At 69.8% G+C, this 115,343-nt stretch carries 100 protein-coding genes, 2 tRNA genes and 7 pseudogenes (2 of these 109 running past the window's edge); 62 read left to right on the top strand and 47 right to left on the bottom strand.

The features are described from left to right. Both A6A29_RS32405 and A6A29_RS32410 read left to right on the top strand, forming a co-directional pair. Window positions 1-6,498, top strand: partial view of a polymorphic toxin-type HINT domain-containing protein gene (locus A6A29_RS32405; RefSeq protein WP_143197122.1) — the 3' portion only. 486 nt of this gene lie to the left of the window's left edge; only the last 6,498 of its 6,984 coding nucleotides appear in the window; its start codon lies off the left edge, out of view; the stop codon is at window positions 6,496-6,498. An 83-nt stretch (window positions 6,499-6,581) separates the two neighbouring features. Continuing rightward, window positions 6,582-7,070, top strand: a complete 489-nt coding sequence (locus A6A29_RS32410) for an SUKH-4 family immunity protein (protein ID WP_073725682.1) — start codon at window positions 6,582-6,584, stop codon at window positions 7,068-7,070. A gap of 283 nt (window positions 7,071-7,353) precedes the next feature. Here the strand turns inward: A6A29_RS32410 and A6A29_RS32415 are convergent, their stop codons facing one another. The 5 genes and pseudogenes from A6A29_RS32415 to A6A29_RS32435 form a co-directional block, all read right to left on the bottom strand. Then, window positions 7,354-8,673: a tyrosine-type recombinase/integrase gene (locus A6A29_RS32415; protein ID WP_073725684.1), complete on the bottom strand. Its 1,320-nt coding sequence runs from the start codon at window positions 8,671-8,673 to the stop codon at window positions 7,354-7,356. Continuing rightward, window positions 8,673-8,900: a helix-turn-helix domain-containing protein gene (locus A6A29_RS32420; protein ID WP_073726498.1), complete on the bottom strand. Its 228-nt coding sequence runs from the start codon at window positions 8,898-8,900 to the stop codon at window positions 8,673-8,675. The genes A6A29_RS32415 and A6A29_RS32420 overlap by 1 nt, the downstream gene beginning before the upstream one ends. Then, window positions 8,900-10,331 (bottom strand): annotated as a pseudogene (locus tag A6A29_RS32425) (replication initiator). Before A6A29_RS32425 ends, A6A29_RS32420 begins: the two are co-directional and overlap by 1 nt. Before the next feature lie 151 nt (window positions 10,332-10,482). Then, a complete protein-coding gene (locus tag A6A29_RS32430) occupies window positions 10,483-11,271 on the bottom strand; it encodes a DUF2637 domain-containing protein (RefSeq protein WP_073725686.1) in 789 nt (262 codons plus the stop codon). A 67-nt stretch (window positions 11,272-11,338) separates the two neighbouring features. Next, window positions 11,339-11,893: a hypothetical protein gene (locus A6A29_RS32435; RefSeq protein ID WP_338012909.1), complete on the bottom strand. Its 555-nt coding sequence runs from the start codon at window positions 11,891-11,893 to the stop codon at window positions 11,339-11,341. Between A6A29_RS32435 and A6A29_RS32440 the strand changes: the two genes are divergently transcribed. The 5 genes from A6A29_RS32440 (at window position 11,876) to A6A29_RS32450 (ending at window position 14,830) form a co-directional block, all read left to right on the top strand. After that, entirely contained in the window at window positions 11,876-12,529 is a 654-nt protein-coding gene (locus A6A29_RS32440) for a hypothetical protein (RefSeq protein ID WP_198953488.1), read from the top strand. The two genes, A6A29_RS32435 and A6A29_RS32440, sit on opposite strands and share 18 nt — an antisense overlap. A 214-nt stretch (window positions 12,530-12,743) precedes the next feature. After that, window positions 12,744-13,019, top strand: coding sequence for a hypothetical protein (locus tag A6A29_RS32445; RefSeq protein WP_338012910.1), 276 nt, complete (start codon window positions 12,744-12,746; stop codon window positions 13,017-13,019). 212 nt (window positions 13,020-13,231) lie between these two features. Further along, complete coding sequence (locus A6A29_RS48270; protein WP_385728091.1) at window positions 13,232-13,552, top strand: hypothetical protein; 321 nt, start codon at window positions 13,232-13,234, stop codon at window positions 13,550-13,552. Window positions 13,553-13,629: 77 nt separating this feature from the next. Continuing rightward, entirely contained in the window at window positions 13,630-14,085 is a 456-nt protein-coding gene (locus A6A29_RS45060; protein WP_143197123.1) for a hypothetical protein, read from the top strand. Window positions 14,086-14,371: 286 nt separating this feature from the next. Then, the gene (locus A6A29_RS32450; protein ID WP_073725688.1) at window positions 14,372-14,830 is read left to right on the top strand and encodes a polymorphic toxin-type HINT domain-containing protein; all 459 of its coding nucleotides are present in this window, start codon (window positions 14,372-14,374) and stop codon (window positions 14,828-14,830) included. A 562-nt stretch (window positions 14,831-15,392) separates the two neighbouring features. On the opposite strand, the pseudogene A6A29_RS47175 reads toward A6A29_RS32450, so the two are convergent. After that, window positions 15,393-15,738: pseudogene (locus A6A29_RS47175) on the bottom strand (tyrosine-type recombinase/integrase); the annotation flags it as partial. A gap of 145 nt (window positions 15,739-15,883) precedes the next feature. On the opposite strand from A6A29_RS47175, the gene A6A29_RS45525 reads away from it, so the two are divergent. Beyond that, window positions 15,884-16,027 carry a hypothetical protein gene (locus tag A6A29_RS45525; protein WP_158074492.1) on the top strand — a complete coding sequence of 48 codons (144 nt, stop codon included), beginning with the start codon at window positions 15,884-15,886 and terminating at the stop codon, window positions 16,025-16,027. A 66-nt stretch (window positions 16,028-16,093) separates the two neighbouring features. On the opposite strand, the gene A6A29_RS32460 is transcribed toward A6A29_RS45525, so the two are convergent. The 3 genes from A6A29_RS32460 to A6A29_RS32470 all read right to left on the bottom strand — a co-directional run bounded on the left by A6A29_RS32460 (window position 16,094) and on the right by A6A29_RS32470 (window position 18,765). Then, complete coding sequence (locus tag A6A29_RS32460) at window positions 16,094-16,435, bottom strand: hypothetical protein (protein ID WP_073725690.1); 342 nt, start codon at window positions 16,433-16,435, stop codon at window positions 16,094-16,096. 256 nt (window positions 16,436-16,691) lie between these two features. Beyond that, entirely contained in the window at window positions 16,692-17,888 is a 1,197-nt protein-coding gene (locus A6A29_RS32465) for a helix-turn-helix domain-containing protein (protein WP_073725693.1), read from the bottom strand. A gap of 238 nt (window positions 17,889-18,126) precedes the next feature. Continuing rightward, entirely contained in the window at window positions 18,127-18,765 is a 639-nt protein-coding gene (locus tag A6A29_RS32470) for a TetR family transcriptional regulator (RefSeq protein WP_073725695.1), read from the bottom strand. 113 nt (window positions 18,766-18,878) lie between these two features. On the opposite strand from A6A29_RS32470, the gene A6A29_RS32475 reads away from it, so the two are divergent. After that, entirely contained in the window at window positions 18,879-20,084 is a 1,206-nt protein-coding gene (locus A6A29_RS32475) for a beta-ketoacyl-[acyl-carrier-protein] synthase family protein (protein ID WP_241838745.1), read from the top strand. A 344-nt stretch (window positions 20,085-20,428) separates the two neighbouring features. Here A6A29_RS32475 and A6A29_RS32480 read toward each other — a convergent pair whose 3' ends face one another. Further along, on the bottom strand, window positions 20,429-21,160 hold the full coding sequence (locus A6A29_RS32480) for an HAD family hydrolase (RefSeq protein WP_073725697.1): 732 nt from the start codon (window positions 21,158-21,160) through the stop codon (window positions 20,429-20,431). Window positions 21,161-21,323: 163 nt separating this feature from the next. Here A6A29_RS32480 and A6A29_RS32485 point away from each other — a divergent pair, with 163 nt between their 5' ends. Further along, window positions 21,324-23,906: a bifunctional FO biosynthesis protein CofGH gene (locus A6A29_RS32485; RefSeq protein ID WP_198953449.1), complete on the top strand. Its 2,583-nt coding sequence runs from the start codon at window positions 21,324-21,326 to the stop codon at window positions 23,904-23,906. A gap of 120 nt (window positions 23,907-24,026) precedes the next feature. Here A6A29_RS32485 and A6A29_RS32490 read toward each other — a convergent pair whose 3' ends face one another. Together A6A29_RS32490 and A6A29_RS32495 are read right to left on the bottom strand one after the other, a co-directional pair. Further along, a complete protein-coding gene (locus A6A29_RS32490; protein ID WP_073725701.1) occupies window positions 24,027-24,332 on the bottom strand; it encodes a cupin domain-containing protein in 306 nt (101 codons plus the stop codon). 184 nt (window positions 24,333-24,516) lie between these two features. Continuing rightward, window positions 24,517-25,875 carry a CynX/NimT family MFS transporter gene (locus tag A6A29_RS32495; RefSeq protein WP_073725703.1) on the bottom strand — a complete coding sequence of 453 codons (1,359 nt, stop codon included), beginning with the start codon at window positions 25,873-25,875 and terminating at the stop codon, window positions 24,517-24,519. Window positions 25,876-26,015: 140 nt separating this feature from the next. On the opposite strand from A6A29_RS32495, the gene A6A29_RS32500 reads away from it, so the two are divergent. From A6A29_RS32500 to A6A29_RS32535, 9 genes are all read left to right on the top strand, one after another. Then, window positions 26,016-26,540 (top strand): MarR family winged helix-turn-helix transcriptional regulator, encoded by a 525-nt coding sequence (locus tag A6A29_RS32500; protein ID WP_107468372.1) that lies wholly within the window; start codon window positions 26,016-26,018, stop codon window positions 26,538-26,540. Between the two features lie 150 nt (window positions 26,541-26,690). Beyond that, window positions 26,691-26,822, top strand: a complete 132-nt coding sequence (locus tag A6A29_RS47685; protein ID WP_143197124.1) for an MFS transporter — start codon at window positions 26,691-26,693, stop codon at window positions 26,820-26,822. A gap of 397 nt (window positions 26,823-27,219) precedes the next feature. Beyond that, window positions 27,220-29,616 carry a tetratricopeptide repeat protein gene (locus A6A29_RS32505; protein WP_073725707.1) on the top strand — a complete coding sequence of 799 codons (2,397 nt, stop codon included), beginning with the start codon at window positions 27,220-27,222 and terminating at the stop codon, window positions 29,614-29,616. 324 nt (window positions 29,617-29,940) lie between these two features. Further along, window positions 29,941-31,212, top strand: coding sequence for a hypothetical protein (locus A6A29_RS32510; RefSeq protein ID WP_073725709.1), 1,272 nt, complete (start codon window positions 29,941-29,943; stop codon window positions 31,210-31,212). 69 nt (window positions 31,213-31,281) lie between these two features. Beyond that, window positions 31,282-32,547 carry a DUF4145 domain-containing protein gene (locus A6A29_RS32515; RefSeq protein ID WP_073725711.1) on the top strand — a complete coding sequence of 422 codons (1,266 nt, stop codon included), beginning with the start codon at window positions 31,282-31,284 and terminating at the stop codon, window positions 32,545-32,547. After that, window positions 32,544-33,401, top strand: a complete 858-nt coding sequence (locus tag A6A29_RS32520; RefSeq protein ID WP_073725714.1) for a carbohydrate kinase family protein — start codon at window positions 32,544-32,546, stop codon at window positions 33,399-33,401. Before A6A29_RS32515 ends, A6A29_RS32520 begins: the two co-directional genes overlap by 4 nt. Further along, entirely contained in the window at window positions 33,398-34,024 is a 627-nt protein-coding gene (locus A6A29_RS32525; RefSeq protein WP_073725716.1) for a 2'-5' RNA ligase family protein, read from the top strand. The genes A6A29_RS32520 and A6A29_RS32525 overlap by 4 nt, the downstream gene beginning before the upstream one ends. Further along, complete coding sequence (locus A6A29_RS32530; RefSeq protein ID WP_073725718.1) at window positions 34,021-34,830, top strand: inositol monophosphatase family protein; 810 nt, start codon at window positions 34,021-34,023, stop codon at window positions 34,828-34,830. Before A6A29_RS32525 ends, A6A29_RS32530 begins: the two co-directional genes overlap by 4 nt. Before the next feature lie 265 nt (window positions 34,831-35,095). Beyond that, window positions 35,096-36,211, top strand: coding sequence for an ADP-ribosylglycohydrolase family protein (locus A6A29_RS32535; RefSeq protein WP_073725720.1), 1,116 nt, complete (start codon window positions 35,096-35,098; stop codon window positions 36,209-36,211). A gap of 84 nt (window positions 36,212-36,295) precedes the next feature. Here the strand turns inward: A6A29_RS32535 and A6A29_RS32540 are convergent, their stop codons facing one another. Together A6A29_RS32540 and A6A29_RS32545 are read right to left on the bottom strand one after the other, a co-directional pair. Next, on the bottom strand, window positions 36,296-37,882 hold the full coding sequence (locus A6A29_RS32540) for a sodium:solute symporter family protein (RefSeq protein WP_073725722.1): 1,587 nt from the start codon (window positions 37,880-37,882) through the stop codon (window positions 36,296-36,298). A 412-nt stretch (window positions 37,883-38,294) separates the two neighbouring features. After that, a complete protein-coding gene (locus A6A29_RS32545) occupies window positions 38,295-39,077 on the bottom strand; it encodes an SDR family oxidoreductase (protein WP_073725724.1) in 783 nt (260 codons plus the stop codon). 84 nt (window positions 39,078-39,161) lie between these two features. Here A6A29_RS32545 and A6A29_RS32550 point away from each other — a divergent pair, with 84 nt between their 5' ends. Next, window positions 39,162-40,001 carry a hypothetical protein gene (locus tag A6A29_RS32550; RefSeq protein ID WP_073725726.1) on the top strand — a complete coding sequence of 280 codons (840 nt, stop codon included), beginning with the start codon at window positions 39,162-39,164 and terminating at the stop codon, window positions 39,999-40,001. A 157-nt stretch (window positions 40,002-40,158) separates the two neighbouring features. On the opposite strand, the gene A6A29_RS32555 is transcribed toward A6A29_RS32550, so the two are convergent. From A6A29_RS32555 to A6A29_RS32565, 3 genes are all read right to left on the bottom strand, one after another. Further along, window positions 40,159-40,365, bottom strand: a complete 207-nt coding sequence (locus A6A29_RS32555; RefSeq protein WP_073725728.1) for a DUF397 domain-containing protein — start codon at window positions 40,363-40,365, stop codon at window positions 40,159-40,161. A gap of 223 nt (window positions 40,366-40,588) precedes the next feature. Then, window positions 40,589-41,446: a helix-turn-helix domain-containing protein gene (locus A6A29_RS32560; protein ID WP_073725730.1), complete on the bottom strand. Its 858-nt coding sequence runs from the start codon at window positions 41,444-41,446 to the stop codon at window positions 40,589-40,591. Between the two features lie 244 nt (window positions 41,447-41,690). After that, on the bottom strand, window positions 41,691-42,410 hold the full coding sequence (locus tag A6A29_RS32565; protein WP_073725732.1) for a GOLPH3/VPS74 family protein: 720 nt from the start codon (window positions 42,408-42,410) through the stop codon (window positions 41,691-41,693). Between the two features lie 193 nt (window positions 42,411-42,603). On the opposite strand from A6A29_RS32565, the gene A6A29_RS32570 reads away from it, so the two are divergent. Together A6A29_RS32570 and A6A29_RS32575 are read left to right on the top strand one after the other, a co-directional pair. Continuing rightward, complete coding sequence (locus tag A6A29_RS32570; protein ID WP_073725734.1) at window positions 42,604-45,141, top strand: serine hydrolase; 2,538 nt, start codon at window positions 42,604-42,606, stop codon at window positions 45,139-45,141. Between the two features lie 154 nt (window positions 45,142-45,295). After that, window positions 45,296-47,182 carry an MFS transporter gene (locus A6A29_RS32575; RefSeq protein ID WP_073725736.1) on the top strand — a complete coding sequence of 629 codons (1,887 nt, stop codon included), beginning with the start codon at window positions 45,296-45,298 and terminating at the stop codon, window positions 47,180-47,182. A gap of 239 nt (window positions 47,183-47,421) precedes the next feature. Here the strand turns inward: A6A29_RS32575 and A6A29_RS32580 are convergent, their stop codons facing one another. After that, window positions 47,422-49,080, bottom strand: coding sequence for a chitobiase/beta-hexosaminidase C-terminal domain-containing protein (locus A6A29_RS32580; RefSeq protein WP_198953451.1), 1,659 nt, complete (start codon window positions 49,078-49,080; stop codon window positions 47,422-47,424). 467 nt (window positions 49,081-49,547) lie between these two features. Between A6A29_RS32580 and A6A29_RS32585 the strand changes: the two genes are divergently transcribed. Next, on the top strand, window positions 49,548-50,030 hold the full coding sequence (locus tag A6A29_RS32585; protein WP_073726504.1) for a hypothetical protein: 483 nt from the start codon (window positions 49,548-49,550) through the stop codon (window positions 50,028-50,030). Between the two features lie 45 nt (window positions 50,031-50,075). Then, window positions 50,076-50,933 (top strand): aminoglycoside phosphotransferase family protein, encoded by an 858-nt coding sequence (locus tag A6A29_RS32590; RefSeq protein ID WP_073726506.1) that lies wholly within the window; start codon window positions 50,076-50,078, stop codon window positions 50,931-50,933. A 340-nt stretch (window positions 50,934-51,273) separates the two neighbouring features. On the opposite strand, the gene A6A29_RS32595 is transcribed toward A6A29_RS32590, so the two are convergent. Further along, the gene (locus tag A6A29_RS32595) at window positions 51,274-51,609 is read right to left on the bottom strand and encodes a deoxyxylulose-5-phosphate synthase (protein WP_073725738.1); all 336 of its coding nucleotides are present in this window, start codon (window positions 51,607-51,609) and stop codon (window positions 51,274-51,276) included. A 319-nt stretch (window positions 51,610-51,928) separates the two neighbouring features. Here A6A29_RS32595 and A6A29_RS32600 point away from each other — a divergent pair, with 319 nt between their 5' ends. Next, complete coding sequence (locus A6A29_RS32600) at window positions 51,929-52,297, top strand: amphi-Trp domain-containing protein (protein ID WP_073725740.1); 369 nt, start codon at window positions 51,929-51,931, stop codon at window positions 52,295-52,297. Window positions 52,298-52,351: 54 nt separating this feature from the next. Here A6A29_RS32600 and A6A29_RS32605 read toward each other — a convergent pair whose 3' ends face one another. After that, complete coding sequence (locus tag A6A29_RS32605; RefSeq protein ID WP_073725742.1) at window positions 52,352-53,662, bottom strand: diacylglycerol/lipid kinase family protein; 1,311 nt, start codon at window positions 53,660-53,662, stop codon at window positions 52,352-52,354. Between the two features lie 536 nt (window positions 53,663-54,198). Here A6A29_RS32605 and A6A29_RS32610 point away from each other — a divergent pair. Then, window positions 54,199-55,533, top strand: a complete 1,335-nt coding sequence (locus A6A29_RS32610) for a hypothetical protein (RefSeq protein WP_079183117.1) — start codon at window positions 54,199-54,201, stop codon at window positions 55,531-55,533. Window positions 55,534-55,751: 218 nt separating this feature from the next. Here the strand turns inward: A6A29_RS32610 and A6A29_RS32615 are convergent, their stop codons facing one another. Beyond that, window positions 55,752-56,171: an SHOCT domain-containing protein gene (locus tag A6A29_RS32615; RefSeq protein ID WP_073725744.1), complete on the bottom strand. Its 420-nt coding sequence runs from the start codon at window positions 56,169-56,171 to the stop codon at window positions 55,752-55,754. Window positions 56,172-56,287: 116 nt separating this feature from the next. Beyond that, window positions 56,288-56,635, bottom strand: coding sequence for a carboxymuconolactone decarboxylase family protein (locus tag A6A29_RS32620; protein ID WP_073725746.1), 348 nt, complete (start codon window positions 56,633-56,635; stop codon window positions 56,288-56,290). A gap of 1,283 nt (window positions 56,636-57,918) precedes the next feature. Here A6A29_RS32620 and A6A29_RS32625 point away from each other — a divergent pair. Next, window positions 57,919-58,194, top strand: coding sequence for a hypothetical protein (locus A6A29_RS32625; protein ID WP_073725748.1), 276 nt, complete (start codon window positions 57,919-57,921; stop codon window positions 58,192-58,194). Further along, the gene (locus A6A29_RS32630; RefSeq protein WP_073725750.1) at window positions 58,191-58,619 is read left to right on the top strand and encodes a type II toxin-antitoxin system VapC family toxin; all 429 of its coding nucleotides are present in this window, start codon (window positions 58,191-58,193) and stop codon (window positions 58,617-58,619) included. Before A6A29_RS32625 ends, A6A29_RS32630 begins: the two co-directional genes overlap by 4 nt. Window positions 58,620-59,286: 667 nt before the next feature. Here the strand turns inward: A6A29_RS32630 and A6A29_RS47690 are convergent. The 3 genes from A6A29_RS47690 to A6A29_RS32640 all read right to left on the bottom strand — a co-directional run bounded on the left by A6A29_RS47690 (window position 59,287) and on the right by A6A29_RS32640 (window position 61,256). Continuing rightward, entirely contained in the window at window positions 59,287-59,409 is a 123-nt protein-coding gene (locus tag A6A29_RS47690; protein WP_274535849.1) for a hypothetical protein, read from the bottom strand. 90 nt (window positions 59,410-59,499) lie between these two features. Next, entirely contained in the window at window positions 59,500-60,048 is a 549-nt protein-coding gene (locus tag A6A29_RS32635; RefSeq protein ID WP_073725752.1) for a flavoprotein, read from the bottom strand. Continuing rightward, a complete protein-coding gene (locus A6A29_RS32640) occupies window positions 60,045-61,256 on the bottom strand; it encodes a helix-turn-helix domain-containing protein (protein ID WP_073725754.1) in 1,212 nt (403 codons plus the stop codon). The genes A6A29_RS32635 and A6A29_RS32640 overlap by 4 nt, the downstream gene beginning before the upstream one ends. Window positions 61,257-61,287: 31 nt before the next feature. On the opposite strand from A6A29_RS32640, the gene A6A29_RS32645 reads away from it, so the two are divergent. From A6A29_RS32645 to A6A29_RS32655, 3 genes are all read left to right on the top strand, one after another. Further along, complete coding sequence (locus A6A29_RS32645; protein ID WP_385728009.1) at window positions 61,288-61,569, top strand: hypothetical protein; 282 nt, start codon at window positions 61,288-61,290, stop codon at window positions 61,567-61,569. 151 nt (window positions 61,570-61,720) lie between these two features. Then, a complete protein-coding gene (locus A6A29_RS46115) occupies window positions 61,721-61,888 on the top strand; it encodes a hypothetical protein (RefSeq protein WP_206745377.1) in 168 nt (55 codons plus the stop codon). Continuing rightward, entirely contained in the window at window positions 61,885-62,181 is a 297-nt protein-coding gene (locus A6A29_RS32655) for a hypothetical protein (protein ID WP_073725758.1), read from the top strand. Before A6A29_RS46115 ends, A6A29_RS32655 begins: the two co-directional genes overlap by 4 nt. A 137-nt stretch (window positions 62,182-62,318) precedes the next feature. Here A6A29_RS32655 and A6A29_RS32660 read toward each other — a convergent pair whose 3' ends face one another. The 5 genes and pseudogenes from A6A29_RS32660 to A6A29_RS32680 all read right to left on the bottom strand — a co-directional run bounded on the left by A6A29_RS32660 (window position 62,319) and on the right by A6A29_RS32680 (window position 65,993). Continuing rightward, window positions 62,319-62,558 (bottom strand): helix-turn-helix domain-containing protein, encoded by a 240-nt coding sequence (locus tag A6A29_RS32660; protein WP_073725760.1) that lies wholly within the window; start codon window positions 62,556-62,558, stop codon window positions 62,319-62,321. A 282-nt stretch (window positions 62,559-62,840) separates the two neighbouring features. Next, window positions 62,841-62,913: transfer RNA gene (locus A6A29_RS32665), tRNA-Arg, on the bottom strand. 307 nt (window positions 62,914-63,220) lie between these two features. Continuing rightward, window positions 63,221-64,656, bottom strand: a pseudogene (locus A6A29_RS32670) (sialate:H+ symport family MFS transporter). A 67-nt stretch (window positions 64,657-64,723) separates the two neighbouring features. Then, window positions 64,724-65,023 (bottom strand): annotated as a pseudogene (locus tag A6A29_RS44490) (ROK family protein); the annotation flags it as partial. A gap of 10 nt (window positions 65,024-65,033) precedes the next feature. Then, window positions 65,034-65,993 carry a dihydrodipicolinate synthase family protein gene (locus A6A29_RS32680; RefSeq protein ID WP_073725762.1) on the bottom strand — a complete coding sequence of 320 codons (960 nt, stop codon included), beginning with the start codon at window positions 65,991-65,993 and terminating at the stop codon, window positions 65,034-65,036. Between the two features lie 173 nt (window positions 65,994-66,166). Here A6A29_RS32680 and A6A29_RS32685 point away from each other — a divergent pair, with 173 nt between their 5' ends. Then, the gene (locus A6A29_RS32685; RefSeq protein ID WP_079183119.1) at window positions 66,167-66,961 is read left to right on the top strand and encodes a FadR/GntR family transcriptional regulator; all 795 of its coding nucleotides are present in this window, start codon (window positions 66,167-66,169) and stop codon (window positions 66,959-66,961) included. 21 nt (window positions 66,962-66,982) lie between these two features. Here the strand turns inward: A6A29_RS32685 and A6A29_RS32690 are convergent. Then, window positions 66,983-67,789: pseudogene (locus A6A29_RS32690) on the bottom strand (exo-alpha-sialidase); the annotation flags it as partial. Between A6A29_RS32690 and A6A29_RS32695 the strand changes: the two are divergent. Both A6A29_RS32695 and A6A29_RS32700 read left to right on the top strand, forming a co-directional pair. Continuing rightward, window positions 67,789-68,214: pseudogene (locus A6A29_RS32695) on the top strand (dihydrodipicolinate synthase family protein); the annotation flags it as partial. The pseudogenes A6A29_RS32690 and A6A29_RS32695 overlap by 1 nt on opposite strands. A 333-nt stretch (window positions 68,215-68,547) precedes the next feature. Next, a pseudogene (locus A6A29_RS32700) lies at window positions 68,548-70,225 on the top strand (class I adenylate-forming enzyme family protein). A 118-nt stretch (window positions 70,226-70,343) separates the two neighbouring features. Here the strand turns inward: A6A29_RS32700 and A6A29_RS32705 are convergent. Beyond that, on the bottom strand, window positions 70,344-71,621 hold the full coding sequence (locus A6A29_RS32705; RefSeq protein ID WP_073725764.1) for a M6 family metalloprotease domain-containing protein: 1,278 nt from the start codon (window positions 71,619-71,621) through the stop codon (window positions 70,344-70,346). Window positions 71,622-71,884: 263 nt separating this feature from the next. Between A6A29_RS32705 and A6A29_RS32710 the strand changes: the two genes are divergently transcribed. Both A6A29_RS32710 and A6A29_RS32715 read left to right on the top strand, forming a co-directional pair. Beyond that, complete coding sequence (locus A6A29_RS32710) at window positions 71,885-72,547, top strand: TetR/AcrR family transcriptional regulator (RefSeq protein WP_073725766.1); 663 nt, start codon at window positions 71,885-71,887, stop codon at window positions 72,545-72,547. A gap of 295 nt (window positions 72,548-72,842) precedes the next feature. Next, a complete protein-coding gene (locus A6A29_RS32715) occupies window positions 72,843-74,375 on the top strand; it encodes an MFS transporter (protein WP_073725768.1) in 1,533 nt (510 codons plus the stop codon). A 42-nt stretch (window positions 74,376-74,417) separates the two neighbouring features. On the opposite strand, the gene A6A29_RS32720 is transcribed toward A6A29_RS32715, so the two are convergent. Further along, entirely contained in the window at window positions 74,418-74,930 is a 513-nt protein-coding gene (locus A6A29_RS32720; RefSeq protein WP_079183121.1) for a MarR family winged helix-turn-helix transcriptional regulator, read from the bottom strand. A 176-nt stretch (window positions 74,931-75,106) separates the two neighbouring features. On the opposite strand from A6A29_RS32720, the gene A6A29_RS32725 reads away from it, so the two are divergent. Then, window positions 75,107-75,889 carry a dioxygenase family protein gene (locus A6A29_RS32725; protein ID WP_073725770.1) on the top strand — a complete coding sequence of 261 codons (783 nt, stop codon included), beginning with the start codon at window positions 75,107-75,109 and terminating at the stop codon, window positions 75,887-75,889. Between the two features lie 175 nt (window positions 75,890-76,064). Here A6A29_RS32725 and A6A29_RS32730 read toward each other — a convergent pair whose 3' ends face one another. Both A6A29_RS32730 and A6A29_RS32735 read right to left on the bottom strand, forming a co-directional pair. Then, a complete protein-coding gene (locus A6A29_RS32730; protein WP_073725772.1) occupies window positions 76,065-77,078 on the bottom strand; it encodes a questin oxidase family protein in 1,014 nt (337 codons plus the stop codon). A gap of 225 nt (window positions 77,079-77,303) precedes the next feature. Then, a complete protein-coding gene (locus tag A6A29_RS32735) occupies window positions 77,304-77,459 on the bottom strand; it encodes a GNAT family N-acetyltransferase (protein ID WP_385728018.1) in 156 nt (51 codons plus the stop codon). Between the two features lie 157 nt (window positions 77,460-77,616). On the opposite strand from A6A29_RS32735, the gene A6A29_RS32740 reads away from it, so the two are divergent. Continuing rightward, complete coding sequence (locus A6A29_RS32740) at window positions 77,617-78,612, top strand: sigma-70 family RNA polymerase sigma factor (RefSeq protein ID WP_073725774.1); 996 nt, start codon at window positions 77,617-77,619, stop codon at window positions 78,610-78,612. Between the two features lie 190 nt (window positions 78,613-78,802). On the opposite strand, the gene A6A29_RS32745 is transcribed toward A6A29_RS32740, so the two are convergent. Continuing rightward, entirely contained in the window at window positions 78,803-79,912 is a 1,110-nt protein-coding gene (locus tag A6A29_RS32745) for a helix-turn-helix transcriptional regulator (protein ID WP_073725776.1), read from the bottom strand. A gap of 61 nt (window positions 79,913-79,973) precedes the next feature. Here A6A29_RS32745 and A6A29_RS32750 point away from each other — a divergent pair, with 61 nt between their 5' ends. Then, entirely contained in the window at window positions 79,974-81,608 is a 1,635-nt protein-coding gene (locus A6A29_RS32750; RefSeq protein ID WP_073725778.1) for an MFS transporter, read from the top strand. Between the two features lie 147 nt (window positions 81,609-81,755). Here the strand turns inward: A6A29_RS32750 and A6A29_RS32755 are convergent, their stop codons facing one another. Both A6A29_RS32755 and A6A29_RS32760 read right to left on the bottom strand, forming a co-directional pair. Beyond that, window positions 81,756-82,502, bottom strand: a complete 747-nt coding sequence (locus tag A6A29_RS32755; RefSeq protein WP_073725780.1) for a DUF6227 family protein — start codon at window positions 82,500-82,502, stop codon at window positions 81,756-81,758. A gap of 266 nt (window positions 82,503-82,768) precedes the next feature. Further along, window positions 82,769-83,857 (bottom strand): P1 family peptidase, encoded by a 1,089-nt coding sequence (locus A6A29_RS32760; RefSeq protein ID WP_073725782.1) that lies wholly within the window; start codon window positions 83,855-83,857, stop codon window positions 82,769-82,771. A gap of 283 nt (window positions 83,858-84,140) precedes the next feature. Here A6A29_RS32760 and pflB point away from each other — a divergent pair, with 283 nt between their 5' ends. The 8 genes from pflB to A6A29_RS32800 all read left to right on the top strand — a co-directional run bounded on the left by pflB (window position 84,141) and on the right by A6A29_RS32800 (window position 92,943). Continuing rightward, entirely contained in the window at window positions 84,141-86,399 is a 2,259-nt protein-coding gene (gene pflB / locus A6A29_RS32765) for a formate C-acetyltransferase (RefSeq protein WP_073725784.1), read from the top strand. Between the two features lie 236 nt (window positions 86,400-86,635). Continuing rightward, entirely contained in the window at window positions 86,636-87,430 is a 795-nt protein-coding gene (gene pflA, locus A6A29_RS32770; protein ID WP_073725785.1) for a pyruvate formate-lyase-activating protein, read from the top strand. Between the two features lie 92 nt (window positions 87,431-87,522). Beyond that, entirely contained in the window at window positions 87,523-88,683 is a 1,161-nt protein-coding gene (locus tag A6A29_RS32775) for an MFS transporter (protein ID WP_073725786.1), read from the top strand. Next, window positions 88,680-91,004, top strand: coding sequence for a molybdopterin oxidoreductase family protein (locus tag A6A29_RS32780; protein ID WP_073725787.1), 2,325 nt, complete (start codon window positions 88,680-88,682; stop codon window positions 91,002-91,004). The genes A6A29_RS32775 and A6A29_RS32780 overlap by 4 nt, the downstream gene beginning before the upstream one ends. A 6-nt stretch (window positions 91,005-91,010) precedes the next feature. Then, the gene (locus A6A29_RS32785; protein ID WP_073725788.1) at window positions 91,011-91,613 is read left to right on the top strand and encodes a 4Fe-4S dicluster domain-containing protein; all 603 of its coding nucleotides are present in this window, start codon (window positions 91,011-91,013) and stop codon (window positions 91,611-91,613) included. After that, window positions 91,610-92,311, top strand: a complete 702-nt coding sequence (locus tag A6A29_RS32790; protein ID WP_073725790.1) for a Rieske (2Fe-2S) protein — start codon at window positions 91,610-91,612, stop codon at window positions 92,309-92,311. The genes A6A29_RS32785 and A6A29_RS32790 overlap by 4 nt, the downstream gene beginning before the upstream one ends. Next, window positions 92,308-92,676, top strand: coding sequence for a hypothetical protein (locus A6A29_RS32795; protein ID WP_073725792.1), 369 nt, complete (start codon window positions 92,308-92,310; stop codon window positions 92,674-92,676). The genes A6A29_RS32790 and A6A29_RS32795 overlap by 4 nt, the downstream gene beginning before the upstream one ends. Window positions 92,677-92,715: 39 nt before the next feature. Next, window positions 92,716-92,943, top strand: a complete 228-nt coding sequence (locus A6A29_RS32800) for a hypothetical protein (protein ID WP_073725794.1) — start codon at window positions 92,716-92,718, stop codon at window positions 92,941-92,943. A 105-nt stretch (window positions 92,944-93,048) separates the two neighbouring features. Here A6A29_RS32800 and A6A29_RS32805 read toward each other — a convergent pair whose 3' ends face one another. The 5 genes from A6A29_RS32805 to A6A29_RS32825 form a co-directional block, all read right to left on the bottom strand. Continuing rightward, complete coding sequence (locus tag A6A29_RS32805) at window positions 93,049-93,723, bottom strand: RcpC/CpaB family pilus assembly protein (RefSeq protein WP_079183122.1); 675 nt, start codon at window positions 93,721-93,723, stop codon at window positions 93,049-93,051. A gap of 263 nt (window positions 93,724-93,986) precedes the next feature. After that, window positions 93,987-94,931 carry an S-methyl-5'-thioadenosine phosphorylase gene (locus A6A29_RS32810; protein ID WP_079183123.1) on the bottom strand — a complete coding sequence of 315 codons (945 nt, stop codon included), beginning with the start codon at window positions 94,929-94,931 and terminating at the stop codon, window positions 93,987-93,989. A gap of 86 nt (window positions 94,932-95,017) precedes the next feature. Continuing rightward, a complete protein-coding gene (locus A6A29_RS32815; protein WP_073725796.1) occupies window positions 95,018-95,380 on the bottom strand; it encodes an FmdB family zinc ribbon protein in 363 nt (120 codons plus the stop codon). 66 nt (window positions 95,381-95,446) lie between these two features. Beyond that, the gene (locus tag A6A29_RS32820) at window positions 95,447-96,727 is read right to left on the bottom strand and encodes an MFS transporter (RefSeq protein ID WP_073725798.1); all 1,281 of its coding nucleotides are present in this window, start codon (window positions 96,725-96,727) and stop codon (window positions 95,447-95,449) included. Between the two features lie 332 nt (window positions 96,728-97,059). Further along, window positions 97,060-98,646 carry a potassium/proton antiporter gene (locus A6A29_RS32825; protein ID WP_241838746.1) on the bottom strand — a complete coding sequence of 529 codons (1,587 nt, stop codon included), beginning with the start codon at window positions 98,644-98,646 and terminating at the stop codon, window positions 97,060-97,062. Window positions 98,647-98,922: 276 nt separating this feature from the next. Here A6A29_RS32825 and A6A29_RS32830 point away from each other — a divergent pair, with 276 nt between their 5' ends. Further along, window positions 98,923-101,667: a penicillin acylase family protein gene (locus A6A29_RS32830; RefSeq protein ID WP_073725802.1), complete on the top strand. Its 2,745-nt coding sequence runs from the start codon at window positions 98,923-98,925 to the stop codon at window positions 101,665-101,667. Between the two features lie 106 nt (window positions 101,668-101,773). On the opposite strand, the gene A6A29_RS32835 is transcribed toward A6A29_RS32830, so the two are convergent. Further along, a complete protein-coding gene (locus A6A29_RS32835; protein ID WP_073725804.1) occupies window positions 101,774-102,367 on the bottom strand; it encodes a 5-formyltetrahydrofolate cyclo-ligase in 594 nt (197 codons plus the stop codon). 94 nt (window positions 102,368-102,461) lie between these two features. Between A6A29_RS32835 and galU the strand changes: the two genes are divergently transcribed. The 12 genes from galU to A6A29_RS32895 all read left to right on the top strand — a co-directional run bounded on the left by galU (window position 102,462) and on the right by A6A29_RS32895 (window position 112,768). Continuing rightward, window positions 102,462-103,364, top strand: a complete 903-nt coding sequence (gene galU / locus A6A29_RS32840; protein WP_073725806.1) for a UTP--glucose-1-phosphate uridylyltransferase GalU — start codon at window positions 102,462-102,464, stop codon at window positions 103,362-103,364. A 4-nt stretch (window positions 103,365-103,368) separates the two neighbouring features. After that, a complete protein-coding gene (glp, locus tag A6A29_RS32845) occupies window positions 103,369-104,679 on the top strand; it encodes a molybdotransferase-like divisome protein Glp (RefSeq protein WP_073725808.1) in 1,311 nt (436 codons plus the stop codon). Window positions 104,680-104,804: 125 nt separating this feature from the next. Further along, on the top strand, window positions 104,805-105,305 hold the full coding sequence (moaC, locus tag A6A29_RS32850) for a cyclic pyranopterin monophosphate synthase MoaC (RefSeq protein WP_073725810.1): 501 nt from the start codon (window positions 104,805-104,807) through the stop codon (window positions 105,303-105,305). Between the two features lie 101 nt (window positions 105,306-105,406). Continuing rightward, window positions 105,407-105,928, top strand: a complete 522-nt coding sequence (locus A6A29_RS32855; protein ID WP_073725812.1) for a MogA/MoaB family molybdenum cofactor biosynthesis protein — start codon at window positions 105,407-105,409, stop codon at window positions 105,926-105,928. 17 nt (window positions 105,929-105,945) lie between these two features. After that, the gene (locus tag A6A29_RS32860) at window positions 105,946-106,566 is read left to right on the top strand and encodes a GNAT family N-acetyltransferase (protein ID WP_073726529.1); all 621 of its coding nucleotides are present in this window, start codon (window positions 105,946-105,948) and stop codon (window positions 106,564-106,566) included. A gap of 157 nt (window positions 106,567-106,723) precedes the next feature. Next, a complete protein-coding gene (locus tag A6A29_RS32865; RefSeq protein ID WP_198953453.1) occupies window positions 106,724-107,932 on the top strand; it encodes a gephyrin-like molybdotransferase receptor GlpR in 1,209 nt (402 codons plus the stop codon). Between the two features lie 86 nt (window positions 107,933-108,018). Next, window positions 108,019-108,092 (top strand) — tRNA-Ala (locus A6A29_RS32870). A gap of 417 nt (window positions 108,093-108,509) precedes the next feature. Continuing rightward, window positions 108,510-109,595, top strand: a complete 1,086-nt coding sequence (locus tag A6A29_RS32875; protein ID WP_158074493.1) for a serine hydrolase domain-containing protein — start codon at window positions 108,510-108,512, stop codon at window positions 109,593-109,595. Window positions 109,596-109,632: 37 nt separating this feature from the next. After that, entirely contained in the window at window positions 109,633-110,094 is a 462-nt protein-coding gene (locus A6A29_RS32880) for a GNAT family N-acetyltransferase (protein WP_198953455.1), read from the top strand. A gap of 57 nt (window positions 110,095-110,151) precedes the next feature. Further along, entirely contained in the window at window positions 110,152-110,970 is an 819-nt protein-coding gene (locus tag A6A29_RS32885; protein ID WP_073725820.1) for a PP2C family protein-serine/threonine phosphatase, read from the top strand. 155 nt (window positions 110,971-111,125) lie between these two features. Beyond that, window positions 111,126-111,911, top strand: coding sequence for an SAM-dependent methyltransferase (locus tag A6A29_RS32890; protein WP_073725822.1), 786 nt, complete (start codon window positions 111,126-111,128; stop codon window positions 111,909-111,911). 56 nt (window positions 111,912-111,967) lie between these two features. Further along, on the top strand, window positions 111,968-112,768 hold the full coding sequence (locus tag A6A29_RS32895; RefSeq protein ID WP_073725824.1) for an alpha/beta fold hydrolase: 801 nt from the start codon (window positions 111,968-111,970) through the stop codon (window positions 112,766-112,768). 40 nt (window positions 112,769-112,808) lie between these two features. Here A6A29_RS32895 and A6A29_RS32900 read toward each other — a convergent pair whose 3' ends face one another. Beyond that, window positions 112,809-113,297 carry a GNAT family N-acetyltransferase gene (locus A6A29_RS32900; protein WP_073725826.1) on the bottom strand — a complete coding sequence of 163 codons (489 nt, stop codon included), beginning with the start codon at window positions 113,295-113,297 and terminating at the stop codon, window positions 112,809-112,811. Window positions 113,298-113,347: 50 nt separating this feature from the next. Here A6A29_RS32900 and A6A29_RS32905 point away from each other — a divergent pair, with 50 nt between their 5' ends. Further along, a complete protein-coding gene (locus A6A29_RS32905; RefSeq protein WP_073725828.1) occupies window positions 113,348-114,163 on the top strand; it encodes an exodeoxyribonuclease III in 816 nt (271 codons plus the stop codon). Between the two features lie 67 nt (window positions 114,164-114,230). On the opposite strand, the gene A6A29_RS32910 is transcribed toward A6A29_RS32905, so the two are convergent. Together A6A29_RS32910 and A6A29_RS32915 are read right to left on the bottom strand one after the other, a co-directional pair. Continuing rightward, a complete protein-coding gene (locus A6A29_RS32910; RefSeq protein WP_073725830.1) occupies window positions 114,231-114,428 on the bottom strand; it encodes a hypothetical protein in 198 nt (65 codons plus the stop codon). Next, entirely contained in the window at window positions 114,428-114,622 is a 195-nt protein-coding gene (locus A6A29_RS32915) for a hypothetical protein (RefSeq protein ID WP_073725832.1), read from the bottom strand. Before A6A29_RS32915 ends, A6A29_RS32910 begins: the two co-directional genes overlap by 1 nt. Window positions 114,623-114,737: 115 nt before the next feature. Between A6A29_RS32915 and A6A29_RS32920 the strand changes: the two genes are divergently transcribed. Continuing rightward, window positions 114,738-115,343, top strand: partial view of a helix-turn-helix domain-containing protein gene (locus A6A29_RS32920; RefSeq protein ID WP_073725834.1) — the 5' portion only. Its footprint extends 135 nt past the window's final position; only the first 606 of its 741 coding nucleotides appear in the window; it begins with the start codon at window positions 114,738-114,740; its stop codon lies off the right edge, out of view.

Genomic DNA, 115,343 nt, shown 5'->3' on the forward strand with positions numbered 1-115,343 from the left:
GAGCGTTCCGACGGGCTCAAGAAGTCGGGGGATGTCGAACTGACCCTGAACTACTCGGCGTTCGCCGATGGAGCCGGAGGCGCCTACGGTTCGCGACTTCAGCTGATCGAGCTGCCTTCCTGCGCGGCCACCGCCGGTCCGGGCAGTGGTTCGTGCAAGGCCACGCCCAAGCCTCTCCGGTTCGAGAACAACAACGGCGAGCAGACGCTGACCGCGCGCGTCGCCGCGGCTCCGGCGGCGGCGGACGGCAGCACCGCCGTGTACGCGGTCGCGGCCGGTGACTCCTCGGCCAAGGGGGACTACAAGGCCACCAGCCTCGCGCCCTCCGCGAGTTGGTCCGTGGCGTCGTCCTCCGGCGGCTTCTCCTGGGACTATCCCCTGCGGGCGGTTCCCACTCCGGGTGGGCTGACGCCCTCGGTGGGGATCGGTTACTCCTCCCAGTCCGCGGACGGGCGAACTGCGGCGACCAACAACCAGGGGTCGTGGATCGGTGAGGGCTTCTCCTACGAGCCGGGATTCATCGAGCGTGCCTACAAGCCGTGTTCCGAGGACGGTCACGAGACTTCGGCGGAACAGTGCTGGGCCTTCGACAACGCCACGATCATGCTCAACGGCATGTCCGGCCAGCTCCTCCAGGATGACAAGACCAAGAAGTGGCACCTTTCCTCGGACAGCGGGGCCAGGATCGAGAAGACCGACGCGGCCGCCGCCGGCTACCCCGTGGACAACGGCGACAACGACGGGGAGCACTGGAAGCTCACCACCACGGACGGCACCGAGTACCACTTCGGCCGCAACAAGCTCCCCGGCTGGACCACGGGCAACGAGCAGACGAATTCCACCTGGACCGCACCCGTCTTCGGCGACGACTCCGGCGAGCCCTGCTACAAGGCCACGTTCGCCAGCGCCCACTGCCAGCAGGCATGGCGGTGGAACCTCGACTACGTCAAGGATGTCCACGGCAACGTCATGTCCTACTACTACGGGGCGGAGAAGAACCGCTACGCCCTGAATGGCAAGACCGACGTCAACGGCACCGAGTACGACCGCGGTGGCTACCTCAAGCGCATCGACTACGGCCAGCGTGACGGCGCGGTGTACACGGCCAAGGCCCCGGCCCGCATCGAGTTCGAGACGAAGGAGCGCTGCCTGCCCGACGCCGACTTCGACTGTGCTGAGAGCAAGTTCACCGTGGCCAACGCCGCACGCTGGCCGGACACTCCGGTCGACCGGTACTGCAAGGCGGCCACGAAGTGTTCCCTCGCCCAGTCCAGTCAGACGTTCTTCACGACGAAGCGGCTCGTGGGTGTCACCACCCGGATGAGTACGGGCACCGGGGCGGCCGACTACAAAGATGTGGATGCCTGGACGTTCATCCACTTCTTCACTGACAACGGCGACCAGACGAAGACGCTCTGGCTCTCCAAGATCGACCACGAGGGCCGGGCGAACCACCTGGGTCAGGGCAGTGCCCCGGTCAAGCTGCCATCCGTAGTTCTCCGGGGCGTCCACCTGAAGAACCGCGTCGACAGCGACACCGACAATACGGATGCCATCCACCGGTATCGCATGATATCCGTGCTGAGTGAGACCGGTGCCCAGCTGGACGTCACCTACGCCGACGCTGACTGCACGGCGTCCGCGTTGCCCAAGCCCGGGGAGTCCACCAAGCGGTGCTACCCGGTCGTCTGGGCCCCGCCCGGAACCATAGAGCCCCGTACGGACTGGTTCCACAAGTACGTCGTCAAACAGGTCGAGGAGACGGACCGTACCGGCGGTGCGGTGGATCGGGTCACCCGGTACGACTACCAGGGGAACGCCGGCTGGCGGCGCGGCGAACCGGACGGAATCACCGATGAGAAGTTCCTGACCTGGGGACAGTGGCAGGGCTACGGAAAGGTCTCCGTCACCAGCGGTGACCGCCAATCCATGAAGTCGCGCATCGACTACACGTATCTCCAGGGCCTGGACGGCGACAAGACGTCCGGTGGGGGAACCCGGTCCGAGAAGGTCAAGGACTCAACCGGTGTCGAGTACACCGGCCACAAGGAGTTCACGGGCTTCGAGATCGAAGCTCAGACGTTCAACGCCGGCGAGGTGGTCTCCAAGTCCCTCAGCGAACCCTGGAAGCACGACACGGCCACTCAGACCCGGTCATGGCTGACGAGTCACGCGACTGTCGTCAAAGCCAAGTCCAGCAGGGGCTACACCGCACTGTCCGCAGGTACGTGGCGCACCACGAAGTCCGTGTCGTACTTCGACCTCGACAGTCCCAACGTCCGGTTGAACCGGACCGAGAACTTCGGGGACCTCGCCACCGACGAGGACGACACCTGTACCCGGCTCTGGTACGCGGACAATGCCGGACTGAACCTGTACGAACTCCCCTCGCGCAGCGAGGCCGTCACCGTGGACTGCTCGGCGACTCCTGACCGCAAGACCGCTGTGCTGGCCGACGAGCGAACGCTCTACGACGATGGGGCGTTCGGCGCGGCGCCGGTACGGGGCCTTCCCACTCAGACGGAGCGCCTCACTTCGCACAACGGGTCCACGGGCACCTACCAGGTGACCGGGACCACGCAATTCGACGCGCTCGGCCGTCCCACGTATCAGGAGAACGCCGAGAGGTACTGGACCCGGACCGCATACACCGACGTCAACGGGCTGATCTCCAAGACCAAGGTCACCAATACGCTCACGCAGTCCACCACGACCGACTTCGCTCCCGCCTGGGGCTCGTCGACGGGCCAGACGGACCCCAACGGCAAGCGCACCGACCTCGCGTACGACGCCCTGGGCCGCCTGGCCTCCGTGTGGCTGGCGGACCGGCCGAAGTCGCAGACGCCGAGCGTCAAGTACTCGTACAACGTCCGCCAGGACAAGGCGGTCGTGGTCAAGACCGAGAAGCTCGACAACGACTATACGTACGGGGCCGAGTACCAGTTCTACGACAGCCTGCTGAGGCCGCGGCAGCTCCAGACCCAAGGAGCGGGCGGGTCCCGAATGGTCGGTGACGTCTTCTACGACGGCTCGGGCAACATCAGGAAGACGAACGCCACATACAACGCGGCCAAGCCTGCCAACGATGAACTACTGATCGTGGGCGACGGTGAGGTCGGCGCCCAGACCCTCACCGAGTACGACGGCCTGGGCCGCGCCACTGCGGATATATTCCAGGTCGCCGGCGTCGAGCAGTGGCGTACCAGCACGGTGTACGAGGGAGACCGTACCCATGTCGACCCGCCCGTCGGCCAAGCGCCGACGACATCGTTGACCGACGCGTCCGGCCGGCTCACGGAGCTGCGGAAGTACCACGGTTCCGCCCCCGACCCGTCCGGCCCCGGTACGCAGTACGACGCGACGAACTACGCGTACACCAAGGCCGGACTGCTGGAGACCGTCACCGACTCCCAGAAGAACATCTGGCGGTACGAATACGACCAGCTCGGCCGCAGGACGGTGGCCATCGACCCGGACGCCGGCAAGACGACGACGGAATATGACGGTCTCGACCGGCCGGTGGTGACGGTCGACGCCCGCAACAACAAGGTCTCCACCGTCTACGACGGGCTGAGTCGGCCGCTCTCCACGTGGTCCGGAGACGCGCTGAGCGGCACGAAGCTGACCGAGACCAAGTACGACAAGCCCGGATGGGTCGGCTACGCCTGGGCGTCCTACCGGTACACCAGCCCGACGGAGTCGTACGCGTCGGTGATCCAGGGCATGGACTCCCTCTACCGGCCGGAGAAGACGGCGTACACCGTTCCCGATTCGGAAGGAGCGCTCGCCGGTGCGTATGTCTTCACGACCACGTACAACAAGGACGGAACAGTCCAGGGCCAGGGCATGCCCGGGGCGGGAGCCCTCACGGGTGAGGCCATCGCCTACACCTACGACGAACTGCAACGCCCGGTGTCCATGAAGGGCAAGACCCCATATGTAGCGGACACCGAGTACACGAAGACAAGCGCACTGTTGGGCCTGGTTCTTTCGACCGGCCAGGGCAAAGACGTCCAGCAGTCGTACGACTACGAGCGTGGCACGGGCCGCATGACTGCGGCGAAGCTGAACGTTCAGGACGCGGGACCGGTCAGATATTCCCAGTACAGCTACGACCAGGCCGGAAACGTCCTGGCGATCTCGGACAAGGCAGGGGCGTCCCCGGACGTCCAGTGCTTCGCGTACGACGGGGGACAGCGGCTGACGGAAGCCTGGACGCCGTCGGCCACGGAAGCCGAGGCGACGGGCTCGGGTACCAAGGGCAGTGAGCTCAACGCAGGCACTCCGGCGGCATGTACGGCGGCGCCGGGCGAGAAGAGCCTCGGCGGACCGGCTCCGTACTGGAAGTCCTACGAGACCGACGCCATAGGCAACCGTACGAAGGACGTCACCCATGACGTCGGCGGGGACGCGACCCGGAACGTCACGCGCCACTTCACGTACGGAGAGAACGGCGCGGGTCCGCATGCGGTGACCAAGGTGGTGGAGAACACCCCCACCGGCGACCGGCAGTCCACCTTCGGCTACGACGACTCCGGCAACACCGTCAAGCGGACCATCGGCGGGAACCCCCAGGATCTGGAATGGGACGGCAGCGGTGACCTGATCAAGTCCACGGAGGCGAACGGCGACGAGACCGGATACGTCTACGGTGCCGACGGCAACCGTGTCCTGAGGCGCGACGCCAAGGCGACCACTGTTTACCTCCCCGGCATGGAACTGCGCCTCGCCAAGGGCTCCACCACGGTCCAGGCCACCCGGTACTACAGCTATGCCGGCCAGACGATAGCCGTCCGCCAGAACAACAACGAGCTGTCGTTCCTCGCCTCCGACCACCATGGCACCGGCGAGTTCGCGATCAACGCGACCACGGGCGCGGTGACCCAGCGGCGCTTCGATCCGTATGGGGTGGCGCGTTCGGAGCCGACCGGGGCATGGCCCGGTGAGAAGGGATTCGTCGGCGGCACGATCGACGAGCAGACCGGACTGACACATCTGGGAGCGCGCGAATACTCCCCGGATATCGGGAAGTTCATCTCCGTCGACCCGGTGATCGACTACACGCGGCCCGAGCAGATGAACGCGTACAGCTACGCGCACAACTCGCCGGTGACGCTGTCCGACCCGGACGGGCTTTTGCCTTGCGCGCCGGGCGTAGGACCATTCGGGAACTCATGCGGCAACCCGTGCGGTATGTACTGTTCGGGAGGCTCCGCCGAGGCAGAGGCGGAGGTGACGACCGCCCAGGGCAATGAGAACGCCGCCAAGGCCCAGCAGGGGCAGGCGAAGCAGCGGATCAAGCAGACGGCCAAGGCCCTCGTCAAGATCGTCAGGGACCTGATCGGCGTTGATGCGGCACTGGACTGTTTCTCCAGCGGCGACTTGGGCGCGTGCGGCGAGACACTGCTGAACGTGGCGGGGAGCTTCGCGGGAGGCCTGGCCGGCAAGGTCCTGGCCAAGTACGGCGTTCCCTGGAACTGGAACAAGGGCTACAAGCTCGCCAAACGGGTGGTCGGTCTGGTCGACGACCTCATCGGCGGTGTCAAGGACCTGATCAAGTCGTCCAAGGCGGTCGGCAAGGCCCAGGAGGCTCTGGCTGTAGCGAGGGCCAAGGCCAAGGCCGCGCTGGGCAAGATGAAGAAGGACCCAGGGTCCTGCGCGGTCCCGAACCACAGCTTCCTGCCGGGCACCAAGGTCCTGCTGGCCGATGGCTCGAAGAAACCGATCGAAAAGGTCGAGCTCGGTGACCTGGTCGTCGTCACGGATCCGGAGACCGGCGAGACGACGACCCGCGAAGTCGTCGCCACCATCGTCACCGAGGACGACAAGCACTTCGTCGACCTGACGATCGCGCCGGACAAGGGCGCGGAGGCCACCCTCATCTCCACCACGACCCACCCGTTCTGGGTCGAGTCGGAGAAGGCATGGATCGAAGCCGGTGACCTGAAGCCGGGCATGGAACTCCGGACGGCCGAAGGCGACACGGCGAGTGTCGAGGGCATCCGGCGCTTCGACCAGCGGCAGCGCACGCATGACCTGACTGTCAGTGACGTCCATACGTACTATGTGGTGGCGGGGGCCACGCCGGTCCTGGTCCACAATTGTGGCGGCCAGGTGGAATACGGTGGCAATGAACTCAGCCAGGCCGTCATGCAGGAACGACTGAAGACGGGAAACAAGCTCAATAATTTTGCGGCGGTGAGGTACACCGACGCAGATGGGGCTTCGCAGATTGCGGTCGCAGTCTCGTCCAAGGGGCCGGGTAACCATGCGGAGCGTAAGTTGCTCAGAGAGTATGGGGATTCGATCACCGAGGCTTATTCGGAATTCCAGCCGTGCACTGGGTCGAATAAGTGCCGCAGTAGGCTAGCCGAGGCCGGCATACCAACGACGTGGACTTGGGGTTGGACCACCTCAGCCGAGGGCTCCGCTGCAAGATCCGCCAAGGGTAAAGCAGTGACTTCGATGTTCCGGGATGCCATATCGGGCAACTGGTAAGGTAGTTCCAATATTACGGTTGGCCCGCCGCCCATCTGGGCGGCGGGCCAACCGCTTAGCTATGAGAATGGAGACGGGTGCCGATGGCTAACCACCAGTATTCAATCGAATATGTCGCATGCGTGAGGAACTCCGCTACGCGCGAGTACCTTTCTTCGGTCGGGCTACCTGTCGAGCATGTCCTTTTTTCGGCTTCGGAAGCCGCTGGTGGTGGGGGTGCCGAGAACGCTGAGGGCCGCGACCTTCTGAAATTGGGATCTGGAGGGGATGGCGATGACGCGTACTGCGTTGACTGCGAAACCGGAGAGGTGCTCTACCGCGGCAGCGATGATCCGTCTCTATTTTCTGTGAACTCATCACCGCAGAAGTTGTCTGAATGCTTGAGCGTATTTGAGGTTGAAACCGCTCGATCCGCAGGCGAAGACGATCCGGAAATGCTGGAAGAACTAGCCGATCTGCTGGGGAGGTCACTCGGGGAGATTGATCCGTTGGCCCTACGGGACGATCCAGGGTTTTGGCGTTCAATTCTCTTTGATGTGGCAATTGGTGACTATGTGGATGATGAATCTTAAACTCCTTACGGTCGCGTAACTCGCACCCTTAGGTGGCGGAGTTCACAGCTATCGCTGCCGCCTCCAAGGCGGTCTACGATTCGTTAACATCGGCGAACCCATGACCTGCTGGAACATGCATAAGGATTTCGTTCAGACCCATCATGGGGTCGGCGTTCGAATAGCGGGATAATGGTTGCGCGGGTCAATACCCGACGGGCGTGCACCTGGCACAGGCTTGGGCCCCTCCGTGAGAATTCGGAGGGGCCCAAGTGGCCTTTGGCGGCAGTAGTTGACGGCAACGTCAGCGGACAGGGTGTACGCATGACGGCAGGGCGCCACCGGCGTCAGGTTGGTTGGCAGTCTCGGAAGGATTGTGGAGAGTGCGGCCGAGGAGATCGATAGCGTCGCGTTGGAGGCGGAGCCGGACGTGGGCGTAGACCGTGGCGGTGACGCCGATGTGGGCGTGTCCGAGGAGCTCCTTGATCACGACGAGCTCGACGCCCTGCTCCAGGAGGAGGGTGGCGGTGGAGTGGCGTAGGTCGTGGAAGCGAATCCGGCGGAGCCCTGCCTGATCGAGGAGGGCGCGGAAGCTGCGATTGAGGTTCGCCGGATCGATCGGCCCTCCTGCCGTCGTGCTGAATACGAGGCCGTTGTCCCTCCAGTCCTCCGCTGCTGCCTCTCGTTCTCCTTCCTGTGTCTCACGGTGTTCCTTGAATGAGTGGATGCACTCGCTGGGGAGGGCGATGCGTCGTTCGGAGGCTCGGGTTTTGGTGGGTAGGGCGGTGAGCCCGCCGGTTTGGGTGCGCTGGAGGGTGCGGCGGATGCTGGCAGTGCCTGTCTGGAGGTCGAGGTCTTCCCACTGGAGGCCGAGGAGTTCGCCCTTGCGGAGTCCGGTGCGGAGTCCGGTGCGGAGGGCGAGTTCGTACAGCGCGAACAGGCGGTCATTGCGGACAGCAGCGAGAAGCTGGCGGGCTTCATCTGCCGTGAGCGGTTCGAACCGACGGGGGCGCGGCGTACCCGTACGGACGTTGCGGGCGACATTGCGCGTGATCTCCTCCTCGCGGACGGCGTGCTCCAAGGCGGATTTGAGTACGGAGTGGATGTACGCCAGCGTCAGCGGAGAGAGCCGCTTGGAGCAGCACGCTCCGGCGGCGCAACAACGGGACTGATCGCGGCGGGCGTCGACGCCACGTGCGCAGCACTGGCAGGTGATGCGGAGCTGGTTGAGCCAGGTGCGGACGTCCTTGGCAGTGAGCTTGGCGAGCTTCTTCCTCCCGAGGCCGGGAACGAGGTGCTGCTGGACACAGGCGGTGTATCGGGTGTGGGTGTTCTCGCGGAGCTGGTGGACCGCGACGGCTTCCAACCAGTACGTCAGGTAGGCGCTGACGCTGCCCTGCGCGGACGGAACGGGGACGCCGCGGTTGCTAGCGGCGATCTTCTCGGTGAGCTTGGCCAGGGCCTCCTTACGGGTGGTGCCGTAGACGCGGATGCGCTTGTGGGTGTTGCCCGGGGCGAGGACGTAGCCGGCGGCTTTCCAGCGTCCGTCCTTGCGCTGGTAGACGGTCCCGTCACCGTTGGCGCGGACGCGGCGGGAGGGAGTGGCGTCGCGGGGTGTGGTCATCAGGCGGCGGCTTCCTGGTCGAGGCGTGCGTGGATGAAGTCGGTGAGGGTGTGGACGGGGATGCGGCGGGCGCGGCCGAGGGTGATCGAGGCGAGCTGGTGGGTCCGGAGCAGGTCGTAGACGGTGGAGCGGCCGAGCTGGAGGCGGGCCATGACCTGGGGCCCGGTCAGCAGTTCCTGCGACGCACTGGACGCCGGGTGGGGCAGGGTGGGCTGGTACGAGGTCATCAGCAGCACCCTTCCGCTACGAACTGTCGTTCCAGTTCCCTGCGGTGCCAGACGGCGGCAGCGAGGAGTCCGGCGCCGGGGCTGTAACCCGAGCCGTGGTAGGCCCAGTGGCCGACGACGAGGGTTGTCGTCGGGTCAGGCTCGGGCAGGCCGGCTTGGGCGCGGGCCTGCTCAGTGCGCCAGGCGCGGCGGGCGTCGCGCAGTGCGCCGAGGGTGACGGAGTAGCAGCGGGACTTGGTGGAGAAGTGGCCGCGGAAGCCGAGCATGTGCGCCCATTTCCAGAGCTTGAGCTCAGCGAACTCCGGCAGCTTGCCCAGCTCCCAGCAGGTGCGGATCATCTGCCGCGCGTGACGGGCGACCGCGAGCCGGGGCAGGGGCCGGGCCTGTCCGGTGCCCTTGCAGGCGGTGCATGGGAGCGGGGTTCCGTGGGGCAGGAGGGTGGCGCCGCGTCCCTGGCAGGGGCGGCAGTACAAGGCACGGTCGAGGGTGCCGGAGGCGTCGGCGGACTTGGTGGCGTACTTGGCCACGTAGGCGGCGACGGCCTGGTCGGTCAGTTCGGCGTCGGTGCCGAAGGCGGCTATCTCGCGTACGTCGAGCTGTTCGCCCCAGGCGAGTTCGCGTTCCCCGATCGCGTCCGACTCGACGGTTACACGGACGCGGGTGGCAGCAGCCCGGATGGCATCGGCGAGCAGGGTGACCGTGGCGGACGGCGGTGGAGGCTGGGTGCTGCCGTCCGGTCCGTCGAGCCGGATGACGGCGTGGAAGTGGACCAGGCCGCGCTTCTGGTACTCGGCGACCTTGGCGAAGGAGACCCGCAGGACCGCGCGGGCCGCCTTCTGGGTGAGGCCGAGCCGGGCGGCGTTCTCGCGGCGCATGTAGATCGTGAAGCGGGCCGACAGAGCGGAGGCGTGGGCATTGAACAGGACCGCGCCGGCGTAGTCGTACGTCTTCGGGTTCAGGGGTGTGCCCAGCAGGGTGTCCGTGGGTTCGTGGAGCTTGCGGCAGCGGCAGGGTCGGGAGCCGCCGCCGGTGTTGGTGGGACGGTTGTGGACGGGGCCGAAGGAGGGGGCGGTGAGGGTGGCGAAGACGCGGGGGTGGGTGCGGACGGTCTTGCCGCCGGTCAGGCCGGCACGGATGAGGTGGTAGGTGTCCGCGGCGTAGATGCGTGAGCAGGCCGGGCACCGTGAGGAGCGCCGGTTTCCGCACGCGGTGAGCAGGCTGCCCGTGGGTTCGTCAGATGTGGTGTAGGAGCGCAGTACCTCACCGGTCGTGGTGTCGACGGTGGTGGTGTGGCCGGTCAGGCGCATGGGCTCGGTGCAGCCGCCGAGGCGTTCGATCTGCTGCCGCGCGGTCGAAGTCGGGCTCGTTGACGAGGTGGAGCCGGTCCCGCACGCCGGGGCTTGCCACGTGGCGCAGGTCCAGGGTGACCATGTCGGGGCGTGTCCCTTCTGTCGGGGTGGGTGGCCCCGAGCAGCAACCAGCCAGCGAGGGAACGTGTTGGTGCTGCTCGGGGCATGACGAACCGGGCCCATCGGTGGGGCGGGGGTTCAGGTGGGGTGATCCGGCCGGTGGCCGGGGAGGCTCAGAGCTGAGCGAGCGCGGCGGTGGCCACCGGCAGAGCGACGCCCATGCGTGTCGCCAGCTGAGCAGCGGTGATCGATGCTCCGTGCTCCGCGTCATGGGTGTCCGCGATGCGCCGGGCCGCGTCGAGCAGTGCGGCGGGCAGGGACGGACGGGAGCCGGTTACGGCCGTCTTGGAAGCAGAGGCCCGGGCGGGTGCAGGTGCCTCGATCACGGAGGGCACAACAGCCGGGGCCGGAACGGCCGTGGCGACGGGGAGCGCATCAAGGGCCGGGGTGACGGGAGCAGGGGCCGGAGCAGGAGCGGGTGCCGGGTCAGGCTCCGGCTCAGCGACGGGGGCAGGGGCGGGGATGGACGTGGTGGTGGCCTCCAGGTGCAGGGTGGGGTGGGTGGCAGCGTGGAACTGGGCCAGGAAGGCCGGGCCAACGCGGCCCCAGCCGAGGAGCAGGAGCGGGGCGACGGTGTCCAGGCAGGCACGCCCGTAGTGGCCGATCAGCAGCGGTTCGGCAGTGTTCAGCGCGAGGGTGAGTACGCCGCACAGGTGCAGCAGGCGGGTGCCGGCCTTCAACTCCTGCGCGGGGATGCCGCGCAGGGCCAGGAACCGTAGTGCGACCAGCAGCCCGACGACGGACAGGTCCACCATCGGGGCGATCAGCGGCGCGATCGGGCGGGGGACGCCGAGCCGCAGAGCGAGGGCCCATACGTTGCCGAAGGAGAAGACGAAGGCCAGGGCCGCGATGATGGCCATGACTGCGGTCACGGTGTGGCGGGTGAATCTTTCCTCCGCCATGTGCGGGCCTCCTCTCAGGCGCGGGGATCCGGGGCGCTCAGGGCTTGGACGGTGAGACAGGGCCGTCCTACTCGCCGTCGCCGGAGGCGGTCCGGCCGGTGGTGTCGAGGAGGGCGTCCAGGCACAGGGCAGGGTCGGCGGTCAGGTGGGAGGTGGCTTCCGCGACGCGGGCCGCGTCGGCGTCGGAGACGTACGGGGTGCGGATGCGGGTGTAGCCGGGCCGGCCCTGCATCGCCATGACGGCGACGCCGACGTAGGCGGGGTCCTGCAAGGTGACCGGGCTGGCGTCGGGCCAGTTGCGGATGTCGTCACCCAGCGCGGCCACCGCGGCTTCCACGGTCTTCTGCGCGAAGGACAGTCCGATGGGGCATACGTCGCGGATGAAGGTGGGGATGGCGTCGCCGGTGGTCTTCTGGCTGATCAGGATCACCAGGATGCCGACGCTGCGGCCCTTCTTGACAAGGTCCTCCACCAGCCGGGCGTTCTCCGCCGTCAGCGCGGCCAGCCGTTTGGTGGTGGCGTCGCTGCCCTTGTACTCGCGAAAGTACGTGTGCGCCTCATCGATGATCAGGACCGTGAGCGGCCACTCGGGAGAGGGGCCGACGTGCCACATGTTCTTCACGCCCAGCACGTCACGGACTGGCTGCTCCTGCGCCAGGGACGGCTGGACGAAGCCGAACAGCTCGCCTCCCAGACCGCCGACCTGATCGAACCGAGACTGTCCCGCGCGACGGCGGAGGAATGCGCGGCATGGGGGTGGCTGGCGCTGCGCGCCGCGGCTGCCGCAGGCCGCAACAACCGGCCCCAGGAAGCCCGCCACTACCACCGCGTCGCGAACACGGCGGCATCCGCCGTGGGACGGGAGTACACCGGCTCGTTCTTCCGGCACTGGACGACCTTCGGGCCGCTCACCGTAGGTATGAAGGGCGTGGAAGACGACATGGCCGTGGGAGACGCCCGCGCGGTCGTCCGCAAATCCGGCGAGCACGCCATGTCACCCAAGGCGTGGAAGAACTCCGGGCGGCCGAGCGGCGAAAACTGGAACCGCCACCGCCTGGACGTGGCCCGCGCCCACGCCCGGACCAACGACCTGTCCGCAGCGATGGACGAGCTGACCGGAGTCCGCCGGGCATCCCCGGAGTGGCTGAGGCATCAGCGGATGGCCGCCGAGACCATGCAGGAGATCCTGAAGAAGCGCAAGCGAACCCTCACCGCCGAGATGCGCGACATGGCCTCTTACCTGGCCGTCGCCGGATAAGTGCCACGCAACGCAATACTTCCGGCACCCTCTGTCGCCAACTGGTATGCCTCATGGATGGAGTGACGGACCGTCGCCCCCTACGGTCGGCGTATTCCATTCGGCTACCCAGGTGGGGGTGCACGGTGAGCACATCCAGGACCGACGCAGACCGCATGCGCCGCAGAGATCTCCACGACGCGGCAGCAGGCGTGATCGGTCCTCGCTTACTGCCATGGACCACTCAGGACGGAACCCCTGCTACCTCAGCACCGACGGCAGGGGCTACCTCTCCTCACTCGCCGACAGCATCGAAGAAGTACAACTTGATATGGGTGAGGAACTCCTGGGGTACGCCCGCCAGGTCGTGGCGCCCGGAGCCAAGGAGCTGTCGGCCGTCGAGTACCGGTGGCTCGCCTGCCGGCTGACCGAAGCCCTCACCGACGCACTCCGAGTCGCCGAATCACGCGGCGACCGCATCCCCGCCCCGCCCGAGAACCCCAACTCCTGACGGCAGTAGCGACGGCAACAACCACGGATTCAGGCGCACAACGACGGACTCCGGCGGACCACCAAACCCCTCCCCACCTGCAAAGAAGCAGTTAGGGGAGGGCCTGCCAGCACACGTACTATGTAGTGGCTGGCGCGACCCCAGTCCTCGTCCACAACTGCGGAAATATCGACAAGGACTACGATGTTGCGGGCGGGCACGCAAAGGATCACGTGGGTCTGTCAGACCAGGAACTGAAAGATAGGGCGCCTACTCTCAGGGGTGGTAAAGCCTCCAGTCTGACTCCGGGAACTGCCCAGGCAAGCATCGACTCCGTGCTTTCTGGAGTAAATCTCAACGCCTGGGCCGCCAAGAACTCCCATGGGGCCGAAAGGCTCCTCACCGGCCGATTCAATAGCTCCATTGGCCGTGTCGCCGACAGCTCTGGAAATGTCTCAGATGCACACAATCTGCAGCTTCTCATCAGGCGCGTGAACAAGGGGACTGACGGCCACAAGGGGACATGGGTCGTGCATACGGTCATGGCCTGGTAGTCACGCTACTCAACGTTAAGGCGCCGGCTCGCGCAAGCGGGCCAGCGCCTCGATATCTGGAGGAGCTACTTCAAGTAATGCAGAACCAGCAATATGTAGTCGACACCCTGGCGAGTCTGGGGAAAGTTCACGAAGAGCTTACCGACTTCTCTGGCAGACTTCTTCGTGAATACAATTTCGGCAGTAATGTTGAATTGGTTCATCAAGTCCTTATTGAGCCGATCGAGGAATCGGTAAGGTTCACATCATTGCATCGTCTCACCGTTTCAGTTGGCCTTGATTTTGCAGACTCCAAGGAGATCGATATTGCCGCGAGTTTCGTCATTGGGGAATCCGCGTGCACGGCAGTGGTTGCAATTCGGGCCAATCTCGGCGAGGCAGTCAGAGACCTGATTGAACGGGAACTCCTCCTACATGAAGAAAGTGTTGACGGCGTTGAGCTGAGGGCGGTCATCAGATTTCTTGAGACGGCCGTGAAGAATCTAGACAACTTGGCCGATCCGCTCAAGTTGCTGGCGCAACGCCACACCTAGCGTGTCCAAGCCGCGAAACGTCCGCAGGGGCAGGTCAGCCCGCCTGGCGGCAGTGGCTGACCGCAGCGTTGACGGACGGTCTGCCACCTGACATCGGATCGCTTTCGACGTCGGCCTCACCAGCGGTCTTCAGGTGCTGGTAGGCGGCGGCCCGAGGAGCGGGTGGGCGAAGCTGTTCAAAGCTTCTTCTTTACTGGATCAAGGCGACCCGCTGGCGCGGACCGCGCGCACTCCGGCCCCTCGGGGCCGCCGCCCGCTCCTGTCTCCGCCCCGCACGACGGTGTGCTTGTATGCGAAGAAAAACCCAGGGTCCTGCGCGGTCCCGAACCACAGCTTCCTGCCGGGCACCAAGGTCCTGCTGGCCGATGGCTCGAAGAAACCGATCGAAAAGGTCGAGCTCGGTGACCTGGTCGTCGTCACGGATCCGGAGACCGGCGAGACGACGACCCGCGAAGTCGTCGCCACCATCGTCACCGAGGACGACAAGCACTTCGTCGACCTGACGATCGCGCCGGACAAGGGCGCGGAGGCCGCCCTCATCTCCACCACGACCCACCCGTTCTGGGTCGAGTTGGAGAAGGCATGGATCGAAGCCGGTGACCTGAAGCCGGGCATGGAACTCCGGACGGCCGAAGGCGACACGGCGAGCGTCGAAGGCATCCGACGCCTCTCACCGGAGAGGATGCGTGAATCGCGGGCCGGCCAGTTCCATGCAGGGAAGGGGAACTCGCGGCTCCCCTCCTGAGACCAGAGCCAATCTACTTGCACTCCTTGCGCGACTTTCGTTGCAGGAGCGCCCAGAATTGCCTCTAGGACTGTGGCGTGAATCAAAAACTCTGAGAGCCGCTCGCCGGTGCGCTTCCAGGGGTTCGGCTCGTCAGATGGTTCTCGCTCGTACACGGAGTGATCTTCGTCGTTCGGGTCGAATGCCCAAACCCAAGTTCCTTGATTCTCGACCCAGAACGGAATCTTTCCTTCTTCTGCTGCGAGTTCAGGCAGAGGGATGGCATAGTTGTGCGACGTGATCGCCCCGTCCCACTGGGCGTAGATTTCATGCCACTCAACAAGTTCCCTGGGTCTTTCGGGTGATTCACTCAGTCTCGCATTGGGTGATGTCGGAGTGCCGTACCACCTCCGCAGAAATCACAGCAGGCCGTGATTGTCCGAAGGGGCGAGATGGCTCATGTGAGCCATCATGCGCTATACGTCAAAGGTCGAGGTGGGTTGGTCTGCAAAGTGCCACAGTAGAACGGGAGCCCCATAGGTGGGGCTCCCGTGGGTCTTGATGGCAGTAGTTGATGGCAACGTCAGCGGACGATGGCGGTGCAAGGTGGCGATTCGTCGTCGGGCTCGCCGGTGATCTCGGCGGGGTTGCGGAGGACGTTACCAAGAAGGTCGATGGCGTCGAGTTGGAGGCGGAGCCGGACGTGGGCGTAGACGCCGACGGGAGCCGATGTGGGCGAGGCCGAGGAGCCCCTTGATCACGACGGGGCCGACGCCCTGTTCCGGGAGCAGGGTCGTGGTCAAGTGCCGGAGATCGTGGAAGCGGATCGTCCGGAGTTCCGCGCTGTGGAGGAGGCGGCGTTAGCAGCGGGTGAGGTTGGTGGGGTCGAGCGGCCTGCCGGTCGGGGTGGTGAAGACGAGGCCGCTGTTGCAGCAGATCCGGGACGAGAGACTGCAGCCGCGGCCAGCTGCTGCCGTCGCAGGGCCAGCTCATGCAGACCTATGGTGCGTCGGGCACTGACCATGTAGAAGGCCGTACGCCTTCACATCGGGCGCGGCGGGCGATCCGATCGATGTGTCGACGTGGGAGTTCGCCTCGGTGGCGGTGATCGCCAACCTGACGCACAGGCTCGAACTTGCTCTGGAACAGATCGAGGAGCTGTACGAGCGCGTCGAGCGCCTGAAGCGCGGTGATCGCCCGGAATGCGACGGCGGCTGAAGAAGCCGCAGCGCACAAGACGTCCCCGAAAGCTGTGGCCTCCGGGGACTTCCTGTGCTGCCTCTTCTACGGCATCTCGTCGGCCTCGTCGTCACAGCCGTCGATGCCGTCGGGGTCGTCGTAGGCCGGTGTGGGCAGCCGGGCGCCTCGGCTCACCGAGATCCGGTGCACGTTGCCAAGAGCCTCGGTCAACTCGACGGCCAACAGGTGGAGTTCTCCGGGTGTCCAGGCGTGTCCGGCGAGGACCTGATGCGCTTCCTCGATGAGTTCACCGGCCAAGCCGAGCTGAGCCGCCTCCATGTTGTCGGCAAGGCGTGACAGAGGCCCGGCCCCGTCTCCCGCGAGGTAGCACGGCTTTCCCTCCGGCCCCGCCCACGGCAACAGGCGCACCGTATCCGTCAGGTTCACGCCGTCACCCCTGCCCTGTCTGCGAAGAAGGATGAGTGGTTGGCACTCCGGAGGCGGCCCGGAGCGGGCCTGGGAATCCGCAACAGCGGCTCGAAGGTTTGGGCGATACAGTGCGGCATGTTGACGCTCCAATCGGCGTTGGCCACGCCCCCGGACCGTTCGCCCGGTCGCGGGGGTACTGACAAGACGTCAGCCTGCCGACCAGCAACGCAGGGCAGTTGCACCGAACAGTGCAACTGCGCGGCCTCGCGATGCGCTATACCCCGACCCACTCCGCGTACTGCGCCAGTGAGCTGTTCCGGGCCCGTTCGCGCCGCTTGAGCGCCAGCACGGTCTCTCGTGCGGTCGGGTGGTAGCGCGTCTGCTGCGGCGCGGTCCGCCGGGCCCGTTGCAGGCAGTCCAGGGCCTGGTCCGAGTGGCCTGTCCAGGCGTGGGCGCGGCCGAGGTCCATCCAGTGGTGTCCGGCTCTCGAACGGGTCCAGCCGCGCGGAATCCGTACATCCTCGGCGAGTTCGATGGCGAGGCCGAACTCGTCCATCTCCGAGGCGATGGCCACCGCATGGACTCCGACGTTCACTGGCCCCCAGGTCACCCCGAAGTCGGGCAGTTCACCGGTCCTGCGGGCGATTGTGCGAGCCTCGGCCAGCCGGGCGTCCGCATGCTCCCGGTCCTTCATCCGACCCGCGATCACCGCAACCCGCAAGTGCATCACACCGCGCATGGCGTCGATGCCCGCCGGGCGGCGTGCGTCCTGGCCGTCGAGATCCCGTAGTGCCCGGTCGATCACCCGTACACCGATGTCGTACCGGCCGGATGACATCGTCGTCTGTGCGCGGAGGTAGGCGTGCATGGCAGCCAGGCCCGGCTCATCGGCACGTGGTGCCGTCCAGGCCAACCGGTCCAGTGCGACGGTGGCGAGGTCGATGTAGCCGAAGCTCCACGCCACGGTGAACACGCACCGGAAGGCGCCCGCCAGACACTCGTACGCCTGCCGTTGCTCTTCCCCGGTGGTTGTGTGAACGGTCTGTACCGACTCGTCGATCAAGGCGGGAAGGTCGCGCACCATGTCTGTGTACTGGGCCTGGCGGCGCTGCACGAGGGCCTGCTGGACGTCGGCGCGGATGAGCGCGACTGGACGAGGCGGCGTCTCCCAGTCCAGGGCGACATCCCAGTTCTCCAGACCCTCACGGATCGGCTGTATCAACGCATCCATGCGGTCACGGCGCAGCTCTTCCGCGTACGGCTGCCCCAGCAGATCGGAGGTGGAGACACCCAGCGCGCGGGCGCAGGCAGCTACGAGAGCCGGGGAAGCAGGCTTCTGACCGCACTCAGCTTTCGACAGCAGCGACTTGGAGGTATTGGCGCGCATGGCCAGGCCCTGCTGTGTCAGGCCGCGCTGCTTACGGATGCGGGCGATCCGAGCGCCGGTGTGCTCCTCGGTGCTCTGCGGCACGATGAACTCCGTTCTGCGGCAACACTTCAGACGGTACCCCTGATCGGCGGCCCCCGATCAGACGAATGGTGATCGCCGCGGTGTCCCGGAACCCCCACCCGCTGGCGGGGTTCGCATCGGTCGTTCAGGTGGTGGCAGTGACGCCAGCTGCCGCTCTGCCAACAGGCCACGGCGGTGTACTCGTATGCGCTGATGGACGCCGGGGCGGAACCGGCCCGCTTGTTGTGTGGGTACCCGGTCAACGAATCAGGTCATCAGCCCCATCCGAGTGCTCACCTGCTAGCCGTGATGTTTCACCGGAGACCGGCGCGCCGGTCGTCATCCGACGGGCCAGTTCCACTACATGTCCGCGAGTGGTCGGGGTGTCCGCGGCCGGGCCCAGGATCAGGCGGGTGAGCTGGGGGAAGGCCGCGGGGAGTACCGCGATGCCCAGGAGCGCCAGGAAGGTGTGCGCGGCCCGGGGGTCGGTGGGGGTGTCCGGGGTCGCGGAGAGTTCGGTGATCATGTCCCGGTAGCGGGCGGTGCGTTGCTCCTCGGCGGGGAGGGTGCCCGTGCCGTAGTGCAGGGCCTCCCACATCATCAGGCGGAGCATGTGCGGGTTCTGCTGGTGGAGGTCGTAGATCCGGCCCGCGTACTCGGCCGGGTCGCCGGTGGGCGGGCCCAGGAGTGCGGCGTGTTCGGCGAGGGCCTCGGCGACGACCGCCGCGAAGAGCTTTTCCTTGCTGCCGAAGTAGCCGTAGATGCGTTCCTTGTTGGCGCCCGCCTGCTCGGCGATCCGGTCGACGCGGGCGCCTCCCATCCCGTGGGCGGCGAATTCTTCCCTGGCCGCGGCCAGGAGGCGGGCGCGGGTTCCTACTGATGCGGCGTGCTGCGACATGGCACAACCCTACATAGCCAACCATCCGGTTGGTTGGCTAGCGTGCTGATCAAGGATCACGCTGTCGAACGGGTGGAGGGTGCGCTGTGCTGAGGGGCGATGCGGGGGTATGGGTGACCGGGCTCGGAGCGACCACGCCGCTGGGCGGTGATCTCGCCACGACGTGGGCGGCGATGCTGGCCGGGGAGAGCGGGGTCGCGGTGCTGCGCGAGGAGTGGGCCGCCGGGCTGCCCGTCCGGCTGGCGGCGCCGATGCGGGTGGACCCGGCCACCGCGATGAAGCGGACCGAGGCCCGACGGCTGGACCGGTGTGAGCAGGCGGCCCTGGTGAGCGCGCGTCAGGCGTGGGCCGACGCGGCGCTGTCCGGCGTCGACCCGGAGCGGGTGGCCGTCGTCATCGGTACGGGGGTGGGCGGCGTGCTGTCGTTGCTCGGGCAGGACGACATCCTGGAGGAGTCAGGGCCGCGCAAGGTGTCCCCGCACACCGTGCCGATGCTGATGGCAAATGGCCCGGCCGCCTGGGTGAGCATCGATCTGGGGGCCCGGGGCGGCGCGCACACCCCGGTGAGCGCCTGCGCCTCGGGGGCGGAGGCCCTCGCGTACGGGCTCGATCTGATCCGGCTCGGCCGCGCCGATGTCGTCGTCGCCGGAGGGGCCGAGGCATGTCTGCACGCGCTGCCGCTGGCGGGCTTCGCGCAGATGCGGGCGCTGTCGACGACGAACGACGACCCGGACCGCGCCTCCCGCCCCTTCGACGCCGACCGCGACGGCTTCGTCCTGGGCGAGGGCGCCGCCGTCCTGGTGCTGGAGCGCGCCGAGTTCGCCCGCGCCCGCGGCGCCCGCCCCCACGGCGTCCTCGCCGGGGCGGCGGTGACGTCCAGCGCCGGGCACATCACCGCATCCGACACCGCCGGACAGGTACGGGCCATGCGCGGGGCATGGGAGTCGGGCGGCCTCGCGCCCACGGACATCGGCCTCGTCCACGCGCACGCCACCTCCACACCGCAGGGGGACCTCGCGGAGGCGGACGCCCTGGCCGAGGTCCTGGGCGCGCACACCCCGGTGGTCACCGCGACCAAGTCGATGACCGGCCATCTCCTGGGCGCGTCCGGCGCGTTGGGGGCCGCCGTCACGGTGCTCGCGCTGCGCGACGGGGTCGTGCCCGCCATCAGGAACCTCGACACGCCCGACCCGGCGATCGGTCACGGCCTCGACCTCGTCATGGCACAGCCCCGCCGGGGCACGTGGACCGCCGGGCTGGCCAACTCCTTCGGCTTCGGCGGCCACAACGTCTCGCTGGCCTTCACGACGGCACCTTGACGGCGCGGATCCGGGGCGGGCGCCGTCACCGCCCGTCGGGCGTTTGTGGACGGAACCGTTGCGGTGATGGCCGGGGTGCCCTTCCCAGCCTGTCCGGCGCTTGAGGACGAAACGTTGTGGTGGTGGTCGGGAAGCAGCCGTGTCCGAGGCCGCTTCCCAGCCTGTCCGGCGCTTGAGGACGGAACCCTTGCGGTGGTGGTCCGGAAGCCGCCGTGTCCGAGGCCGGGGTGCCCTTCCCAGCCCGTCCGGCGATTGAGGACGGAACCCTCGTCCGGATCCGCCCCGGACCCAACTGGCCCCTGGGGCCCCGCATCCCGGACAGCCGGAGCCCGGCCGGCGGCCCGCTACCGTACGGCCCGAAGCGCCCGCCGCCGCACCGGCGCGTCACTCCCCTCCGCCGCACCCCCCGCACCCGCCCCCGCACCGGCCGCCACTCCCGCCTCGCCCAGCAGCCCCGGCAGCTCCGTCAGTGCGTTGATCCGGAAGTCCGCGGTCTCCACGACATCGGGGTGGTCCGCCCACCAGTGCCCGTACGGCCCGCGCCGCAGATGCGCGGCCCGCAGCCCCGAGGACTTGGCCGGAAACAGGTCGTCGGCCGGATGATCACCGACGTACAGCGTCGACTGCGGCTCCGCCCCCGACACCTCCAGCACGCGCGTGAAGAACTCCGGGTCCGGCTTCGACACCCCCCACTCGTCGGACGTGACGACGAGATCCGCGGGCAGGTCCAGCGCCCGCAGCAGCTCCCCGGCCCGTACCGTCCGGTTGCCCGCGACCACGACGCGGATCCCCAGCGCGCGCAGTTCGGCCAGGGCGGGCCGTACGTCCGGGTAGAGATCCGACTCGTCCAGGTGCTCGCCGCGTCCCGACGCCGCCCGCGCGAGGTAGGCCTCGGTGACGTCCATGTCGGGGCGCAGGATGCGCAGCGCGTCGGCGCCGTCCCGGCCCTGGACCACGGCGGCGCCCACCAGCGCGCTGAGTGTGTGCGGCGGGACGCCGAGCCAGTTGGCCCAGGACGCCCAGTAGCGGTCGTCGCGTACGAGGGTCTCGCCGATGTCGAACACGATCGTTTCCATCACCGTCCCGACCCTACGGGCGCGTCGGCCGCGCGAAGGGTCTCATTCGGTGAGTCGGCCCGGACGAGTGAGAGTGGGCTCCGTACCGAGGACCGGGTTCCCGCCCGCCGGCCCGAAGGAGGCCGTGGTCCGGTTCGTGTGCCTCGCTCGTATGCTCGGGTCCATGACCGATCCTCAGAGCGGACGCCCCACCACCAACGCCATGCGGCGCGCGCTCAAACGGGCCCGTGACGGTGTCGCCCTCGATGTGACCGAGGCCGCCGTACTCCTCCAGGCGCGCGGCGACGATCTGACGGACCTCTCCGCGTCCGCCGCCCGGGTGCGGGACGCGGGCCTTCAGGCGGCCGGTCGGCCGGGCGTCATCACGTACTCGCGCAAGGTCTTCATCCCGCTGACCCGGCTCTGCCGTGACAAGTGCCACTACTGCACCTTCGTCACCGTGCCGGGCAAGCTCCGCCGCGAGGGCCACGGGATGTTTCTGTCTCCCGACGAGGTCCTGGCCATCGCCCGCGAGGGCGCGGCCATGGGATGCAAGGAAGCGCTGTTCACCCTGGGCGACCGGCCCGAGGACCGCTGGCCCGAGGCGCGCGAGTGGCTGGAGGCCGAGGGGTACGACGACACCCTCGCGTACGTACGGGCCATGGCGATCCGGGTCCTGGAGGAGACCGGGCTGCTGCCCCACCTCAACCCGGGCGTCATGACCTGGACCGACCTCCAGCGGCTCAAGCCCGTCGCCCCGTCCATGGGGATGATGCTGGAGACGACGGCGACCCGCCTGTGGTCCGAGCCGGGCGGCCCGCACCACGGCTCCCCGGACAAGGAACCGGCCGTACGGCTGCGCGTCCTGGAGGACGCGGGCCGCTCCAACGTCCCGTTCACCACCGGCATCCTCATCGGGATCGGTGAGACGTACGAGGAGCGCGCGGACTCCCTCTTCGAGCTGCGCAAGACGGCCCGCGCCTACCACGGCATCCAGGAGATCATCGTCCAGAACTTCCGCGCCAAGCCGGACACGGCGATGCGCGGCATGCCGGACGCCGAGCTGGAGGAACTGGCGGCGGCCATCGCCGTGGGCCGCCACATCCTCGGCCCCTCGGCCCGCATCCAGGCCCCGCCGAATCTGGTGGACGCCGAGTACGCGCTGCTCATCGGCGCCGGGATCGACGACTGGGGCGGTGTCTCGCCCCTCACGCCCGACCATGTGAACCCCGAACGCCCCTGGCCGCTCATCGACGAACTGGCGGCCAGGACAGCCGAGTCGGGCTTCACGCTCCGCGAACGTCTGACTATCTACCCGGAGTTCGTCCAGCGCGACGAACCGTGGCTGGACCCCCGCCTCGTCCCGCACGTCCGCGCCCTGGCGGACCCGGAGACGGGCCTCGCCCGCGAGGGCGCGATCCCCACCGGCCTGCCCTGGCAGGAACCGGACGAGGGCTTCAACGCCACCGGCCGTACCGACCTGCACCGCACCATCGACACCGAGGGCCGTACCGGCGACCGCCGCGACGACTTCGACGAGGTGTACGGGGACTGGGAGGCGCTCCGCGAGGCGGCCGCCCCCGGGATGGTGCCGTCCCGCATCGACGCCGATGTACGCCAGGCGCTCGGGCAGGCCGCCGACGACCCCACGAAGCTCACCGACGACCAGGCCCTCGCCCTGCTCCACGCGGACGGCCCGGCGCTCGACGAGCTGTGCCGGATCGCGGACGCGCTGCGCCGGGACGTGGTCGGCGACGACGTCACGTACATCGTCACGCGGAACATCAACTTCACCAACGTCTGCTACACCGGCTGCCGTTTCTGCGCCTTCGCCCAGCGGCGCACCGACGCCGACGCGTACACCCTCTCCCTGGACCAGGTCGCCGACCGGGCGGCCCAGGCGTGGGACGTCGGCGCGGTCGAGGTCTGCATGCAGGGCGGCATCCACCCGGACCTGCCCGGCACGGCGTACTTCGACATCGCACGGGCGGTGCGCGAACGCGTCCCCGGTATACATGTGCATGCCTTCTCGCCCATGGAGGTCGTCAACGGCGCGACCCGCACCGGGATGTCCATCCGCGACTGGCTGATCGCCGCGAAGGAGGCCGGGCTCGGCTCGATCCCCGGCACGGCGGCGGAGATCCTGGACGACGAGGTCCGCTGGATCCTCACCAAGGGCAAGCTCCCCACCGCCACCTGGCTGGAGGTCATCAGGACGGCCCACGAGGTGGGCCTGCGGTCGTCCTCCACCATGATGTACGGCCATGTCGACCAGCCCCGCCACTGGCTCGGCCACCTCCGGACGCTGGCCAACCTCCAGCAGGAGACGGGCGGTTTCACGGAGTTCGTGACCCTGCCCTTCATTCACACCAACGCCCCGGTCTACCTGGCGGGCATCGCCCGCCCCGGCCCCACCGACCGCGACAACAGGGCCGTCACCGCGATGGCCCGCCTGCTGCTCCACCCGCACATCACCAACATCCAGACGAGCTGGGTGAAGCTCGGCGCGGAGGGTGCGGCGGAGATGCTCCGCTCGGGTGCGAACGACCTGGGCGGCACGTTGATGGAGGAGACCATCTCCCGTATGGCGGGGTCGAGTTACGGCTCGTACCGTTCCGTCCAGGACCTGGTCGCCATCGCCGACCTGACCGGTCGCCCGGCGCGCCCGCGCACGACGCTGTACGGCGAGGTCCCGGCGGAGCGCGTCACGGCCGCCGCCGCGTCGGACGGCCATCTGCCGGAGCTGCTGCCGGTGCTGCCGAGCTGAGGACGGAGCTCCCGTACGGCTCCGCCCGGTGGCCGGCCGCACGGCTGCGGCCGGCCACCGGGCGATGACCCTCTGTCCCAGGGGCCGGCCTCCGGGCACGGCCGGGGCGGAGAGGAACGGTCACTCCTCCGGCAGTTCCACGATCACCAGCGTGCCGCGGCTTCCGGGGCGGACCGCGTGGGGGGTTCCCGCCGCCACCAGGTACAGCTCGCCCGCCCGCGCCGGCACCGGCCGGCCGTCCACCTCCAGCTCCAGCAGGCCGTCGAGGACCAGCAGTGCCTCGGCGGCTCCGTGGCGCTCCTCCTCGACCGGCAGTTCGTCCATGCGCAGGACCTTCACGCAGGCCGCCCCCACCAGCCCGAGCCGGTGCGAACTCCACGCCGCCGGCAGACCGGCTGCCGTCTCCGCAAGGTCGACCACACTCATGGCACACCTCTCCCTCGGGCCCGGTCGGTCATAGCCGAACGGGCCCGTACAACAAGGCCAATGGATGCTTGAACGCTAGCTGACCAGGGAAAACAAGTGGTCGACCGTTGGGTAAAGCCTGCCGTGACTGCCGTGACTGCCGTGGCTGCCGTGGCCTTCGGGCCGAAGCCGCCCCCGGCCCGGATCAGCCGATCCGGCGGTCGCGACCCGCGAGCAGACCGGCCGCGAGCTGGGGAAGCATGAGCAGGCTCATGAAGAGCAGGGGCGTGCGCCAGCTGCCGGTGTGCTGGTAGAGGGCGCCGACCAGCACGGGGCCGGGGATCGACAGCAGATAGCCGGTGCTCTGCGCGAAGGCCGACAGCCGGATCACCGCCGCACCGTCCCGGCCCCGCATGCCGATCATCGTCAGAGCCAGCGGGAACGAGGAGTTGGCGACGCCGAGCAGGACGGCCCACAGCCACGGCGCGGTGGCCGGTGCGGCCCAGAGCCCGGTGTATCCGGCCAGTCCGAACACCCCGATGGTCACCGCGATCCCGCTCTGGCCGCGCAGTCCTCCGGCGGCGGCGGACAGGGCGAAGGACAGGGGGATGCCGAGTACGGAGGTGAGGGCGAACAGCAGACCGGCGGTTCCGGCGGAGAGACCGGCGTCGCGGTAGATCTGCGGCAGCCAGCCGATGACGACGTACGCCGCGGTGGCTTGCAGCCCGAAGTAGACGGCGAGTGCCCAGGCGGTCGGGTTACGGGTGAGCGGCGCGCGGGGCTCGGGGCCGGACGCGGGGTTGGGCGCGGGGTCCGGTGAGGCGCCCCGTGCGGGGTTGGGCGAGGCTTCCCGCGCAGGGTCCGGCGAGGCTTCCCGCGCAGGGTTGGTCGCGGGGTCCGGCGCGAAGTCAGGTGCGGTGGCGCGGGCGTGCGGCGGTCGGGCGGGTGATCGGGCGAGGGCGAGCCATGGCGGTACGGCGAGAGCGGCGGGAGCGGCCCAGACCGCGAGGCCGATGCGCCAGTCGCCGCCGAAGACCTGGGCCACGGGGACGGTGAGAGCGGCGGCGGCGGACGCGCCCAGGTTGAGGGCCATGGCGTAGAGGCCGGTCATCATGCCGACCCGTTCCGGGAAGCGTTCCTTGACCACGGCGGGCAGCAGCACATTGGCCACCGCGATCCCGGCGAGCGCGAGGGCGGTGGCCCCGATGAACGAGACGGCGCCCGTCGTGAAGGGGCGCAGCGCCAGACCGATAGCGGCCGCTGCCAGGCCCGCGGTGATGACCGGGCCGGGCCCGTACCGGCGGGCCGGACGGGGCGCGAGAAAGCCGACCAGTGCGAAGCAGGCCGCGGGTACGGAGGTGAGGACTCCGGCGACACCGGCACTCACCCCGAGGCCCGCCCGGACCTCTTCGAGCACCGGGCCGAGGCTGGTGACCGCGGGCCGGAGGTTGACCGCGGCCAGCAGCAGGGCGACGACCGCGGCACACTGCCCGACGGTGGCGGCGCGTGCCGGGCCCCGCCGCTTCCGCACGCGGTGCGGGTCCACCACTTCGTCGTTCGCCATGCCGACGCCTTCCTTCGGGGACGGGACGGGTCCGCGCCCGTCGGAGTGGGGCCGGGCCGTAGTCGGAGCGCCCGAGACCCCAGGGAGAACTACCTTCCATGGAAGTAACTATACCTTCCATGGAAGGTATAGTTACTTCCATGGAAGAGCAGCAGGCAGCCGATCAGGTGGCCCGTGTCCAGGCCGAGTGGCGGCGGGAGCGGCCGGATCTCGATGTGAGCCCGCAGGCCGTCATCGGCCGGCTCCATCGTGTCGCCCGCGCCCTCACCCAGGAACTCTGCGTCGTCTATGCCCGCTACGGCCTGAGCGAGGGCGAGTTCGACGTCCTGGCGGCGCTGCGCCGCGCGGGCGCGCCCTTCGAGCGGGCCCCTGGTCTGCTGGCCGCCCACACGATGGTGACGACCGGCGCCATGACGAAACGGATCGACCGGCTGCAACGGGCGGGGCTGGTCACCCGCCGGACCAGCGATGCCGACGGACGCGGTCGCGTCGTCGCGCTCACCGACGCCGGACGCGAGCTCATCGACCAGGCTTTCACCGAGCACATCCACAACGAGCACCGCCTCCTGGCGGAACTCACCCCACAGGAGGCCGCGGGCCTCGAAACGCTCCTGACCGCTTGGCTGGCCCGCATCGAACCGGCCCGCCGGTCACCCGGCCTCTAGCGAAGCCCCCGGCGCGCCCGGCTGTCGGCCCGCCCGGCCCTTGGCGCCTCCGGCCCCGGCGCGCCCAGTCCCCGCGCGTCCCAGCACACCCCGGCCGTCCCCGCACTCTGGGCGATCGGGCTCGGCGGCGGGCTCGGCGGCGGCCAGGCCGTGGCCGGGGTGCTCTACGTCGAGCGGGGCAAGGACCACGAGCACGTGGCGAAGATGTCCACGGTGGCGCAGACCGGTGGCTACCTGCTCGCCGCAGCCGGACCGGTCACCGCGTCCGTACTCACACCGTGACGGGGGTGTGGACCGTGCCCCTCCTCGTCTTCGTGGGAGTGCTCGCGCTGAGCCTGGTGGCGAGTCTGCGTGCCGGTCACGACAGGCGGTGACCGGCACGGACCCGCTACGAGCGGGACGAACGACCCCAACGGCCGACGACTCCCACCGCCAACGATTGCTACGGCCGACGACTGCTACGGCCGACGACTTCAGCGGCCAATGACTGCAACGGCCAGCGGCTCCAACCTGCCAGCGGCTCCAACGGCCAACGACTCCAACGGCGAATGGCTGCCCGGCCAACAGCTCCCCGGCCAACAGCTCCCCGGCCAACAGCTCCCCGGCGAACGGCTCCCCGGCGAACGGTTCACCGGCCAACGGCTCCCCGGTCGGCGGGTGGCGCTGTCAGACTGGGGGCATGACCGCCGCCGGCCCGCGCCGCCTGTCCCTTCAGCAGATCGTCGAGGAACAACGCCGTGCCGCCTTCGTCGGGCGCGCCGGTGAACTCGACCTGTTCCGGGGCAACTTCGCCGTACCCCCGGAGAATCCGCGCCACCGGTTCGTGTTCCATGTGCGCGGCAACGCGGGGGTCGGCAAGACATCTCTCGTACGGGAATGGCGCCGGGCCGCCAGAGGGTGTGGGGCGCTCACCGCGTCGGTCGACGAGAGCGCCGAGTCCGTGCCCGAGGTGCTGGCCCTGATCGCCGAGCAGTTCGCCGCGCAGGGGCACCCGCTCAAGGCGCTGGACCGGCTGCTGACCACGTATCAGCGGCGGCTCCACGAGGCCGCCGCCCAGGACGCGGCGGGCGGGGAGCCGGTGGACGGTGATCCCTCGGCCGGGGCGCTGGCCGCCGCGCAGGCCGGGCTGATCGCGGCCGGGACGCTGCCGGTGGTGGGGGCGCTGGTCGGCGGGATCGACCCGGCGGTGGTGGCGCGTGGCGCGGGCGGTCTGCGCGCCGTGTTCGGCGGCCGGTCGCGGCAGCAGGACGACGCCCGGCTGCTGGCGGAACCGGTGCGGGTCCTCACGCCCGTGTTCGTCGCCGAGCTGGAACGGGTCGCGGACACCGTGCCGTGGATCGTGCTCTTCCTCGACACGTACGAGCGCACCGCCCCGCTGCTCGACGGGTGGCTGACCGACCTGCTCACGCCCGGCCGGTACGGCGAACTCCCCGCGAACCTCGTCCTCACCCTGGCCGGGCAGCGCCGCCTCGATTCCGTCCGCTGGGCCGACCACGCGCGGCTGATCGCGGATGTCCCACTGGCCCCGTTCACCGAGCGGGAGACGCGCCAACTCCTCACCGGACGAGGGGTCGTGGAGGAGACCGTCGTACGGGAGGTGCTCCGGCTCTCCGGCGGGCTGCCGGTCCTCGTCTCGACGCTGGCCGCGAACCCGGGGGCGGTCGGCGACGCCAGTGCGAGCGCCGTCGAGCGCTTCCTGGCGGGGGAGAGCGACCCGGACCGCCGTGCCGCCGCGCTCGCGTGCGCCCTGCCCCGGCGCTTCGACGAGGACCTGGTGGCCGTGGTGGTGCCGGAGGGGGCGCCGGGGGCGTACGCATGGCTGCACGAGCTGCCGTTCGTCGCCGAGCGGCACACCGGGCGGGCCCGCTACCACGATGTCGTCCGCGCCCCGATGCTCCGGCTCCAGCGCACCACCTCCCCGCAGAAGTGGACCGAGGCCCACGACCGCCTGGCCGGGGCCTTCGCCGCCCGCCGGGACGCGGCGGCCGAGGGGATCGACCCGGACCGGATCTGGTCCGAGGAGCCCTGGCGCGACGCGGCACTCGACGCGCTGTACCACCGGCTCTGCGCCCGCCCCCGCACCGCGCTCCCCGACGCCCTGCGCGCCGGGACCGCCGCCTGCCACCAGGACCCGCTCGCCGCCCGCCACTGGGCCCGCACCCTCGCGGAGGCGGGCGAGGACGCCGACAGCGCCGTACTGCGCGACTGGGGCCGGGACCTGCTGACCGCCCTCACCGACCACGGGCCCCGCGCCACCGCCGCCCTCGGGCTGCTGCTGACCCGGGCCGAACTGGACGACACCGACCGGGCGTCCGCCCTCGTGGCGCGGGCCTGGGACCGCTTCCGGGCCCGGGAGTTCGACGCGGCCCTCACCGACTACGGGCGAGCCCTCGTCCTGGACCCGCGCAGCGCCCGCGCCCACCAGGGACGGGCGGTCGCGCTGCGGGCGCTCGGGCAGCACGAGGCGGCGCTGGCCGACCTGGACCGGGCCGAGGAGATCGCGCCGGACTGGGCGTGGGCCGTGCGGGAGCGGGGCGAGACCTACCGGCGCATGGGGCGCCTCGACGAAGCCCTGCCCGTACTGGACCGGGCGCACGCCCTGGACCCCGGCGACGCGCTCACCCTCGGCAGCCGGGGGCACGTCCGCCAACGGCTCGGCCGGCCCGAGGACGCGCTCGACGACTTCGACCGGGCGCTCGCCCTGTGGCCGGAGTACATCTGGGGACTGGTCCGGCGGGCCCGCGTCCGGACGTTCCTCGGCGACACCGTCGGCGCCCTCGCCGACCTGGACCGCGCCGGGGAGCTGGCGCCCCGGGCAGCCGGGACGGAAGGGGAACGGGGCGAGGTCTACCGGGCGCTCGGCCGGTACGCGGAGGCCGTGGAGAGCTACGGGCGCGCCCTGGAACTGGACCCGGAATACGCCTGGGCCCATGGCAGCAGGGCCCTCGCCCACGAGGCACTGGGTGAGCCCGGCCGGGCGCTGGCGGACCTGGACCGCGCGCTGGAGATCAACCCGGAATACACCTGGGCGCGCAACCAGCGTGAACGGTTGGCGGCGGCGGTGCGTGGGAGCTGAGGGGGTGCGGCGGGGTGGCTGTTCGTGCTGAACGCTGGTTCCGGAAAGTGAGACCGTTGCTCGGGCGGCTGTTCACCGGGGCCGATGAGAGCCCTTCGCCTGCCTGAACGTCGTTCTTGGGAACGTGTGTTGCTGATGTTCCTCTCGTCTGTTCCAGGTGTGCCCACGCCGTCGGGTCGGGCCGGAAACGCGCTTGCCCGGGATGGCGCCGATCCGGGTAATCTTGCCCGGCGTCGTTTGGCAAACGCTCTGTACGGGGGTATCGGTGGGGGAACACTGCGGGCACATCGCTTATGGATGCCACGCCACCGGGGCGGAGTTCGGATGACCACGGAGATCGGATCCACGGTCGGCGTACGGCAGTCGGTCACGCTGATCAGTCCGGTGCGTCTTCCCGTCGACCCGGTGTCGTGGGACGAGGGGCCGATCCCCTTCGAGGCAGGTGGTCATCGCACGGATGTGGCGGCCCGGCAGACGTACTTCACCCATGCCGCGGGCCGTGCGCTGTACGGAACATCCGCACGCCCTTGCCGGTGGCATCTCTTCGCCGATGTCACCCACGGGGACATGCATCTGCATGGCATGGAGATCCTGCGTACCCCGACCGCTCTCCACCCGCAACACGCCCTTGCTGTCCTGCATGTCACCGTCCGGACGGCTGTGCTACTGGACGTGCTGCGGGCACTTGCCCACCGCACCGGGGCGGGACCCGGTCCGCTCAGTGGCCCCCTCTCCCCCCAGGTACTCCTCCAGGGCATCGCCTCGCCGATGGGCACCGGCGCACCCTTTACCCAGGCGCACCCCTACACCGTCGCGTTCCTCACCCCAGGGGAAGCCGACACCCCGGCACTGCGATCCGGCGGCCCGCTGCCACCGACGGCCGACCGGTGGCTCTGGGCGCTCGCCTCCCGCTCCAACGAGGCGGACTTTCCCACCTCCCCGGAGGCATTACCGGCCCAGACCGAGCGTGCCGTCCGGATCTCGGCGGACTGGAGTGCGCTGGTCCTGCGGCACGGCACCGCGTTCCTCGGCCATCGTCCCGACCGGGGCGACGGCGACTTCTACGACTTCGCGGCCCTTCACGTCCGCTCCGTCTACCTGGATGCCCTGCTCCTCGGTATCGCGCAGCGAGACCACATCGACGAGCTGACGGACGGGCTTTCGGCAGTGTTCGACGGTGCCGGGCTCGCCCGTCGTCTCACCGCTCTGGAGAGGGACATCGCGGGATTCCGCAGCACCTACTGGCGCCAGCACCTCACCGCACACGGCCCCGCCAACGAACTGCTTCTCGCATACCACGAGCAGTACCGGCTACCCGCACGGTTCGAGGAGATACTGGCGGAGGCCGCCGACTACTCCCGGCTCGTCCAGACACAGGACGGACAGCAGATCGCGGGAGCGCTCGGTGTGCTCACGATTCTCGGTCTGCCGCTCGGCACCGCACTGAGCGTGCTCCAAGTGCTCGGTGAAGACGACCCCGTGCACCTTCTGATGGCCCTCGGTGCCGCCCTCGTGGCGACGGCGGCGGCCTTCGCCACCCGGTACGGGCGCTTGGTCCTCGCCTCGCTTCGTGGGGGCCCCGCCGCCGACGAGTGACACAAGCACATCTGACGGAAGCTGCGTTGTTAGCAGCCGGGACAATCTGCCGAACAGGACGCGGTCGACGTGACAGTCAACGAGGGCGAGTCGCTCCGTCTTTACAAGAAGGCTTTGAGATACGCCGAATCGGATCCCGAGGTGTTTCTCAGCACGGCACGACGAGCGGCGGAGTCGATCCTCTTGGACATTGCCCTGCAGGAAGCTGTCGGATCGAAGCCGACGCTCGAATCCTTGCTCACGGTGCTCACTGCCAAGGGGGTCGTACCCCAGAAGATGGTGCTGGCCATTCGCACCATTCAGAACTATGGCAACTACGGTAGCCACGCCCTGGAAACGTCCGGGGAGGAAATCTCCGCTGAGGACGTGCAGCCCTGCCTCAACGCTCTGACGCAGCTCGTGGTCTGGTACGGGCGGACCCTTTCGTCGTTCGCGGAGGACGAAGGGCGTGAGGCGCTGGCCGCCGTGCAGCCCACGGCCGGAACGACGCGGCTGGCGGACTCCACACTGATCGTGGTGAAGGCCCTGCTGCTGGGCTGTGGCTTCGAGGAACTGATGGCCCGGCACCACCACCGCGTGGTGTCTGTCCAACTGCCCTGGTCGGACCAACTGGTCCGCGATATCGCGCAGGGCCGGCTGGACCTTGCCGTCTACAACGAGCAGCGGCTTCTGAGCATGATCGAGGACGATACTGAGCTGGGTTCCCAGGTGGTGTCGGTCGGCCGTCTGGGGCACTCGATGGGAGGCCGGAACTTCTACCTGCTCGCCGCGCGCGGCGGCCGTTGGGGCGGCGCGACGGCCGAAGAGTTCCTGGCGAACCCGGCCGGTGCGCAGATCGCGGTGCCGAGGCACAGCGATATGTTCGCCAACGTTCTGTCGGCCTTCTCCACCGACGAGGACGGTCTGCGGGACATGGGCGTGCGCGTTCTTGATGTGCCGCACCACCTGGGGCTCGAACTCTTCCACCTGAACCGCGACGTCCTGGCCGTCGGCGGGCAGAACCTGCGGATGCACGCTCGTGACGAGGAGGACTACTTCGAGCTTCTCCACTCGGACGTCCTACCGGTGGCGACACAGTTACGTCTACGGTCCGCCGCCGCCAATGTGCTCGTCGCGAACCGCGCCTGGCTCGCCGCGCTCGGAACCCGGCCGAGTGAGTTGTTCCGAGAACTGATGCGGCGGTTCCACGAAATGGGCGCCGACCAGTGCCTATTCGAGACGCTTGTCGACGACCTGGTCGCGCACGCCGCATTTCCCCACCAGAGCAGCCAGGCCAGACGTGAACGGCTGGTGCGCCACGTCCTGTTCGAGAGCTATCGCCTGGGGGACCCGTGACCCGTACGAAGCGTGTTCTCGTGCTGGGCGGAACCAACTTCGACATCATCGTCCAGGCGGAGAACTTTCCGGAGGAGCACGAGAAGGTCCGGGGCGAGGAGTGCGCCGCCGTCCCCGGTGGGTCGGCCGCCAACACCGCCCTGGGGCTCGTGCGGCAGGGTTGCGACGTTCGGCTCGTGTCGGCGGTGGGGGACGACGCGCTCGGCGGGCTGTGCCTCGACGCCCTGCGTGCCGGGGGCGTGGACACGGGGCTGATACGGGTGGACACAACCGCGCGGACCAGCATGGCGATCGTGATCTCGTCCGGCGCCAGCAAACGGATGATGACGTTCCCGGGTGCCGACCGTGATCTGGCGTTCAATGCCGTCACAGAGGCGGATGTGCGGGACGTCGACCACGTCCATGTGGTCGGGCTGCCCACGCCGCCCCTCGGCCGCGTCGTCGGCCTCGCCCGCCGGGCCGGCCGTTCCGTCTCGATCGAATGGAACGGCCGGGACATGAGTCCCCTTGCCGAAGGAGCGGGCCTGAACCTGATGAACGCCGATGAGGTGGGCCGCCTCCCCCGGGCCCGACCCGGCGACGCCGTCGCCACGGCGCGGCAGTATGCGCGGCAGCTCTCGGGAGATGTGATCCTGACGCTCGGAGCCGACGGAGCGCTGTGGGTCCCGGTATCCGGCGAAGTGGTGCGCGAGCCGACGACAGTTGTGGAGCCCGTGGACCGTACCGGCGGCGGTGACGCCTTCAATGCGGGGCTGATCGCCGGTCGGCTGTTCGGCGATCCGCCGTCGCAGTGTCTGCGCAGGGGACTCGACGCGGCGTTGCACGTGATCATGAAGATAGGAGCTCATCCATGACCAGGTGGCTTGGTGTCGCACTGCTTCCGTGTGCGGACCACACGCGCTCGGCGATTCGGCTGCAGAAGAGTCTGGGAGGCGACCGGCCGCTGCAGCCCCCGCTGAGCGAGGAGGGGAATCTGCCCCACCTGACGGTGTTCCAGGGGCCTTTCCGCGAGACACTCGATCCCGATCGGGAGCTGGCGAGGATCGGCGCAGGGGTGAGTCTGCCCGAGCGCCTCTCCCTTGCCTCCGTCGGCATCGTCCACCAGCCGACCGGCTGGTTGTTCATGTCCGTCGAGAGGCCGGCGCTGCTGGAGAAGTTGCAGGAAACGGTCCTTGACGGCCTCGCCCCTCACCTCGACCACGAGGCGTTCGACACCTCGAAGGACACATCGAGGTATACGGAGACTGAACGGGCGAGCTTCTCGCGCTACGGATACCGCTACACGGGGGATGCCTACGCGCCCCACATCACGCTCGGCCGCACTGACGAGGAAGCCGCGCTCGAACTGGTCCGTACCGCGCCCGAACGCACTCACGTACCCGCCGAGTGGACCTTCGACCGGCTCAGCTTCTATGTGATGGGCGAGCACGGTGCCCACGCGGAGAAGGTGGCTGAGCTGCCCATGGGCACACCATGAACCCCCGGAACCCGCAGCACCCCCGAGAGCCCGAGCACGACGTGCACACCCTGCGTCGTATCGCCGAGGAAGCGGTCGACGCGGGAGCGCGGTGGCTTGCCGCGGAGGGGGCGGGCGGCGAGTGGGCCCGTGTGCGGCGCAAGCCGTCCGGGGAGGAAGTCACGGATGCCGACGTCGAAGTGGAGCGCCGGGTGACGGAGGCATTGGTGGACCGCATGCCCGACATCCCGGTCATCGGTGAGGAATCGTCCGGTGCGGGCCCACTGCCGGCCAGGTGCTGGCTGCTGGACCCCATCGACGGCACGATGAACTTCACCCGCGGAGCTCCTGGCCACGCTCTCTCGCTCGCGCACGTCGTGGAGGGCTCGCCTGTCCTGGGCGTGGTACACGCGCCGGCTCTCGGCCGACGCTGGAGCGCCGGAGAACCGGGCGGACAGGGCACGCTCGGGCCGGTCGCGGTCCGCGCCCTGTCCGGCGCAGTGGTCGGCCTGACGGGGACGGGTTCCGGCCGTCCGCGAGCGGCGCGGCTCATCGGTGGGCTGTACGACAAGGCGTACCGCATCCGGCTGCAGGGGGCCATGAGCCTGGACCTGGTCGGGGTGGCCGAGGGGTGGCTGGACGCCTGCGTATGTCTTGGGCCCAAGCCTTGGGACGTGGCGGCGGGCACCGCCCTCGTACGGGAGCGCGGTGGGGCGGTACTGGGTGAGGGCGGGCGGGAGTTCACCTTCGGATCAACGGTCCTCGCCGCGGGCAACCCGCTCCTCGCCCAGGAGCTGATCGCCCTCTGGGAGTCAACGGCTGACTGAACGGCGTCAGGCCGGACGACCTCCGGGCACCACCGTAAGGGGAAGCCCGAAGCGGTCCACCATGGTCAAAAACGACCTGCGGGACGTCCCTTCACATACCCACGCGTACCCAGATCCGCCCCCTCAACCGACCGTTCCCATTCGATTACAGTGCTGCGCAGTCGCACGGAGTCGGACGAGGTCGCGCGGTCTTCGCACGCTGATCCGCCCGACGGGCCGGGCGCGTGGGACGGACGTACGGACGGACGTACGGGGGAGGGGCGAGGTGAGCACAGGGACCACGGCTGTCTGGGGCCGGGCCGAACAGCAGGACTTCCGCAGCCGGGTACGCGGCGCCCTGCTCGGCGGGGCGATCGGGGACGCGCTCGGGGCGGGCGTCACCGGGCTCACCCTGGAGGAGATCCGTGAGGCCCACGGCGCCGAAGGGGTGGCCGACTTCCTCCCGGCGCACGGCAGACGCGGCACCGTCACCGCGGTCACCCAGCTCACCATGTTCACCGTCGACGGGCTGATCCGCGCCCAGGTCCGCCGCGACACCGGGGCCTGGCACCCGCCCACCGACGTGCACCGGGCCTACCTGCGCTGGGCCGCCACCCAGCGCGACTGGGGGCCCGACGAGCGCCGCAAGGACAACGGCTGGCTGGCGGCGGAGGAGTGGCTGTACGCCCGCCGCGCGCCCGCCCGGGAATGTCTCAACGGCTTCGGCGACACCGTCATGGGCACCCTCGACCAGCCCAAGAACCCCACCGCCCGGGACGCCGCCGCGCTCACCCGGTCCGCGCCGTTCGGGCTGCTGGTGGGCTGGGAGCCGCAGCTCGTCCTCCAACTGGCCATCGAGTGCGCGGCACAGACCCATGGCCACCCGACCGCCCAGCTCGCCGCCGGGGCCTTCGGTGTCCTCGCGCACGGGCTGGCCCGCGGCGAGACCCTGGACGGTTCCGTTCAGCACGCCCTGGTCCTGCTCGCGGAACGCACGGGCCACGAGCCGGTCACCGAAGCCCTTCAGCAGGCCCTCGGCTCCGTACGCCAGGGAATTCCGGGCCCGGCCCTGATCGAGGCGCTCGGGGACACGGACTCCGCCGAGGAGGTCCTCGCGGTGGCCGTCTACTGCGCGCTGGTCGGCGAGGACATCCGGCACGGACTGCGGCTCGCCGTGAACCACGGCGGGCCCTCGCGGGCCACCGGGGCGGTCTGCGGGGCCCTGCTCGGTGCGCTGCACGGCGAGACCGCGCTGCCACCCGCCTGGCTGTCCGAACTGGAGGGGCGTGCGACGCTCCTGGAACTCGCCGACGACTTCGCGATGGAGATGACCCAGGGGCCGGCCCTGCACAGCCCGACCGCGGTCGCCCCCGGCTGGCTGGCCCGCTACCCGCGCGGCTGAGGGGCTCCTCGACGGGGTGGGGCTGTGGGGCGGACGCCCGCGCGTCCGCCCCGTGAACTCCGCACGTACGCAAGCCGGTTGGGTTCAGTCCTTCGTGGTGTCGGGAACCGGTGAGCCGGTGGGACCCCCCTGCGCGGGAATCGCCGCACCGGACGCCGGGGCCGGACCGTCCTCGTCGCCGTCACCCCAGTTGACCTTGTCGATGATCGCGTCGCGCTCCGGGGTGTCCTCCGGCTTGAGGAAGCCGATGGCGATGTAAAGCACCAGCGAGATCGCCAGCGGCAGCGCCACCTGGTACTGGAGCGCCACGTCCGTCTTCACCGAACCGTCGAAGTTGTAGTTGGTGAGGTAGAACGCGAGCAGACCCGCCGCCCAGCTGGTCAGCGCCGCCGTCGGCCCCGACCTGCGGAACGTGCGCAGCAGCCCCAGCATGAACGGGATCGCGATCGGGCCCATCAGACCGGCCACCCACTTGATGACGACCGAGATGATGTCCTTGAACGTCGGCGAGTTGATCTGCGTCGCCAGCGCCATCGACAGGCCGAGGAATGCCAGCGTGGACAGCCGCGCCGCCAGCAGGCCGCTGCGGTTGTCCCAGGCGCGGGCCGCCTTGGAGAAGACCGGCGCGATGTCCCGGGTGAAGACCGCCGCGATGGCGTTGGCGTCCGAGGAGCACATGGCCATCGTGTGCGAGAAGAAGCCGACGACGACCAGGCCCAGCAGACCGTGCGGCAGCAACTGCTCGGTCATCAGCGCGTAGCTGTCCGAGGCGTCCGGCTTCTTCGCCTCGACGAGCAGCGGGGCCACCCACATCGGGAAGAACAGGACGACCGGCCAGACCAGCCAGAGAATCGCGGAGAGCCGGGCCGAACGGGTCGCGGAACGGGCGGAGTCCGTGGCCATGTAGCGCTGCGCCTGGTTCCACATGCCGCCGTTGTACTCGAAGGTCTTGATGAACAGGTACGCCAGCAGGAAGGTCGCCGTGTACGGGCCCGCGGTCGGGTCGGTGTGCCCCTCGGGCAGCTTGTCCCAGACGGTCCACAGCGAACTGAAGCCGCCCAGCTCGTTCATGGCGATGACCAGCATGGCCAGCCCCGCGAACAGCTGGATGATGAACTGCCCCAGCTCGGTGAGCGCGTCGGCCCACAGACCGCCGACCGTGCAGTAGACGGCCGTGATGGCACCCGTGATGAAGATGCCCTGGGTGAGCGAGATCCCCGTGAAGACGGAGAGCAGGGTGGCGATGGCCGCCCACTTGGCGCCGACGTCCACGATCTTCAGCAGCAGACCGGACCAGGCCAGCGCCTGCTGGGTCTGGATGTTGTAGCGGTTCTTCAGGTATTCGAGCGGGGAGGCGACGTGCAGGCGCGAGCGCAGCCGGTTGAGCCGGGGTGCGAAGAGCTTGGCGCCGATACCGATGCCGATGGCGATCGGCAGCGACCAGGTCACGAAGGACGTGACGCCGTACTGGTAGGCGATTCCGGCATAGCCGGTGAACATCACCGCGCTGTAGCCGGACATGTGGTGCGAGATGCCCGACAGCCACCACGGCATCTTGCCGCCGGCCGTGAAGAAGTCGCTGACGTTGTCCACGCGCTTGTGCGACCAGAGTCCGATCGCGACCATCACACCGAAGTATCCGATGAGCACGGCCCAGTCGAGACTGTTCATGTGCCCCCTCCAGGGGTCCGCCTTGTGAACGGGTACGCACTTCGTCAGTACGGCCGTTCAGCGGGGCCCCGTGCGGGAGCGGGGACTTCGGGGATTGAACCGTCTGCCCGGGTCCCCGGTCAAGGTTTTCTCCGATCAGAAATGTGAACACCGATCAGCAAGTCGAACGATTTTGCGTTCTCTTGGCCTAGTGGGGCGTTGTCATGAGCGTGACCACGGCCACACGATGGGCGGGCACTTCGTCAGGCCGCACAGAGGACGGATGTACGTCGGGAGAGACGGAGCGACCGCACGGGATGCGGGTCCCGTGCGGCCGGGAAAGGGGGAGCGCGAAAATCCACCGGGGCGCCGGAACGCCGGGGCGCCGGTACGCCGGGGCGTCGGTAGGCGGGTGCGTCGACAAGCGGGTGCCTCAGCGCATCAGTTCGCCGGCGTTGACCAGCAGCGACTGCCCGGTGATCGCCCGCGCGCGGTCCGAGGCCAGGAACGCGGCCGCCTGGGCCACATCCTCGTCCGTGGCCAGTTCGGGCAGCGCCATCCGCTCGGTGAGCCGGGCCAGCACCTCGGCCTCCGGTACGCCCTCGGTGTGCGCGGTGAACTGGACGTACGCCTGCACCGGCGGCCCCCACATCCAGCCGGGCAGCACCGTGTTCACCCGTATCCGGTGCGGCCCCAGCTCCCGTGCCATCGAGTACATCGCCGACGTCAGCGCCCCCTTGGACGCCGCGTACGCCGCCTGCCACACCTGCGAGGGGGCGGCCACCGCGGACTGGGTGCCGATGACGACCACCGAGCCGCCCCGCTCCTTGAGCGCGGGCAGACAGGCCCGGGTCATCCGTAGCGTACCGAGCAGGTTGACGTCGATGACCGACTGCCAGGTGGCGAAGTCGGCATCCTCCAGGCCGCCGAAGTAGCTGTCCCAGGCGGCCACATGGACCACCGCGTCGATCCCCCCGAACCGCTCCACCGCCCGTGCGGCCAGCGCCTCGCACTGCGCCTCGTCCGTGATGTCGGTCGGCAGGAGGGCCGTGTGCCGGCCCTCCGGGTCGATCTCGACGGCCGACTTGGCGAGATTCGCCTCCGTACGCGCCCCGAGGACCGCGTTGCCCCCGTCCCGTACGACGGTCGCCGCGATCTGATGCCCGAGCCCGGCCCCGACGCCCGACACGATGACGGTCTTCCCCGCGAGCAACATCGGCGCCTCCCGGCTCTGGCAGTTCTTCTGACGGAGCGTCAGAGTAGGTGCCCGCGGCGCAGGACGGAAGGGGAAGGGAACGGTATGGGCGACGAGACACAGAGCGACCGGTACGCGGAACTGGCGGCGGTGGGGCCGTACGGGGTCCACCCCGGGCACGCCCTGATCACCATGGTCGAACCGCATCCCGGCCATGAGTACGCGTACAACCGCTGGTACGAGGACGACCACTACTACGCGGGCGCGATGGCCATGCCCTGGATGGCCGCCGGGCGCCGCTGGGTGGCCACCAGGGAGCTCCAGGAGCTGCGGTACCCGGAGAAGTCCGCGGTCGCCCGGCCCGTCGGGGCGGGGTGCTATCTGTCGACGTACTGGGTGACGGACGGGCGCTACGACGACCACATGAAGTGGACCGTCGGGATCAACAAGCGGCTCAACCGGGACGGCCGGGTCTACCAGGACCGCACCCACGTCTTCACCGCGTTCCAGGACCACGAGGCCACCGTCTACCGCGACGGCGCCGCCGGCCCCCGGGACTTCCATGCCCTCGACCATCCGTACCGGGGTCTGGTGCTCGAAGTCATCGACACCGAAGCGCCGGAGAAGCGCGCCGAGTTGCTGGAGTGGCTGCGCTCCCGGCATCTGCCGAAGCGGCTGCACGGGTCGCCCGCGGCGATGGTCACGGTCTTCCGGCCCACGCCGCTGCCCGGTGACCGGATGACGTATGTGAAGCAGGTCGAGGGGGTCGGCACCCGGCTGACGCTGCTGTGGTTCCTCCAGGAGGACCCGCGGGCCTGCTGGGAGGAGAGCTTCACCGGGCTCGACGCGGCCGTCGCGGAATCGGGCCTGGGGCGGGTCGAGCTGGTCGCGCCGTTCATCCCGACCGTGCCGGGGACGGATCGGTACGTCGATCAGCTGAGGTGACCCGGGCGGCCGGCGCGGTCGGGACGGTTGAGGTGACCCCGTGGTCTGCGGTGACCGAGCTGCCTCGGGCGAAGGTGCCGAGCCCCCTCGGCCAGGACGGCGAACCAGTCGAGAGGGCTCCAGTCAGGTGATGCGGTGCGACCGGCGAAAGGGCCGGTCAGGCGTTGATGACGCCCTCGGCGACATCGCGCACGAACGCGTTCCAGGCGCCGGGGACGAAGGTGATCGACGGGCCCTCGGGAGCCTTCGAGTCACGCACGGCGATGGACAGAGCGACCGGGGACTTGACCTCGACGCATGCGCCGTTGCCCCCGGAGTACGACGACTTTGTCCACATTTCCGTAGCACCCTGAAGAATAGCCATGTTCACTCCGGTTCAGAGAGTTGGGTGGGTCGCACCAACCTGATTCCGGTTGGCGTGATCGACGCTACTCGCCAACGTCCCGGCGTGAAGTGGCCGTTCACTCGACCGGATGGCATATTCCATGCGGGTCTTCCGCCGTGAGGTGGCGACGGTGTACTCTGCCGTCGCCTCTCACTAGGCATCATTCCATTTCTCGCAAAACAGGCGTAGCGGCTGTCCTGTTTCAGTTGGTGTACCGCTTGGCGATCTCGCTGATGAACTGCCGGGTCTGTTCCACATTCAGCGACTGCGCCCGCAGGTGCTCGTACATGACGCTGTATCGCTGCACATCGTTCGCTTTCTCCAGATAGAGATCGCTGGTGACGCCTTCGATGTAGACGACGCTGGAGTCGGCGGCGTCCGGGAATTCCAGGATCGCGTACTGCCCGTTGATGCCCGGGTGCGCGCCCATGTCGAACGGCAGCACCTGCACGGTCACATGGGGAAGCTGCGACTGCTCGATGAGGTGCTCCAACTGCTCGCGCATCACCTGCTTGCCGCCGACCGCCCGCATCAGCGCCGACTCGTCGATCACGGCCCACAGCCGCAGCGGTTGCTCGGGCGCGTTGACCCGGTCCTGGCGACGGGCGCGTACGTTGACCCGCTTCTCGATGTCGGCCGGCGGTGTCTCCGGCAGCGCGCCGTTGATCAGCGCCTCGGCGTACGCCCGCGTCTGCAGCAGTCCCGGGATGACCTGGGGTTCGTAGACGCGCAGCGACTCCGCGTCGGTCTCCAGACCGATGTAGACGCTGTACGGAATGTCGCCGAAGGCATGCCACCAGCCCTGCTGGCGGGAGTCCTTGGCCATCTGCATCAGCGAGTCGACGATCCGGTGGTCCTCGACCTCGTACACCCCGCACAGATCGCGGACGTCGCGCTGGCTGATGGAGCGGCGGCCGTTCTCCAGGCGGCTGATCTTCGACTGCGAGACGAGCAGCCGCTCCGCCACCTCCTCGGCGGTCATGCCCTTGAGCTCGCGCAGGCGGCGTAGTTCCTGGCCCAATCGGCGTCGCCTGACAGTGGGATTGACATGGGACGGCACGGAAACGGCACCTCCGGCTATGTAGCTGTGCGTATCTACTGCTCAGCAGATTGCCACCCCCGGCACCGGCCGCGCTGGGAAACGGCCACACGCAGGCGCGCGGGGCAGCCGGTGGACCCGGCTGCCCCGCGCGTGGTGCGGCTCCCGAACCGGGTCTTGGAGACATCGGCGCGGCGGTATTCGGCTGTCCGTGCGGTGCGCCGCGCGGAGCGCTGTTCCCTGCTCCGTGCGGCGCACCGTTCGGTCAGTGTGCGGCGGTCTGTGCCATGCTGCCGCGGCGCGACTGCGCTTGCGGTTGCAACGGCACCCCCGCTGCCTGCTGGTTACGGCGTGGCTGGACGGCCACCCCGTTCTGGACGTCCATCACGGCATGTGCCACGAGGCCGCCCATCGGGTCGTGCCTGATCAGATCCCGGAGCCGGGAGCGCGATGAACGCCCCTCGTTCCCCGGGTACAGGTGCTTGCCGAGTCCGACCGCGTGGGCCAGCGCGGCGAGCGCCGCGGTCCGCGGGTCCGGCGGTACGCCGGTGCGGATCGCACTGTCCAGCCGGGCTCTGATGTCCCGGCTGATTGCCGTGTCCGTCGCCTGGTAGCGAGTCGTCGGCAGCACTCCGCACATCTGGCCCGCCACGGCATGCACCATGCCGCACCGCTCCAGATGAGCGAGGTAGATCTGGCGCAGCCCCAGCCGGGGTCCGCCGATCCAGTGGACGGCCCGAACCGGGCTGCCGCGACGGCGCAGCAGTTCCAGTGCGGAGTCCAGAGTCGGATCTCCTGTCGGCCGTGGCATCACCACGGCGATACGATCCCCGTCAGGGGCTATCCGTCCTGCCAGAGCCAGCTCTACTAGCTGTGCCCCGGCCAGGCCGAGGTCGAGCGACTGCGGCTGCGCTGTGGTACCCGTGGTCGGGTCCAGAGCGAGCAGCAGAAGCTCCTCCGGAATTGTTCTGCGGCTCCTGCCCATCCATGCCTCCCCGCGTGGATGAATGACAGGGTGACCCCTCTCACATTGGTCTGTCGAGAGCGCCTGACCGCTATGTATGGGAACCAGTAGGTATGTCGTTCTCGTCTAGCAGCCGGGCCAGCGGTTCACACAGGACACTGGTAGATGGTTCGGACAGCGCGGGGTTGCCCCCGCAGCGCATGAGGAGGCATCGGTGGCGGGCGAGTCCCCCGATAAAACGGAGCAGCACAAGTCGTCGGGGACGGCTCCGGAGGAACGTGACCCGCGTCTTGCCGTGTTCCGTGAACCGGCCGCTGATGCGGCCCCGGACACGGATGCGACGTCGGATACGGCGTCGGACCGGGCCGAGGCACCGGATACGGCCGCGGACGGTGATGCCGACGCGGATGTCGTTGCCGATGGCGACGCGGGTGCCGACGCGGATGCGGATGCCGGAAGCGTGACGGGCCGTACGACGGACACCGCGACCGCGGTCTTCCGTACCCGGCCCGCCGATGCCGAGGGTGGCGCGGCGGCGACTGCGGCCTCCACGGGCCCTGAAGGGGGCTCCACGCCTCCGGAGGGCGCAGAAGTGAGCAAGGGGGCCGAGGTGGGCAGCGCGGCGCCTGAGGCGCCTGAGGCGGACGAGACCGATGGGGCGGATGGGTCGGCCGAGGCGGCGGTGACGGAGGAGGCGGCGAAGGCCACCGGTTCCGGCGAGTCCGATGCGCCCGCGGAGGGCGACGAGTCCGCTGCCGAGCCCGGCGACGCGCGGCTCCGTGCCGCGGTATCCGCCTGGGTCGGGCACGAGGACGACGCGGAATCCGACGGGGCCGTCACCGGCGAGGCCAAGGCTTCCGACGATGCCAAGGCTTCCGACGGGACACACGAGACCGACGAGACTGCCAAGGGGTCCGGCGAAGCCCGGGTCCCGAAGTCCCGTGGGGAAGCCGTGGTTCCCGCCTCGGACTCGGCCTCGGAACCGGCCTCGGAACCGGACGCCGAAGCCTCTGCCGATGACGGCGACAGCGACGGCGACGGCGACGGCGATGCGGAACCCGCCGAATCCGCCGAACCCGCCTCCGACCTGCGCGGGATCGATCAGCCCACGGCCGTCTTCAAGGCACCGAAGATGCCGAAGGAAGCCAAGAAGGACGCCAAGGCGGCCAAGGCACCCGAGTCGTCCGAGGCATCCAAGGCCGCACACGTCGACCATCCGACGACCGCGCTGAAGATTCCGCCGCGCGAGGCGAAGCCGGAGACCGCGGCCGAGCGGACCAGCAAGTTCGTGCCGTTGCGCTCGGACGACGTACGGCCCACTCCCGCGCCCCGCAAGCCCGAGCCGGCCGCTCCGGCGGCCGGTGGACCCGAGGCGGCCCCGGACAAGGCGGCCAAGCCGGCCCCGACGCCCGCCCCGCGCCCGGCATGGGCGGCCGAGCCCGAGCGGACCAGGCAGCAGCCGCTGCCGCCCAAGCCGCCGCTCGACCTGCTCGCCGAGCTGACGAACACCCCTCCGCCGCAGGAGACCCCCGTCCGCACCGCGGTCCGGCGGGTCAAGATCTGGACCCCGCTGGTCCTGCTCCTGCTGGTCGTCTTTGCGATCGTGCAGATGGTGCGCCCGCTGCCGACGCCCACGCTCCAGCTGACGGCGCAGCCGACGTACACCTTCGAAGGCAGTAAGCCGAAGCTGCCGTGGCCGGACCAGGGCCAGGGCTACATGGCGGCGACCGGACTGGGCAGGGTCGACTCGTTCGGTGAGCAGAAGCCCGTGCCGATCGCGAGTGTCGCCAAGGCGATGACCGCGTACATCGTGCTCAGGGACCACCCGCTGAAGCGGGGCGAGGACGGCCCGTCGATAGAGGTCGACGCGAAGGGCGAGTCCGACGGTCAGCTCTTCACCGAGGGCGAGTCGACCCTGGACACGGTGAAGAAGGGCGACAAGATCAGCGAGAAGGACGCGCTGTCCGCCCTCATGATCCCGTCCGCGAACAACATCGCGCGGCTGCTGGCACGCTGGGACGCCGGTTCCGAGAAGGCGTTCGTCAAGAAGATGAACGACACCGCGAAGCAGCTTGGCATGAAGAACACCACCTACACCGACCCCTCCGGGCTCAACGCGACGACGGTGAGCACGGCGGAGGACCTGGTGAAGCTGGGCGAGAAGCTGGTCGAGATCCCGGCGCTGATGGACATCACCAAGCTGCCGGAGTGGAAGGACCCGTCGGGCAAGACCTGGCGGAACTACAACACCCTCGTGCCCTTCGACGGAGCCCTGGGGATCAAGACCGGTTCGACCACCAAGGCGGGCGGCAACCTGCTCTTCGCGGCGCACAAGATGGTCGACGGTACCGACCAGCTGATCGTCGGCGCGGTGCTCGGCCAGTACAGCGAGTCCTCGATCATCGACGCGGTCAACGCGGCGAGCAAGAAGGTCATGATCGCCACCCAGGACGAGCTGAAGGGCGCGAAGATCGTGAAGAAGGGGCAGGTCGTCGGCACCGTCGACGACGGCCTCGGCGGCACGACGCCGGTCGTCGCCACCAAGGACGTGCAGGCGGTCGGCTGGGCCGGGCTCACGGTGAAGCTCGAACTCACCGATGGAGGGAAGGCGGTGCCGAACTCCGCGCCGGCCGGGACCGAGGTCGGCACCCTGACCGTGGGCGAGGGCGCCAGCCAGGTGAAGGTGCCGGTCGCGCTCCAGAGCGAGCTGGCGGAACCGGCCTTCGGCAAGAAGCTGACCCGGGTCGGCTGATCCGGCGAAACCACGTGGGCCGTGGTGGGGGGCGTCGATCCCGGCGCCCCCTGCCCGGCCGCGCACGTGTTAGCGTCCCCGGGCAACTGGGGACGCCGGGACCGCGTCCTTATCAGGGAAGTACAGGGCCCGGCGGACGACGGGGAGAGCCGTAGTGACCACCGCGGAGCCGAGACCCGGCCGCGAGGCGGACAGCAGCGCCGACCACAGCACCGGGAACGGTGAGCTCGGCGGCAGCCCGGCCGCACGGATCCGGCTGCCCGCTCCGCGTACCGCCGAATCCGTCACCGGCGACGCCACCACGACCGCCGGTGCGCCGCGGCGCAGCCGGTTCCAGCGTCTCCTGCGGCATCCGGTCACGATCACGACGGCGGCCGCGGCGGTCACCCACGTCCTGTGGTTCTTCTTCTTCGCGAACAGCGGCGGCGACATCGCGGCGCAGGACGCCTGGGCCGAGTTCGTCGGCCGGCATCCCGGCACCGCGTACAACCTCGCCTGGTACGGGGGCATGCACCCCGTCTCGTACAGCGTCGTGTCGCCGTATCTGATGTCGGTGCTCGGCGTCCGTACGACGATGATGATCGTCGGTACGGTGTCGGCCGCGCTGACCGCGATGATCCTGGTCCGGGTCCGCGCCGTGCGCAATCCGCTGGCCTGCTCGCTCGCCGGGGCCTTCGCCTATCTGTGCAACGCGCTCTCCGGACGCGTGACGTTCGGGCTCGGCATGATGTTCGCGGTCGGTGCCGTCGCCGCCGTGTTCTGCTGGCCGCACAAGTGGCGCTACAAGCGGTGGGCCAAGGCGGCCGTCGCCGCCCCGCTGGCCGGACTCGCGACCGCGGCCAGTCCGGTCGCCGGGCTCTTCCTCGGTGTGGTCGCCGCCGCGCTCTTCCTCCACAAGCGGCGCCCCGGCGCGTACGCGCTGGGCCTCGCCCCGGTCGCGGTGGTGGCGCTGTCCTCCTGGCTGTTCCCGTTCTCCGGTACGCAGCCGATGTCGGTCGGGACGCTGTCGCTGCCGTTCATCTTCGCGGTGATCATCTTCGTCCTCGTGCCGCGCGACTGGAAGACGGTCCGCACGGCGGCCGCCGTCTACGGCGTCGGGACGCTGCTGACGTACGTCGTCGACTCGCAGATCGGGTCGAACGTCACCCGCATGGCGATGCTGTTCGCCGGGGTGACGCTGCTGGCCGCCCTGCCGTACACGGCGCCCCGGACCCGCCGCTGGTACGCGCTGGTCCTCGCGTTCGCCGGGCTGAACTTCTGGATCGGCTTCAAGGGCGTCGACGACATCGTCCGTACCGCCCCGACCGCGTCCTGGGCCCGTGAGCTGGCCCCGCTGGTGAATGAGCTCCAGGAGGCGGGGGCGGAGAGGGGCCGGGTGGAAGTGGTGCCCGCGAGCAGCCACCGGGAGGCGTCGGCGCTCGCGCCGTACGTCAACCTGGCCCGCGGCTGGAACCGCCAGGCCGACATGAAGCGCAACCCGCTCTTCTACGACGACACCCTCAACGCCATGAACTACCGGGAGTGGCTGGACCGCTGGGCCGTGCACTACGTCGTGCTGCCCACGGGGAAGCCGGACAGCGGGGCCGCGACGGAGGCGGCGCTCGTCGAGAAGGGCCAGCCGTATCTGACGAAGATCTGGGGCGACTCCAACTGGAAGCTGTTCCGGGTCCTGGACCCGGTGCCGATGGCCGACCCGCCCGCGACGGTGGAGCGGGCGGGCGCGGACGAGCTGACCATCCGGGTGAAGTCGGCCGGGCGGGTGCTGATCCGGATCCCGTACTCGCGCTGGCTGGCGGTGGTCGACGAGGAGGGCAAGAGCCTGGACCGGCCGCAGGAGACCGAGGAGTCGAAGCGGCGGTCGAAGCAGGACGAGGACGCGCCGAGGACGTTCGCCAATACGCATGGCTGCCTGATCCAGGTGGAGGAGAACCCGGAGGGCGACGAGTGGACCGAGCTGCTCGCCCCGGAGCCCGGGGTGTACCGGCTGGCGGCCCCGTACCAGCTCCAGCCCGGCACCCCGTGCCCGGAGGAACTGCGCTGAGCCGCCCGCGGGCCTGCTGATCGCGGGCCGGCCGGCTGCCGGGGTGCGTGCGCGGCTCCGGCGTCCGGTGCCTCCTTCGCGAGCACGGACCGGGCGACCGCGCGCCCCTTCCCGGCAACGACGGCCGGGAAGGGGCGCGCGGTTCGTGTGTGCCGCTCACGCGGGGCTGACTGCCGCCCGGGGGCGCGTCGGTCACTGTCTGCGGGAGGTCAACCACCCTGTGGTGACCGGGACGTGTGTTACTTACGGAACGTCAGCGAGGCGGCCGGGGAGGCGTTCCCGTACGCGTCGACGGCGACGACCCTGGCCACGTATCGGTTGCCCTTCACCGCACCCGGGACCGGGATGTCGAGAGTGTTGGGGCGGGGGGTGAAGTAGAAGTCCGAGAGCACCTTGGAGGACACGACGGAGGCACCGGTCGAGGCGTCGGTGATGTCCACGTTGTAGTGGTGCACCATCTGGTCGTCCTTGGCCTGCGCGATCCGCAGCGCGGTGCCGCCCTTCGCGTCACGTACCTCCTTGAGGGGCTTACGGGTGGTGAACTTCGGAGCCACGGTGTTGCGTTCGGCGGCCGTGTACCGGAAGTTCCTCTTGATCTCCTGGCTGGTCGAGCCCTTCAGCCGCACCGTCCAGGTGTCGCCGCTGAGGGTGCCCGCGCTCGCGTACGGCGGTTGCCAGTTCGCCGACCACTGGCCGCCGGTGTAGATGTCGTGCTTGTCCGCGGCCATGTTGACCCGGGCTATCTCGGTGCGGTTCTTGTAGACCTCGACGAAGAGCGCCTGGGCGGTGGGCGACTCGAAGCGGTTGGCGAGGCCTTCGTCCGTCACCATCTGGTAGCCGTGGTCCACCTCGATGTAGCTCATCGAGCCGTCGTTGACGGAGGTGAAGTCGCGCTGGTGGATGGAGCGGTCGTCGTTGATGTTGAGGTGGGAGTGGCCGGAGAAGAGGACGGCCTGCGGGAAGGCGCTCAGATCCTCGGCCAGCAGCGGGTTCGCGGCCTGCTGGCCGTCCATCGTCGTGCCGGTGGTGGGCCGGTGGCCCTGGACGAGGACCGGCTTGCCCGCGTTGGCGGGGTTGGCGGTGATCGCCGTGAGCCGCTCCTTGAGCCAGGTGCGCTGGGCGGTGCTGGAGTTGTACGTCTCCGTGTTGACGGTGAGGACGGGCAGGCCCTTCACCTTCGACTCGTAGTAGCCGCCGCCCGAGTCGGGGAACCATGCCTTGGGGTAGCCGGCCCGGATCGCGTCGAGGCTGGCGTCGTGGTTGCCGTTGGAGATCAGCAGCTGGGTGCCGGTCATGCCCTTGCGGGCGAGGTTGGCCTGGAAGACCTCGGAGACGATCTTGTGGTCGGGGCCCTTGCCGTCGCCGTTGTCGTTGATCATGTCGCCGTTGGACAGGATCGCGTCGGGCTTGGGGAAGATGGACCCGATGGTGTCGAAGAAGCTCTCGTACTTCTTGTCCGCCGTCGCGTGGCTGCCGATGTGGACGTCGGACATGACGACGATCTTGGCGAGCGGCTTCTCACGGGTCTTGATCAGATAGCCGTACGACACCGGGACGCCGGCCTTGTTGCCGCGGAAGGCGACGGCGGTGACGTTGGTGTCCTTCGCGATCCGCAGCGGACGGCTTGAATGGAAGGCGCGGCTGTCGCGGGTGGGCGTCGTGCCGTCGAGCGTGTACCGGACGGTGACTCCGCGCTCGGCCTTGAACTTCACCGACACCGGGTGCTCGTAGCGCCCACCGGGCACGCTGACGCCGGGCGCGGCGGGGGTGCCGTGGCCGGGCTTGTGGGGGTGGGACTGCGCCGGGCTCTGGGCCTGGGGCCGGTCCTGCGCCTGGGCGGCGAGGGGGGAGACGAGTGCGACGGAGGTCGCGGCGATCACGAGGGGGGCGAATCTCACGGGGGTCCCTGTTCTCTGGTGCGTACCGGCGTGATGGCGTCACGGCGTACCGAGGTGACGGCGTAACGTTTCAGTAACCGGTCTGTACCCGCGACGCTAGACAGCGCGCACCAGCCCTGGAGGGTGTGCGGCTGACTCCTGGGTGAAGTGCCCGTGAATGTCCGGCACTCGGGCGGGGCGTCCGGCACTCGACCGGCACTCGGGCGGTACTCGACCGGTACTCGGCGGGGCGCGTCCGGCGCTCGTCGCGTCGGCGCCGGGTGCCGCGGTGCTGGCTGCCGGGTGCCTCGTGGATCGTGCCGGGTGTTCCGTGTTCCGTGTTCCGTGCTCCGCGCGGCCGGGCCTGCGGTCACGGTTCGGCGGGGGCCGACACGTTGCGCTCCTATCGTCGCAGCATGAATGGATACGAGGTATCGCGAGCCCTGACGGACACCGAGCTCGCTTCCGCACCCGACTCCTCGGCCGCCATGCCGACCGAGGGCGGGGAGACCCCGGAAACGGACGACCGCGACCCCGCCCGTGTCGTCACCGGGATGGTCGACCACGTCCTCATGCTGGCCGCGACCTGGACGGCCTGGGACGGCGCGCCCATCACCGCCGGGGAACGCGTCTACACCCCGCACAAGGCGGTGCGCCGGGTGGCCGACCATCTGATCGACCATCTCGCGGAGCTGGAGGCCCGGTTGGCGGGCGAGGTGACCCGCCCCGACCACTGGCACGCCTCCGCGAGCACCACGGCGGCCGACCTCGCCCCGTTCCTGCCGGCGGACCTGGACGAGGCGCGGAGCCGCCTGGTCCGGCTGGCCCGCATCTGGGCCAACCGGCTCGACGCCCTGACTCCCGAGCAGCTCGACCACTCGCCGGGAACCGGCTGGACCTTCCGCCAACTGGCCTTTCACACGGCGGAGTCGGCGTACTACGCGGACGCTGTGGGCGATCTGCGGGGCTGAGGAATGCTGTTGCGGGGCGGCGGGGAACCCGGTTCGATCACCGGCATGGTCACTGATGTCCCCCTCGTACGCCGACTGATCGCCACGCAGTTCCCGCAGTGGGCGGACCTTCCGGTGGAGCGGGTCGCCTCCCACGGCACGGTCAACGCGATCTACCGCCTCGGCGCCGACAAGGCCGTACGGCTGCCGCTTCAGGAGGGCGGCGCGAACGACGCGGAGACGGAGTGCCGCTGGCTGCTGTACCTCGCCCCGCGGCTCCCGTTCGCCATCCCGGCCCCGCTCGCCCGGGGCGTACCGGCGGAGGGCTACCCCTGGTCCTGGTCCGTGTGCCGTTGGCTGGACGGCGAGAACCCGGGCCGCGACAACCCCGTCGACCCGGCCCCCTTCGCCGCGGACCTGGCGGAGTTCGTCACCGCGATCCGGCAGGTCGACCCTGCGGACGGCCCGCCCGCGTACCGCAGCGAAACCCTGGCGAGCCGGGACACCGCGACCCGAGCCGCCATCGCGGCCCTGCACGGACACCTCGACACGGCCGCCACGGCCACCGCATGGGACGAGGTGCTCCGGGCACCTGCCGCGTCCGGACCCGCCGTCTGGGTCCACGGGGACCTCCAGCCGGGCAACGTACTGGTCGCGGACGGCCGACTCGGCGCGGTCATCGACTTCGGTTGCATGGGCCTGGCCGACCCCGCGGTCGACCTCATCGCGGCCTGGTACCTGCTGCCCTCCGGGGCCCGGGAGGTGTTCCGTACGGCGGTGGCGGCGGACGACGCGACCTGGGCGCGGGGCCGGGGCTGGGCGCTGTCCATCGCGCTCATGGAACTCTCGTACTACCGGGAGACGAACCTCGTGATGGCGACGACGGCGCGCGGGGTGATCGGCGAACTGCTCGGCGCCGGGTAGGCGAGCCACCCGGACCGTGCGGAGTCACCGACGCTCCGGGCAGGCCGTCACTTCGCGCACAGGGCGGTGACGGGGAGGGCGCAGACGGCCACGACATCACGGCCCGTCAGCTGGCCAGGCTGGGCGGATACGTCTCGGCGGGGCGTCGCGTCCGCCCTCGCCCCAACCGACCGGGTGCGGGACGACCGCGGCGATGAACATCTCGCCCGCCCATGGCCGTTCGCGACACGGCAGCCGACGGGAGCCCCGCCCGCGCTCGTTCCGTACGCGTCCTGAAGCGCACTCCTCAGCTCCCTCGCCCCGGGACCGGCCGCGACGGGTCGGCCGATTCCCCGGCCGGTCAGGGCAGTTCGTCGCGGATCAGCGCCTCGGCGAACGGCTCGCCGGTGGTCCGGGCGTGGCTCATCCGCTCGCGCACCTCCCGGACGGTGCGCGGCCGGTAACCGGGCCCGTCGGAGCAGCCCGCGTGAAAGCGGACACCGGCGTGCAGCAGTACGGAGAGCGTGCGCCAGGCGGCGGCGTCCCGCCTCTTCGGCGCAGCGAAGGCCGAGCCGACGTGGACCAGCGCTCCGGCACACCGGGGGCAGACCCGGTCATGGTCGTACGGGCCGGGGCGGTGCCGCTTGTACGAAACCCGGCAGGGCAGGCAGACGTACGAGGTCTTTCCAGGGGGCATGAGGCCCAGGGTAGATCCGCGGGCGGAGGGGCTTCGAGGAGTTTCCGTCCCGCGCACAGGCACTCCGGCCGGACGCCGGACGGCAGGTCCGCCCCCTTTGCCTCCGGGCACACTCCAGGGGCCTGCTTCGTGTGACCGGGGCCAGGCGTCGGAAGGCCGGCCCCACGGGCTTCGGCAATTCCGCGGGCTTGGGACTCCTCTTCACGCTAGAACGCTTCCGGGCCCCGCGCATGGGCGCACCGGCCATGGGGATGTCCGATCCGGCACGCGGCAGCAGAATAGGCGTTATCCACCCTTTCCTTCTGGAATGGAGATGCCCATGAAGGACCTCAAGTTTGAGCAGAAGCGCTCTCTGTCACGTCTTGAGGCGGCTGACCAACTCACGGCACTCGCGGCCGCGCTGCGGGAAGGCGGGGAAGCCGAACTGGAACTCAGCCCCGGAACGCTGAGCCTGCGGATCCCCGACGACCTTCGTAGCGAGATAGAGGTCGGGATCGGCGATGGGGAGATCGAACTGGAGATCGAGTTCAAGTGGCCGACCGCACCGACCCGGACAGCGCGATCGCGGACGGTCGCAGCCACAGGGAAGGCCAAGAAGCAAAAGAAGGAGCCCGCCACGTCCGGTCGGGGCAGCACAGGAACCAGCAGGAGCAGAACCGCGAAGCGGTCCGCTTCGAAAACGCCCTGAGTCATAGGCATTCAACCGGTGACGTCCAAAGGGCGGCAGCTTCCTCAGCTCAGCTCAGCTCAGCGCCAGCTCCCGTAGCCGCCGCCAGTCCATGGGGGCCCTGGACCGGGGCATCCCAGGGCGGTGCCGTGGTACCCGGACGTGCAGGGCCCGGTGCCGGATCGTGCATCGTACGGGCGTGGGCAAGGTCAGTGCCTCACCGTCGACCCCGGCTTCGATCTCGGGCTCGTCCGCATCGATGACGACCTCCTGTGCGGTCAGGGTGGTGAGGCCGGGCGCGCGCCTCCCGGCGAGCAGCTCGGCTGCCTGCGCGGCGTTGTCGACATTGATGCCCAGGACGCCGAGGGCACCTGAATCCAGGACCTCACGGCGCCCGAGGCCGGCGAGGTCTCCCATCCGGTAGGGGTTGTTGCTGACGAGCACGGCCTGGGGGCCGTCGATGACCCTGTCCGTGGTGCGGACGGTCAGCCGGGGACCGCGTCGGCGGGTCAGCAGGTCGGGAAGCGTCTGGAGGATGGTGCGGACCTTGTCGTCGCGGTAGGCGGGACTTTGCACCACGGCCGCGTAGGTGCCGAAGGACGCGTTGTTGACGAAGGCACGCTCACCGATGAAACCGAGGTCGACGCGGAGTTCAACGCCGTCGGTGAGCGCGTCCAGGCAGGTCGACGGGTCGTCCCGGTCCAGGCCGAGGGCGAGGGCGAAGTGGTTGCGGGTTCCGGCCGGGATCACCATGAAGGGAATGCCGTGCCTGGCGGCGACTCCGGCGACCAGGGCCTGTGTGCCGTCGCCGCCCGCGACTCCGAGCAGGTCGGCGCCGCGTTCGACCGCCCTGTCGGCGAGCGCCACCACATCCTGCTGGTGAGTTGTGTCCAGCAGGAGGACATCGGCGTCGAGCGCCTCGGCCTTTTCCTTGAGATGGAACTTCCCCACCTTTCCACCGCCCGATCGTGGATTCATGATGAGGAAGGGGTGCTGGGGAGGAGCGGTCCGCATCTCCGGGGGGCCGACCTGCCCGATGTCCCTGCTGAGTGCCGCTCCTCCGGCGGAGACCCCGAGGGCCCACAAGGCAAGGGAGACGAGTACGACCCACAGCAGCTCCGCCCACGCGTAGAGCGCCAGCACCGCGAGCGGGGCGACGGCGGCCAGAGCGAAGGCGAGTAGCCTGCCGATTCCACGCAGGGTCAGTGCCCACCACAGGCTCGCAGCCGATATGGCCAACCCGGCCAGACCGGAGCCCAGGAGCGTGATGCTCTTGACTCCGGCGAAGACGAGAAGGACCACTACCGCAGCGAGCCCGGCCACGAGGGCAAGGCGTGCGGACCAACGCTGTACGAGGCGCCCGCGCGCCCCGGAGTCCCTGTGCATGGAGCCTCCTGCCGGGCAGGGCCGTGCCGAGGGCCTGTACGTGGGCGCCGCGCCCCGTGGGTACCCAACCGCTGTCCGAGCGGGGCGGCCAAGCCGACCCGGCACCCGGGCGGTCGGGCGCGATGCGGGCGTCCGCCTCGTTCGTACCCCCACGGGAAGCAAGTCGGTCAGCGGTACGGACCGCCGATGGCCGCGACCCGGTACGGCTGTGAGGGGACCGGTGTCGCCGCCGTGGGGTTCCACGCAAGGGCGTTCCCGCCAACAGGTCCATTGCAACACCCGGCGATGTGCGCCGCATGTTCATCGCCGTCGCGGCACGATGCACCAGCGATCCCCGCCGAATCGATCGATCGATTCGACACGCCAAAGCGGCGGGGACGCCGTCGCTGCCGAGTCTTCAGGTCGCCCGTGGGTCGGCGGCTGCCACTCCGGGCGGTTGACCGAGTCTCGCCCGTATGGTCCAGCTGCGCGGGCCCTCTTGCCGTGGAAAGACGGTAATGGAGGCAGGTCAACCCTTCACAAGTGCCGGAGCCCCCATGCCCAGCCCGCACGAGGCGCCCGAGCCCGCTGCCGTCCCCGCGGGGAGCGCGGGTGACGCGGCGAGAAGTGAGTCCACGTACGGACCGGCCGTACGGATCACGCGGAACACCGTCTCGGCAGTGCTCATCGTGCTCACCTGCGTTCTCGTACCGGTCGCACTGCTGACGGTGTGGGTGCACGACATCGCTCTGGACACCGGCCGGTTCGTGGGGACGGTCTCGCCGCTCGCCTCGGATCCGGCGATCGAGGACGCGGCCGTCAAGCGCATCACCCATGCCACGGATGTGCGGGTGGACGGCAGTCGGGCGGCCTCGGACATCGCCGCCTGGCTCCAGGCACAGGGCCTGCCACCGCGGGCCGCGCAGGCCGTGAAGGGGCTGGGCCCGCAGCTCGACGCCGCCATCAACGACACGGTCGAGAAGGTGGCCACCCGCTTCGTTCGGAGCGACCGCTTCGAGCGGATCTGGACGAACGCCAACCGGGCCGCCCACACCGCCGTCGTGCACGCGCTCACCGGCGAGGGCCGTGGCGCCGTGGGCGTGCACGCCGGGACGGTCACCCTCGACGTCGGGGAAGCCGTCGACCAGGTCAAGCAGGCCCTCGTGGACGCCGGCCTGTCCCCGGCCGCCAAGATCCCCGAGGTCGACAAGCAGATGGTGCTCTTCCAGTCCGACCAGTTGGAGAAGATCCGCAAGGGCGCCCATCTGCTGGACACGATCGGGAACTGGCTTCCTGCGCTCGCCGTGGTGACCGGCGCGGTCGGCGTGCTGCTGGCACACCGGCGCCGCCGTGCCCTGGCCCGTACGGCTCTCGGCGCGGCCTTCGCCTGCCTGGTCGTTGCCGTCGCCCTGGTCATCGCCCGCCGCTACTACCTGGACCACCTCCCGCCCCAGGTCCAGTCGGGGGCCGCCGCGGCAGCGGTCTTCGACACCTTGCTGCGCTTCCTGAAGGACAGTCTGCGCACGGCGATCGTGCTCGGTGCGGTCATCGCGCTCGGCGCCTACCTGATCGGCCCCGGACGGCTCCCGCGCGCCATCCGGGACGTCTCCGAGCGCGCCGCGGGCTCCGCGGCACAATGGGCCTACGCCCACCAGGTCCGCACCGGCCGGGTGGGGACCTGGACCCAGGCCCACCGCCGCCGGCTCGCCGCGGCCGCCCTGCTGGCCGTGGCTCTGGTCTTCGCGCTCTGGAACCACCCGACGGCCCTGGCCGTGCTGCTGCTGGTCATCATTCTGCTCGCCGTGCTCGCGTTGCTCGCCCTCCTTGCCGCCACCGGCCGCGCGACCACTGATGCCGAGCGGGTGGCACAGCGGCCGGAAGGCGGCGATTGAACGGCTGGCCGAGCGCTCCTTGGCTCCTTCAGAGCTCGGCGCGCAGCGGGTACCTGTCGGATCGTTCAGCGGGGTGGGCCGACGGCGCGGGAGACGAAGGTGTCGAGGGCGCGCCCGGCACGGACCGGCGCCGGGCGCGCCGTCGGCTCAGCGGCCCGATGGCGATGGGGGCCGCTCCTGGCCTTCGCTCTCCTGACGTGGCTTTGCCTCGCATGCCATTACGAGTGGAGGACTTTCTCCTTGGCCAGGCGGAACTCCTCGTCAGAGATGTCACCGCGGGCCCGGATCTCCGAGAGCTTGGCGAGTTGGTCCACCGCGCCGGCAGGCTCGGTGGTACCGACCGCCTCGCGGATGTAGCGGTTCGTCTCTTCCATCTTGGCCTTGGCGTGCTCCTGTTCGCGCCTGCCCATGTTCTTGCCCCGGGCGATGAGGTAGACGAAGACGCCCAGGAAGGGGAGGACGATCGTGAAGACCAGCCATCCCGTCTTGGCCCAGCCGTGCATGGAGTCGTCGCGGAAGATGTCGGCGACGACGCGGAAGAGCAGGAAGAGCCAGATGACCCACAGGAAGATCCACATGACCGTCCAGAAGGCTCCGAGGACCGGGTAGTCATAGGCGAGATTCACATAGCTGCCCATATTGCTTCTCCTGTTCGGTGTCATCCGTGCCGAGGTCGCAGTGCATGCGAGAGGAGGGGGCCGTCGGCCCTGACCAAGCAAGCCGGCCAAAGCTCGACGTCAGACCAAGCCAATCCTCATTGCTGCCCTTCTCCGGAGGTGTCCAGCCCGAACGCGTCGCTGATGGCACGGGCGGCGGACACGACGCGGGCGCTGCCCACCACGGGGGCGATCGCCACGAGCGTTCCCTGGATCTTCTCCATCGGCACGCCGACTTCCGCGGCCGTGCCGATGTTGAGCAGGTACGACGGGGCAGAGGCGTCAACGGCTACCAGCGCCGCGATACGTGCAAGCAGATACGTCTCCTGGTCCAGCCCGGACCGCTCGAACGTGTCGAGTGTCATCCGGACAAGCGTCTCGAACACCGGCGCGTTCGCTTCGGCGAGGGCGGCGATGCCGCCCGCTCCTTTCTCTTCCTCAGCCATCTCGGGCTCCTGACAAGGTGGTTCGGGATTGACGGCTCAGTAACCGGTACTCAAACGTGGTCAAGGAGGGGGTATTGGGGGAGGAGGCGGTTCGAGCTCTTCGCGCAGGCCGAACACCACGATGTTGCCTGCCGCGGTGTGCTCGGTTGCCGCGACGACGTCTTCGCATCCGGGACCGAGCCCCGCACCGCACGGGGCGGGCCTCCCGCGTGACGGTCGATGCCGTAAGGGAGTTCATCGACTCCACGGCCGAGCACTGACCCATCCGCCATGCTTTATGGTGCTTATTTATATTTTGTCCATCATAAACAGGGTGCGGGAACGCCGCACGGCCAAGTGGGGGGCCGCCCTGTCTGCCGCCAGTCCGTCCGGCAATGAGACGAGGCCCGGAGGCTGATGGCGGTCAATGCCGGGAGCCGGTGCGGACAGAGCATGACGGTGATCTCGACGGCCATCGAGCCCCGCCCTTCAGGGCTGTTGACATCCGGAAGCCCCCGCTGGAGGACCAGCACAGGCACTTCGACGCCGGGCTAGCCGACACGGAGATTGAGGCGCTGCCCGACATGCCGCACCGCTGGTGACGTTGAGCCACGGGTTCTGAGGAGTTCCTGCGCTCTCGGCCCTACGGGGGCTGGAGTTCCAGCCGCCTCCTGAGCGTGATCACTGTGGCCGAGATCGAGGCGGGGCGTGGCCGCGGCCCGGATCCCGTATGACAGGCCGCTGCGCCCAAGCCCTCGCTGCGGTACGGCGCGAATTCCGTGACCGCATCGCGCCGATCGGCGAACGGGGGGGGGCGGCCTATCTCACCAGTCATAAGACTGACGTGGACCTGGACGCCCGGGTTCTCTACTTTTGGCGGCAGACCCAACGTCGCCGGGGGTTCTCTATGACGACGATCCGATATCAAGGGCCCCGGACCATGACCGGTCCGCGGTCTTTTGCCCCCGGCAGGATTCGAACCTGCGACACCCGCTTGAGATTTTTCTCGGGGCGCAGCTGTGACCTGTGCAAACGTCGTCCTCAGGGCGTCTGGCCCGAGAAATCACTCCTCCACGCCTCTCGTCATGAGTGATGGTTCCGTTCCGGCCGGCCACCGGGCTGGGGCGGGTCCCCGGCGCGGAGCCTCATCGACGGAGGACGGCTGCATGCGCGAGAACTGCTGGCGTCACTCGGCCGACAGGCAGACAGACGCCCCGCTCTCGTCGTAAAGATGGGGGCGGGCAGGCGGGAACCCGTAGCCTGGTACCAGCGGCAGACGGCATGATCAAACGGAGGCGATGCGGATGACCACAGCCCCCAGCGGTGGGTCTCACTCGCCGCCGCCCCCGTCGTCGCACCCCCTGCGGACCATTCGTGACATCCGGGAGTCCCTGCCGGAGGACCAGCGCCGGCACTTCGACGCCGAGCTCGCCGACACGGAGATCGAGGCGCTGCCCGAGATGCTCCATCGCTGGGTGACACTGAGCAACGACGGCTTCGAGGAGTTCCTGCTTTCCCAGCCCTTCGACGGCCTGGAGTTCGGTGCCCGCTCCTACGACGAGCAGACGGACGCCGAGTGATCTATCTGTTCGACACCAATGTCGTCGCCGAGCTTACGACCCGGGCGAAGCCCAACCCCCGCGTCTTGGCATGGTTCCGCTCCACGGCCAGACCCAACCGCTTCCTGAGCGTGATCACTGTCGCTGAGATCGAGGTCGGCGTGGCCGCCACCCCGGATCCCGTACGACAGGCCCGTTACGCCCGAGCCCTTTCCACGGTGCGGCACGAATACGGCAACCGCATCGCGCCGATCGGCGAACGGGAGGCGGCTGCCTACCTCGCCATCCACAAGACGCTCAAGGCCACCGGCACCAGCATCGACCCACCGGACGCACTGATCGCCGCCACCGCCCTGGCCAACGGCTGGACGGTCGCCACCCGCAACATCAAGCACATGGCCCGAACCGGGGCTCTGGTCGTCAATCCGTGGGAACAGCAACTCTGAGTTGGCCGTAGCGGTCAGCGTTCCTGACTCACGGGCGACACCGCCGAAGGACAACGAGATCCTGCGCAAGGCTGCCGCCAATTCCCCAGAAGACGGTAGGCGGATCCACTTTCGTGTCGTCGACAAGCACCGAAACGTCCACCGGGTGAGCGGGCGGGGAACAGAACTACCGGCTGAGTCCGCCAGGTCGCTGTGGAACCGCTCCAGCAAGGCAATCGGCGTCTACGAAGGCTGGGCGTATGTGGGTTCGAGTCTAAAGGCAGAAGTCGGATCGGGCTCGGCGACATCCCTGAGCGGCACCATCTCCAGGATCAGCCGCGTCTGACAACGCCGCCACCCACCGGGACTGACCCGCCCGACGCACGAACGCCCCGAGCAGGTCAGCCCCTCGGCACGGACTCCGCAAGTCAACAGCCCACCCGCACATCGGCAACGCAACAGATGAGGGTGGCCGGGGATGGCCCCGTCACACACAGCGTGGTCCCCGTACGCGCGGGGATGGTTCCCACAACGCCAACGGCTTCGAGAAGCCGGCTGAATGGTCCCCGTACGCGCGGGGTTGGTCCTCGGATGACGTCGCGCTGGACGTCACAGACTGCCTGGTCCCCGCACTGCGGGGTTGCCCCCTTCACCTTCGGATGGAGGGGGCTGTTTCGTGCGTCCGGGGTCAGGCGTCGGCTGGGGGCTCAGGGTGCCGGACCAGCTTCTTCAGCGCGGCCTCGACTTTGTACCGGTCCTGCCCGGTGGCCGTCGCGTGGTCGGCAATGGCCTGCTGTACTGCTGCCGCCACGGTGAGGCGGCCTTCCTGCTGCTCGGCTCAGGCCGCGCGCTCCAGTGCGATCAGTTCGTCGGTGAGTTCGATATTCGCCACGGGCGTATCTTACGGCGCGTCCCCAGCCAGCGACCCGACCGCGTCCAGAGCGGCGTGCCAAGGGAATGACTGCGGGTCGCCATGCTTCGGCGGGTGTGACTCGTACCCGGAAGGACCGTCGAGGAAGACCACGCCCTGTTCCCGAAGGTCCGCGATGCTGCGGGCCACGGCAGGCTGAGCGCCCTGCGCGCGGTTGAAGTACGGCATCGCCGCCACTGGAACGCCCATGTGTACGCCCTCCGAGGGCAGCCCCAACGCGAGCGTGTCGGAGATCCCGTTGCCCCACTTGTTGAGGCTGGTGCAGGACAGCGGGGCGACGAGCATGGCGTCCGCCTTCGGTAGTGAGTCCTTCTCTCCGGGCAGCTTGTACTGCGACCGGACCCGGTGCCCGGTCAGCTCCTCCAACTCGCTGATGCGCGGCTCCCACCAGCGGGCGGCGGACGGGGTCAGGATGAGGCAGGTGTCCCAGCCGCAGGCCTGCGCCTGCCGCACCCCCTCGTCGATGTACTGGGCCGGGCCGGCCGCGCAGGCGATGAGGTAGAGAACTCGCGTCGTCATGCGGGGAGTCCACATTGCGCGGCCAGGCGGCGCAAGTCCCCGCCTGGAACCGGGGTCGCTCCGACTACGTCGGCGACAAGGCCGACAGTGGACTGCCGGCCGATGACCTCTTCCGGGGCCAGCCGTGCCGCGGCAACCAGAGATTCAGCGGCGGATTCCTTCCGCCGTGTCAAGAGCTGAGCACGTGCCATCGTGATGAGATGCTGCGCCTGGCGCTCCTTCGACAACCCGAACAGCGCTTCAACCTCCAGGCCATCCGCTGCCTCGATCGCCGACCACCCGTCCTCGAACCTGGTCAGCACATCCACCCGGTGGAGACTCACATTCGTCGGCCCGAACATCGTGTAGTCCTCGTCGAGGTCGGCACCCTGCTGGTCCGCCACCTCGGCGGCCTGGTCGACGTGGTCACTGGCTTGCCGAACTGCGGCCGTCGACCGGCTCAGTGACGCGGCTGCGATCGCCGCGTTCAGGTACAGCATGCCGAGCGTCGACAACCCCAGAGGGCCGCTCGCCTCCAAATCCGTGGACAGACGCCGAGCCGCACCTACGGCGAAGTCCACGGCCGCTCGGGGCTGCTGCTGGTAGGTGAGCGACTTTGCTACCCGCCTCGATGCCGCGCCGATTGCGACCGCGTCGCCGGAGCGTTCGGCCGCCGCCAAGGCTCGGTCGGCCACCACGGCAGCTTGAACCGCTGTTGCCGGACCGTACTTGTGAAGGAAAGAAGCGGTCAGCTGCAGCACCCGCGAGTACAGGGCGTGGGCCTCGCTGGCTGCGGTGCTGGCTTGCGCGGCGGATTGCCTGGCCTTGACGATCAGCGCGGGCAGATCCCGCCCGAGTGCCCCGTAGTGGCAGGCCTGGAATGCCTCGCAGCAATAGGTGAGCCGACGTCGCAACTCCGTGAGCGGCGGGGGATCCCCGTCGTCGTCGTTGCGGTACAGGACATCAATGACGGCAAGCGCCTCGACAGGCGGCGTGGTCGCAGGGGGCGGCTCAGGAGGCCCGTCCATCAGTAGTTGCTCCAAGGGGATGCGCAGAACGTCGGCCGCGCGCACCAGCACGGATAAGCGAGGGTCCTGCTGGCGTTGGCCGCCTTCCAGGTCCTGCACCCATCTGCGGGTCTGCCCCATGAGCCGACCGAAGTCGGCTTGGGTGAAACCGCGCTGCTCACGCCAATAGGCAATGCGGCGGCCGATGCGTCCAGTGTCCATGGAGCGCCTCCGTACAGGGCACGCACTTTGCGTGCCCACCCCCGTTGTACCGCGTCTTACCGTGCAGACACAGCGGATCAGCGACAACCAGGAGGGCCCCATGGCGGTGACGCAGCTACCGGCGGTCAGCGATCTGACCGAGCAGCAGCAGCGCGGTTGGCATTGCGTATGGTGCCGGTCGCCGCTCGGCACCGACCTCGGTGTCGACCTCGGTGAGCAGCGTGTCACCCCCGCTACCGGTGCCGCGTACGCGTGGTTCCCCCGTGAGTGCGTGGACGTCCTGGCGTGCTCGGGGCGGAGGGCGGCCCGGTGATGGCGTCGACGCAGCAGCGGACCGCAGTCCCGCCGCCGGAGCTTGCGTATCTGGCGTATCTCGGGCACACCCTCGTGTGCGATGCCTGCCGCGCGGGAGTGTTCTGCGCGACGTTCATACGGCTCGGCCGCGCGTGGAAGAAGGCACGCCGGTGAGCGCGCCGATCGGGTACGGGTACTGCTGGGCGGAGCGCCCCGATTCGTACGCCCGCTGCACCCAGGACCCCGGCCACAGCGGCCCCCACTACGACTGGCGGGCCCCCAGCGAGCATAGGGAATGGCCGAGCACCCCGGACAGCGTGGGGAGGCGGCCCGAGTGAAGTGCCACCACGCCGACGGTGCCCACGACTTCCCCGTCGAGACCAAGGACATGGCCTGGTGCCCCGAACACGGAGTCACGCTTCTGTGGCACGGGGACCCGATCACGGACGCCGAGCTGAAGACCGCGGCAGCCGTGGAGTCCCGGATGGACGAGGCACTCGCCCTGGCCGAGGAAGCCCGCACCGACACCCACAGCGCCCCTTGCCGGGCGGCCACCGACCAGCCGCATCTGTTCGACGGCCACACCGCCTGCCGGCGTCCCGACTGTGCCTGTCCCTGCCACACCCCCTGATCGGAACCACCATGCACAGCACGCCGATTCCTACCCCGCCCGCGAACGAGGAAGGCGGGCAGGGCTGCAACGGGTGCGGCACCACGAAGGGCGTCTGTCGCGACCCGAACCGGCACGGACTCCGGTAACCGGCCGGGCTACTTCCGAACGAAGTCGGCGAGATCTGTGCCCAGGGCTTCGGCAATGAGGATGAGGCTGTCGACCAGCGCGGCTGAGTGGCCCATCTCGATCCGGTTGTACGTGGCCCGGTCCATTCCGATGCGCAGGGCTACCTGCTCCTGCGTCAGACCGACGGTAAGCCGCGCGGCGCGGATGCGGTCTCCGATGGCCCGGCGGCGGGTGAGTACCCAGTCGGGTGGGGAAACGGAGCGCGGCACACAGTCCCGCTCGCCCGACCATGATCGAATGTATGTAGGGCAGAACCTACATCTTGCGGCACATGCCATAGGCACGTAACCCTGAGCGGCCGGGCCCGAAAGGGCCCGGCACCCAATGCGGCGCCTACGTGGCGGGGGCACGGAATCCATCCCTCGAACGAGTGGCGAATCAGGGCGCTTCCCGTGGGGATGTGGCCCAGTTGTGGCCCAGGCAGTGAAAACGGCCCCCGATCTCTTCGATCGGAGGGCCGTCTACGTGCTCTCACCTGCTATTTACCACTGTGCCCCCGGCAGGATTCGAACCTGCGACACCCGCTTTAGGAGAGCGGTGCTCTATCCCCTGAGCTACGAAGGCGGGGCCGGGACCTGGAGGAGGCCTTGGGGGAGAACCAGTGAATGGATCTTCGTCAGGCGCTACAAGTCCGCCGGCCGGACGAGGTGTGATGCCTTCTGCGATCTTGCTTTGGCAGACAGCGGGACACACCGACGAACGGCCAGGGACAGCGTAGCGGATCCGTGCCAGTGAAGGGCTTCCCTGTGGGGATATCGGCGGTGGATACGGGGTCCGCGTGGCTGACCTGCTGTTTCTTCGGGTGGGGTGGTGGGGGTCTCCGGTCGTTGTGGGCCGGGCGCGGAGGCCGGCCGTATGGCGTGCCCGGCTGTCAGGGGCTCTCCGGGATCAGTGGTGCGGCCAGGTGGTCGTGGGTCGCGTCCGGGTCCGTCAGGCGGTTCAGGCGGGCCGGTACGTCGAATCCGACCAGGAGCACCACGATCACCGTGCCCGCGAAGGTCAGTACCGCCAGTGCCAGGCCGAGGTCCATCCCGGAGGCGAGATGGGCGCCGAGGACCGGTGCGACGGCTCCGCCCAGTGCGCCCACGTGGTACGTGAATCCGAGTGCCGCGCCCCGGCTCTCGTTGGGGAAGTGGCCGCCGATGTAGCGGGGCAGGAGGCCCGAGATGCCGAAGCTGGTGGGCTGGAGCACGAAGAGCAGGAGGCCGAGCAGCAGCAGGTTGTCCCGCACCGCGAAGACCGGGCAGACGAAGGCCAGTGAGGCCAGCAGCGTCAGCGCGTACGCTTTTCTGGCGCCGATCCGGTCGCCGAGGAATCCCGCCGCCCAGCAGCCGGCCATGGTGCCGAATCCCGCGAAGTAGAGGACATCGGTGACCTGGTCGGTGGTGTAGCCCAGTTCCGTCTTCAGATACGTGGGCAGCAGTGCCTGGATCGGCCAGGAGTACAGGAACGCGAAGAACAGGGTCACGATCATCGACAGATAGAGCAGCCGGCCCCGCTTGCCCCCGAGTTGCACGGCGAACGCGGCGAGCGTGAGCCCCGCCACCACCGACAGCACCGGCACCATTCCGGCGCCGCCCGGGGTGAAGACCAGGAAGAGCGAGACGGTCGCGACGACGATGAGGGCCGTGTTGACCGCGGCCCGGACGCGCGTCACGAAGAGCGGGCGGAAAGGATGGGGCTTCGCGCCCTTGTCCGCGACCGACTCCGCCCACTCCTCGGCCTCGGGCAGCGCCCGCCGCATCCACAGGGCGACGGCGATGGGTATCAGGCCGAGGTAGAACATCCAGCGCCGGCCGAGCGAGGGCACGACCCAGTCGTAGACCTGCGCGGCGAGCACCGAACCCACGGAGAAGCCGGAGATCAGGAAGCCGCTGGCCCGGCTGCGGACCCTGGGGGCCAGCTCTCCATGACGTACGTGGCGCTGGCGTTGTACTCCCCGGCCATGCCGATGGCGAGGCGGGCGGCGAAGAGGCTGTGGTAGTTCCAGGCGAAGCCGCAGGAGAAGGTGCCCAGCGAGTACAGCAGGATGCTCAGCACCATGGAGAGCTTGCGGCCGTACCGGTCGCCGACGGCGCCCAGCACGGCGCCGCCCAGCCAGCGCGTGATGAACGCGCCCGAGATCAGGCTCGCCGCCTGCACCGTGCTCAGGCCGAACTCGTCGCTGATCTCGGTGAGTACGAGAGTGATCAGCACGAAGCCGAAACCGTCGAGGACATAGCCGATCCAGGCGGCGAAGAAGGACTTCCACTGGGTACGGCTCACCTCGCGGTACCAGGGGAGCGCGGGGGGCGTTGTGGTCGGCACGGTGCCTCCAGGGCGCGGGACGGCGCTCGCCGTTGAACAGCCGCCCCGCGTGGTGCGGGAGGGTCGGGACGGTGGTGCCCGCCCAGCCCCGGATGGAGTCGGTGGCGCTGGTGACCATGCCGGTACGGGGATCGACGACCCCGGCGGCGTCGATCCCGAGCGCCGTGGCGGTCCGGTCCGGGTCGACCTCGGCGGCGGCCGCCGCGAGCGCGTCGAGCACGGCGGCGGAGCCGTCCCCGGCCGGGGTGGGCCGGGTGCGCCGGGCCAGTACGGTGCCGTCGGCGCCGAGGAGGGCGGCGTCGATCTTCGTACCGCCGAGGTCGAGGCCGATCAGGACGGCTCCGGTGCCTTCGGGGCCGCCGGGCAGGGGCCGGTGTTCAACGGACCGGCGGCAGGCCGGCGGCGCGCAGCCGCCGCGCGACCAGGACGAGCGACTCGGCGGACAGCGGAATCTGCGGGAACGCGGTGTCCCCGCACTCGATGACGCCGAGCAGCCGCAGTGCCGCCTTGAACGAGCCGAGCGCCGAGGAACTGCGCCCCATGTCGGCCTCCGGGCCGGCATCGACCATGGCGAACAGGCCGATCAGCCGCTCCTGTTCCTTCGCGGCCCGCTCCCAGTCGCCCGCCCGCGCGGCGTCGTAGAGCCGTACGAATCCGGCCGGGTCCACATTGCCGATGCCCGGCACGACCCCGTCCACGCCGGCCAGCAGGGCCGCGTCCACGGTCAGTTCGGACCCGGTCAGCACGCTGAACAGCGGCGCCGGGCCCTGTGCGCGGCCCTCCCGGCCGCCCAGCTCGACGAGCAGCCGGCGCAGCCCGCCCTCGTCGCCGCTGCTGTCCTTGAGACCGGCCAGCGTGCCGTCCTCCGCCAGTTCGCGTACGAGCGCGGCGGAGAGCTTGGAGTGCACGGCGACCGGGATGTCGTACGCGAACAGCGGCAGGTCCACGGTGTCCCGCAGCCGCCGGAAGTGCCCGGCGATCTCCCTGTCGTGGGTGCGGGTGTAGAACGGCGCGGTCGCCACGAGCGCGTCCGCGCCCAGGCCCTTCGCGGACTTCGCGTGATCCACGACCCGCGCGGTCGTGGTGTCGATGACTCCGGCCAGCACCGGAACCCGGCCGTCGGCCGCATTGACCACGGTCTCCAGGACCGTGGCCCGCTGCTCGTCGGTCAGATAGGCGACCTCACTGGTCGAGCCGAGCGCGAACAGCCCGTGCACGCCCCCGCCGATCAGATGCTCCACGAGCCGCCCGAGCGACGCGGTGTCGACCTCCCCGCCGGAGTCGAGAGGAGTGCAGACCGGCGGGACGACGCCACACAACGGTGCGGTCAGAGACATGGTGAGGACTCCAGCTTGGTTGGTACGCCGACTTGGTCGGTACGCCGATCCGATCCGTGGCCCGAGGTGGCTGCCGGATCAAGACACAAGACGTAAGATGTCCTATGTCTGACTTACCTTAAACAGATGCTCCTGCGACCGGTCAAGGGGCAATCGCACCTCAGGAGGACGTTGTGGCCCGCCCCACCACGGCCCAGTACATCGAGCGTCGGATCAAGGAACTGATCCTGGAACGCAGACTCGCCCCCGGTGACGCGCTGCCCACCGAGGGTGAGTTGATGGATCTCTTCGGTGTCGGCCGGGTGTCGGTGCGCGAGGCCCTCAAGTCGCTCCAGGCCATGAACGTGATCGAGATCCGGCGAGGCTTCGGTACGTTCGTCGGCTCGCTCTCGCTGGAGCCCTTCGCCGAAGGGCTCGCCTTCCGCGCCGCCGTCCGCTACCGGCAGGGCGAGCCGGGTCTCCTGGAGCTGATGAAGGTGCGGGAGGCGCTGGAGACCGGCCTGGTCGGTGCGGTCGCCGCCGGCATCCCCGACGAGGACCTCGATGTCCTGCACGCCCTCGTGGCCGAGATGGAGATCGAGGGCCGCGACGGCCGGGTGGCACGTTCCACCGACCGTGCCTTCCATCTCGCGCTCTATGCCTCGCTCGACAACCACCTGCTCAGCGAGGTGCTGGACGCGTTCTGGGCCGCCATGGACCGGGTACGGGAGGATCTCGACGACGGCCACCAGGACCCCGGGGTCACCTGTGCCCAGCACCGCGAGATCGTCGAAGCGGTCGCGGCGGCCGACGGGGAGCGCGCGGTGCGCGCCATGCGCACCCACTTCGACGGCATCCGCAACCGTCTGGAACCCGTCCCGCAGGCGGGGACGCGGCGCGGGGCGAAACCCGCACCGGCCCCCGCACCGGCCCCCGCACCCGCACCGGCCCCCGACCCTGATGCCCATCCTGTGACGCCCAGCCCCTGACGCCCGGCGTACCGCCGTGGGTTACGGGGTGACGGTCACCGTCGCGCTGCCCGAGGCCCGCTTGTCGTTCGCCCGGTAGGTGGCGGTGAGCCTGACGCTTCCCGAAGCACCCGCGGTGACCGTGACGGGGATCTTGATGTGGGCACCCTGGCCCGGGTTGAGCGCCGGGATGGTGGCCCGGCCCGCCGTCCATCCACTGGGCACCGCGAGATCGATCGTGCCCGCGTCACGGCGCACATCCATCCTGTTGACCACACGGACGGTCATCTCCGTGCTCGTGCCCGCCTTCAGCGTGGCGGGCGGGGTGATCGTGATGTCGGCGCAGGTGCCGCCCAGCCACTTCAGGTCGAACGACGCGTACGTGATGTGCTGGTAGTCGGCGCGCTTGTAGAGCACTCCGACGCGTCCGCCGGGCAGCTTGGTGAGCGTCGAGCAGGCTGCGGCGCCCGCGTCGAGGACCTTGCTGATCGGCCAGGTCCTCCCGTTGTCGCAGGACATCTTCACGGTGAGGTTGCGCCGCGCCGACGCGTCGTCGGTGTTGCTGAACAGCAGCCATGACGACTGGGGGTCGGAGGACGGCGCGTCGGGGGCGTAGCGGATGACCGAGGCGTTGTTCGCGGGGTCGGTCAGACCGGTGTCCTGGGTGAACGGGGTGTAGTTGACGCCGCCGTCGGTGGAGTACGCGATCGTGCGGTACGGCTTCGACCGGTTGTTGAGCATGATCCTGCCGTCGGACAGCTCGACGGTTTTGTTCTCGTCTCCGCCGGGGCCGACCGGGTTGCCCATCTTCCAGGTCGCGCCGTGGTCGTCGCTGTAGGCGCTGACCGCAGGACGAGGTCATCAAGGTGATCACCGGCGCGGCGGCGGGCCAAGTGCCCGTCATCGTCGGAGCCATCGAGACGACCACCAACCGGGCCATCGAGCGGGCCGACGCGGCGGCCGGATTCGGCGCCGACGCGGTGGTCGCCACCGCCCCCTTCTGCACCCGCACCCACGGCAGCGAGATCGACCGCCACTTCCGGGACATCGCGGCTGCGGTCGACCTGCCGCTGCTCGCGTACGACGTGCCGGTCTGCGTCCACAGCATGCTCGACCCGGAACTTCTGCTGCCGCTCGCCGCCGACGGGGTGATCGCCGGGGTGAAGGACTCCGGCGGCGACAACGGCTCGTTCCGCCGCCTGGCCATCGGTGCCCGCGAGCTGCCGGGCTTCTCCCTGCTCACCGGCCATGAACTGGTGGTCGACGTGATGATGCCTGAAGCGTGCGGGCCTGGACGCCTGACCCATCGCGGGCGGGGCGGGACGGGACGGGGCAGGGGAGGGGAGGGGAGGGGAGGGAAGTGGAAGGCGTAACGGAAGTCGGGCCGAGGGCCGCCGGGGGCGCGAAGGACTCCCTTGACGGGGCAGAAAGGCGGGCATAGCGTCGCCGGGTTACTGAGCAAGCGCTTGGAGAGGTCGTCCGTGCCGCACACCGACCCGCTGCCCGTCCCGGATCCCGCCGCCCGGCCCACCGGCCCGGCACCCGGCCCCGCGCCCGCCCCATCGCCCCCCGCGCTCACCCCGCCCGACCCCGCCGCCACCGCCCGTATCGAAGCCTCCCTCACCGCCCCCGGTGCCCCCTTTCGCCGTCGTGCGCGCCGAGCACGGGCCGCTGGTCTACGTGGACGGGCCGCGCACGCTACGGGAGTTCGTGGAGACCACCTGGGCCTACGGCGACCGGCCGTTCCTGATCGCGGGGGAGCGCAGCTACTCGTACGCCGAGTTCTTCGCCGCCTCCTGCGCCCTGGCGCGGCGGCTCAGCGACACCTACGGGCTGCGCCCCGGGGACCGGGCCGTCGTCGCGATGCGCAATCACCCCGAGTGGCAGATCGCGTTCTGGGCGGTGCAGCTGGCCGGTCTGGTCGCGGTGCCGCTCAACGCCTGGTGGACCGAGGACGAGTTCGCGTACGCCCTCGCCGACTGCGAGCCGAGTGTGCTCCTGGTCGACGGGGAGCGGCTGCCCCGGGTGGCGGGCTGGGCGGAGAGGACCGGGGCGCGTGTCGTGCTCTTCCACGGGGAGGCGTACGCCGGGAGCGGTGCCGAGGCACGTGTCGAGCGGTACGAGGACTTCCCCGCGCCCGATCCGCTGGCCGCGCCGCCCGAGGTGGAGATCCGGCCCGAGGACGACGCCACGATCATCTACACCTCCGGCACCACCGGGCGCCCCAAGGGTGCCGTCGCCACTCATCTCGCCCAGGCGGGGGCGGCCCTCAATCCGCGCTTTCACGCCGCGGCCTCGGCGCTGGGGCGCGGGCTCATCCCCGGGACGGGGCCCTCGCCGGTCACCCTGATGACGTTCCCGTTCTTCCACGTCGCCGCGTTCACCGGTTTCTACGCGGCGATGGCGGCGGGCGGCGCCCTCGTGCTGATGCGCAAGTGGGATGTGGACGAGGCGCTCCGGCTGATCCGCGCGCACCGTGTCACGCACTACGCCGGAGTACCGGCCACCGCCCTCCAGCTCCTCGCCGCCGCCGAGGCGACGGGCGACGGTCTGGAGAGCCTGGCGATGCTCAACACCGGTGGCGCCGCCGCCCCGCCCGACCTGGTCGCCCGGCTCACCGCCCGGTACGGCGAGCGGATCGAGCCCCGCAACGGCTACGGCCTCACCGAGACCAGCGGCGGGGTCCTGGCGAACTTCGGCGCCGACTACCGCGCCCACCCCGGCAGCGTCGGCCGCCCGACCCCGACCACCGAGGTACGGATCGCGGGACCGTCGGGCGGGGCGCTGCCCGAGGGCGAGGTCGGTGAGCTGTGGCTGCGCGGTCAGGCGCTGGTACGGGGTTACTGGCGCGACGAGGAGGCGACGGCCGCGGCGTTCACCGGCGGCTGGTTCCGTACCGGCGACCTGGCCGTGCTGCGTGACGGGCGGGTCGCGGTCGTCGACCGGATCAAGGACATGGTGATCAGAGGCGGCGAGAACGTGTACTGCGTCGAGGTCGAGGCCGCGCTGCACGACCACCCCGATGTCGAGGACGCGGCGGTGCTCGGTGTGGAGCACCCGGTGCTGGGGGAGGAGGTCGCGGCCGTCGTCCGGTTGCGCGCCGGTGCCACGGTCACGGCGGACGGGCTGCGGGAGTTCGTCGGGCGGGGCCTGGCCGCGTTCAAGGTGCCGGCCCATGTGCTGTTCACCGATGAGCCGCTGCCCCGCAACGCGACCGGCAAGATCCTCAAGCGGGAGCTGCGCGGCGCGGTCCGCGACCTGGTGGCGGGCGCGGAGCCGGAGTAACCGTAGATGCGGAAGAAACCGAAGGTGCGGGAGAAACAGAAGGTGCGGGAGAAACAGAAGGTGCGGAAGGCGGCCCGTAAGGCGCAGAAGGCCCAGAAGGCGCACAGGGCGCCGGGGGTCAGGGGCGGGTGATCCGTATCCGGTAGTTGCCCGCCGAGTCCTCGTCGAGCACGGATATGCGTATGCCGTTGGACCGGTCGGTGAACGTCTCACCGGGCCGGAACGGCGCGTCGGACAGCTCGGCGTGCACATTGGGCCGCCGGGTGCAGCCCCCGCTGTCCTTGGTGCTGTCCGCGATGGAGACCGGTCCCTGGCCGGTGTCCACGTCGGAGCTGACCTTGTAGATCAGGACGCCGGGCCGGCAGACCGCCTCGTCGTTGCCCGCGGGCGTCCGTACCTCCACCGCGTAGCCGGACTGGGCGCCCAGCGGCACGAAGGCGAGTTTGGGGCCGCCCGCGGTGGCCAGTGGGCCGAGAATGTGGTCGCTGGTGCCGGGCCCGGACGCACAGCTGATCTGGCTGTTGTCGAGCCAGCCGAGCTTCCACTTGTGCCAGCCAAGGAAGTCGTTGTTGGCCCCCCAGTCCTCGGACATGATGTCCCAGTGCCCGACGGAGCCGCCGCCCTCCATGGTGTAGAGGTCGGGCAGCCCGAAGACATGGCCGTTCTCGTGCGGCAGGACGCGGTACCCCGTCTCGGCGTACGACCCGGAGCCGTCGTCCTGGCGGCTGTAGACGAACGAGGTGTTGGCGAGCGGGACACCGTCCGCGTACGGGGCGTCGTCGTTGCCGGAGAACGTCACCGACAGCACGGTGTCCAGCGCCGAGGGGCCGGCGTTCGGGGTGACCAGCACGTTGACCAGGTCGTACGCGGAGAAGTCCACCTTCGGGTCGGCGGTCGCGACGAGGTCCTTGACGAGCTTGCGGTAGCCCGGTTCGTACGGTGAGCCGCGCTCTATCCCGTACTCCGAGAACGGCAGCGGCATCCTCAGCCAGGTCTTCGCCGGGGCTTCGGGATGGTAGTCGAGCCGGCCGTAGGAGCTGGTCCGGAACCAGTCCGAGGTCTGCGGGAAGAACTCCGCGAACCGGTCAGCCGCCGGTTCGGTCCCCGGCGCGTCCGGGAAGTCGATCATCAGGGTGAGGGCCCTCACCCGGCCGGTGGAGCGGGCGTAACCGGGTGGGGTCGGCATGCCCTCCGACATCTGTACGCCCATGGTGGCCGGGATGCGGCAGGGGCCGTGGCCGGCCTCCTGCGCGGCGGCCACCGGGCCCGCCGAGGCGCGGCTGGGGACGGGCAGGGTGGAGCTGGCCGTGGCCATGGCCGCGATGACCAGGGCGGTCGCTCCGGCGAGTGCGGCGGGGCGACGGTGTCTGCGTATCCGGTGGCGGGGCTGCTGCATTTCAGGCGCCTTCGGGTCCGCGGCAGCCGGCCGACCCCTGGCTGCGCTCTGGCGATCAGCCTCTGCCGGGCCGTGCGGCGCCGCTCGCTGGGTGCCGCCGATCGGAGGTATTTCCCGACCGAAGGGTGTGGCGCAGGTCATATCGGTGCGGGAAATAACCGGGGAGCACCTCCCCGTTTGCATCTGTGTCCCCATGAAGCGGGGAAACGGTCCCCGGTTACGCCGAGGGGTCGTCCGGATACCCAGAGGGAAGGGCCGCAGTCGTGCAGACCGTCGACGGGACCACCGCATCGGCAGCCCGGCGCCGTACGCCCCGTCCGCGGGCCGACGCGCTGCGCAACCGGGAGCGGATCGTGACGGCCGCACGCGAGATGTTCGTCGAGTTCGGGCCGGATGTGCCGCTCGACGATGTCGCGCGCCGGGCCGGAGTCGGCAATGCCACGCTCTACCGGAACTTCCCCGACCGGGCGGCACTGACCCATGAGGTCGTCCTCGCGGTCACCTCCCGGACCACGGACCGGGCCGAGGAGGCCGTCGCGGCGGAATCCGACCCGTTCGCCGCGCTCAGCCGCTTCGTGCACGCCGCCGCGGACGAACGGATCGGCGCCCTGTGCCCGATGCTCTCCGGCGTCTTCGACAAGGACCACCCCGAACTGCTCGCCGAGCGCCGGCGCCTCGAAGAGGCCGTCGAAGGGCTCGTGCGGCGCGCCATGTCCGCGGGGCGGCTGCGTACCGACATCGCCGTCGGTGACGTACTCGTCGCCCTCTCCCAGCTCACCCGGCCACTGCCCGGCATCGCCTGCCCGGACATCGACCGGTTCACCCACCGCCATCTGCAACTGTTCCTGGACGGCCTGGAAGCCCCGGCCCGCTCGGAGCTGCCCGGATCGGCGGCGACCTTGGAGGACCTGCGGCGTCGCTCCTGATGTCCGCGCCCATCTGACCCTTCCGGCCCGAGAGCCCCCGCCCGGCCCGATCGCGATCCCGGTCCCGATCCAGGTTCCCGCGGCGTGCGGCCTCCGTGCCCCTTGACGACGTCACGGCGTCACGACCTCACGTACCGCGTAGGCGTATGCACGCGCCCGCGTGTGGGTGGCGCACGCCCGCGTGCCCGTCCGACTCCCCGCTGACGATCCGACGACCTCGCTCCCACGCGACCTCACCCTCACGACCCACGCGACGTCTTCCCACGTCCTCGCACGTCCTTAGGTGGCTACTCCCATGTCAAAAACGGCCGGCACCCTGCTTCCCGACCCAAGTCGCTGGAAGGCATTGGCCTTCATCGCGCTCGCCCAGCTGATGGTCGTCCTCGACGCGACCATCGTGAACATCGCGCTGCCCTCCGCCCAGACGGATCTCGGCATTTCCGAGGGCAACAAGCAGTGGGTCATCACCGCCTACGCGCTCGCCTTCGGTGGACTTCTGCTCTTCGGCGGGCGCATCGCCGACCTCTGGGGCCGTAAGCGCACCTTCGTCGTCGGCCTGATCGGCTTCGCGCTGGCCTCCGCGCTCGGCGGGGCGGCCCAGGGCGAGGCGATGATGTTCGGCTCCCGCGCCCTGCAGGGTGCCTTCGGCGCCCTGCTCGCACCGGCCGCGCTCTCGCTGCTCGCCGTGATGTTCACCGATGCCCGGGAGCGTGCCAAGGCCTTCGGCATCTACGGCGCGATCGCCGGTGGCGGTGGCGCGGTCGGCCTGATCCTGGGCGGCTTCCTCACCGAGTACCTGAACTGGCGCTGGACGTTCTTCGTCAACATCCCATTCGCCGTGATCGCCGCGGCGGGCGCGTACTTCGTCATCCGTGAGCCGTCCGGCAGCCGCAACCGCTCGCCGCTCGACATCCCCGGTGTGGTCCTGTCCACGCTCGGCCTGGTCGCCCTGGTGTACGGCTTCACCCGCGCCGAGTCGGCCGGCTGGTCCGACACGCTGACCGTCTCCATGTTCGTCGTGGCCGTGGCGCTGCTGCTGGCCTTCGTCGTGACCGAGGCGCGGGTGAAGTCGCCGCTGCTGCCGCTGCGCGTCCTGACCGAACGCAACCGCGGCGGGGTCTACCTCTCGCTGGGTCTCGCCGTCATCGCGATGTTCGGCCTCTTCCTGTTCCTGACCTACTACCTCCAGGTCGTGAAGGGGTACTCGCCGGTCAAGACCGGTTTCGCGTTCCTCCCGATGATCGCGGGCATGATCACCGGATCGACACAGATCGGCACCCGGCTGATGACCCGCGTGCCCCCGCGCCTGCTGATGGGGCCGGGCTTCCTGGTCGCCGCGGCCGGCATGCTCTTCCTGACCCAGCTGGACATCGACACCAGCTACGCGAGCGTCATCCTGCCCGGCCAGCTGCTGCTCGGCCTCGGTATGGGTACGGCCTTTATGCCCGCCATGTCCCTGGCCACGCACGGCATCGAGCCGCGTGACGCCGGTGTGGCCTCCGCGATGGTCAACACCTCGCAGCAGGTCGGCGGAGCCATCGGCACCGCGCTGCTGAACACGATCGCGGCCGGTGCCACCACGGCGTACGTCGCCGATCACGCCGCCCGCGCCACCGACCCGAAGCTCCTGGAGCTCCAGGCCATGGTCAGCGGTTTCGCCAGCGCGATCTGGTGGGCGGTCGGCATCCTCGTCGCCGCCTCCGCCATCGCGACGGTGATGATCAACACCGGTCGTCCCGGAATGGGCTCGTCCGGTGCGACCGGCCCGGACGGCGGTGCCGAGGCCGGTGCCGAGGACGAGTTCAGGATTCCGGTCGTCGCGCACTGACGGACGAGGGTCCCCGAAGGACGTGATCTGCCCTGGTGCCGCTCAGCGGAGCCAGGGCAGATCCGCGTCCGTACCCTCCGGCTCCAGACCGGTGGCGAGCACCCGCATGATGTCCCCGAGGCTGTGCACCTGCTCGGGCGTGAGCCGTTCGAACATCGCCTTCCGTACGGCGGTGACGTGGCCCGGTGCCGAGCGGTGGAGCATCTCGTGGCCCTCGTCGGTGAGCACCGCGTTCTGGCCGCGTTTGTCGGACGGGCATTCCTCGCGCCGCACCCAGCCGCTCTTCTCCAGCCGGGCGACGGCGTGCGAGAGGCGGGACCTGGTGATCTTGGCGTTCTTGGCCAGCTCGGTCATCCGCATCCGGCGCCGGGGCGCCTGGGAGAGCTGGACGAGCAGTCCGTAATAGATGTGCGGCATGCCGGCATCACGCTGCAACTGGCGGTCGAGGTGGTCCTCCAGGAGCGTGGTGGCATGCAGATAGGCGCGCCAGACGCTCTGCTCTTCGTCGGTGAGCCAGCGTGGCTCACCGGTGGATGCCGTGGTCATGTACTCCACTGTACGACCTTTTCTTGAATGTTGAACTAGATAGGGCTAAGGTCTCCAGACGTAGGAGCTTGAAGATTCAAGAAGCTTCGCCCGGGTTATGCAGGAATCCTGAAGAAGGAACCCTTGAGTATGGCCTCGCCCCGCCCGGCGGGGGCGGTCTTGAGTAGCAGTGGATGGGGAATGCCATGACGGACACCGCGGAGCGCATGCCCGCCCTCTACCTTTCGCACGGCGCCCCGCCGCTCGCCGACGACCCCGTCTGGCCCGGCGAGCTGGCCGCCTGGTCCGCCGGGCTGCCCCGCCCCCGCGCGATCCTGATGGTGTCCGCGCACTGGGAGGAGGCCCCACTCGCGCTGGGCGCCACCGACACCGTGCCGCTCGTTTACGACTTCTGGGGTTTCCCCGAGCACTACTACCGGGTGCGGTACGCCGCCCCCGGCGCCCCGCACCTGGCGGAGAGCGTGCGCAAACTGCTGCGCGGCGCCGGTACGCCGGTGCAGGACATCCCGGACCGCGGGCTCGACCACGGGGCGTACGTGCCGCTGGTGGAGATGTTCCCGGGCGCCGACATCCCCGTACTCCAGATCTCCATGCCGACGCTGGACCCGCAGAAGCTGATGGACATCGGGCGCAAGCTCGCCCCGCTGCGCGACGAGGGTGTCCTGATCGTCGGCAGCGGCTTCTTCACCCACAACCTGGCGGCCCTGCGGCACCAGGGCGGCGGCGTACCGGGCTGGTCGGCCGAGTTCGACGACTGGGGCGACCGGGCACTGCGCGAGCAGGACATCGACGCCCTGCTCGACTTCGAGAACAAGTCCCCCGCGGGCAGACTGGCCCACCCGCGCACCGAGCACTTCGCGCCTCTGTTCGTGACGCTCGGTGCCTCGGAGGGCGAGCTGGAACAGGGGCGCAGTGTGATCGACGGGTTCTGGATGGGGCTGGCCAAGCGCTCGGTGCAGTTCGGCTGAGCCGGGCGGGCCGGTTGGCCGGATTCGGGTGCGGTTGAGCCGGGCGGTCCGGGCGGGTTCGGTTCCTGGCCGGTGCCGTTTGCCCCGCCCCGGCCCGGCCCGGTCCGCCCCGGTCCGCCCCGGCCCGCCCCGGCCCGCCCCGCCCAGGCCCGCCCCGGCCCGGTCCGCCCTGGTCCTACAGGGCGGGCGGGTTCAGTTCGATCGAGCGGAGGGCGGCCGCGAGCGCTGTCCCGTCGCCGATGTCCAGCGCGGTGTCGGTGAACTTGATGGTGTGGTCGTTCCCGTGCGCCGCCGCCCGCTCGAACAGCTCCTCGGCCGTGGTGGCCGCCGGTGCGAAGGGGGCGGGCGTGGCGGGCGTGTACGCGGCGGTGACCGCGGCGCTCGCGGCCCAGGCGCCCGCCAGGCTCGGTGCCCACAGCTCGCGGGGGAGCGCGGGCAGGGTGCGCAGGACGGCGTTGGGGGCGGTCGCCGCGTGCACCAGCATGATCGGCTCGCCGTGCCCGTGCGTGGCGTAACGGTGGGTCGAGGCCCGGACCAGTTCTTCGAGCGCGGCGCGGGCGGCGTCCGGGTCTGCCGGGGTCCGCTCCGGCCAGCGCGGGAACGCGGTGAGCTGCCCCAGCCGGTCCAGGATGCCGCCGCTCTGCTCCGCCACCGCGGGCACCGCCTCCAGCGCCGCGGCGGCGCTCGGTGCGGGAGCGAGGTGGGCCAGGCCGGGCAGCGGCTGATGCCGGGCGGCCCAGTAGCCGAGCCCGTGGGCGAGCTCCCGGACGCGGGGCGCGGTGGCCTCCCCGTCCAGCAAAGTGCGTACGGAGTGGCCGACCCGGATCGCGGGGTGGGTGGCGCCCGCCGCGATGCCGGGCAGCAGTCGCGGCCACCACTCGGCGAGTACGTCGCGCCAGGGGTGTTCGGCCGTCTCCCGCTCGAAGTACGCCGTCCAGTCGGCGATGCGGCGCGGGTCGCCGAGCGCCTCCCGCCAGTTCTCCGCCGTCACCGGGGTGAAGGCGTCCGGCATGTCCTCCAGCTTCGCTCCGTAGTGGTCGAGCCAGCGGTGCACGGTCGGCGCCTGACCATGCCGTACCAGCGCCTCCACGGCCATCGGGGCGTGGTTGCTGAGCCAGCCGTCGCGTTCGGGGCCCGAGAGATGGAGGCGCTCCAGGGCTTCGTCGAGGGTGCCTGTGGTGTCGTCCATGCGGCTTCACGCTAGGGGCGCGCGGGGTCCGGCGGATCGGGCTGCGGTCCCGGTCCTGGACGACCCGGGTACTAGGTCGCGCGCGGGGAGGGCCCCGGCCCGGGGACTAGGTCCTCGGGCGCCGGGAACGCGGTCACCGTGCGCCCCGCCCGCCCGCCGTCAGCGACCGCGCCGTCACCGACAATGTGGACATCCTGAGCAACCAGCAGACGGTGCGGGCCGTCTTCAGAGGTGGGAGCGCAGCCAGGGGCGGCGCTGCTCCGGAGTGAGGGGAACCGTGTCGCCTGTGAGCGCGGTCTCACGTACGTAATGGTGGTAGATGTCCGTGAGTGCCTCCAGATCGGCCTCCATACCGGGCCTGACCTGCACTTCCGTGGCCATGGGGGGCATCCGTCCTCCTGTCGGCGGCCGACAGGGTACTGCATGATCGCGAAAATGAATGCGTGCCAGGGGAATTCTGTCCGGATTCCAGTCGTTGTTTCCATCGGATGCAGGGCACCCGAAAGGGTGTCGCGACCTACTCAGCAAGGGAGCACGCATGGCAACCCGTGCCGTCGCCCGTCGTTCGTCCACCACCGGTGGGACTGACCGGGCAAGCAGTGTTCGCGCCACAGGCGAGATCGCCGATCGCGACCTGGTCGGCATGTACCTGGACGAGATCGCGCGCACACCACTGCTCGACGCCGCAAAAGAAGTCGATCTCTCGCAGACCATCGAGGCGGGCGTCTTCGCCCAGAAGATCCTCGACGGCGAGGTGGAGAGCGAAGCCGGTGGAGCGAAGCGCGAGGAGCTGGAGGCGCTGGTCGCCGAGGGCGAGCGCGCCAAGGACATATTCATCCGTTCCAACCTCCGGCTCGTCGTTGCCGTGGCCCGCCGCTACCCGCGGGCGGGGCTTCCTCTGCTCGACCTGATCCAGGAGGGCAACGCGGGCCTGGTGCGCGCGGTCGAGAAGTTCGACTACGCCAAGGGCTTCAAGTTCTCCACGTATGCGACGTGGTGGATCCGTCAGGCCATCACGCGCTCCATAGCCGACCAGTCCCGCACCATCCGGCTCCCCGTCCACCTGGTGGAGGAGCTCGGCCGGATCCGCCGCGTGCAGCGCGAGTTCAACCGTGAGCACGGGCGCGACCCGGAGCACTCGGAGATAGCCGCCGAGCTGGACTCCAACACCCAGCGGGTGAGCAATGTCCTGGACTGGGCCCGTGACCCGGTCAGCCTGAACATGTCCGTGGACGACGACGGCGACACGCAGTTCGGTGATCTGCTGGAGGACACCTCCGCGATCTCGCCCGAGCAGTCCGTGATGACCTTGCTGCGCAGCGAGGAGCTGGAGGACATGATCGGCAAGCTGGACAACAGGACGGCGTCGATCATCCGTATGCGCTACGGCATCGAGGACGGACGCGAGCGGACCCTGACCGAGGTGGGCAAGGAACACGGCCTCACACGGGAGCGGATCCGCCAGATCGAGAAGCACGCATTGCTCGAATTGAAGCGAATGGCTCACGACACGGGCTTTGACGCTGCGGCGTGAGCCAATAACCCGTAACCTCCCAATCAAGCCGGTTCGCACCGGCCCGCTGACCGGCTCACGCCGGTCGCCCGACCGGTTCGTACCGGTCCCTGAGCTGAGTCCCGGCGCCCACCCCCCCCCGGCGCCGGGGCTCATCCATGTGCGGGGCTCGTTCACGTGCCGGGTGGGGCCACCGGCCGCATGGGACGGCTCAGGCGGTCGCGGGGCTCGGGCCCGGCGTCGCGGCGCGGGTCAGCCGGGCGCCCAGAGCGTCGACGTACTCCACCAGCTGCGGCGGCCCGTGCACCGAGAACTCGCAGTCCACCAGAGCGAGCCGCAGCGCCAGCCACTCCAGCGAGTCCGTGGAGACGGCGTGCAGCCGGCAGCCGAGCGCCCCGGTCGGCTCCGGCGTCCCGAGTCTCGAAGGCAGCCGCGCCGCCACGAACTCCGCGGGCGCCTCGAAGCTCACGTCGAAGCGCAGCTCCGGCTGCATCCGGGCCATCGAGCGGGCGAGGAACTTCGCGGCGTCGCCGCCCCCGTGGCTCTCCCCGCCGCTGCGGCTCTCCCCGGCCCCCGTACTGTCCGCGCCGCTCGTGCCGCCCGCGCCGGCCTTGTTGCCCGTGCCGCTCGTGTCGCCCGTGCCGTTCTCGCCGTCCCCGTCGGGCAGCGGCCGTGCGGTGAAGCGGGCGCCCGTCGCAAACGGCTCACTGACCCGGTCGACCCGGAACGTACGCCAGTCCTCGCGCAGCAGGTCGTACGCGACCAGATACCAGCGCTGCCCGGTGCTCACCAGCCGGTACGGCTCCACCTGCCGCTTCGTCTCGGTGCCGTCCCCCGTCCGGTAGGTGAACCGCAGCCGCTCCTGCCCCGTGGCCGCCGAGGCGAGCGTCGTCAGGGTCTGCGGATCGATGCGGGAGCCGTCGCCCCGGGTCAGCGGGACCGTGGCGTGCTGAAGGGACGAGACCCGGTGCCGCAACCGCGAGGGCAGCACCTGCTCCAGCTTCGCCAGAGCGCGTACGGACGCCTCGTCGACGCCCTCGATGGCATGCCCGGCGCCGGCCCGCAGTCCTACCGCGATAGCCACCGCCTCCTCGTCGTCCAGCAGCAGCGGCGGCATGGCGGCACCCGCGACCAGGCGGTAGCCGCCGATCGAGCCGCGCGTGGCCTCGACCGGATAGCCGAGGTCGCGCAACCGGTCGATGTCACGGCGGATCGTGCGCGCGCTGACGTCGAGCCGCTGGGCCAGTTCGCTGCCCGGCCACTCACGCGGCGTCTGGAGGAGCGACAGCAGATTCAGCAGTCGTGCCGGGGTATCGGTCATGAACCCAGGATGCCCGTCCATCAGGTCATGAACTGACCTAATGGATGGTTAGCTTCTCGCCATGCCTTCTTCCGAATCACTGCCGTCCACGGCGGCCGCACCCACGGAGCCGACGGGGCCGACGGCCCCGGTGGCCCCCGCCGACCGGCGCCGCTGGTTCGCGCTCGCCATCGTGATGACCGCGGCCTTCATGGACCTGGTCGACGTCACGATCGTCAACATCGCCATCCCGAGCATCAAGCAGGACACCGGAGCCTCCTTCACCTCGATCCAGTGGATCACCGCCGGATACGCCCTGGCGTTCGCCGCCGGGCTGATCACGGGCGGCCGGCTCGGCGACATCTACGGCCGAAAGCGGCTCTTCCTCATCGGCATAGCCGGTTTCACGCTCGCCTCCGCCCTGTGCGGCTTCGCCGTGAACCCCGAGATGCTGGTCGCCTCCCGCATCCTGCAGGGCGGCATGGCGGCGCTGATGGTGCCGCAGGTGCTGTCGATCGTGCACGCCACCTTCCCGGCGCACGAGCGCGGCAAGGTCTTCGGCCTCTTCGGTGCGATCGTCGGGCTGGGCGCGGTCTCCGGGCCGCTGCTGGGCGCGCTGCTCACTGAGTGGAACCTCTTCGGTCTCGAATGGCGGCCGATCTTCCTGATCAACCTGCCCGTCGGCATCGCGGGGCTGATCCTGGGGCGGAAGTTCATCAGCGAGTCCAAGGCACCGAGGGCGCTCCGCCTCGACCTGGTGGGCGTCGTCCTGGTCACGCTGGGCCTGCTGATGCTGCTCTACCCGCTCACGCGGGGGCGCGAGCTGGGCTGGCCGGTGTGGGGTCACGTATCGATGGCCTGCAGCCTGCTGGTGTTCCTGGCGCTGATCGCGTACGAGCGGCAGAAGGCCCGTACGGACGGTTCGCCGCTCATCGAGCTGTCGCTGTTCCGGGTCAAGAGCTTCGCCGCGGGTGTGGCCGTGCAGCTGACCTTCGGCATCGGCCTCGGCATCTTCTTCCTCGTCTGGACGCTCTACATGCAGATGGGTCTGGGCTGGAGCGAGCTGCGGGCCGGTACGACGGGCATTCCCTTCTCCATCGCCGTCTCGGTGGCCGCCGGTATCTCCGTACAGAAGCTCGTGCCCCTCTTCGGCCGCAAGGTCCTCCAGGCGGGCGCGCTGCTGATGATCGCCGGGCTGCTGCTCTACATCTGGGAGGCCGATCGGTACGGCATGGGCATCACGTCCTGGCAGATGGCCCTGCCGCTGGTGGTCATGGGTGTGGGGATGGGGCTGATCGTGGCTCCGCTGACGGACGCGGTGCTCTCCGAGGTGCCCAAGGAGCACGCGGGGTCGGCGTCCGGGCTGATCAACACCGTTCAGCAGATGGGTACGGCGCTGGGCCTGGGGCTGGTGTCGGTCGTCTTCTTCGGGGCGATCAGCGACAGCCTGGCCCCGGAAGCGATGGGTCCGGCGTTCGTGGACGCGTTCCAGCAGTCGCTGTGGTGGGTGGCCGGAGTGCTTGCGGTGATCTTCCTGGTGATGTTCGCGCTGCCGGCCAGGCCGCGGGTCCATGTGGAGGGTGCGGGAGACGACTCGGGGGACGACGGGACGGGGGCGGACGGTGCCGGGAGCGGTGCTGATCATGGCACTGCGGACGGTGCCGGAGCCGGAGCCGGTGCCGGTGAGGCCACGAAGGAGCCGGCGTTGACGGGCTGAGACGCCCGGACGCCGAGACGCCGATACGTTACGGCGTCGAGATACCGAGGCCGACCGTGGCCGGTCTCGGTCTCGGTACCGGCCGGTCTCGATGGACGGGATGCCCGCGTGACCCGAGCGATCGGGGAGCGCGGGCATCCGTGTGCGTCAGCAGATCCGGGCGCGGTGCTCCATGGCGGACCGGGCGGCGTGCTCGGCGCCGTACACCTCGCACATGTGGCGGCCGTCCGGGGTCGCCGTGTGCTCGACCTCCCACAGGCTCGTCTCGCTGCCGTCCAGGAGCAGGAACGCGTGCTCGTAGAGCGTGAATCCCGCGTCCTGCCCGTCGATACGACACTGGCGCCCGAAGATCTGGGTGATGTGGTGGGCGAAGGCGGCCCGCAGCAGCCGGGCGGTCTCCTCGCCCGGCCGGTCGCTGTTCTCCGCGCGCCGCAGCACGCGGCGGGCGTGGTCCGCCGAATTGTCCGGGGCGTACGTCCGGGGCACCTGGGCCGGGGGAGCGGCCATCAGGACGGTGAGGATCTCCAGGTCCGGCTGCGGGCTGTCGTCGCCGAAGACCGGGCCGTCCGAGAAGCTCCCGGCCAGCCGGGTGGCGGCGATGTGGGCGTCGGCCTCTTCGTCGTACAGCTCATGGCGCCGGGGGACCGCTATGTCGCGGCCGCCGCTGTGGATCAGCTCCCACAGGCTCAGCGCGGAGCCGTCGGAGAGGAGGTAGGTGTGCCGGTAGGTCTCACGGTGCAGTACGGCGCTGTGGTGCGAGGAATGCAGTGAACTGCTGTGTGCCAGAGCCGTACCGAGCCGGTCGACCGTGCTGTCGGGCAGGTCGAAAGAGTTGAGGGCCCGTCGCAGGAGTCGGTCGAGGTGCTGCTCGGTTGTCTCGTACGGATCGCTCAAGGTGCTGTCTCCAGGCCGTCGCCGCGTGTTACTTGATGCGTGCATAACGTAGTCCCTGGGTCTGACATCGTGACCGGGGTTCGTAAAAACGTTGGGCGCACGCGAAAAGTTCCCTGACTATTTCGGGAGGTTCGGGTGAACTTCCTTGCGGGGGTGGTGAGTCGGGGGCGCGCGACGGGGTGCGCCCCACTGTGCGGTTTGTGCCGCTTCTTCCGATTGTGCCGACTGTGTGCGCTTGTGTGCACTGTCGCGGGCGGCCGCTCCCGTCAGCCGCCGTAGAGATCCGTGTACGAGGGGAAGGCGCCCCCGGGGCCTTCGACGCCCTCGGCCGCGCGCACCGCCTTCGCGATGGCGCGGGCCAGTACGTCGGCGCCCGCCGCCAGGATCTCGTTCAGTGCGACCGGGTTCTCCGGCGGCAGCGGTACCCGCCCCGTGGACAGGGCGAAGACTGTATCCCCGTCGGTCAGCAGATGCACGGGGCGTACGGCGCGGGCCAGTCCGTCGTGCGCGGTGCCCGCCAGCTTCTGTGCCTGGGCCCGCACGAGGGCCGCGTCGGTGGCGACGACGGCGATCGTGGTGTTGAAGGGCGGGGCGCCGCCCCCGGCCGCCTCCAGCGCCTCCTGCGCCCGCGCGAGCCGTAGCTGCGCCGCGGCGTGCGTCTCGGGCGACGGGTGCGCGGGCGGCTCCCCCGCGCCGTACTCCGCGTAGAGCACCCCGGTCCGCGGGTCCAGCACCGAGCCCGCGGCGTTCAACGCGACGAGCGCGGCGACGGTGACCCCGGAGGCGAGCCGCACGCTCGCCGTGCCGATGCCGCCCTTGAGCTGCCCGGCCACCGCGCCGGTACCCGCGCCGACTCCGCCCTCGGCGACCGGGGCGCCGGACGGGGAGGCCGCCGCGGCCGTCACCGCGGCGCGGCCGGTCGACGCGTCGGGGCGGGCCCGCCAGTCCCCGCCCCGGCCCAGGTCGAAGAGGCAGGCGGCCGGCACGACCGGCACGACCTGGTCCGGGCGGGGGCCGACCCTGACGCCCCGGCCCTGTTCCTCCAGCCAGGCCATCACGCCCGACGCGGCGTCCAGGCCGTACGCGCTGCCGCCCGTGAGGACGACCGCGTCGACGCACTGCACCAGGTTGCGCGGGTCCAGCGCGTCCGTCTCCCGCGTGCCCGGCCCGCCGCCGCGTACGTCGACGGCCGCCACGGCGCCGCCCTCGGGGGCCAGGACGACGGTGGTTCCGCTCAACGCGCCGTCACCGGCCACCCGGGCGTGGCCGACGCGGATCCCGGCCACATCGGTCAGCGCGTCCAGCGGCTCCGGCGTCCCCAGCGGCTCCGGAGGGTGCGGGTCCTCGTGGGTCATCGTCTGCTCCTCGGGGCGGGGTGAGGGTTTATGGGAATGAACGTACAGGCGGGGTGGGCGGCGAGAGTCGCGAAATTCTTGTGAAAGTTTTCACAAGTGAACTATGGTCCAAAGTCCTGGGCAAAAGCGCAGCTCAGATGGGGTGTGCGTGTAGTCGTTCGGTATCGAAGGGGACCTTCGGCCCTTCCTCAGGGACCAATGCTGTCGCCCGGAAGGCGAAATCGGGAGTGGAATGGAGACAGGAAAAAAAGAGGCGCACGGACGGAATCGGAAGGTGCGGGCCATGACGGCAGCTGCTGCGGAGACGACGACGGACAGCGGAGCCTGGGACGGCTTCAGGGGCGGGCTGTGGCGCGACGCGATAGACGTCCGCGACTTCGTCCAGCAGAACTACACCCCGTACGACGGCGACGGTTCCTTCCTCGCCGGTCCCACCCCCCGGACGACGGCCGTCTGGGAGAAGCTCCTCGCGATGTTCCCGGACGAGATGGCCAGGGGCGTCCATGACGTGGATGTGAGGACCCCGTCCCGGATCGACGCCTTCAGGCCCGGCTACATCGACGCCGAGCGCGACCTGATCGTCGGACTCCAGACCGATGCCCCGCTCAAGCGCGCCATCATGCCCAACGGCGGCTGGCGGATGGTCGAAGGCGCCCTCGACGCGTACGGCTACGAGGCCGACCCCGAGGTCAGGGAGATCTACACGCATCTCCGCAAGACCCACAACGAGGGCGTGTTCGACGCCTACACCCCCGAGATCCGCGCCTGCCGTTCCTCCGGCATCATCACCGGGCTGCCCGACGCCTATGGCCGGGGCCGCATCATCGGCGACTACCGCCGCGTCGCCCTCTACGGCGTCGACCGCCTGATCGCCGCCAAGGAGGCCGACAAGGCCGCGCTCGGCGAGGAATGGGCGACCGAACACGTCATCCGGGACCGCGAGGAGACTTCCGAGCAGATCAAGGCGCTGAACGAGCTGAAGGCCATGGCGATGTCGTACGGCCACGACATCTCCGGCCCCGCCCGCACCGGCCGTGAGGCCGTGCAGTGGCTGTACCTCGGCTACCTCGCCGCCGTGAAGGAGCAGAACGGCGCGGCCATGTCGATCGGCCGCATCGACAACTTCCTCGACATCTACCTCCAGCGCGACATCGAGCGCGGGCTGCTCACCGAGGAGCGGGCGCAGGAGTTCATCGACGACTTCGTCATCAAGCTCCGCATCGTCCGCTTCCTGCGCACCCCGGAGTACAACGACCTGTACTCCGGCGACCCGACCTGGGTCACCTGGTCGATGGCCGGTGTCGGCGAGGACGGCCGTCCGCTCGTCTCCCGCACCACGTTCCGCGCCCTGCAGACCCTCTACAACCTGGGCCCGGCCCCCGAGCCGAACCTCACGGTCTTCTGGTCGCAGCGGCTGCCCACCGGGTTCAAGGAGTTCGCCTCGCGGGTCGCCATCGACACCTCGGCGATCCAGTTCGAGTCGGACGAGCTGATGCGCCCGAAGTACGGCGACGACACGGCCATCGCCTGCTGTGTCTCCGCCATGGCGGTCGGCAAGCAGATGCAGTTCTTCGGCGCCCGCGTGAACGTCGCCAAGGCGCTGCTGTACGCGATCAACGGAGGCCGGGACGAGCGCTCGGGAAAGCTCGTGGTGGACGGCTTCGAGCCGATCACCGACGAGTACCTCGACTACGAGACCCTCGCCGAGCGGTACGACGCGATGCTGGACTGGCTGGCCAGGACGTATGTGCACGCGCTGAACGTCATCCACTACATGCACGACAAGTACGCCTACGAGCGGCTGGAGATGGCCCTTCACGACCGCGAGATCCTGCGCACCATGGCCTGCGGAATCGCCGGTCTCTCGGTCGCCGCCGACTCCCTCTCCGCGGTCAAGTACGCCCGGGTGAAGGTGATCCGGGACGAGACGGGTCTGGCCACCGACTACGAGATCGAGGGCGGCTACCCCGCGTACGGCAACAACGACGAGCGCGTCGACGCCATCGCCCGCGGGCTCGTCCACGACTTCATGGAGAAGATCCGCAAGCACCCCACCTACCGGGACGCGGTGCACACCCAGTCGGTGCTGACGATCACCTCCAACGTCGTCTACGGCAAGAAGACCGGCAACACTCCGGACGGCCGCCGCTCCGGCGAACCGTTCGCCCCCGGCGCCAACCCGATGAACGGGCGCGACGAGCACGGCTACATCGCCTCCGCCCTGTCGGTCGCCAAGCTGCCGTACGACGACGCCGAGGACGGCATCTCGCTGACGAACACCATCACGCCGGACGCGCTCGGCCGGACCCCCGAGGAGCGGATCGCGAACCTCGCCGGTGTACTGGACGGCTTCATGGCCGCCGACGGCTTCCACATGAACGTCAACGTGCTCAACAAGGCGACCCTGGAGGACGCCATGGAGCACCCGGAGAACTACCCCCAGCTGACCATCAGGGTCTCCGGATACGCGGTCAACTTCGTGCGGCTGACCCGCGAGCAGCAGCTCGACGTCATCAACCGCACCTTCCACGGTTCGCTCTGACCCCGGCCCCGGCCCCGGGTCCAGGCCCGGTCCCGGGCCCCCGGCCTCGGGACACCGGCTCCGACCGAGCCCCCTGAACCGCGCGACGCCGGACGCCCCTCCCCCGTAGGGCCCCGGCGTCGCGCGCCGCCACCCAGCCCCCACGCGCCTCACCCCCACATACGCACCTCGCCCCTCACGCACCTCGCACCTCCCGCCCCGCTTGCCGCCAGCCGTCCGTACAGGAGGCCCCTGCCATGGCTCCGCTCCTCGACAACGCCCTCACCCCCGCCACCCCGGCGGGTGCGGCCACCCACCGGCCGATCTCCGGCTCGGTCCACTCCTGGGACCTGTCGACGGGTGTCGACGGGCCCGGCACCCGGTTCGTCACCTTCCTGGCGGGCTGCCCGCTGGCCTGCCTCTACTGCCACAACCCCGACACGATGCGGATGCGCAGCGGTACGCGTACGTCGGCGGACGACCTGGTCGCCGAAGCGGCCAAGTACACGACGTTCATCCGGGCGGCGGGTGGCGGCGCCACCATCAGCGGCGGCGAGCCGCTGCTCCAGCCGGTGTTCGCCGGTGAGCTCTTCCACCGCTTCAAGCACGAGCTCGGCCTGCACACGGCCCTGGACACCTCCGGCTTCCTCGGCGCCCGTGCCACCGACGCGCTGCTGCGCGATGTCGACCTGGTCCTGCTCGACATCAAGTCCTGGGACCGCGACACCTACCGGAAGGTCACCGGCCGGCAGCTGGAGCCGACCCTGGACTTCGCCCGCCGCCTCGCCGACCTGGGCAAGGAGGTGCACATCCGCTTCGTGCTGGTGCCCGGACTGACCGACGACCCGGGCAACATCGACGGCGTCGCCTCGTTCGCCGCCTCCCTCGGCAATGTCTCCCGCGTCGATGTCCTGCCCTTCCACAAGCTGGGCGAGGCCAAGTGGCAGGCGCTGGGTATGCCCTTCACGCTGCACGACACCCCCTCGCCCACCCCCGAGCAGGCCGCCTCGGCCCGGTCGCTCTTCGAGGCCCACGGACTGCGGGCCGTCTGACATGGCGGGCCCTGCGCCATTCCGGGCGACGCGCTCACCCCTTGGTCGGCCAAAACAGGGCTAATCACCCCATACGGTTCTACGGTGGCCGGGTGACCGAGCCACCAGAAGCCTCCGCCGCAGCAGCGCAGCCCGCCCTTGGCGGGCCCACCGGGGGCGGCACCGATTCCGGGGGCGGCACCGATTCCGGGCCCGGCGCTCCCGGGGCATCGACCGCCGCCCCCGCCGTCCGGTCCGTCACCACCCGGGCGACCCTGGCCGGAGTGGCCGTCTCCGTCCTGCTGATCCTCGCGATCGTGTTCGGCAGCCGGATGCTCCTCAACTTCGACTCTGCTCTCCTTCCGTACGCCGTGGCCACCGTCTTCCTCGCCTTCGGGGTCGCGTACCGCTACACGGTCTGGATCTCCGCGCCCGGTGCCCGCCGCCTGTTCACACAGGGCCGGCGCAGCCTCTTCTCGGTCGAGAACTTCCGCAAGGCCCCCACCGCCCTGCCGAAGATGATCGCCACCTATCTGGGCTTCCAGAAGTTCCTCGGCGCCAGGTCGCACGCCCGCTGGGCCGCCCACCAGCTGATCTTCTGGGGCTGCATCCTCGCTTCCCTGATCACCTTCCCGCTGACCTGGGGCTGGTTCACCTTCACCTCCGGAAGCGGATCGGGCCCCGGCTACGAGATGCGGATCTGGGGCTTCAAGATCCTGGGCTTCGACTCGCTGAACATTCTCGGCTGGCTGATGTTCCACGGCCTGGACATCGCCGCCGTGCTCGTCATTCCCGGCGCCTCGTACTTCCTCTGGCGCCGGATGAAGGACCGCGGGGCCATCACCGGCCAGCGCTTCGCCTATGACCTGGTGCCGCTGATCGCGCTGATCGTCATCTCCGTGACGGGTCTGCTGCTCACCTTCTCCTCGATCTTCCTGCATGGTGGCGGCTACGAGTTCCTGGCGATCCTCCACATGGTCTCGGTGGTCTTCACCCTCATCTACATCCCGTTCGGGAAGTTCTTCCACATCGTCCAGCGCCCGGCAGCGGTCGGCATGCAGCTGTTCAAGTACACCGGCCGCAAGGACGACAAGGTCTTCGCCTGCCGCCGCTGCGAGGAACCCATCGACACCGGGCCGTACGTCGAGAACCTCCGCGGCACCATGCGTGACCTCCGGCTCGGCTTCGACGAGTGGGCCGAGTACTGCCCGCGCTGCAAGCGGGTGCTGCGCGGCAGCGCCTATCTCTCCCAGGTGAAGAAGGGCTTCAAGTGACCGCGGATCCGCGAGCTGCCGACCGCCGTACGTATCTCCCCCTCGACCCTTCGCTCGCACCGCCCGGCACCCGCGGCTTCCGGGACGCCGGCGGGATCCCGGCCGACCAGTGGCACGCCGACCAGAACGGCGAGACGCTCGTCCCCACCCACTGCTGCTTCTGCGGAGTCCAGTGCGGGATGTATCTGCGGGTCGACCGCGGCGGCAAGGTCTTCGGCGTCGAACCCCGCAACCACGACATCAACCGGATGCGGCTGTGCCCCAAGGGCATCAACGCCTACCAGCAGGTCAACCACCCCGACCGGCTCACCGCCCCGCTCATGCGCCGCTCCCGTGACGAGGAGTTCCGCGAGGTCTCCTGGGACGAGGCCCTCGACTTCACCGTCTCCGAGATCACGCGCATCCAACAGGCCCACGGGAACGATGCCTTCGGTCTCCTCGGCGGCGCCAGCCTCTTCTCCGAGAAGACATATCTGGTGGGCAAGTTCGCCCGGGTCGCCCTCAAGTCCCGGCACGTCGACTACAACGGCCGGCTCTGCATGGTCAGCGCGGCGAGCGCCAACAAGCTCGCCTTCGGCATCGACCGGGCCGGCAACCCCTTCTCCGACATCCTGCTCACCGACTGCCTGCTCATCGCGGGCTCCAACGTCGGCGAGTGCTTCCCCGTGATGACCCAGTACGTGTGGGGAGCCCGGGACCGGGGCGCCAGCCTCATCGTCATCGACCCCCGCGAGACCGCGATCGCCCGCACCGCCGACATCCATGTCGCGCTCAAGCCCGGCACGGACTCGGCCTTCTTCAACGCCGTGCTCAACGTGATCATCGAGGAGGGCCTCACCGACGAGACCTATCTCGCCGCCCACGCCACCGGCTGGGCGGAGGTGAAGGCCACGGTCGCCGCCTACCCGCCGTCCCGGGCCGCCGGGATCTGCGGGGTGCCCGCCGAACAGATCGTCCAGGTCGCCCGTACCTTCGCCCGCGCGCCCAGGGCCATGGCCTGGCACGCCCGGGGGATCGAGCACCACTCGCAGGGCGTCGAGAACTGCCTCAGCGTGATCAACCTCTGCACCGCCACCGGACACATCGGCAAGCCCGGCGCCGGCTACGGCACCATCACCGGCCAGGGCAACGGACAGGGCGGCCGCGAACACGGCCAGAAGTCCGACCTCCTCCCCGGCGGACGCTCGATCATGAACGAGGAGCACCGGCGGCAGATCTGCGAGATCTGGGGCATCGAGGAGTCCGAACTCCCGCCCGCCGGTACCTCGATGATGGAAATGGTCTGGCAGATGCAGCGCCGCGAGATCCGCGGCCTGATCGGCATCTGCAACAACCCCTTCGTCTCCCTGCCCAACTACAAGGTCGTCAAGGAGGGGTACGACGCCACCGAATTCCATGCCCAATTCGACTTCTTCCTTTCCGAGACCGCGGCCAACGCGCATGTCGTCTTCCCTGTCACCACCTGGGCCGAGGACGACGGGGTGATGGCCAACGCCGAGGCCCGGGTGGTCAAGCACAACAAGGCCCAGGACCCGCCCCCAGGCGTACGGACCGACACCTGGGTGATGTGCGAACTCGCCAAGCGGCTCGGCGCGGGCGACAAGTTCGCGTTCGCCGACTCCCGCGAGGTCTTCGACGAACTGCGGATCGCCTCCGCCGGGACGGTCAACGACTACTACGGCATCACGTACGAACGGCTAGAGGAGACCGGCGGGATCGCCTGGCCCTGCCCCTCCACCGACCACCCCGGCACCCCCCGGCTCTTCGAGGACGGGAAGACCTACCACCCCGACGGCAAGATCCATATGCAGGTCGTCGAATGGCACCCGCCGATGGACCCGTACGACGACGAGCACCCCATGTCGCTCACCACCGGACGCACCGTCGCCCACTTCCTCTCCGGCAACCAGACCCGCCGGCTGGGTGCCCTCGTCGAACAGACCCCGCGCCCCTGGGCCGAGATCCACCCCTCCCACGGCTTCCGCAACGGCGAACCCGTCCGCGTCGTCACCCGGCGCGGCAGCGCGGTCTTCCCCGCCCTGGTCACCGAGGCGATCCGCCCCGACACCGTCTTCATCCCGTACCACTGGCCGGTCCCCACCGCGGCCAACGCCCTCACCATCGACGCTCTCGACCCCCGTTCCAAGATCCCCGAATACAAGGTGTGCGCCTGCCGTATCGAGCACGCCGAGAAGATCGACGAGGTGCCCGCGCCTCCGGTCGCCCCCGGTCATACCGCCTATCCGGAGACCCAGGTCTCCCGTACCGACCCGTTGCCTCCCACGGCCCCGCAGGGCCGTGGCACCTCGGAGAGGAGCTGAGGCCCCATGATGGGCAGAACGATCTTCATCGACCCGGGGCGCTGCATCGGCTGCCAGGCATGTGTCTCCGCCTGCCGCGAATGCGACTCGCACCGCGGTAAATCGATGATCCACCTCGACTACACCGACGAGGGCCGGTCCGTCGCCTCCCTTCCCACGGTCTGTATGCACTGCGAGGACCCGGTGGCCCCCTGCGCCGAGGTCTGCCCCGCCGACGCGATCCTGGTCACCGCGGACGGTGTGGTGCAGCAGGCCGACACCACCCGCTGCATCGGCTGTGCCAACTGCGTCAACGCCTGCCCCTTCGGTGTGCCGAAGATCGACCTCCAGGCGAAGCTGCAGCTGAAGTGCAACCTCTGCTACGACCGGACCGCCTACGGCCTGGCCCCCATGTGCGCCACCGTCTGCCCCACCGGAGCGCTCTTCTACGGAACCCTTGAGGAGCTCCAGGCCGAACGCCCCGGCGTCCAGGTCGCCGACAGCTTCGTCTTCGGCGAGTCCGAGGTCCGCACCGGTGTGGCCATGGTCGTCCCCGCGGACAGGGTCCAGTGGCCCGTACCCGGCGGCCTGCCCGTCGTCGAGATCAACGGTAAGGACGTCCGCCGATGAGCGTCACCGAACAGCAGCCGGGTGGCGGCCGGCACAACGGCGGCGACCCGCGCGAGGCGCTGCACGACCGGATCGCCGCCGACTCCCTGACCACCCGGCGCGACTACCTCCGGATCGTCGCCACGGTCTCCGGCGGCCTCGCCGTCGGGGGACTCGGGGTGGCCTCCGGAATCCTGCACCGCCACGGCGACGCGGAGGACGGCAAGACCCCTGAGCCCAAGAGGGTCACCCAGCAGCTGCTGCCCGGCGAGTCCATCTCCTTCCGCTATCCGGGCGAGGAGGACCGGGCCGTCGCGGTACGGCTCAATGACGGCACCCTTGTCGGCTACTCCGCGGTCTGCACCCATCTCGCCTGTGCCGTGCTCTGGCGCAAGGACCGGGGCACGGATGGCGAGCTCTACTGCCCCTGTCACGAGGGAGTCTTCGACGCCCGGTCCGGAGAGGTCACCGCCGGACCACCGCCCCGCGCCCTGCCCAAGGTGGCGCTCACCGAGCAGACCGACGGCAGTGTCTGGGCCATCGGCACCACCCGCTCCGGCGAGAGCATCGAGCACGGACTCTGCCGCCAGCTCGGCGCGGAACGCCCGGACCTCGCAGCCCGCATCGGCTGCCCCGACGTCAGCGGCGGCGCGGAGTCACCGCCCCGTGCGGCCGACGCCGGGGCGACCGAGGCCGACACCCCCGGCAGGCGAACATGACCGAACCCCAGCAGCCCTCCGGCCCGCAGTACCACCCGGGCAGCGCCCGCCCCGAGCTGAACCGCCCCCTCCATGAGCGCTATCCGCAGATCCGCGCCACCAGCGGTTACGGCGACCCACGGGTCCGGCACACCGGCCCCGGCCCCGGAGCGGGCACCGACCAGGAACCCGAGCGCTCCTCGAAACTGACGGCCCGCCTCACGCTCGCCATGACCGTGGTCGTCGGCCAGCTCTGGGGTCTGACCGTGATCATCGACGAATGGATGGAGGGCAACACCGGGACGGCCTGGTGGGGGGCCGGCTTCCTCTGCCTCTCGTTCCTCGTCGTGCTGGGTCTCTGGCTGATCGACCCCGAGGACCGCTGACCGCCGTCACCCCGCCGAGAGCCGCCGTACCCTGGAAGCATGAGCACCGCCCCCGCCCCCGGACCGCGAGATTCGAAGCAGCAGCCGCACCAGCAGGAAATGCCGCCGCAGGAGCCGAAGCCCACGTCGGTTCTGATCTTCGACGATCCGCTGGACCAGCAGTCCGCGGACGATACGGACCGGGGGTGGGGCGAGCGGCCCGCGACCGGTGGCAGCGCCGCCGACCTCGCACGCTTCCTCGACGAGAAGCCGCCCCACCACATCTGAGCTGCGTCACCTGTGCCGTGAGGGGAGCAGACTGCTCCGCGACCCGAGGACGGCGCAGGTAACCCTGTCCCATCAGTCAATTCGACAGGGTGAAGCGACGGGGCGTCAGTACGCATGGGACACCGCCACGGCCAAGTGCCCCGACGCGCTCGCCCCGGCCAGCGCCACAGCCGTCTCGCGCCGCACGGACAGCACCACCAGCGCACCGTCGCCCGCCTCCGGGCCCGTCCCGCCGCCCGTGTCCGGCAGGTCCGTGTCCTCGGCAGCGGTCCGTGGCACCTTCGTCACCCGTACGTCCTTCGCCACCACCCGGGCGTCACCGCCCGCTTCCTCGGACGCGATCACATCGACACGGTCTCCCGGCCGCAGCAGCCGGACCGTCGCCGCATCCGTGATCCGGACCGGCGCGGACACCAGCCGCACCGACTGTCGTCCGGGCTCCGGCGGTGGACCCGGAGGAGCGGCTTTTCCCTCCTCGCCGCCCAGCCCCGAGGCGGCGAGCGCGGCAGCCGTCAGCGCCAGCCCCGCAGCCATCGCGCGCCGCTGCCTGCGCACCATGCGCCGCAGCCGGTACGCGCCACCGCCGCGCACCCGCAGCGGCGCGAACGGCGGCACCCCGAACGGAGCGGGCGCGGAAACCGGCGGCCACGGTGCCCTCGTACGCGCGCCGGAGCCGAAGCGGGCAGCTTCGGAGGTGTCGGAGGGATGTGAGGGGTGAGCAGGGCCGCCGGCGGGATGCGCCGGGGGAGTGGGACGGGCGGGGGAAACGGGCGGGAACATGGCGCCACCTGGAATCGAGTGAGGGGAGCCCGGCCGGATGTCCCGGCCGAACTCCCCTCACGATCCACGCTCAGCCGGAATCCCGCTGAGCCCTGTGGACAATCCCCACGTTGTGGAAAACTCCGGCACCCACACGGGTCACCCAGGCACCGAAAGGCCCCCCGGAACGGGTATGCGTCCCCCCACGAACCGGTACGCGTCCCCCAGGTACCGCACGCGTCCCCAGGAACCTGCACGCACGCGCCCGGTCCCCGCCCCCGGCCCTACGGCAGCTCGATGCCCGTGTCGATCCCGTCCAGCGCGTGGGCGCACGCGCAGTCGCGGCTCTCGTTCACCGGCAGCCCGGCCACCGTGTCGAACAGCACCGAGCGCAGCCGGTCCACATTGGCCGCGAACACCTTCAGCACATCCTCGTGGGAGACGCCCTCCCCTGCCTCGGCACCCGCGTCCAGGTCCGTCACCAGGGTCATCGTCGTGTAGCAGAGCCCCAGTTCGCGGGCGAGCACGGCCTCCGGGTGCCCGGTCATCCCGACCACGGACCAGCCCATCGACGCATGCCAGCGCGACTCCGCACGGGTCGAGAAACGCGGCCCCTCGACGACGACCAGGGTCCCGCCGTCCACCGGCTCCCAGTCACGCCCGCGCGCCGCCGCGAGCGTGGCCTTGCGGCCCTCGGGGCAGTACGGGTCGGCGAAGCCCAGGTGCACGACGTTCGGCACGGCTCCGTCCGCCCGGGTCTCACCGTCGTAATACGTCTGCAGACGGGCCTTGGTCCGCTCCACCAGCTGGTCCGGTACGAGCAGGGTCCCGGGGCCGAACTCCGGCCGCAGCCCGCCGACCGCGCACGGTCCGAGCACCTGACGCACCCCGACGGAGCGCAGCGCCCAGAGGTTGGCGCGGTAGTTGATGCGGTGCGGCGGCAGGTGGTGGCCGCGTCCGTGGCGGGGCAGGAAGGCGACCCGGCGACCGCCGATCTCGCCGAGGAAGAGCGAGTCGCTGGGCTGCCCGTACGGGGTGTCCACGGGTACCTCGGTGACGTCCTCCAGGAAGGAGTAGAAGCCCGAGCCGCCGATGACACCGATCTCCGCACCGGGGGAAGCGCCCGGAACGCCCGAAGACCCCGTCGTACGTGCGTCCGTCCCCGTACCCGTCCCCGTACCCGCGCCCGTACTCGTACCCGTGACCGATTGTGCCTGTGCGTTCGCCATGCGGTCACAGTATCGGGGGGAAAACGCCGGGACCCCGCCGAGTCGATCGGCGGGGTCCCGGTGAGACGTGTGGAGCGTACGTGGGCTCAGGCGGCCGACGTACCACTCGACGAAGTCGACGTGGAGGAAGACGACGACGAAGAAGACGAGGGTGACGAAGACGAGGATGACGAAGACGCAGCGGTCGACTTCGAGTCCGAACCCGTCGAGGACGACGAGGCGGATGCGGAGTCGGACGACTTCGAGGTCGCCGCTGTGCTGCTCGACGAAGAGCCACGGCTGTCGTTCCGGTAGAAACCGGAACCCTTGAAGACGATGCCGACCGCGGAGAACACCTTCTTCAGGCGTCCGTCGCAGCTCGGGCACACGGTCAGGGCATCATCGGTGAACTTCTGCACCGCCTCAAGGCCCTCGCCACATGCGGTGCACTGGTACTGATAGGTCGGCACTTGCTCCTCCTGGCACTCTCACTCAATGAGTGCTAACGACGGTCCATACTGACGTATTCCGCTGGATCAGTCCACCGTGACCGGCTCGCGGTGACCGATCCCACGTGCGACGGTGCGTCCCGCAGGGCTCGGATTCAGCCGGGAACGCAGGGCCAGCAGCGTCGCCAGCGCCAGTACGGTCCCCACCAGCGGCACCAGGAATCCGGTGCTCGCGCCGTGGGCGTCCGCGAGTTGTCCGGCCACGGTCACCGCCGCGGCCTGGCCCAACGCCACCGCGCCCGTCAGCCAGGTGAACGCCTCGGTCCGGGCGGAGGCCGGAACCAGCGCGTCGACCAGGGTGTAGCCGCTGATCAGCGCGGGAGCGATGGAGAGGCCGACCAGGAGTCCGAGCCCGGCCAGCAGCGGCACGGAGTTCACGGCCCACAGTCCGGACGCGGTCAGGGTCAGTGCCAGGTAGCCGACGATCAGACGGCGGCGCGGGCTGATCTTCCAGACGATGGCACCGCAGGCGATCCCGGCCAGCATGTTGCCCGCCGCGAAGATCCCGTACAACATGCCGTTCACTCCGGGGTGGCCGATCTCCTCGGCGAACGCGGTCAGTGAGACCTGCATTCCGCCGAATACGGCACCGATGCCCAGGAAGGCGATCGCGAGCACCCGGACGCCGGGTACGGAGAGCGCCGAGACGCGCGGTTCGGCCGCGTTGGCCGCGCTGCGGGGGTCGGGCTGGGTGGAGCGCTGCGCGGCGAAGAGCAGGCCGCCGATGAGCGTCAGCGCGGCTTCCGTGATCAGCCCGGCCGCCGGGTGCACGCCGGTGCACAGCGCGGTGGTGAGGACCGGTCCCAGCACGAACGTGAACTCGTCCGTGACCGACTCGAAGGCGGCGGCCGTGGACATCAGCGGAGAGGCGGGCCGACCGGGAGCGGCTCCCAGTACGGCCGCCCAGCGGGCCCGCACCATCGGCCCGATCTGCGGAATGGAGGCACCGGTCGGCACAGCGGCCAGGAACAGCGCCCACAGGGGCGCGTCCGCCAGCGCGAGCGCCGTGAGCGCGCTCACGGACACGGCGTGCACCAGGACACCGGGCAGCAGCACCGCGCGCTGCCCGAAACGGTCGGCGAGCTTGCCGCTCTGCGGGGCGAACAGGGCCATGGAGACGCCGGAGACGGCGGCGACAGCGCCTGCGCTGCCGTAGGACCCGGTGGTGTGCTGGACGAGGAGAACGATGCCGATGGTCAGCATCGCGAAGGGCTGCCGTGCGGCGAAGCCCGGGAGGAGGAAGGTCCACGCACCGGGGGTGCGCAGCAGTTGCCCGTATCCGGGGCGGTCGGAGACCGTGGACGCCACGGTCCTTGCCTTTCTGCCGCCTGGTGGCGGCGCCTCCCGGGAGCCCTTGTGGGGCTCGTACGGAGGCTGCGCCGAGAGCTGTCCTCTTCGCGCGGAACTGCGGTAGATGCCGGGCGCTCGCTGCAAGGGGCGAGGGCGCCACGACCGCCATACGGGTCGCGCCAGCTCTGCTTCAGACAGAGTTGGTCGATCAGATTTCCTTCATGCTACAGGCAGGAGTCCCCGCTCACCTGCGATTGCGCGCAAGGTCACGGTGCCTGCCTGTGATCAGCACCGTGCTTCTGCGATCAGTGCGGTGTGGTGTTCTGCGATCAGCGCCGTGCTCTTTGTGATCAGTGCCGTGCTTTCGCATCGGAGGACCCGCCCGTTCCGCCGGACCGGCTGCCTCCACGCGATCCGCTCGACCGGCCGGCTCCACGTGATCCGCCCGACCCTCCGGACCGGCTGCCCCCGCGTGATCCGCCGGAACCGCCCGCGCCGTCCGGGCCGCCGCCCGTCCCCAGCCACCCGGCCAGCTTGCCGCCCTCGCCGACCGCCCGCAGTCGGGCCTCCGTCGCGTCGCGCACCGGATCGGTCGCCACCACCAGCAGTTCGTCCCCGCGTCGCAGCACGGTGGCCGGTGCCGGGACGAAGCTCTTCCCGTCCCGTACGACCAGTGTGACCGCGGCCCCGGCGGGCAGCCGGAGCTCGCCGACCTCCACGCCGTGCATCTTCGACCGGGCCGGGATCTCGACCGACAGCAGATGCCCGCGCAGCCGCTCCAAAGGCGCCGACTCGATGCCCAGGTCGGCGGTCTCGGACGGTTCGTCGGCGATCTTCAGGGCCTTCGCGAGCCAGGGCAGGGTCGGCCCCTGGATCAGTGTGTAGACGATGACGAGCACGAAGACGATGTTGAAGACCCTGGTGCTGCCCTCGATCCCGGACACCATCGGAATGGTCGCCAGGATGATGGGTACGGCGCCGCGCAGCCCGGCCCAGGACATCAGGGCCTTCTCGCGGTGCGGCAGCCGGAACGGCGCCAGGCTCAGGAAGACCGACAGCGGCCGGGCCACCACGGTCAGCACCAGCCCCACCACCACCGCGGGCCAGAAGTCGTCGACCAGGTCGTGCGGCGTGACCAGCAGCCCGAGCAGCACGAACATGCCGATCTGGGCCAGCCAGCCGAGTCCGTCGGCGAATCCGCGGGTGGCGGGCCAGTGTGGCAGCTTGGAGTTGCCGAGGACCATCGCTGCCAGATAGACGGCGAGGAACCCGCTGCCGTGCGCCATGGCGCCGGCGGCGTACGCGGACACCGCGATGGCCATCACGGCGATCGGGTAGAGGCCCGACGCGGGCAGGGCCACATGCCGCAGCCCGAAGGAGCCGAGCCAGCCGACCGCGAGGCCGATGGCCGCGCCGATCGCCAGCTCCAGGGCTATCTCGCCGACCAGTACGTACCAGTGCTCCACGGGGCCGACCGCGGAGAACGCCACCACCAGGATGACCACAGGGGCGTCGTTGAACCCGGACTCGGCCTCCAGTACGCCGGTGATCCGGGACGGCAGCGGCACCTTGCGCAGCACGGAGAACACGGCGGCGGCGTCGGTGGACGAGACGACCGCGCCGATGATGAGCGCCTGCCGCCAGTCCAGCCCGACGAGATAGTGCGCCGCCGACGCGGTGACGCCCACGCTGATGCCCACGCCGACGGTCGACAGCATCGCGGCTGCCGGCAACGCGGGTTTGACTTCCTTCCACTTCGTGCCGAGTCCGCCCTCGGCCAGGATGACGACCAGGGCGGCGTAGCCGATCACCTGGGTCAGCTCGGCGTTGTCGAACTTGACGTCGAAGATGCCGTCCTGCCCTATGGCGATCCCGATGCCGAGGTACAGGAGCAGGCTGGGAAGCCCGCTGCGCGAGGAGATCCGTACCGCCGCCACGGCGACGAGCAGGACGAGCGAGCAGACGAGCAGGAGTTCGTTGAGCGCGTGGACAGTCAGGGTCCGTTCCTTCCCTGCGTACGCCTGCCGGATCGGCCTCCGGTGGCCAGTACTTCGTTACCTTACCTAATCTTTAACGTTTTCTTGACGCGTTCGAGTGTTCGTACGAGCGCAACGCATGTGGAGGCATCCCGATACCGCGTCCGAGTGGCTTCGGCGCTGCGCCTATGGTTGCTCCTGCACTCCCAGGACCACCCTGCCCCTCGAAGGACAGCGATGCCCGCCAATACAACCGCCTCTTCCGGCCCTTCCGACGCGAAGAAGCCCGGCAGGAAGAAGGGGCGACGTGCCCGCCTGCTCGTGATCGTCCTGGTGCTGGCGCTTGTCGCGGGTGTCGGGTACGGCGCGTACTGGTCCGTGTCCACCGTGCGGGCCTCGTACCCGCAGACGACCGGCTCGATCAAGCTCGACGGTCTCTCCGAGAGCGTCGAAGTCAAACGCGACAGTTATGGAATCCCGCAGATCTACGCGGACTCCGACGCCGACCTGTTCCGCGCCCAGGGCTTCGTCCAGGCGCAGGACCGCTTCTGGGAGATGGACGTCCGCCGTCATATGACGTCCGGCCGGCTCTCCGAGATGTTCGGTTCCGGACAGGTGGAGACCGATGCCTTCCTGCGCACGCTCGGGTGGCGGAAGGTCGCGCAGAAGGAGTACGACTCCGTCCTGGACGAGGACACCAAGAAGAACCTCCAGGCGTACGCGGAGGGCGTCAACGCGTATCTGAAGGGCAAGGACGGCAAGGACATCTCCGTCGAGTACGCGGCGCTGGGCCTGACCAACGACTACAAGCCCACCGAGTGGACCCCGGTCGACTCGGTGGCCTGGCTCAAGGCGATGGCCTGGGACCTGCGCGGCAACATGCAGGACGAGATCGACCGTTCGCTGTTGACCAGCAGGCTCGACGAGGACCAGATCAAGGACCTCTACCCGGCCTACCCGTACAAGAAGCACGAGCCGATCGTCGGCCAGGGCGCGGTCTCCTCGGCCACCGGCACGTTCGACCCGGCGGCCCAGCCCTCGGACGGCATCGGCTCGGACACCGCGGCGGACGCCACGGAGGGCCTGAACACCCAGCTCTCCGCGCTCTCCGACACCCTCGACAAGATCCCCGCGCTGCTCGGTCCGAACGGCAACGGCATCGGGTCGAACTCCTGGGTCGTCTCCGGGAAGTACACGACGACCGACAAGCCGCTGCTGGCCAACGACCCGCACCTGGCGCCGATGCTGCCCTCGCTCTGGTACCAGATGGGGCTGCACTGCCGGACGCTCTCGAAGTCCTGCCAGTACGACACCGCGGGCTACACCTTCTCCGGCATGCCCGGTGTGATCATCGGTCACAACCAGGACATCGCCTGGGGCTTCACCAACCTGGGCGCGGACGTCACGGACCTCTTCCTGGAGAAGGTCTCCGGCGACGGCTACCAGTACGACGGCAAGGTGAAGCCGTTCACCACCCGCGAGGAGACCATCAAGGTCGCCGGTGGGCGGACCCGGCACATCACGGTGCGGGAGACCAACAACGGGCCACTTGTCTCCGACCGCAGCAAGGAGCTGGCGAAGGTCGGCCAGAAGGCCCCCGTCACCAACGCCGCCCCCGACCGCGCGGCCGGTTACGCGGTCGCCCTGAAGTGGACCGCGCTGGAACCCGGCAAGTCCATGGACGCCGTCTTCGAGCTCAACCGCGCCAAGGACTTCACGACCTTCCGGGCGGCGGCCGAGCACTTCGAGGTCCCCTCGCAGAACCTGATCTACGCGGACACCAAGGGCAACATCGGTTACCAGGCACCCGGCCGGATCCCGGTCCGTGTCCAGGGCGACGGCACGATGCCGAGCCCCGGCTGGACCTCGGAGTACGGCTGGAAGAAGGAGCCGATCCCGTTCGACGCGCTGCCCTACGAGTACAACCCGAAGCGCGGCTACATCGTCACCGCCAACCAGGCGGTCATCGACGAGAAGAAGTACCCCCACCTGCTCACCAAGGACTGGGGCTACGGCACCCGCAGCCAGCGGATCAACGACCTCATCGCGTCGAAGATCAAGGGCGGCGAGAAGATCTCGACCGACGACATGCAGAAGATGCAGATGGACAACACCAGCGAGATCGCCGCGCTGCTGGTGCCCAAGCTGCTGAAGATCAACATCTCCGACAAGAGCGTGCGTGAGGCACAGAAGCTGCTGGAGGGCTGGGACTACACCCAGGAGTCCGACTCGGCCGCCGCCGCGTACTTCAACGGGGTCTGGAGCAACACCCTCAGGCTGGCCTTCGGCAACAAGCTGCCCAAGGAGCTGCGGGCCAAGGGCGACTGCCTCAACGTCCGCCCGGCCGTCAGCACGGGCCCGGTGGACGAGCAGCACAAGCTCGTACGGGAATGCGGCCAGCGCGACCCGGACTCGGCGCAGCCGGACGGCGGCGACCGCTGGTACCAGGTGGTCCAGAACATCGTGGACGACCAGGACAACGAGTGGTGGAAGGTGCCCGCCAAGGGCCGCGACGAAGCGCTCGACAACCGCGACGACCTCTTCGCCCAGGCCATGGAGGACGCCCGCTGGGAGCTGACCGCCAAGCTCGGCAAGGACATCAGCACCTGGAGCTGGGGCCGGCTGCACCAGCTGACGCTGAAGAACCAGACCCTCGGTACCGAAGGCCCCGGTCTTCTCCAGCGGGCCCTCAACCGTGGCCCCTGGAACCTCGGCGGCGGCGAGGCCGCGGTCAACGCCACCGGCTGGAACGCGGCGGGCGGCTACGAGGTCATCTGGGTGCCGTCGATGCGGATGGTCGTCAACGTGGGGGACTGGGACAAGTCCCGCTGGATCAACCTCTCCGGCGCCTCCGGGCACGCGTTCAGCGCGCACTACACCGATCAGACCGAGAAGTGGGTCGACGGCGAACTGCTCGACTGGTCCTTCGGGACGAACGCGGTCGGCCAGGCCACGGTCGACACGCTGACGCTCAAGCCGTAGGGGAGCGGGCGGGGGAGAGGCGCTGAAGCCGTCCCCCGCCGGGCTCACCGGCCGGCCCGTGAACCTGGCCGGCCGGCCCGCCGGTGAGACGGTCCGGCCGGGTCGCTCAGGCGGTGAAGCGGCGCGTTCCGGCCGGGGTCACCACGGCGTCCACGGGGTGGTCGTGCGGTTCCTGCGGGACCTGCGCGACCACCTCGTCGTCGTACAGCAGGACGACCAGCGCCGGGTGTGCCCCGGCCGCCGACAGCCTGGCCAGCACCCGGTCGTAGCTCCCGCCGCCCCGGCCCAGCCGCATCCCGTGCGCGTCCACCGCGAGACCGGGCAGCAGGACCGCGTCGGCGTCGAGGACCGCGGCGGGCCCGAGACGGGCCCCGTCCGGCTCCAGCAGCCCGCGCCCGGCCGGTACGAGACGCTCGGCACCTTCGTACGGCGCCCAGTCCAGATCGTTGTCCGGCAGGAGCACCGGAAGCAGCACCCGTACGCCCCGCGTGCGCAGCGCGTCCAGCAGCGCACGGGTGCCCGGTTCGCGTCCTACGGAGACATACGCGGCGACCGTACGGGCCTCGGCCAGCTCGGGGAGGCGCAGTGCGGCGGAGGCGAGAACCGCGGCGGTGCGGGCGACGTCTTCCATGGTCAGGAGCGCTCGCGCGGCGAGTCGTTCGCCCCGAAGGGACACCTTTCCGGACTTGTCAGTGTTCAAGGGTGACTCGCCTGATTCTCGTATGGGCATATTTAAGGCCAAAGTTAACCGAAGGATCATCTTCCGCCCATGCGCACCAGTTATCGTTCTGCGCATGAACCAGCCGTCCCCCAGGATCAGCAAAGCCGTCATTCCGGCAGCTGGTCTTGGCACCCGCTTCCTTCCGGCGACCAAGGCCACTCCCAAGGAGATGCTGCCTGTTGTCGACAAGCCCGCGATCCAGTATGTCGTCGAGGAGGCCGTGGCCGCGGGCCTCTCCGACGTGCTGATGATCACCGGGCGCAACAAGCGTCCACTTGAGGATCATTTCGACCGCAACTACGAGCTGGAGTCCGCGCTCACCCGCAAGGGAGACGCCGAACGGCTGTCCAAGGTCCAGGAGTCCAGCGACCTCGCCACCATGCACTACGTGCGTCAGGGCGACCCGCGCGGTCTGGGGCACGCCGTCCTGTGTGCGGCACCGCACGTCGGGGACCAGCCGTTCGCGGTGCTGCTCGGTGACGACCTGATCGACCCGCGCGACCCGCTGCTGGCCCGGATGGTGGAGATCCAGGAGCGTGAGGGCGGCAGCGTCATCGCGCTGATGGAGGTCGACCCGGCGCAGATCCATCAGTACGGCTGTGCCGCGGCGGACGCGACCGTCGACGGCGACGTCGTCCGCATCACCGACCTGGTGGAGAAGCCGGACCCGGCCGACGCGCCCAGCAATCTGGCGATCATCGGCCGGTATGTCCTGGACCCCGCGATCTTCGACATACTGCGTCACACCGAGCCGGGCCGGGGCGGCGAGATCCAGCTCACCGACGCCCTCCAGCTGCTCGCCGCCGACGAGAAGATCGGCGGGCCCGTGCACGGCGTCGTCTTCAAGGGCCGCAGGTATGACACCGGTGACCGCGGCGACTATCTGCGTGCCATTGTCAGACTCGCGTGCGAACGTGAAGATCTGGGCCCGGACTTCCGGACCTGGCTCCGCAGATACGTCACCGAGGAGATGTAACACCTTGAGCAGCACGATCTGGTCGGTGGACGAGCACCTGGACGACATTCTCGGCACGGTGAGGCCGCTCGAACCCATCGAGTTGCAGCTGCCCGACGCGCAGGGCTGCGTCCTCGTCAAGGACGTCGTCGTGGAGATCGCCCTGCCGCCCTTCGACAACAGCTCGATGGACGGCTACGCGGTCCGGGTGGCCGATGTCGAGGGCGCCAGCGAGGAGTTCCCCGCCGTCCTCACGGTCATCGGCGATGTCGCGGCGGGCAGCGCAGGGCTGACCGGCGATCAGGTCGTGGGGCCGGGGCAGGCCGCCCGCATCATGACCGGCGCACCGCTGCCCGCGGGCGCCGAGGCCGTCGTCCCGGTCGAGTGGACCGACGGCGGCACGGGTGAAGGCCCGGCCGCCACCATGCGCGCCCACAGCGACGCGCCCGAGGGTGCCGGCGGCGAGGTCCACGTCCACCGGCCGGTCGAGGCCCGTGCCCACGTCCGGGCCCGGGGCAGCGACGTCCAGCCGGGGGATCTGGCCCTGCGCGCCGGTTCGATCGTCGGCCCGGCACAGATCGGGCTGCTCGCCGCGATCGGCTGCGCGACCGTGGTCGTACGGCCCCGCCCACGGGTCGTCGTCCTGTCCACCGGCAGCGAACTGGTGCAGCCGGGCGAGACGCTGACCGGCGGCCAGATCTACGACTCCAACAGCTTCGCGCTGACGGCCGCCGCCCGGGACGCCGGGGCCATCGCCTACCGGGTCGGGGCGGTGGCCGACGACGCGGAGACGCTGCGGGCCACGATCGAGGACCAGCTGATCCGCGCCGACATCGTGGTCACCACGGGAGGCGTCAGCGTCGGCGCCTACGACGTGGTCAAGGAGGCCCTGTCCTCCGTCGGCGACGAGGACGAGCCGGGCAGCGGCATCGACTTCCGGAAGCTCGCCATGCAGCCGGGCAAGCCGCAGGGCTTCGGCTCGATCGGCCCGGACCACACTCCGCTGCTGGCCCTGCCGGGCAACCCGGTCTCCAGCTATGTCTCCTTCGAACTGTTCGTACGGCCCGCTATCCGCGCGCTGATGGGCCTGAAGGATGTCCACCGGCCCACGGCACGGGCCACGCTGAAGGCCGACAAGGCGCTCTCCTCACCGGCCGGCCGCCGCCAGTTCCTGCGCGGTACGTACGACGCCGAGAAGGGCACCGTCACCCCCGTCGGCGGTTCCGGATCGCATCTGATCGCCGCCCTCGCCCAGGCCGACGCGCTGATCGTGGTGCCCGAGGACGTCACCTCCGCCGAGCCCGGCACGGATACCGAGGTGATCCTGCTCCGCTGATCGCCGCCCGGTGGCGGTACGGTGTCTGCCGCTGTGCCTTCCCGGGGGACACCCCCCGGGCCCCCGGCCCGCACCTCGGTGCGGACCTGGCGGGCCACCGGCGCCCTACCGCTAGGCGGAGTTAGTTGAGTACGCAGAACAGGCTGACGCACATCGACGAGGTGGGCGCGGCCCGCATGGTCGATGTGTCGGACAAGGACGTCACCACGCGCGTCGCTCGGGCCAGCGGCCGGGTCCTCGTCTCGCCGCGCGTCATCGAACTGCTCCGCGGCGAGGGAGTCCCCAAGGGCGACGCCCTCGCGACGGCCCGGATCGCCGGGATCATGGGAGCCAAGCGCACCCCGGACCTGATCCCGCTCTGCCACCCGCTCGCCGTCTCCGGGGTGAAGGTCGACCTGAGCGTCGCCGACGACGCGGTGGAGATCCTGGCCACCGTGAAGACCACGGACCGCACGGGCGTGGAGATGGAGGCACTGACCGCCGTCTCGGTCGCCGCGCTCACCGTGATCGACATGGTCAAGGCGGTGGACAAGAGCGCGGTGATCACCGACGTGCGGGTCGAGGCGAAGTCGGGCGGCAAGTCCGGCGACTACCGGCGCTCCGCGCCGGAGGGAGCGGGCGCATGACGGCGTCCGCCACACCTCCGCCCGAACCGACGCCTTCGCCCGAACCGACATCCCCGCCCGGAGCGGCCCCTTCGCCCGGTGCGGCCCCTTCGCCCGGTGCCATGGAGCCCCCGCCCGGCGGTGCACTGACCCCGTACGCCGCGCTCGTCGTGACCGCGTCCAACCGCGCGGCGGCCGGTGTCTACGCGGACAGGGGCGGCCCGCTCATCGCGGAGGCGCTCACCGGCCTGGGCTTCGCCGTCGACGGTCCGCAGGTGGTGCCCGACGGCGATCCGGTGGAGGAGGCCCTGCGGGCCGGGGCCGCGGCCGGGTACGACGTGATCATCACGACCGGTGGTACGGGCATCTCGCCCACCGACCGGACCCCCGAGGCCACCCGTCGCGTCCTCGACCACGAGATCCCGGGCATTCCCGAGGCGATCCGTGCCGAGGGCCGCGACAAGGTCCCCACCGCGGCGCTGTCCCGCGGTGTCGCGGGAGTCGCGGGCGGCACCCTGATCGTCAACCTGCCGGGTTCCACCGGCGGGGTGCGCGACGGACTCGCGGTGCTGGTCCGGCTGCTGGTGCACGCCGTCGACCAGCTGCGCGGCGGCGATCACCCCCGACCGGGGAGCCCGAGCTGAACGCTTTGACCTGGCCGGTGATCCTGACCGACGGCGAGATCGTCCTCCGCCCGATCAAGCTGCGCGACCAGCGGATGTGGCGCGAGGTCAACCGGCGTAACCGCGAATGGCTGCGCCCCTGGGAGGCGACCGTCCCGCCGCCCGCCCCCGGTGGTCCGATGGCGCAGCGCCCCACCTATCGCCAGATGGTCCGTCATCTGCGCTCCGAGGCGAACGCGGGCCGGATGCTGCCCTTCGCCATCGAGTACGAGGGCCGGCTCGTCGGGCAGCTGACGGTGGCGGGGATCACCTGGGGCTCGATGTGTTCCGGGCACGTCGGCTACTGGGTCGACCAGAGTGTGGCGGGCCGCGGTGTGATGCCCACGGCCGTCGCCCTCGCCGTCGACCACTGCTTCCGCACGGTCGGTCTGCACCGTATCGAGGTGTGCATCCGCCCCGAGAACAGGCCCAGCCGAAGGGTCGTGGAGAAACTCGGATTCCGCGCGGAAGGGCTGCGTCCGCGCTATCTCCACATCGACGGGGCGTGGCGGGACCACCTGATCTTCGCCCTGACGGCCGAGGAAGTGCCCGACGGGCTGCTCCGGCGCTGGCGTCAGGCGTGGCCGAGAACACCTCATGGCCCCGAGAAAATGAAATAAGTGTTCGAATTTGATCGAGACGCGACCACTAACGACTTCACGAACATCACTCGTTGATCTAAACAATCACAAAAAAAGTCCGTGACATCAGCCGGATCGTGCGACACACCGATCCAATTGGCGGATACCTCCGCGCAAACCCCTCTACGGTGTGAGCGTGAGCAGCAGCGGCCTGATCTACGCAGTCATCGTCGGGGCCTGGGCCGCCTACTTGGTGCCGATGTGGCTCCGCAGGCAGGACGAGCTCAACGAAGCCCGTCCGACGGAACGCTTCAGTACCGCCATCCGGCTGCTGTCCGGACGGGCGGCAATGGAGCGCCGATACGCCAGGGAGCTGCGGGAGCGCACTGCCGAGGAGGCGGGGCCCGACGTCGACCCGGACGCGGAAACGGACCGAATGGAATCCGTGGACGTCCGGGCCTTTGCCGCGCCTCCGGCGCATACCGAAGCCCGGATGCACGATCCGGCGCACGCTCCCGATCGTTCTCCCGGCCATCCGGCGGACCGCCAGGCGCCCGACCACCACATTTCCGGCCACCAGACGTCCGAGCGGCAGGTATCGGAGCGTCAGGCGAAGGACCGTCCCGAGTCGGCGCGCCCGCCCCAGCAGCGCGCGCGCACCAGCGGTGCCGACGCCGAGCGCGCACGCCGGGCCCAGCGCTCGCAGGTGCTGGCCCGCCGCAGACGTACCACCGTCGTCCTGTTCATGGCCTTCACGCTCGGTGCGGTCGTCGCGGCGGTCGGCGGTCTCCGCTTCCTGTGGGCGCCCGCCGTGCCCGCCGTGCTGCTGAGCACGTACATCGTGCATCTGCGCTCCCAGGAGCGACGCCGGTTCGCGTTCACCATGGACCGCCGCCGGGCCGAGGTCGCGGCGCAGCGGCTGCGGGAGAACCGCCCGCGCAGGCATCAGCCCTCGGCGCCGGCCCCCGCCGAGCCCGACGAGGAGCCCGAAGCGCACCGCTCCCAGCCGGAACCCGCACCCACGGTCTCCCCGCAGGAGGCCGGACGCCGCGCCCTCGTCGAGCAGACGGACCACGCGGAGTGGGTGGACCAGCAGCGCGAACGCGGGCGGGTCCAGGGCGACAGCTGGGAGCCCGTCCCGGTCCCGCTCCCCACCTACGTCACCGCCCCGGTGGCCCCGCGCGCCACGGGCGGTGTGGAGGTCGGCGACCCGGAGACGTGGAGCGCGGCCCGCTCCAGCACGGCCGAGCCCACCCAGACGGGCACCTCGCACCCCACCGTCCCCCCGGTGGACCCGGCGCCCCGCCAGCGTACGAACCAGTCCCGCCGCACCCGCGACCGAGGCAGGACCCCTCTCTTCGACCAGTACGACGACGAGGACCGGCCCCGTGCCGCCAACGAGTGAGACACCTCGAACCGCGACTCGGCTGACCAGCGGGGACCGGATTTCCGAGCACCCCGGTGGGGGTGCTAAAGTTTCACTCGTTGCAAGGGCCTGTGGCGCAGTCTGGTAGCGCACCTCGTTCGCATCGAGGGGGTCTGGGGTTCAAATCCCCACAGGTCCACATTGCACAACTGTTCTTGAGGTAACTCGGGAATGGTGACGAAATCCCGTCCGATCGTTCAGATCGGGCGGGATTTCGTCGTTCCCGGAGCCCCGGGTTCCGAGACCGGGTCCGGCTCGGTGGTTCCGGAGGCGGCGTACCTCTCAAGTGGCTTGCTCCGTGGTCCGGGTACTGCGGTTGTCCGACGCGGAAGTCCTCATCCGGGCCGATGCCCTGCGGCGCGGGTGTTGAAAGGGTGGCTCCGGCAAACACGCGTTTGTCCGACCGAGGGGAAGATCCGTGTCACGTCGTTCGACCTGCGCTGTCGTCGCAGCACTCTGCCTGGCGTTGGCCGCGCCGACCGCTTCCGCCGCTTCCGCTCCTGCTACTTCCGCTCCGGCCACTTCCACTTCTGCCGGTTCGGCCTCGCGGCACGGTGTGGATGCCCGGCAACTCGCCCTGGAGGCGCTGACCGGCGCCAACGCGGTGTCCGCCATCGCCGAGGTCCGTGACCGCGGCGGGGTGTGGCGGGGGACCACGGGGGTGTCCGATCTGGTGGGGGAGGCGCCCGTGCGGGGTGACGGCCGGTTCCGCATAGGCAGCGTCACCAAGATGTTCGTCGCCGCCACCACACTCCAACTGGTCGGCGAGCACCGGCTCGGACTGGAGGACTCCGTGGAGAGTCACCTGCCGGGACTGGTCCCCGGCGGGCAGAACATCACTGTCCGTCAGCTGCTCAACCATCGCACCGGGCTGTTCGACGTCATCAACGAGTCCACCGAGATCTTTCCCGCCCCCGACGACCCGGACGGCTTCCGGAACTGGATCGCGCGGGGCGGGCTGAACCGCACGTTCACCCAGCGCGAGCTGGTGACCAAATCCGTCGCCCACCCGCCCCACTTCGAACCGGGTGCGCAATGGGCGTACTCCAACACCAACTTCAGCATCCTCGGGCTGATCATCGAAGAGGTCACCGGACACTCCTACGCGCAGGAGATCCGGCGGCGGATCCTGCGTCCGCTCGGGATGACGAAGACCAGCCTGCCCGGCGCCTCCGCGACGATCCCCGGCCCGCACGCCCACGGGTACTGGACCACCGTCGACGGCGTCGGCACCCCGGACGTCATCAAGACCGATGTCGACGTCACCCGTCACAACGCCTCGTGGGCGGGCTCCGGCGGCGAGATGATCTCCACCACCGACGACCTGGTCCGCTTCGAGAAGGCCCTGCTGCGCGGGAAACTGCTGCGGCCCGAGCAGCAGCGCGAGATGACCACGATGCTCCGGACCGATCCGGACTCCGACCGGCTGGAGTACGGCATGGGCCTGGCCCGCACACCCCTGTCCTGCACCACGGTGACCGGGCACTCCGGCGCCGTCCTCGGCTACGGCACCCACCTCTGGGGCACGGCCGACCGGCAGGTCGCCCTGTCCTACACCCCGCGCGGCGACACCAAGGAGCAGGCGGCACAGAGCAAGGCGGTCGGCGGGTTCCTCGAAGCCGCCTTCTGCGGCTCCCGCTGATCCCGGACTGTCAGTGCCGGGTGCCAGACTCGCGCGTATGAGAAACGACGTGCGGCTCAGGGATGTCGAGGAAGCCGACCTGGAAGTGTTCCTCGCCTACGAGCACGAGGCGGAGGCGGCGCGCCGGTCGGCGTTCGCTCCCCGCGAGCGGGAGGCGTTCATGACCCACTGGGTCACGAAGGTGCTCGGGGATCCCACCGTTCTCGTGCAGACGGTCACCGTGGACGGCGAGACGGCCGGGAACATCGTGGCCTGGTGGGACGAGCACCGGCGCTTCACGGGGTACTGGCTCGGTGCCCGCTACTGGGGCCGGGGCATAGGAACCGAAGCGCTGACCCGGTTCCTGGAACGGGAGCCGAACCGCCCGCTCTTCGCGGACCCCGTCGCCGGGAACACCGGCTCGGTCCGGCTGTTGGAGAAGTGCGGCTTCCGGCGGGTCGAGACGGTACGCGACGGTGAGCACGAGCACATCGTGCTCGTGCTCGACGGCGCCTCCTGACCGTGGGCGAGCGGTCCGGGGCCCGGGGTGCGGGCCGGCTCTGGCATGATCCGGGCGATGACCCGGATTCCGGACTGTGTCGTGTGTGGTGGAACGGTCGCCCCTGACGGGCGTTGCTGGCATTGCGGTGCGGTACAGCCCGCCTTCCGCTCCCATCTGGAGCTCACGGCGGACGACGGTGCGGCCGGGGTCAGCGACCGGGGCAGGCGGCGCGAGATCAACGCCGATGCCATGGCGCTGACCAGGACGGGCGGATGGACGGTCGGTGTCGTCTGTGACGGGGTGTCCATGTCTCCCCGGTCCGAGCGGGCCGCTCAGGTCGCGGCCGAGGTCGGCGCGCACGCGATCGTGGAGGGGCTGGCCGCGGGCGTGGTGCCGGAAGTCGCGCTCGGTGAGGCCGCCGCCCGTGCCGGGCGCGCGGTCGCGGCCCTCGCGGCGTCGGTGGACGCCGCACCGGCGTGTACGTACGTCGCGGGCATCGCGGGCCCGGAGGGCATCTGGAGCGCGTGGATCGGCGACAGCCGCGCCTACTGGCTGCCGGACCGGGGGCCGGGCAAGCGGCTGACGGAGGACGACACCGGTGAGCACGACGCTCTCGCGGCCTGGCTGGGGGCGGGCGCCGATGAACCCGTGGCCCGTATCCGCAGCTACCGGCCGCGGGAGCCGGGCTGTCTGCTGCTCTGCACGGACGGGCTGACACGCTGTCTGCCCGATCCCGAAGGGCTGCGGGCCGTGCTCTCGCGTCGGCGTACCGGGTCCCCGGCCGGCGGCGGACTCCTCGACAGCGCACGCGCGTTGCTCGGGCACGCTCTCGATGCCGGTGGGCACGACAACATCACCGCGCTGCTCATCCCCGTCCCGGCCGACGGGGTCTGAGCCGCTCCGCGAGCCCTTCGGGGGGCGAGGGCACGGACGGGCTCCACAGGCCCTCGCCTACGCTGGTGCAGCTCACCCGTGTTCCCGGTGCCCGTGGGGCACCCCGTATCGGGGGAGCCCATCCCGCCCGCGATTGCCGCACGGAGGAGCGTCCTGTGACTGCCGACCTGCCCCACCCCTGGATCGACACCGGCAAGCCGCACCCGGCACGCGTCTACGACTGGCTCCTGGGCGGCAAGGACAACTATCCCGTGGACCAGGAAGTGGGCGAGAAGCTGCCCGCCGAGGCGCGGGCCAACGCGGCGCGGAACCGGGCCTTCATGCACCGGGCCACCGGCTGGCTGGCGCACCGGGGCATCGACCAGTTCCTCGACATCGGCACCGGCATTCCCACCGCGCCGAATCTGCACCAGATCGTCCAGGCCATCACGCCCTCGGCGCGGATCGTCTACGCCGACAACGACCCCATCGTCCTGCGCCATGCCGAGGCCCTGCTGATCAGCAGCCCCGAAGGTGCCACCGACTACATCCACGCCGACGTCCGGCAGCCCGGGGCGATCCTCGAACGCGCCCGTGAGCTGCTGGACTTCGACCGGCCCGTCGCCCTGTCGCTGATCGCGCTCATGCATTTCCTCCCGGACGAGGAGGACCCGTACCGCATCACCCGTACGCTCCTCGGCGCCCTGGCCCCGGGCAGCTTCCTGGTGTTCTCGCACGGCACCGCCGACCAGCACCCGGAGCTGCGTCAGGAGACCGAGAAGGCGTACCGCAAGGGGGCCATCGCCCTGCGGATGCGTACCCGCGCCGAGGTCGAGCCGTTCTTCGAGGGACTGGATCTCGTCGCGCCGGGGCTGGTGCCCGCCGCCGAGTGGTATCAGGAGGAGCCCGCGCCGGAGAAGGAGCGCAGCGGGTTCTACGTGGGTGTCGCACGCGTGCGCTGAACCGCGGGCGCCATGACCGGGAGTACGGGACCGCGGCAGTGGGGAGGGGGGACGGTATGGAATTCGTGACCGGGCAGGGCAGCTCCCTCGCGTACGACGACCGGGGGCCGTCCGACGGCCTGCCGGTCGTCCTGGTGCACGGGCACCCGTTCAACCGGACGATGTGGAATCCGCAGGCCGAGGCGCTGGTACGGGCCGGGCACCGGGTGATCGCGGCGGATCTGCGCGGATACGGCGACAGCGAGGTCGTCCCGGGCCGCACCCTCCTCGCCGACTTCGCCGACGACACCGCCGAGCTGCTCGACCACGTGGGTGTCGGCCGTGCGGTGGTCGGCGGGCTGTCCATGGGCGGGCAGATCGCCATGGAGTTCCACCGGCTGCACGGGGCACGGGTGGCCGCGCTGGTGCTCGCCGACACCTCGCCGGTCGCCGAGACCGAGGACGGCAAGGTCTTCCGCAACAGGCTGGCCGACCGGCTGCTCGCCGAAGGGATGGACGGTTACGCCGCCGAGGTCATCGACAGGATGGTCGCCCCGTACAACGTGACGGGGCTGCCCGATGTCGCCGCGCAGGTCCTGGGCATGATGCGGGCGACCGCCCCGGAGGGGGCCGCGGCCGCGCTGCGGGGCCGGGCGGAGCGGCCCGACCACCGCGAGTCGCTGGCCGGGGCCCGGGTGCCCGTCCTGATCGTCGTCGGCGCGGACGACACCTATACGCCGGTCCCGGACGCGGAGGCCATGCACCGGCTGGTTCCGCACTCCGAGCTCGTCGTCGTCGGACGGGCCGGCCACATGCCCAACCTGGAACGGCCCGAGGAGTTCAACGCCGCGCTGCTGGAGTTTCTCGCGCGGCTGTGAGCGGCGGTCGCGGTGGTCGCGGTGGTCGTGGCCGCGGTCGTCAGGACTCCTGGAGCGGCTTGGCGAAGCACCTGCTGCTCTCGTACGTGCGGTAGTGGCCGAATTTCGCGCACGGCAGGTAGCCGCTGGAGGTGTAGAGGGCTATCGCCTCGGGCTGCCGGTCGCCCGTCTCCAGGACCATCCGCGTGCGGCCCGCCGCCCGCGCGTCGTCCTCCAGCGCGGCGAGGATGCGGCGCGCCAGTCCGTGGCCGCGCGCCTCACCTATGACGTACATCCGCTTGATCTCGGCGTCGCCGTCGGAGTAGCCCTCCGCGTTCCGCTCCTGGGGGCGCCAGCCGCCGGTGGCCACGGGGCGGTCCATGGTGTCGTAGGCGAGGAGATACAGGCCGTTCGGCGGATCGAACATGGCGGCGTCGAGCGGTGTGGCATCGCCCTCGGCGTCCCCGTAGAGCGCGGTGTATTCGAGCTGCACCTGGCCGTTGAGTTTGACGGCGTCGGGGTGATCGAAAGGCCGCTGCTGGATATTCATACGGGGCATGGTACATGTATGCGGTACTTTGATGTCGATATGGTGCCTGAATGCTCAATGTGACCACCGTAAATGTCAATGGACTCCGGGCCGCCGCCAAGAAGGGCTTCGTCGAGTGGCTCGCGACGACCGACGCCGATGTGATCTGCCTCCAGGAGGTCCGCGCCGAACCGCAGCAGCTGCCCGCGGAGGTGCGCAAACCGGAGGGCTGGCACACCGTGCACGCTCCCGCCGCCGCCAAGGGGCGGGCCGGGGTCTCCCTCTATACGCGGCAGGAGCCGGAGCGGGTGCAGATCGGCTTCGGCGGCTTCGGGGCCGCCGGGAGCGAGGAGTTCGACACGAGTGGGCGGTACGCCGAGATCGACCTGCCCGGCATCACGGTCGCCAGCCTCTATCTGCCCTCCGGTGAGGTCGGCACCGAGCGGCAGGACGAGAAGGAGCGCTTCATGGCCGCCTTCCTGCCGTATCTGCGGGGACTCAAAGGGCGGGCCGCCGCCGAGGGGCGGGAGGTGGTGGTCTGCGGCGACTGGAACATCGCCCACCAGGAGGCGGACCTCAAGAACTGGAAGTCCAACAAGAAGAACTCCGGTTTCCTCCCCGAGGAGCGGGAGTGGCTGACGCGGGTCATCGACGACGCCGCCTACGTGGACGTGGTGCGGGCGCTCCACCCTGACGTCGAGGGGCCGTACAGCTGGTGGTCCTACCGAGGGCGGGCCTTCGACAACGACGCCGGGTGGCGCATTGACCTTATCGTCAGTTCGCCTCGCCTGGCGGAGCGTGCGGTGAAGGCGTACGTGGAGAGGGCCGCGAGCCATGCGGAACGGTGGAGCGATCACGCGCCCGTGACTGCCGTCTTCGACCTGTAGGGAGCGGCAGCGGAAAGCCCCATCCGGCTGTGCTGCTCGCCGTCGCCGGACGGGGTCGAGGTGGGTGTCACATTCGCTGTACGCCACTGGGCGAGACCAGCCACTCTCGACCCCCACCCTCGGGCCACAGGAACGCCGTGGGGCGCTTGCGGCGCTCACCGGGTGACTCGGCGGGGTCTTCGTAGTCACGGATCAGATCACGCATGATGCCGACCCGACCGGCGTCATCCCTGACCGGCTTGCCGATGTCCGCCCGGGTGACCATCAGTGCCCCTCGGGGTGGCGCCGCAGGTATACGTTGCAGTCGCTCACGGTCGTCCAGTCGCCCACGACGCGAGCACGGCCCCGTACGGCCGCGAGCTCAGCGCAACCCGCGCACCCCTCGGCTGGGTCCGGCTCCCGCTCCAGGTTCAGCGGCAGTTCGATCGGCGGAGTGCTGTATCGCGTGGGCTCACTCATGGCGCGATGGTCGCGCCGGTCACCAGGACGAAGGAACCTCGTACGTTTCCCACTTCAGGACGTCCCATCGCATGTAGAACGTCCCTAGGAAGTCTGGAACCGAGAGGGCGCAAGCATGTCGAACGAGCGACTTCGAGCCGTCATGGAGGCCCGTGGCTGGACGCACGCCGCCCTGGCCGGTGTCACGGGTGTCGACCCCAAGTCCGTGGAGCGGTGGGTCAATCTCGGGCGTACTCCGCGCCGGGCCACCGCGCTGGCGGCGGCGGAAGCACTCAGGGAGGACGTGCATGCCCTGTGGCCGGCACTTCGGCAGGCACGCGCCGCACGCGCCGTCAGCCCTGAACTCGTCACCCTGTACGGACAGCGGGCGGATCTCCCCGTGTCGGTCTTCGTGGATCTCCTCTCCCAGGCGCGACAGCGAATCGACGTGCTGGTGTACGCGGCCGTCTTCCTGCATGAGGCGTACCCCCGCCTCAACGATCTCCTGCGTGAACGAGCCGACGAAGGCTGCACGATCCGCATCGCGGTGGGTGACGCCGACGACCCCAACGTCCAGCAGCGCGGACGGGAAGAGAAGTTCGGCCACGGCATCGAATCCCGCTGCCGTCTCGCACTCCTGCATTACCGACCCCTCGCAGGCGTGCCGGGCATCGAGCTGCGCACGCACGGAACGGCCCTCTACAACAGTCTGTACCGCGCCGACGATCAGATGCTGGTCAAC

The sequence above is a fragment of the Streptomyces sp. TSRI0281 genome (genome assembly GCF_001905125.1).
In the GTDB taxonomy this organism is placed as follows: domain Bacteria; phylum Actinomycetota; class Actinomycetes; order Streptomycetales; family Streptomycetaceae; genus Streptomyces.

Bases quoted from the DNA above. Each gene is read 5' to 3' on its own strand.
- A6A29_RS32445 (WP_338012910.1), top strand. From the start codon at position 12,744: ATGGACCACTCAGGACGGAACCCCTGCTACCTCAGCACCGACGGCAGG.
- A6A29_RS32615 (WP_073725744.1), bottom strand. From the start codon at position 56,171: ATGGGCAGCTATGTGAATCTCGCCTATGACTACCCGGTCCTCGGAGCC.
- A6A29_RS32915 (WP_073725832.1), bottom strand. From the start codon at position 114,622: ATGAGTGAGCCCACGCGATACAGCACTCCGCCGATCGAACTGCCGCTG.
- A6A29_RS32735 (WP_385728018.1), bottom strand. From the start codon at position 77,459: ATGGCCACGGAAGTGCAGGTCAGGCCCGGTATGGAGGCCGATCTGGAG.
- A6A29_RS32415 (WP_073725684.1), bottom strand. From the start codon at position 8,673: ATGACCACACCCCGCGACGCCACTCCCTCCCGCCGCGTCCGCGCCAAC.
- A6A29_RS32760 (WP_073725782.1), bottom strand. From the start codon at position 83,857: ATGACCCACGAGGACCCGCACCCTCCGGAGCCGCTGGGGACGCCGGAG.
- A6A29_RS32555 (WP_073725728.1), bottom strand. From the start codon at position 40,365: ATGGCTATTCTTCAGGGTGCTACGGAAATGTGGACAAAGTCGTCGTAC.
- A6A29_RS32705 (WP_073725764.1), bottom strand. From the start codon at position 71,621: ATGCAGCAGCCCCGCCACCGGATACGCAGACACCGTCGCCCCGCCGCA.
- A6A29_RS32725 (WP_073725770.1), top strand. From the start codon at position 75,107: ATGACGGACACCGCGGAGCGCATGCCCGCCCTCTACCTTTCGCACGGC.
- A6A29_RS32605 (WP_073725742.1), bottom strand. From the start codon at position 53,662: ATGCACAGGGACTCCGGGGCGCGCGGGCGCCTCGTACAGCGTTGGTCC.
- galU (WP_073725806.1), top strand. From the start codon at position 102,462: ATGAACCAGCCGTCCCCCAGGATCAGCAAAGCCGTCATTCCGGCAGCT.
- A6A29_RS32745 (WP_073725776.1), bottom strand. From the start codon at position 79,912: ATGACCGATACCCCGGCACGACTGCTGAATCTGCTGTCGCTCCTCCAG.
- A6A29_RS32540 (WP_073725722.1), bottom strand. From the start codon at position 37,882: ATGAACAGTCTCGACTGGGCCGTGCTCATCGGATACTTCGGTGTGATG.
- A6A29_RS32785 (WP_073725788.1), top strand. From the start codon at position 91,011: ATGATGGGCAGAACGATCTTCATCGACCCGGGGCGCTGCATCGGCTGC.
- A6A29_RS32805 (WP_079183122.1), bottom strand. From the start codon at position 93,723: ATGTTCCCGCCCGTTTCCCCCGCCCGTCCCACTCCCCCGGCGCATCCC.
- A6A29_RS32505 (WP_073725707.1), top strand. From the start codon at position 27,220: ATGACCGCCGCCGGCCCGCGCCGCCTGTCCCTTCAGCAGATCGTCGAG.
- A6A29_RS32640 (WP_073725754.1), bottom strand. From the start codon at position 61,256: ATGGACACTGGACGCATCGGCCGCCGCATTGCCTATTGGCGTGAGCAG.
- A6A29_RS32550 (WP_073725726.1), top strand. From the start codon at position 39,162: ATGGGCGACGAGACACAGAGCGACCGGTACGCGGAACTGGCGGCGGTG.
- A6A29_RS32905 (WP_073725828.1), top strand. From the start codon at position 113,348: ATGCTCAATGTGACCACCGTAAATGTCAATGGACTCCGGGCCGCCGCC.
- A6A29_RS32910 (WP_073725830.1), bottom strand. From the start codon at position 114,428: ATGGTCACCCGGGCGGACATCGGCAAGCCGGTCAGGGATGACGCCGGT.
- A6A29_RS32485 (WP_198953449.1), top strand. From the start codon at position 21,324: ATGACCGATCCTCAGAGCGGACGCCCCACCACCAACGCCATGCGGCGC.
- A6A29_RS32855 (WP_073725812.1), top strand. From the start codon at position 105,407: ATGGAGCCCCCGCCCGGCGGTGCACTGACCCCGTACGCCGCGCTCGTC.
- A6A29_RS32800 (WP_073725794.1), top strand. From the start codon at position 92,716: ATGAGCACCGCCCCCGCCCCCGGACCGCGAGATTCGAAGCAGCAGCCG.
- A6A29_RS32635 (WP_073725752.1), bottom strand. From the start codon at position 60,048: ATGACGACGCGAGTTCTCTACCTCATCGCCTGCGCGGCCGGCCCGGCC.
- A6A29_RS32750 (WP_073725778.1), top strand. From the start codon at position 79,974: ATGCCTTCTTCCGAATCACTGCCGTCCACGGCGGCCGCACCCACGGAG.
- A6A29_RS32730 (WP_073725772.1), bottom strand. From the start codon at position 77,078: ATGGACGACACCACAGGCACCCTCGACGAAGCCCTGGAGCGCCTCCAT.
- A6A29_RS45060 (WP_143197123.1), top strand. From the start codon at position 13,630: ATGCAGAACCAGCAATATGTAGTCGACACCCTGGCGAGTCTGGGGAAA.
- pflB (WP_073725784.1), top strand. From the start codon at position 84,141: ATGACGGCAGCTGCTGCGGAGACGACGACGGACAGCGGAGCCTGGGAC.
- A6A29_RS32490 (WP_073725701.1), bottom strand. From the start codon at position 24,332: ATGAGTGTGGTCGACCTTGCGGAGACGGCAGCCGGTCTGCCGGCGGCG.
- A6A29_RS32545 (WP_073725724.1), bottom strand. From the start codon at position 39,077: ATGTTGCTCGCGGGGAAGACCGTCATCGTGTCGGGCGTCGGGGCCGGG.
- A6A29_RS32830 (WP_073725802.1), top strand. From the start codon at position 98,923: ATGCCCGCCAATACAACCGCCTCTTCCGGCCCTTCCGACGCGAAGAAG.
- A6A29_RS32790 (WP_073725790.1), top strand. From the start codon at position 91,610: ATGAGCGTCACCGAACAGCAGCCGGGTGGCGGCCGGCACAACGGCGGC.
- A6A29_RS32470 (WP_073725695.1), bottom strand. From the start codon at position 18,765: ATGTCGCAGCACGCCGCATCAGTAGGAACCCGCGCCCGCCTCCTGGCC.
- A6A29_RS32900 (WP_073725826.1), bottom strand. From the start codon at position 113,297: ATGAATATCCAGCAGCGGCCTTTCGATCACCCCGACGCCGTCAAACTC.
- A6A29_RS32420 (WP_073726498.1), bottom strand. From the start codon at position 8,900: ATGACCTCGTACCAGCCCACCCTGCCCCACCCGGCGTCCAGTGCGTCG.
- A6A29_RS32530 (WP_073725718.1), top strand. From the start codon at position 34,021: ATGAACCCCCGGAACCCGCAGCACCCCCGAGAGCCCGAGCACGACGTG.
- A6A29_RS32510 (WP_073725709.1), top strand. From the start codon at position 29,941: ATGACCACGGAGATCGGATCCACGGTCGGCGTACGGCAGTCGGTCACG.
- A6A29_RS32495 (WP_073725703.1), bottom strand. From the start codon at position 25,875: ATGGCGAACGACGAAGTGGTGGACCCGCACCGCGTGCGGAAGCGGCGG.
- A6A29_RS32880 (WP_198953455.1), top strand. From the start codon at position 109,633: ATGAGAAACGACGTGCGGCTCAGGGATGTCGAGGAAGCCGACCTGGAA.
- A6A29_RS32885 (WP_073725820.1), top strand. From the start codon at position 110,152: ATGACCCGGATTCCGGACTGTGTCGTGTGTGGTGGAACGGTCGCCCCT.
- A6A29_RS32680 (WP_073725762.1), bottom strand. From the start codon at position 65,993: ATGTCTCTGACCGCACCGTTGTGTGGCGTCGTCCCGCCGGTCTGCACT.
- A6A29_RS32410 (WP_073725682.1), top strand. From the start codon at position 6,582: ATGGCTAACCACCAGTATTCAATCGAATATGTCGCATGCGTGAGGAAC.
- A6A29_RS32430 (WP_073725686.1), bottom strand. From the start codon at position 11,271: ATGGCGGAGGAAAGATTCACCCGCCACACCGTGACCGCAGTCATGGCC.
- A6A29_RS32795 (WP_073725792.1), top strand. From the start codon at position 92,308: ATGACCGAACCCCAGCAGCCCTCCGGCCCGCAGTACCACCCGGGCAGC.
- A6A29_RS32595 (WP_073725738.1), bottom strand. From the start codon at position 51,609: ATGCCCCCTGGAAAGACCTCGTACGTCTGCCTGCCCTGCCGGGTTTCG.
- A6A29_RS32610 (WP_079183117.1), top strand. From the start codon at position 54,199: ATGCCCAGCCCGCACGAGGCGCCCGAGCCCGCTGCCGTCCCCGCGGGG.
- A6A29_RS32565 (WP_073725732.1), bottom strand. From the start codon at position 42,410: ATGGGCAGGAGCCGCAGAACAATTCCGGAGGAGCTTCTGCTGCTCGCT.
- A6A29_RS32740 (WP_073725774.1), top strand. From the start codon at position 77,617: ATGGCAACCCGTGCCGTCGCCCGTCGTTCGTCCACCACCGGTGGGACT.
- A6A29_RS32525 (WP_073725716.1), top strand. From the start codon at position 33,398: ATGACCAGGTGGCTTGGTGTCGCACTGCTTCCGTGTGCGGACCACACG.
- A6A29_RS32810 (WP_079183123.1), bottom strand. From the start codon at position 94,931: ATGGCGAACGCACAGGCACAATCGGTCACGGGTACGAGTACGGGCGCG.
- A6A29_RS32625 (WP_073725748.1), top strand. From the start codon at position 57,919: ATGACCACAGCCCCCAGCGGTGGGTCTCACTCGCCGCCGCCCCCGTCG.
- A6A29_RS32585 (WP_073726504.1), top strand. From the start codon at position 49,548: ATGCCGACCGAGGGCGGGGAGACCCCGGAAACGGACGACCGCGACCCC.
- A6A29_RS32590 (WP_073726506.1), top strand. From the start codon at position 50,076: ATGGTCACTGATGTCCCCCTCGTACGCCGACTGATCGCCACGCAGTTC.
- A6A29_RS32600 (WP_073725740.1), top strand. From the start codon at position 51,929: ATGAAGGACCTCAAGTTTGAGCAGAAGCGCTCTCTGTCACGTCTTGAG.
- A6A29_RS32480 (WP_073725697.1), bottom strand. From the start codon at position 21,160: ATGGAAACGATCGTGTTCGACATCGGCGAGACCCTCGTACGCGACGAC.
- A6A29_RS32500 (WP_107468372.1), top strand. From the start codon at position 26,016: ATGGAAGAGCAGCAGGCAGCCGATCAGGTGGCCCGTGTCCAGGCCGAG.
- A6A29_RS32715 (WP_073725768.1), top strand. From the start codon at position 72,843: ATGTCAAAAACGGCCGGCACCCTGCTTCCCGACCCAAGTCGCTGGAAG.
- A6A29_RS32895 (WP_073725824.1), top strand. From the start codon at position 111,968: ATGGAATTCGTGACCGGGCAGGGCAGCTCCCTCGCGTACGACGACCGG.
- A6A29_RS32620 (WP_073725746.1), bottom strand. From the start codon at position 56,635: ATGGCTGAGGAAGAGAAAGGAGCGGGCGGCATCGCCGCCCTCGCCGAA.
- pflA (WP_073725785.1), top strand. From the start codon at position 86,636: ATGGCTCCGCTCCTCGACAACGCCCTCACCCCCGCCACCCCGGCGGGT.